Genomic DNA, 115343 nt, shown 5'->3' with positions numbered 1-115343 from the left:
GTGGCAGGCGGCGCCATGACCCAATCTACCCTGGCGGCGCTGCCGCTGCGCCTGCGCCTGTGGCTGGCGCGCATGGCGCCGCTGTCGCTGGCGGCGCTGCTGGCGATCGTGCCGTGCGCCGCGGCGCTGGCATGGGTCACGCTGGCGCAGCTCGGGCTGGAGCGCGACCTGGAGCAGGCGCGCGCGCGCGTGGCTGCGCGCCGGGCGCAGGCCGAGGCGCCGGCACGGCCGGCCGCTGTCGCGGCAAGCGCCGCCACGGCGCCGGTTGCCGCTGCGCCGGCCGACAACCTCGACCTGTTCTACGGCACGCTGGGCCAGCGCCGCCACGCCGAGCAGCAGGTCAAGACCCTGTTCGCCCTGGCCGCGAAGAATGGCCTGGTGCTGAGCCAGGGCGAATACAAGAGTGCGTGGGACAAGAATGCGCGCGTGCATACCTACCAGGTCAACCTGCCGGTGAAGGGCAGCTATGCCGCGATCTGGGAGTTCGCGCTGGCGTCCCTGCGCGCGATCCCCTTCGCTGCGCTCGACGACATCAGCTTCAAGCGCGACAGCATCGCCGACGCGGCGGTCGAGGCCAGGCTGCGCCTGACCCTGTACCTGGGCGAATCCGACGCCGTGGCCCGGGAGGGCGCGCCATGAAGCCGGCGCTGAACCTGGCGCTCAAGCCGCGCCACCTGGCGCTCGGCGCCGCCCTGGCCGCGGCGGCGGCGCTGGTGCTGTTCGGCGACCGCAACCCGGACGGCGACGTGGCCGAGGCGGTGGAGCGGCCGGCGGCGGCGCGCACGGACCTGCGCGCCGCTGCGCGGTCGGATGGCGCCGCGCCCGGCGTGTCGGCGCCGGCCGTGGCCGGGGGCGACGCGGCGCTCGTGCCCGCGGCCAGGCCGCCATCCGCCGCCGCCGGCACGGACGGCGCTGCAACCGTCGGCGCCGCCGATGCGCACGGCGCCGCCGCGGCCGGCCAGCCGATCCTGGCGCTGGTCCCCCGCGAGATCCTGATCGGCGACAGCGAGGGCCGTTTCGGCCAGGCGCAGAATGGGGCGCCGTTCGGCAGCCGGAACTGGACGCCGCCGCCGCCGCCCGCGCCGCCGAGCGCGCCGCCGCCGCCCCCGCCGCCGCCCACCGCGCCGCCGCTGCCGTTCACATTCATCGGCAAGTCGGTGGGCGAGGGCGTGATCGAGGTCTACCTGGCGCGCGGCGACCGTACCTTCACGGCGCGCGCCGACACGGTCATCGACGGCACCTATCGCGTGGATGCGATCGCGCCGCCGGTCCTGACCCTGACTTACCTGCCGCTGAACCAGGTTCAGCAGCTCAATATTGGAGTATTCGAGTGACCGCTCATCCGTTCTTTTCGCGCCTGCGGCCGCTTGCCCGCCTGCCCGTGGCGCCGGCGGCCCTGGCGCTGCTGCTGTCCGGCTGCGCCGCCCAGCAGGCCTACCGCGAAGGCAACGAGCTGGTGGCCCAGGACAAGGTCGAGGCCAGCCTGGTCAAGTACCAGCAAGCGGTGGCGGCCGACCCGGACAACGTCACCTATAAAGCGGCCTGGCTGCGCGCGCGCGACGGCGCCACCAACCGCCTGCTGAGCCAGGCGGACCGCGAACTGGCCGAAGGCAAGGCCGCGCTGGCGCTGCAGGATTACGGGCGCGTGCTGGCCATCGATCCGCTCAACGACCGCGGCCGCGCCGGCGTGCGCCAGGTCGACGCCGAGCGCCGCCACGCGGCGCTGCTGGACGAGGCGCGCGCCGCCCTCGAGCGCAAGGACGTCGAGACCGCGCGCGCCAGGGTGGGCGCGGTGCTGACCGAACGCCCGACCCACGACGGCGCGCGCCTGCTGCTGGCGGAGATCAACGAGAAGGGCGCCAATGCGCCGGCCGAGGCGGCGCTGTCGAACGCCTTCCGCACCCCGATCAGCCTGGAGTTCCGCGACGCGCCCATCAAGCAGATCTTCGAGGTCATCGCGCGCCACTCCGGCTTGAACTTCCTGTTCGACAAGGACGTCAAGACCGACCAGCGCGCCTCGATCTTCCTGAAGAACAGCACGGTCGAGGCGGCCGTCTACTACCTCCTGATGAGCAACCAGCTGGAACGCCAGGTCATGGACGGGAATACCGTGCTGATCTACCCGAACGTGGCGGCCAAGCAGAAGGAATACCAGGAGATGACGGTCAGGACCTTCTACCTGGCCAACGCGGACGCCAAGGCGGTGGCCAATACCCTCAAGACCATCCTCAAGTCGCGCGACGTGGTGGTCGACGAGAAGCTGAACCTGGTGATCCTGCGCGACAGCCCGGAAGCGGTGAAGCTGGCGGCGCAGCTGGTGGCGCTGCAGGACGTGGCCGAGCCGGAAGTCATGCTCGACGTCGAAGTGATGGAAGTGCAGCGCGGGCGCCTGCTCGACCTGGGCGTCGACTGGCCGACCAGCCTGTCGTTCGCGCCGCTGATCGGCAACGCCGGCGTGCTGACGGTCGACCAGCTGCGCGATTTTAATAGCGGCAACATCGGCGTTTCCGGCATCTCGGCGGTGGCCAGGGCCAGGAAGACCGACAGCGATTCGAACACGCTGGCCAACCCGCGCATCCGCGTGCGCAACAAGGAAAAGGCGAAGGTCGTCATCGGCGACAAGCTGCCGACCATCACCACCACGATCTCGTCGGGCGTGGGCGGCTTCGCCTCGGAATCGGTGAACTACGTCGACGTCGGCCTGACCCTGAACGTGGAGCCGACCATCTACCTGAACAACGAGGTCGGCATCCGCATCTCGCTCGAGGTCAGCAACCTGATCGACACCGTCACCACCAAGAGCGGCACCACCGCCTACCGCATCGGCACGCGCTCGGCCACCACCATGCTGCAATTGAAGGATGGCGAGAATCAGGTGCTGGCCGGCCTGATCAAGAACGAGGACCGCAACAGCGGCACCCACCTGCCGGTGCTGGGCGACGTGCCGCTGCTGGGCCGCCTGTTCGGCAGCGCGCAGAATTCGCGCGACAAGACCGAGGTGGTGCTGTCCATCACGCCGCACCTGGTGCGCAACATCCAGCGGCCGGCGGCGACCGTGTCCGAATTCAGCGCCGGTACCGAGGCCAGCTTCCGCCGCCGTCCGGACGGCGCGCTGCGCCTGCCGGCGGTGCTGCCGGGCGCGCGCTTGGTGCCGGGGCAGACGGCGCAGCTGCCGGCGGCTTCGCTGCCGGCACCGGCCAGCGCCGACCGCAGCGCCGACCGCGCCGGCGGCGCGCCGCAGCCGCAGGTGCAGTATCCGCAGCAGGGCGCGGTGCCGGCCCAGGCGCCGGGACAGCCGCAAGTCCAGCCGCAAGTGCAAGTCCAGCCGCAAGTGCAGGGCCAGGCGCCGGTGCAGGGCCAGCCGCAGGTGCAGATCCAGGTGCAGCCGCAGGCCCAGGTCCAGGCGCCGGGCGGCATGGTGCCGGCCACCAGCGTGACGGTCGGCGGCCCGCCGCCGGCGGCCCCGCCATCGGTGCCGGTGACCGCGCTGCCGGCGGCGCCGGCGGTGCAGGTGAATCCGATCCCGTCGCCCACCGTCACGCCGGTGACGCCGAATGCACGCTGATGCGTCCATCGGCGCCGGCATGCCGGGGCGCGTGACGCCGCACGCACGCCGTGCGTGCGGTGCCGCCCTTGCGCGCCGCGTGCGCGGCTTCACCCTGATCGAGCTGCTGGTCACGCTGGCGATCCTGGCGCTGCTGGGCGCGCTGGCCGCGCCGGTGGGCCAGACCGTGATCCAGCGCCGCCACGAGGCGGAGCTGCGCGCGGCGCTGCGCGAGATCCGCGGCGCCATTGACGCCTACAAAAAGGCCGGCGACGAAGGCCGTATCGCCAGGGCGGTCGGCGCCAGCGGTTATCCGGCCAGGCTGGAACTGCTGGTCGACGGCGTGGTCGACCTGCGCAGTCCGAAGAAAGCCAAGATGTATTTTCTGCGGCGCCTGCCGCGCGACCCGTTCAACGGCGACGCCGCGCTGGACGACGCCCAGACCTGGGGCAAGCGCAGCTACGCCAGCGAGGCCAACGAACCCAAGGAAGGCGACGACGTGTACGACGTGGTGTCGACATCCGGCAAGGTCGGCCTGAACGGCATTCCCTACAGCCGGTGGTGAACATGCGGACGACGAAACCGGCGGCTTGCCGACCCGCGCGCACGCGCAGGGGCTTCACGCTGATCGAACTGCTGGTGGTGCTGGGCATCGTGGCGCTGCTGCTGACGCTGGCGGTGCCGCGCTTCTTCCCGAGCGTGGATGCCGCCAAGGAAACGGTGTTGATGGACAACCTGCGCACCACGCGCGCGGTGATCGACCAGTTCTACGCCGACACCGGGCGCTATCCGGAATCGCTGGAGCAGCTGGTCGAGAAAAAATACCTGGCGGCGCTGCCGGTCGACCCGGTCGCCGACAGCGATGCGAGCTGGGTCATCGTGCCGCCGGAAGATGCGACCCAGGGCGCGGTCTACAACATCCGCAGCGGCGCCGAGGGCAAGGGCCGCAACGGCAAGCCGTACGCCGAGTGGTGAATGGGGCATTTGTCCACGCCCCCGCGCCAGGCCGGGTTCACCTACGTCGGCCTGATGGTGCTGGTGGCGATCATCGGCCTGGTCGGCGCCGCCGCGCTCAAGGCCGACACGCTGCTGCGCCGCGCCGCCGCCGAGCGTGAACTGCTGGAGATCGGCGCCGCCTTCGGCGAGGCGCTGCGCAGCTATGCCGAAGCCACGCCGCGCGGCCAGCCGCAGCAGCCGCCGACGCTGCAGGAACTCCTGAAGGACCCGCGCTTTCCCGGCGTGCGGCGCCACCTGCGCAAGATCTTCGTCGACCCGGTCACCGGGCGCGCGGAGTGGGGCATCGTGTATGCCGCCGGCGAGCGCGGCGTGCTGGCCGTGTACAGCCTGTCGCGCGCCAGGCCGCTGAAGGTGGCCAACTTCGACGCGCGCTTTCCCAATTTCGAGAACAAGGAACGCCTGTCGGACTGGAAGTTCGCCGCCACCGGGCAGGGCGTGACGCAGATGCAGGCGCCGCAGCCGAACGCGGCGCAGCCGGACGGCATGCCGTCCGGCGCTCAGCAGCCCGGACAGCAGCCGGCATCGCTGTTCCCGAACCAGGGCGCGCCGGGCCAGGCGGCACCCACGCAGGCGCTGCCGCCGCCATCCCCGGCCGACCCGCCACCGCCCGCGCCCGCCGACGCCGCGCCCGCGCCGCCGGTGGACAATGCCGGCGAGGCCAGGGACGAGCGCACCACGCCGGTCGAGCCGCCCGAGAAGACCGCACAGGACGAGCGCGACGAGAACGATGAGAAACCGGCGCCGCGGCCGGCGTCCGCGACGTCGGAGCGCTGAATCTTATTTGGCGCGCCGCATGAAATCGCGCGGCCGGAACCCCAGGCCGGCCAGCACCGCGAAATACACCGCGCCGCTGCCGGCGATCACCAGCAGCAGGGCGCCGATGCGCAGGACCGGATGCGCGCGCATGCCGGTCCAGTCGAACTGGGCCTGGCCGAACCAGGCTACCCCGCCCATCACCGCCACTGCCGCCACCACCTTCAGGAAAAAGGCCAGCCAGCCGGCATGCGGCGTATAGATGCCGCGCCGGCGCAGGCCGGTGTACAAAAAGGCGGCATTGATGCAGGCGCCCAGGCCGATCGACAGCGCCAGGCCGGCCACGCCCAGCAGCGGCACGAACACCAGGTTCATCAGCTGGGTCGCCACCAGCACGCCGACGGCGATGCGCACCGGCGTACGGATGTCCTGGCGCGCATAAAACGCCGGCGCCAGGATCTTGATCAGGATGATGCCGAGCAGGCCGGCGGCGTAGGCCATCAGCGGCGCGGTGGCGGCGGCCACGGCATCGGCCCTGAAGGCGCCGTAGTTGAACAGGGCGGCGATCAGCGGCGTGGACAGGGCCGCCAGGCCGACCGCGGCCGGCAGCGCCAGCAGGAAGGTCAGGCGCAGGCCCCAGTCGAGCAGGGCGGAGTACTCGGCGCTGTCGCCTTCGGTGTTCGCCTTGGACAGGCTGGGCAGGAGGATGGTGCCGAGCGCCACGCCCAGCATGCCGGTCGGGAATTCCATCAGGCGGTCGGCGTATTGCAGCACCGAGACGCTGCCCGCGCCCAGGCGCGAGGCGATGTTGGTGTTGATGAGCAGGCTGATCTGCGCGGCCGAGACCGCGAACACGGCCGGTCCCATCTTGCGCAGGATGCGCCGCACGCCGGGATCGTGCAGGCCGGCCAGCGGATTGAGCGACAGGCGCGGCAGCATGCCGATGCGCTGCAGCGCCGGAATCTGCCAGGCCACCTGCAGCAGGCCACCGACGCACACCGCCACCGCCATCGCATAGATCGGCACGTCGAAGTACTTGACCATGAACAGCGAAAAGAAGATCGACGACAGGTTCCACAGCACCGGGGTGAAGGCCGGGATCTTGAATTCGCGCCAGGTGTTCAGCACGCCGCCCGCCATCACCACGAAGGACATGCAGACGATGTACGGGAACATCAGGCGCGTCATGACGATGCCCGCATCCAGCGCATCGCCCTGCAGGCCGCCGGCGATCACCGCCAGGATCAGCGGCGCGCCGACGATGCCGGCCACGCTGACCGCCAGCGTCGCCCAGACCAGCACGTTGGTCACGTGGTCGACCAGGGTCTTGGTGGCCTCCGGTCCTTGCTGGCTCTTGTATTCGGCGATGATCGGCACGAAGGCCTGCGAGAACGCGCCTTCGCCGAACAGCCGGCGCAGCAGGTTGGGCAAACGGAAGGCAATGGCGAAGGCGTCGGTGTACGGCGACGCGCCGAAGGCGCGCGCGAACAGGGATTCGCGCAATAGGCCGGTGATGCGCGATACCATCGTCATGCTGGAGATGGCCGCCAGGGTCTTGAGCAGGTTCATAGCCCGCGATTATAGCTGGGCAACAGCGCATGGAAGCCGCATGGAAACCGATTTTCGCGTGGCATGGGCGTCGATGATGGAAATGGGATTTGCCGTACGGTGAAACCTTCGCTATAATCGAAGGCTGTATTGAATTTAGTTAGCAGACACTAATGTTTGGCGGCACTGATTGGGCCGGTTCGAGACGCTAATGTTTGCAGACGCAACTTGACCCCGATTAGGAACTTCCATGGCAAATACCGCACAGGCGCGCAAGCGCGCTCGTCAAGCAGTTAAGCAAAACGCACACAACTCGGCTCAGCGTTCGACCCTGCGCACCGCAATCAAGGCTGTCCGCAAGGCCATCCAGGCTGGCGACAAGGCCGCTGCAACCACCATCTTCCAGCAATCCGTGTCGACCATCGACAGCATCGCTGACAAGAAAATCATCCACAAGAACAAGGCCGCTCGCCACAAGAGCCGCCTGGCTGCCGCCATCAAGGGCCTGTCGGCTTAATTGCCCGGCTGCGCGGCCCAGGCCGCGCCCTTGATTGGATACAACCCGCCCGACCACCGGTCCGGCGGGTTTTTCGTTTTTGGCCCGGTAAATCCAGTAGGTCAATAGCTCTCGGTAATTCGGGGTCAGAGCACAATCACATTGTGCTCTGACCCCGAATTTTTCACTTCGAATTTTTCTTCGTCAGCGCCTGGCGCCGAGCGCGGCGGCCGGCACTTCCATCCATTCGCCCGGCATCAGCGGATGGGCCGCCAGCGAGAACGGGCCGATGCTGGAGCGCACCAGGCGCAGCGTCGGCAGGCCGACCGCGGCCGTCATGCGCCGCACCTGGCGGTTCTTGCCTTCGCCGAGCGTCATGGCGATCCAGCTGGTGGGCTTGTCCTGGCGCGTGCGGATCGGCGGGTTGCGCGGCCACAGCCAGTCCGGCTCGGCGATGCGCACGGCGCGGCAGGGCCGGGTGACGAAGTCGCCGAGGTCGAGCGGCGCCTGCAGGCGTGCCAGCGCGGCGGGATCGGCCACGCCCTCGACCTGCACCAGGTAGGTCTTGGCTTCCTTGTGGTCCGGGTGCGCGATTTGGTGCTGCAGGCGGCCGTCGTCGGTGAGCAGCATCAGCCCCTCGCTGTCGGCATCCAGGCGGCCGGCGGGATAGATGTTCGGAATGTCGAGATAATCGGCCAGCGAAGCGCTGCCGGGCCGGCGCTCGTCGTCGCGCGAAAACTGGCACAGCACCTGGAATGGCTTGTTGAATAGGATCAGTGGCATGAAGAACGGGCGGGGCAGGGTGGGGTATCGCCTGCCGGCTGCATCGTCGCGAAAACGTGGCGCCTGGCGGCAAGCTGGTGCATAATTTGCTGCGCTTATCTTGTATCTTATATAAGACCGTTAGGCCGGGAGCACGGATGCAAGCGCGTTCACGCGGGCTCATGTGCAAGTCCCATAACGAAAATTTATAATACAGGCCATATTGTAATCCAGATCGCATGCCGTCCCGGCCGCCGCCCCGGCCTGCCTGCGTCCCCATTCGGAGAGCCAGATGTACCAACATATCCAAGTCCCCGCTGAAGGGCAAAAGATCACGGTGAATGCCGACTGCACGCTGAACGTGCCGGCGCAGCCGATCATCCCGTACATCCGCGGCGACGGTACCGGCGCCGACATCACGCCGGTCATGCTGAAGGTGGTCGACGCGGCGGTGGCCAAGGCCTACGGCGGCGCGCGCCGCATCCACTGGATGGAAATCTTTGCCGGCGAGAAGTCGACCGCCCTGTATGGCCCGGACGTCTGGCTGCCCGACGAGACGCTGCAAGCCGTCAAGGAATACGTTCTTTCGATCAAGGGGCCGCTGACGACGCCGGTCGGCGGCGGCATCCGCTCGCTCAACGTGGCCCTGCGCCAGAAGCTCGACCTGTACGTGTGCCTGCGCCCGGTGCGCTACTTCGCCGGCGTGCCGTCGCCGCTGCGCGAGCCGGAAAAGACCAACATGGTGATCTTCCGCGAGAACTCGGAAGACATCTATGCCGGCATCGAGTGGGCCGGCGGCTCGCCGGAAGCGAAGAAGCTGATCGATTTCCTGGTGAACGAGATGGGCGCCAACAAGATCCGCTTCCCCGAGACGTCCGCGATCGGCGTCAAGCCGGTCTCTCGCGAAGGCACCGAGCGCCTGGTGCGCAAGGCGATCCAGTACGCGATCGACAATGACAAGCCTTCGGTGACGCTGGTCCACAAGGGCAACATCATGAAGTTCACCGAGGGCGGCTTCCGCGACTGGGGCTACGCGCTGGCGCAGCGCGAGTTCGGCGCCGAACTGGTCGACGGCGGCCCATGGTGCAAGCTCAGGAATCCGAAGACCGGGCGCGACATCATGATCAAGGACGTGATTGCCGATGCCTTTTTGCAGCAGATCCTGCTGCGTCCGGCGGAATACAGCGTGATCGCCACGCTGAACCTGAACGGCGACTACATGTCGGACGCGCTGGCGGCCCAGGTCGGCGGCATCGGTATCGCGCCGGGCGCCAACATGTCGGATTCGGTGGCGATGTTCGAAGCCACCCACGGCACCTCGCCCAAGTACGCCGGCAAGGACTATGTCAACCCGGGTTCGCTGATCCTGTCGGCGGAAATGATGCTGCGCCACATGGGCTGGCTGGAAGCCGCCGACCTGATCATCGGTGCGATGGAAAAGGCGATCCGCGCCAAGCGCGTCACCTACGATTTCGCGCGCCTGATGGAAGACGCGACCCAGGTGTCGTGCTCGGGCTTCGGCGAGGCGATGATCGACCAGATGTGAGCGGTGGGCGGCGGCGTGCCGGGAGGGCACCGTCGCCGCGGATGGCGGCCCACACGGTGACGAGCGACGGGTGACGAGCGACGGGCGTCGAGCGACGGGCGGCGTTTCCGGAACAGCCTGATGTCGGCGCAGGGAGCGAGGACGGGAACGTTGCGCCAAATAAAAAAGCCCCGCTGGAGCGGGGCTTTGCTTCCATGAGGAACGCTTACGCGCCCACGATATTGGAAGCTTGCTTGCCTTTAGGGCCCTGCGTGACTTCGAACTGGACTTTCTGACCTTCTTTGAGCGTCTTAAAACCGTTCATGTTGATTGCGGAGAAGTGTGCAAACAAATCCTCGCCGCCGTCATCTGGCGTGATGAAGCCAAAACCTTTGGAATCATTGAACCACTTAACAGTACCTGTTGCCATAAAAGAACTTTCAGTTAATAACAAATCACACGAGCCATAAAAGCAAGAAGCTTCTTGCCCCCTCCTCAGCCTGCTCACTTCTTATCAACAAGTACATAAGTACAAGTCAATATCTGCATTGTTGGTTGAATAATCTTGTAAGTCAAGGGCTTTTGCGGGCCTGTTGTAAAAACCTTCACTGCCGTCCGAAAACACCCTCTTGATTTTTGCATTCCGGCCGCCATCTGCGCGGAGACTGGAAAACGCGTAAGATAAAAAGCAAGTGGAATTACCCTGATTGTTAACGTACGCACGAACACCGAAAGCATTTTAGAATACCCTTATGGCAACCAAGCACGATACCGAACAGCTGCTGGAGCGGCAGACCGTCAAGCCACCCCCTCTGTACCAGGTGGCACTGCTGAACGATGACTACACGCCGATGGAATTCGTGGTCGCCATTATCCAGGAGTATTTCAATAAGGATCGCGAAACGGCGACGCAGATCATGCTTTCCGTACATCGCCATGGCAAAGGGGTGTGCGGCGTGTTTTCCAAAGATATAGCGTGTACCAAAGTGGAGTTTGTATTAACGCATGCGCGCAAGGCAGGCCATCCCCTGCAGTGCGTGATGGAGGAAGTATGATTGCGCAGGAATTGGAAGTCTCTCTACACATGGCCTTTGTCGAAGCGCGGCAGGCTCGGCACGAGTTCATTACCGTCGAACATCTGCTGCTGGCGCTGCTCGACAACCCGTCGGCCGCCGAAGTCCTGCGTGCGTGCGCGGTCAATATCGAAGATCTGCGCAAGACCTTGACGAATTTTATCGGGGATAACACCCCGACCGTACCGGGTACCGGCGAAGTCGATACCCAACCGACGCTCGGCTTTCAGCGCGTGATCCAGCGTGCGATCATGCACGTGCAGTCGGCATCCAACGGCAAGAAGGAAGTGACCGGTGCCAATGTGCTGGTGGCGATCTTCGGCGAGAAGGATTCGCATGCCGTGTACTACCTGCACCAGCAGGGCGTGACCCGCCTCGACGTGGTCAATTTCATCTCGCACGGCGTGCGCAAGGACCAGCAGATCGACAGCCAGAAGGCGTCGGAAGGCGTGGAAGAGGCGCAGGTCGAAGGCCAGGCCAAGGAAAGCCCGCTGGACCAGTTCACCCAGAACTTGAACAAGGCTGCCGCCGATGGGCGCATCGATCCGCTGATCGGGCGCGAGGAAGAAGTGGAGCGCGTGATCCAGATCCTGTGCCGCCGCCGCAAGAACAACCCGCTGCTGGTGGGCGAGGCCGGTGTCGGCAAGACCGCCATCGCGGAAGGCCTGGCATGGCGCATCGTGCAGGAAGACGTGCCCGAGATCCTGCAGAACGCCGTCGTGTTCTCGCTCGACATGGGCGCGCTGCTGGCCGGCACTAAGTACCGCGGCGATTTCGAGCAGCGCCTGAAGGCCGTGCTCAAGCAATTGAAGGACACGCCGAACGGCATCCTGTTCATCGACGAGATCCACACGATCATCGGCGCCGGTTCGGCGTCGGGCGGCACGCTCGACGCATCGAACCTGCTCAAGCCGGCCCTGGCCAACGGCCAGCTGAAGTGCATCGGCGCGACCACGTTCACGGAATTCCGCGGCGTGTTCGAGAAGGACCATGCACTCAGCCGCCGCTTCCAGAAGGTCGACGTCAACGAGCCGTCGGTCGAGCAGACCGTGCAGATCCTGCGCGGCCTCAAGTCGCGCTTCGAAGAACACCACGGCGTGAAGTACTCGTCGTCGGCGCTGTCGACCGCGGCCGAACTGGCGGCGCGCTTCATCAACGACCGCCATCTGCCGGACAAGGCGATCGACGTCATCGACGAAGCGGGCGCGGCGCAACGCGTGCTGCCGAAGTCGAAGCAGAAGAAAACCATCGGCAAGACCGAGATCGAGGACATCATCGCCAAGATCGCGCGGATTCCCCCGCAATCGGTCAACCAGGACGACCGCAGCAAGCTGCAGACCATCGACCGCGACCTGCGCAACGTGGTGTTCGGCCAGGATCCGGCGATCGATGCGTTGTCGTCCGCGATCAAGATGGCGCGCGCCGGCCTGGGCAAGCAGGACAAACCGATCGGTTCCTTCCTGTTCTCCGGTCCGACCGGCGTCGGCAAGACCGAGGTGGCCAAGCAGCTGGCTTTCATCCTCGGCATCGAGCTGGTGCGCTTCGACATGTCGGAGTATATGGAGCGTCACGCAGTGTCGCGCCTGATCGGCGCGCCGCCGGGCTACGTCGGCTTCGACCAGGGCGGCCTGCTGACCGAGGCCATCACCAAGAAGCCGCATGCGGTGCTGCTGCTGGATGAGATCGAGAAGGCCCATCCGGACATTTTCAACATCCTGCTGCAGGTGATGGACCACGGCACGCTGACCGACAACAACGGCCGCAAGGCGGACTTCCGCAACGTGATCATCATCATGACCACGAATGCCGGTGCGGAAAGCCTGACCAAGCGTTCGGTGGGCTTCGTGGATTCGAAGGCGGCGGGCGACGAGATGGCCGACATCAAGCGCATGTTCACGCCGGAGTTCCGCAACCGCCTGGATGCGATCATCAGCTTCCGCGCGCTGGACGAGGAAATCATCCTGCGCGTGGTGGACAAGTTCCTGATGCAGCTGGAAGAGCAGCTGCACGAGAAGAAGGTCGATGCGATCTTCACCGAGAAGCTGCGCAAGTTCCTCGGCAAGAAGGGCTTCGATCCGCTGATGGGTGCGCGTCCGATGTCGCGCCTGATCCAGGACATGATCCGCAAGGCGCTGGCCGACGAGCTGCTGTTTGGCCGCCTGGTCAACGGTGGGCGCGTGACGGTCGACCTGAACGACAAGGACGACGTGTTCCTCGAGTTCCAGGAAGGCGACGTACCGCCGCCGCCGGAGCCGGTCGAGACGGTCGAGATCGAGTAAGCTGCCGGCCGGCGCGAGCCGGCAGTACGGGAAAGCCCGCTTTCGAGCGGGCTTTTTTTCGCCGTTTGTTTACACGCCAGCTCAGATCGCGGCCAGCGCCCGCGCCAAGTCGTTCCTCTGGTCTTCCACATGCTCGATGCCGACCGACAGGCGGACCAGGCCGTCGCCGATGCCCAGCAAGACGCGCTGTTCCCGAGGAATCGTGGCGTGCGTCATGATCGCCGGGTGCTCGATCAGGCTTTCCACGCCGCCCAGGCTCTCGGCCAGCGTGAACACTTCGCAATGCTCGAGGAAGCGGCGCGCGCCGGCCAGGTCGGTGTCCAGGTCGAGCGAGATGATGCCGCCGTAGCCGTGCATCTGGCTGCGCGCCAGTTCGTGCTGCGGATGGCTGGCCAGGCCGGGATAGTGCACACGCTTGACCTTGTCCTGCCGTTCCAGCCAGCCCGCCAGTTCGAGCGCATTGGCGTTGCTGCGTTCGACCCGCAGCGCCAGGGTCTTGATGCCGCGCAGCACCAGGAAACTGTCGAACGGCCCCTGGATCGCGCCGACAGCGTTCTGGATGAAGCTCAGGCGTTCGCGCAGCGTGTCGTGCTGCGGCGCGGTGCCGGTCACCGCCACCCCGCCGATCACGTCGGAATGGCCGTTCATGTACTTGGTGGTCGAGTGGACCACGATGTCGATGCCCAGTTCCAGCGGGCGCTGGTTGATCGGGCTGGCGAAGGTGTTGTCGCACACGGTCAGGATGCCGCGCTCGCGGCACAGGCGCGCGATCGCGCGCAGGTCGGCCAGCTTGAGCATCGGGTTGGTCGGCGTCTCGACCCACACCAGTTTCGTTTCCGGGCGCAGCGCCGCTTCCAGCGCCGCCGGGTCGGCCAGGTCGACATAGGTGAATTCGTGGCCGGCGCTGTGGCGGCGCACGCGCTCGAACAGGCGGTAGGTGCCGCCGTACATGTCGTCGCCGGCCACGATGTGGGAACCGGCCGGCAGCAGTTCCAGCACGGCGCCGATGGCGGCCAGGCCGGAAGCGAAGGCGAAGGCCGCGCCGCCGCTCTCGATGTCGGCCACGCAGCGTTCCAGCGCCCAGCGCGTCGGGTTGTGCGAGCGGCCGTAGTCCAGGCCCTTGTGCACGCCGGGACTTTCCTGGGCAAAGGTCGAGGTGGCGTAGATCGGCGGCATGACGGCGCCGGTGGCCGGGTCCGGCGCCTGGCCGCCGTGGACCACGCGCGTGGCCAGGCGGCGCCTTTCCCCTGGCGGGTTGCCGTCGTGCGGGGCATCGTATTGCCGCTCGTCGTGGTGCTTGCTCATGTCATTCCCATCGTTCACGAATCCGCGCTCACGTCAGGGTGCGGCGCAGGTGGTTGAGGAGGTCGAAGCGCGTGATCAAGCCGTAGAAAAGGCCATCCTCGGCAATCACCGCCGTCAGCCCGCGGTCGAGGACGGCGCGTAGTTCGCGCATGCCGGCGTTCGGCGCCAGCGTCTGCAGCTTCGCCGTCATGCTAACCGATACCGGCGCGGCGAAGCGCTTGCGTCCGCCGTCGCCGGCCTCATCTTCCTCATTGGAAACATGCCGCAGCAGGTCGGATTCGTCCACCAGTCCTACCAGCTTGCCGTCTTCCACTACCGGCAACTGGGCCAGGTCGGCGCTGCGCATGCGGTTGAAGGCGGTCAGCAGGGTGTCGTCCGGCGCCACCGTCACCACTTCGCCGGCATCGAAGCGGCGCCCGATCAGGTCGCGCAGGTCGCCCGTGCGCGGACGCTGCAACAAACCCTGGTCGACCATCCAGCCGTCGCTGTAGACCTTGGTCAGGTAGCGGGTGCCGGTGTCGCACACGAAGGTGGCCACGCGCTTGGGCGTGGTCTGTTCGCGGCACCAGCGCAGCGCGGCGGCCAGCAGGGTGCCGGTCGAGGAGCCGGCCAGGATGCCTTCGCGGCGCAGCAGCAGGCGCGCCGTGTCGAAGCTTTCCTGGTCGTCGATGGTATAGGCGCTCTTTACGCGCGACAGATCGGCGATGGCGGGAATGAAATCCTCGCCGATGCCTTCGACCGCCCACGAACCGGATACGTCCGCTACGTTTCCGGTATGGATGGTATCGGCCAGGATCGAGCCCTTGGGATCGGCCAGCACGAATGCCAGGTCGGGCTGTACCCGCTCGAAGTAGCGCGACAGGCCGGTAAGCGTGCCGGACGAGCCGACCCCGACCACGATGGCGTCCAGTTCGTGGCGCATCTGTTCCCAGAGTTCCGGGCCGGTCGTGGTCTCGTGGGCGAACGGGTTGTCCGGGTTGTTGAACTGGTCGGCGAACCAGGCGCCGGGGATGGCGCGCGCCAGCCGCGCCGCCATGTCCTGGTAGTACGCGGGGTGGCCCTTGCCGACGTCCGAGCGGGTCAGGTGGATCTCGGCGCCGAGCGCCTTCAGGTGCAGGATCTTTTCGGCGGCCATCTTGTCGGGCACCACCAGCACCACGCGGTAGCCCTTGATGCGCGCCACCAGGGCCAGGCCGAGGCCGGTGTTGCCGGCGGTGGCCTCGACCACCGTGCCGCCCGGCTGCAGGCGGCCGTCGCGCTCCGCCGCCTCGATCATGGCGCGGCCGATGCGGTCCTTGATGGAACCGCCGGGATTCTGGGACTCGAGCTTGAGGAACAGCCGGCAGGGGCCGGTGTCGATGCGGGTGACTTCCACCAGCGGGGTGTTGCCGATCAGGGAAAACAGGGCTGCCGAGGATGCGGGTGACGCGTCTTGCATGATGCCTCCGTCAGTTTGCGGCCGATGCGAATCGGCCGGCGCCTCGTGGGCGCCGCTTCATCGACTGGCGCTGGTCGGACGCCAGGCCGTGGCAAAAAATGCATGATACGGCTTTTCAGGCCCCTTGATTTGGGACAGCGTAAAGTGCGCCCAGCCGGACTGTGCTTTTCAATTTCCGGCTTTCAAGCGCCGCCACAGCGTCGTGCGGCTGATGCCCAGGTGGCGCGCGGCCGCGTCGCGCTGGCCGCCGAAGCGCGCCAGCACCGCGGCCACGTCTTCGCGCGGCGCGGCCGGCGCGATGGCGACGGGCGGGGAGGGCGGCGTGGCTGGGAAGGACGGCGCCGGCGCGGCCTTGCCGAGTTCCGGCGCCAGCGCCAGGATGAACGCCGGCGTCAACGCCTGCAGTGGTTCGGCCGCCAGGAACAGCGCCAGGCGTTCCGTCAGGTTGCGCAACTCGCGCACGTTGCCGGGCCAGTCATAGGCTTGCAGCAGCGGCGCACAGGCGCCGATCTCGGCCGCCAGATTCGGGTGCGGGCGCGCATCCAGTGCCGCCAGCGCATGCTTCAGCGACCATTCCGCCAGCGCAGGGATGTCGGCCGGGCGCGCCCGCAGCGGCGGCAGCGCCAGGCGCAGCACCGCCAGCCGGTAGAACAGGTCGGCGCGGAAGCGTCCCTCGCGCACGCGCGCTGCCAGGTCGCAATGGGTGGCGCTGATCACGCGCACGTCGATCGGCACCGGGCGGGTGCCGCCCACGCGCATGACTTCGCGCTCTTCCAGCACGCGCAGCAGGCGGGTCTGTAGGGCCAGGGGCATCTCGCCGATCTCGTCCAGGAACAGGGTGCCGCCGTTGGCCGCCTCGAACAGGCCGGCATGGCCGCCGCGGCGTGCGCCGGTGAAGGCGCCTTCCTCGTGGCCGAACAGTTCCGATTCCAGCAGCGATTCGGCGATGGCGCCGCAATTGACGGCCACGAACGGGCGATTGGCGGCGCGGCGCGGACTTTCGCGGTGGATCGCCTGCGCCACCAGTTCCTTGCCGCTGCCGGTCTCGCCCTCGATCAGCACCGTCGCCGGCGAGCGCGCATACAGCAGCACGTTCTGGCGCAGGCGCTCCATCGCCGGTGAGTCGCCGCGCAGGTCGTTCAAGCCGCGCCGCGCCCGGCGGTTGTCGGCGGCGGCCGTGCGCGGCGTCCTTGCCCGTTCCAGCTGGGCCAGGCGCGCCAGTTCCAGCGCATCGTCGAAGGCGCGCCGGATCGAGTCGGCCGAGTACACGAATACCGCCTTGATGCCGGCTGCCTCGGCCAGGTCGGTGATCAGGCCGGCGCCGACGATCACCTCGATGCCGGCCGCCTTCAGGTCGTCGATGGCGACGCGCGCGTCCTCCTCGGTGACGTAGGCGCGCTGCTCGATCACCAGGCCGAAGGCGGCGGCGAAATTGGCCAGTTCCGGCAGCGGTTTCTGGTACTGGATCACGCCGATGCGCGCCGACAGCCGGCGCGCACGCGCCAGCGCCTGCATCAGGTCGAAGCCGCTGGCCTTGGCCGCCACCACCGGCGCCGCAATGCGGCTCTTGAGGTAGGCGCCGTTCGAGCCGGCGGCGATCACGACATCGACGTGCTCGGCCGCCATGCGTTCGCGGATGTGGCGCGCGGCCTCGTCGAAGCCCAGGTGCAGCGGCTCGATCCGGGCCAGGTGGTCGTATTCGAGGGTGATGTCGCGGAACAAGTCGGACAGGCGCGACACCGACACGGTCCAGATCACGGGTTTGCCGGCTGCATCGGCGCCGGGAGGGCGGGCAGGGTGGGTCATGTTTCAAGTGTAGTGCATTTCACCCCTTTTGTTTCAGGCTGAAACACCGTTGCCGGAGGAATTCTTTGGTAGCCGTAAGAATCGGGTAAGAAACGGTGCTTAGGATCGTTCCCAGCCTGTCGGCAAAGGCATGCATATAACATTGGAGACAAAAAATGGAACAAGACCTCGTACAGCGGGTCAAGAGCGATCCCAATTATCACAAGCTCGTCAAGACGCGCTCCCGCTACGGCTGGATGCTCACCTGGGCCGTGATGATCGTGTATTACGGCTTCACCGCGCTCAACGCGTTCGACAAGCCGTTCATGGCGTCCAAGATCGGCAGCGGCGTCATGTCCTGGGGCGTGCCCCTGGGCCTCTTCGTGATCCTGTTCACCATCGCCGTCACCGCCATCTACGTGCGCCGCGCCAACCGCGAGTTCGATGCACTGACCGACGCCATCCACCGCAACGCCGCCGCCCAGGCGCAAGCCGTCCCGACCACCCAGCCGACCAAGGTGCGCGCATGAACAAGACCCCGATCCGCACCACCGCCGCGCTGGCGCTGCTGTCCGCCGCCAATGCCGCCATGGCCGCGCCCGACCTCGGCCAAGCCACCAAGCAAGCCACCAACTGGACCGCGATCACCATGTTCGCGCTGTTCGTGCTGCTGACCCTGTTCATCACCAAGTGGGCCGCCAAGCGCACCCGCTCGGCTTCCGACTTCTACACCGCCGGCGGCGGCATCTCCGGCTTCCAGAACGGCCTGGCCATCGCCGGCGACTTCATGTCGGCCGCCTCTTTCCTCGGCATTTCCGCCTCGGTGTTCGCCAACGGCTTCGACGGCCTGATCTACGCGATCGGCTTCCTGGTCGGCTGGCCGGTATTGACTTTCCTGATGGCCGAGCGCCTGCGCAACCTGGGCCGCTTCACCTTCGCCGACGTCGCCGCCTACCGCTTCGCCCAGAAGCCGGTGCGCAGCTTCGCCGCCGCCGGCACCCTGGTCACCGTGCTGTTCTACCTGATCGCGCAGATGGTCGGCGCCGGCCAGCTGATCAAGCTGCTGTTCGGCCTGGACTACTATATCGCCGTGGTGCTGGTCGGCGTGCTGATGATGGTGTACGTGCTGTTCGGCGGCATGACCGCCACCACCTGGGTGCAGATCATCAAGGCCGTGATGCTGCTGGCGGGCGCCACCTTCATGGCGTTCTCGGTGCTGTCGCTGTACAACTTCAGCCCGTCGGCGTTGTTCGCCAAGGCCGTGGAAGTGCATGCCAAGGGCGATGCCATCATGGGCCCGGGCGGCTTCATCAAGGATCCGATTTCCGGCATCTCGTTCGGCATGGCGCTGATGTTCGGCACCGCCGGCCTGCCGCACATCCTGATGCGCTTCTTCACCGTCCCGAGTGCCAAGGAAGCGCGCAAGTCGGTGCTGTGGGCCACCACCTGGATCGGCTATTTCTACATCCTGGTGTTCATCATCGGCTTCGGCGCAATCGTGCTGGTCGGCACCAACGCCGGCTTCAAGGATGCCGCCGGTAAGCTGCTGGGCGGCGACAACATGGCGGCGGTGCACCTGGCGAAAGCCGTCGGCGGCGACGTGTTCCTCGGCTTCATCTCGGCGGTGGCCTTCGCGACCATCCTGGCGGTGGTGGCCGGCCTGACTCTGTCCGGCGCCTCGGCCGTGTCGCACGACCTGTACGCCACCGTGATCAAGCGCGGCCAGCCGGCCCCGGGCAGCGAACTGCGCGTGTCGAAGATCACCACGCTGTGCCTGGGCGTGATCGCCGTGCTGCTGGGCATCGTGTTCGAGAAGCAGAACGTCGCCTTCATGGTGTCGCTGGCCTTCGCCATCGCCGCCTCGGCCAACTTCCCGGTGCTGTTCATGTCGGTCCTGTGGAGCAAGTGCACCACCCGCGGCGCCACTGTCGGCGGCTTCCTCGGCCTGGCCACGGCGGTCGGCCTGACCGTGCTGTCGAAATCGGTATGGGTCGACGTGTTCCACAACAAGGCGGCGATCTTCCCGTACACCTCGCCGGCCCTGTTCTCGATGGCCGTCGGCTTCTTCGGCGTGTGGTTGTTCTCGGTGACCGACAGCAGCCCGCGCGCGGCGATCGACAAGGCCGGTTTCGAGGCGCAGGAAGTGCGCTCGGAAACCGGTATCGGCGCGGCGGCAGCGTCGGCGCATTGATCGAAATCGTGCCTGCGCCACCAGGCGCAGGCAAGCCACCACGTCGTCCCCGCGCAGGCGGGGACCTATAGTGAGTAAAAGAATTCGGCACATTGGAAGCAACTGAATGCTTCAACATTGCCAATTTTGGATACTCAGTATGGGTCCCCGCCTGCGCGGGGACGACGCATTTGGGATCGCGCTGTTTCAATCATCCTCTGCTTGAAACGTCTTGAAACATGTGCCGGTTTTGAAACGTCACGTATGCCAGGAATGCCGGTAACTCCTTGAAACCAGCCTGGTTGTTCCGCATCCGACCGCTGGCATGCCGTTTGCATGGGATGGGATGTCATCCATCCCATGCATCGAAGGAACAGCCATCCATGACCCACCCATCCGCAGGCGCCGCATTCCGCCAGGCCGTCCGTGAAGAACACCCGCTGCAGGTCGTGGGCGCGATCAACGCCAACCATGCCCTGTTGGCCAGGCGCGCCGGCTACCGCGCCATCTACCTGTCCGGCGGCGGCGTCGCGGCCGGCTCGCTCGGCTTGCCGGACCTCGGCATCTCCGGGCTGGAAGACGTGCTCGTCGACGTGCGCCGCATCACCGACGTGTGCGACCTGCCGCTGCTGGTCGACGTCGATACCGGCTTCGGCGCATCCGCCTTCAACGTGGCGCGCACCGTGCGCGCGCTGGCCAAGGCCGGCGCCGCCGCCTGCCACATCGAGGATCAGGTCGGCGCCAAGCGCTGCGGCCACCGTCCGGGCAAGGAAATCGTCAGCCAGGGAGAAATGGTGGACCGCATCAAGGCCGCGGCCGATGCCAGGGTCGACGACGATTTCGTGATCATGGCGCGCACCGATGCGCTGGCGGTCGAAGGGCTGGACAAGGCCGTCGAGCGCGCCGTCGCCTGCGTCGACGCCGGCGCCGACATGATCTTCCCGGAAGCGATCACCAGCCTAGAGATGTATGCGCAGTTCAAGCAGGCGGTCAAGGTGCCGATCCTGGCCAACATCACCGAGTTCGGCGCCACGCCGCTGTTCACGGTGGAAGAGCTGAAGGGCGCCGACGTCGACATCGTGCTGTATCCTCTGTCCGCCTTCCGCGCCATGAACAAGGCGGCCGAGAACGTCTACGCGGCGATCCGCCGCGACGGCACCCAGCAGAACGTACTGGACACGATGCAGACGCGCGCCGAACTCTACGACCGCATCGACTATCACAGCTTCGAGCAGAAGCTCGATGCGCTGTTTGCCCAGAACAAGTCGAAATAAGCGAAACAAGCGAAACCAGCACCACGGAGAGACCACATGACCGACCAGATTCATCCCGCAACCCCCGCCTTCAAGCCGAAGAAATCGGTGGCCCTGTCCGGCGTCGCCGCCGGCAACACCGCGCTGTGCTCGGTGGGCCGTTCCGGCAACGACCTGCATTACCGCGGCTACGACATCCTGGACGTCGCCGACGCCTGCGAATTCGAGGAGATCGCCTACCTGCTGGTGCACGGCAAGCTGCCCAACGACGGCGAACTGCGCGGCTACAAGGCCAAGCTGAAATCGCTGCGCGGCCTGCCGCAGGCGCTCAAGGCGGCGCTGGAAGCGCTGCCGGCCGGCGCCCACCCGATGGACGTGATGCGCACCGGTGTCTCGGTGCTCGGCTGCACCTTGCCGGAAAAGGACGACCATAACCTCTCGGGCGCGCGCGACATCGCCGACCGCCTGATGGCCTCGTTCGGCTCGATGCTGCTGTACTGGTACCACTACAGCCATAACGGCAAGCGCATCGACGTCGAAACCGACGACGAGTCGATCGGCGGCCACTTCCTGCACCTGCTGCACGGCTTCGCACCGCCGGAGAAGTGGGTGCGGGCGATGCACACCTCGCTGATCCTGTACGCCGAGCACGAATTCAACGCCTCGACCTTCACCGGCCGCGTGATCGCCGGCACCGGCTCCGACATGTATTCGTCCATCACCGGCGCCATCGGCGCGCTGCGCGGCCCCAAGCACGGCGGCGCCAACGAGGTGGCCTTCGAGATCCAGAAGCGCTATGAAAACCCGGACGAGGCCGAGGCCGACATCCGCAACCGCGTGGCCAACAAGGAAGTCGTGATCGGCTTCGGCCATCCGGTCTATACCATTTCCGACCCGCGCAACAAGGTGATCAAGGAAGTCGCGCGCGGCCTGTCGGAAGCGGTCGGCTCGACCAAGATGTTCGACATCGCCGAGCGCCTGGAATCGGTGATGTGGGAAGTCAAGAAGATGTTCCCGAACCTGGACTGGTTCTCGGCCGTGTCGTACCACATGATGGGCGTGCCGACCGCGATGTTCACGCCATTGTTCGTGATCGCCCGCACCTCGGGCTGGTCAGCCCACGTGATCGAGCAGCGCATCGACAACAAGATCATCCGCCCGAGTGCGAACTATGTCGGGCCGGAAGACCTGCAGTTCGTGCCGCTGGCGCAGCGTAAATAAGGGCGATCGAGCCGAAACGCAAACCTGCCGTCGTCCCCGCGCAGGCGGGGACCCATATATCGCTTTCGAAGCCGGATGCCTGGACGGTTCGGAGTGCTTCCAAGGTCACGACTTCTGACGCTCGGCATGGGTCCCCGCCTTCGCGGGGACGACGGGGAGTACCAACGACGGAACTCATCATCATGAACAGCAACTACCGCAAACCCCTGCATGGCACCAACCTGCACCACTTCGACGCGCGCGCCGCGGTGGAGGACATCCGGCCCGGTGCCTGGGACAAGCTGCCCTACACCGCGCGCGTGCTGGCCGAAAACCTGGTGCGCCGCTGCGAGCCGATGGCGCTGGCGCCGTCGCTCACGCAGCTGATCGAGCGCCGCCGCGACCTCGACTTTCCCTGGTTCCCGGCGCGCGTGGTGTGCCACGACATCCTCGGCCAGACCGCGCTGGTCGACCTGGCCGGCTTGCGCGACGCCATCGCGCAGGAGGGCGGCAATCCGGCGCTGGTCAATCCGGTGGTGCCGACCCAGCTGGTGGTCGACCACTCGCTGGCGGTCGAGTGCGGCGGCTTCGATCCGGATGCCTTCGCCAAGAACCGCGCCATCGAGGACCGCCGCAACGAGGACCGCTTCGACTTCATCGAGTGGACCAAAAAGGCGTTCAAAAATGTGGATGTGATCCCGCCCGGGAATGGCATCCTGCACCAGATCAACCTGGAGCGCATGAGCCCGGTGGTGCAGGTGAAGGATGGCGTGGCCTTTCCGGACACGCTGGTCGGTACCGACTCGCACACGCCGATGGTCGATGCACTGGGCGTGATCGCGATCGGCGTGGGCGGCCTGGAAGCCGAGAGCGTGATGCTTGGGCGCGCGTCCTGGATGCGCCTGCCGGACATCGTCGGCGTCGAGCTGACCGGCAGCCCACGTGAAGGCATCGGCGCCACCGACATCGTGCTGGCGCTGACGGAATTCCTGCGCAAGTCGAAGGTCGTGTCCGCCTACCTGGAATTCCACGGCGAGGGCAGCAAGCGGCTGACGCTGGGCGACCGCGCCACCATCGCCAACATGGCGCCGGAATACGGCGCCACCGCCGCCATGTTCGCCATCGACGAACAGACCATCAAGTACCTGACGCTGACCGGACGCGACGACGAGCTAGTGCAGCTGGTCGAGCTGTACGCCAGGGAAACCGGGCTGTGGGCCGACACGCTGCACGCGGTCGAGTACGAGCGCACCCTGCGTTTCGACCTCTCCAGCGTGGTGCGCAACATCGCCGGCCCGTCGAACCCGCACAACCGCGTGCCGACGGCGGAACTGGCGCAGCGGGGCATCGCCGGCCCGGTGGAACACCTGCCGGGCCTGATGCCGGACGGCGCCGTGATCATCGCCGCCATCACCAGCTGCACCAACACGAATAATCCGCGCAACATGGTGGCGGCCGGCCTGCTGGCGCGCAACGCCAACGCGCGCGGCCTGCTGCGCAAGCCCTGGGTGAAAAGCTCGCTGGCGCCGGGTTCGAAGGCGGTGGCGCTGTACCTGGAAGAAGCCGGACTGCTGCCGGAACTGGAAGCGCTCGGCTTCGGCATCGTCGCCTTCGCCTGCACCACCTGCAACGGCATGTCGGGCGCGCTCGACCCGGCGATCCAGCGCGAGATCGTCGAGCGCGACCTGTACGCCACCGCGGTCCTGTCCGGCAACCGCAACTTCGACGGCCGCATCCACCCGTACGCCAAGCAGGCCTTCCTGGCTTCGCCGGCGCTGGTGGTGGCCTACGCCATCGCCGGCACCATCCGCTTCGATATCGAAAAGGACGTGCTCGGGCTGGATGCGCAGGGCCGGCCGGTGCGCCTGGCCGATATCTGGCCGGGCGACGCCGAGATCGACGCCGTGGTGGAACGGGCCGTGAAGCCACAGCAGTTCCGCAACGTATACGACGTGATGTTCGCGCGCCGCGCGGACGACGGCGCGGCGGTGGCGCCGCTGTACGACTGGCGCCCGATGAGCACCTACATCCGCCGGCCGCCGTACTGGGAAGGCGCGCTCGCGGGCGCGCGCACGCTCGCCGGCATGCGCCTGCTGGCGCTCCTGGGCGACAACATCACCACCGACCACCTGTCCCCCTCGAACGCGATCATGCCCAACAGCGCCGCCGGCGAGTACCTGGCCAGGATGGGCCTGCCCGAAGAAGACTTCAATTCGTACGCGACCCACCGCGGCGACCACCTGACCGCGCAGCGCGCCACCTTCGCCAACCCGACCCTGAAGAACGAGATGGTGCGCGACCATGGCGGCGCGGTCCAGGCCGGATCGCTGGCGCGCATCGAGCCGGAAGGCCGGGTCACGCGCATGTGGGAAGCGATCGAAACCTACATGCAGCGCAAGCAGCCGCTGATCGTGATCGCCGGCGCCGACTACGGGCAAGGCTCGTCGCGCGACTGGGCCGCCAAGGGCGTGCGCCTGGCCGGCGTCGAGGCGATCGTGGCCGAGGGCTTCGAGCGCATCCACCGGACCAACCTGGTCGGCATGGGCGTGCTGCCGCTGGAATTCCAGCCGGGGACCACGCGCCTGAGCCTGGGCATCGACGGCAGCGAGACCTTCGACGTGACCGGCGAGCGCACGCCGCGCGCGACGCTCGCTTTGGTGATCCGGCGCCGCGACGGCAGCGTCGCCGAGGTGCCGGTGATTTGCCGCCTGGACACCGCCGAGGAAGTGTCGATCTACGAGGCCGGCGGGGTGCTGCAGCGCTTCGCGCAGGATTTCCTGGCGTCGTCGAAGGTGGCGGCGTAGCGGCGGTATTCGACTAGATCGTCAACGTAAATCTTCGTCGTCCCCCCGAAGGCGGGGATGACGATGGGAGTTCACACACATGACTTATACCCCCCAAATCAAGATCCCCGCCGTCTACATGCGCGGCGGCACCAGCAAGGGCGTGTTCTTCCGCCTGCAAGACCTGCCCGCCGCCGCCCAAGTCCCAGGAGCAGCGCGCGACCGGCTGCTGCTGCGCGTGATCGGCAGCCCCGACCCCTACGCCAAGCAGATCGACGGCATGGGCGGCGCCACCTCCAGCACCAGCAAGGCCGTCATCGTCGCCGCCAGCACGCGCCCGGACCACGACGTCGACTACCTGTTCGGCCAGGTCGCGATCGACAAGCCCTTCGTCGACTGGAGCGGCAACTGCGGCAACCTGTCGGCGGCGGTCGGCCCGTACGCCATCGCCAACGGCTTCATCGATCCGGCGCGCATCCCGCGCGACGGCGTGGCCACGGTGCGCATCTGGCAGGCGAATATCGGCAAGACCATCGTCGCCCACGTGCCGATGCGCGGCGGAGAAGTGCAGGAAACCGGCGACTTCGAGCTGGACGGCGTGACCTTCCCGGCAGCCGAGGTGCGGCTCGAATTCATGGACCCGGCGGCGGACGAGGAGGGCGGCGGCGGCGCCATGTTCCCGACCGGGAACCCGGTCGACCAGCTCGACGTGCCCGGCGTCGGCACCTTGTCCGCGACGATGATCAACGCCGGCATCCCGACCATCTTCGTCAACGCCGAAGACATCGGCTACCGCGGCGACGAACTGCAGGACGCCATCAACGGCGACCCCAAGGCGCTGGCGATGTTCGAAGCGATCCGCGCCCACGGCGCCGTGCGCATGGGCCTGATCGCGCACCCCGAGGAAGCGGCGCGGCGCCAGCACACGCCCAAGGTCGCCTTCGTGGCGCCGCCGGCGGCTTACACCGCGTCGAGCGGCAGGCGGGTCGCGCGCGAGGACATCGACGTGCTGGTGCGCGCCCTGTCGATGGGCAAGCTGCACCACGCCATGATGGGCACGGCGGCGGTGGCGATCGGCACCGCCGCGGCGATCCCCGGCACCCTGGTCAGCCTGGCCGCCGGCGACCAGGCGCGTCCCGGCGATGCGGTACGCTTCGGCCATCCGTCCGGCACCCTGCGCGTCGGCGCCGAGGCGCGCCGCGAAGGCGACGACTGGATCGTCACCAAGGCGGTGATGAGCCGCAGCGCACGCGTGCTGATGGAAGGCTGGGTGCGCGTGCCAGGCGACGCGTTCTGACCCACAAGTGCCGGTCCGCGCGGGCGCGGAGTCGGTTATGATCCATACCACTATGCAAACCGGAATGGATCGTGTGACGAGCAAGCCGGCCTTCGTGGCCGAGGCCCTGGCCCTGATTGCCGCGCCCGCGTGCGCGTGCGACGCGCAGGGCAGGATAACGGCGGCGAACGACGCCATGGCGGTGCTGGCCGGCGTGCCCCTGCTGGGACGGCCGCTCGCCACGCTGCTGGAGGCCGGCAGCGCGGACGGGATGGAAAGCGCGCACGCCCGGATCGGGCTGGCGCGGCACGAAGAGGACTGCTGGGAAGGCGTGCTGTCCGGCGCCGGCGGCGCCATGGCGGTCGAGGTGCGTTCGCGGCCGCTGCCGGCGGCGTCCGGCGAACCCGCCGCCGGCGCCACCTTCGTCTTCAGCCGCGCCGCGCGCGGCGCGGGCCTGCCGGCGCTGCGCGGCACGCTGCTGGAGCAGGCTGCCGTGGCCGAGCATGCGCCGGTCGGCATCGTGGTCACGCTGCCGCACCTGATCAAGTCGTGCAATCCGCGCCTGGCCGGCATGTTCGGCTACACGCCGGAACAGATGGTCAACCGCCATCCGGTCGAGATGTTCAGCTCCGCAGCGCAGTACGACGCCTTCATCGAGGAAGCGATCCCGGTGCTGGAACGCGGCGGCCTGTACGAAAAGGCCGAGATCCAGATGCGCCACCGCGACGGCAGGGCGGTCTGGTGCCGCATCCGCGCCAAGGCGGTGGACATGGATTCGCAGGAGGCCGGCATCATCTGGATCCTCGAGGACGTCACCGAGACGCGCCGCGCGCTGGTCGAGGTGCAGGCGATCATGACCAATGCCACCGTCGGCATCTTCTTTTCGCGCGAGCGCGTGTTCACCCGCTGCAACGAGTGCTTCGCCAGGATGTTCGGCTATGGCGAGGCCGAGGTGCTGGGCCGTTCGACGCGCCTGCTGTACGCGAGCGAGCAGGAATACGTCGAGCTGGGCGCGCATGCCTACGGCGTGCTGGCCGAGGGCCGTTCGTTCCAGTGCGAGGCGACCATGCTGCGCAAGGACGGCACGCCGATGTGGATCAAGGTGATCGGCTACGCCGTCAACCTGGCCGAGGGCGATGCCGGCACCCTGATCTGGATGCTGGAAGACCGCACCCGCCAGAAGCGCGACGAAGAGGCGCTGCGCGTGGCGCTGATGGAAAACCAGGCCATCCTCGACAACGCGGTGCTGGGCATCGCGGTGGTCGAGCGCGGGCGCACGCTGCGCTGCAACCGCAAGATGGCGGAACTGTTCGGGCGCGACTTCCAGGGCATCGACGGCGCCCGGGTGCGCTCGCTGTATCCCGACGCCGGCGGCTGGCTGGCGGCGCGCGACGCTACCTTGCAGGACTTCGAGGCGGGACGGGTGCACATGGCCGAGCGCGAGATGGTGCGCGGCGACGGAACGCGCTTCTGGGCGCGCCTGTCGGGCCGGCCGTTCGACCTGGACCAGCGCGACGGCCGCAGCGTGTGGCTGGTCGAGGACGTCACCGCCGAACGCGAGGCCGCCGATGCGCTGCGCCGTGCGCGCGACGAACTCGAGCTGCGGGTGCGGGAGCGCACCGCCGAACTGCAGGCCGAGATCGTCGAGCGGCGCCAGGCCGAGGCGCGCGTGCACCACATGGCCTACCACGATGCGCTCACCGGCCTGCCCAACCGCGCGCTGCTGGCCGAGCGCCTGGACCGGGCGCTGCTGGCGGCGCGCCGCGGCGGCGACCGGCTGGCGCTGATGTTCATCGACCTGGACCGCTTCAAGACCATCAACGATTCGCTCGGCCACCTGACCGGCGACCACCTGCTGCAGGAAGTCGCGCAGCGCCTGTGCCGCGTGGTGCGCGCCAGCGACACCGTGGCGCGCCTGGGCGGCGACGAGTTCGTGGTGCTGGTGCCGGGCGTGCGCGAGCCCGGCGAGTGCGCGCTGGTGGGCGACAAGATCATCGCCGCGCTGGCCGAGCCGGTACGCTTCGAGGGACGCAGCCTGCACATCTCGCCGTCGATCGGCATCTGCCTGTATCCGGACGACGGCGCCGACGGGGCCAGCCTGATGCGCCATGCCGACGCCGCCATGTACCAGGCCAAGGCGGCCGGCCGCAACAATTACCAGTTCTATGCCGAGCGCATGAGCGCCGCCGCGGCGCGCCACTTCGAGCTGGAAACGCAGCTGCACGGCGCCCTGGCGCGGCGCGAGTTCACGCTGCTGTTCCAGCCGATCGTCACCACGCGCGAGCGCCGCACCGCCTGCCTGGAAGTGCTGCTGCGCTGGCGCCATCCGCAGCGCGGCCTGGTCGGCCCCGACGAATTCATCCCGATCATCGAGGAAAACGGCCTGATCGTCCCGATCGGCGAATGGGTGATCCGCCACGCCTGCGAACAGGCCGTGGCCTGGCGCCGCGCCGGCGTGCGTGCGGTGCCGCTGGCGGTCAACCTGTCGGCGCGCCAGTTCATGCAGCGCGGCCTGGTGGAGTCGGTGCGCCGCATCCTCGACGACACCGGCATCGATCCGGCCCAGCTCGAATTCGAGATCACGGAAACCGCGCTGATGCAACACGGCGGCGCCACGCTGGAGACGCTGGCGCAGCTCGATTGCATGGGCATCCGCCTGTCGATCGACGATTTCGGCACCGGCTATTCCAGCCTGGCCTACCTGAAGCGCTTCCCGGTCCACAAGATGAAGATCGACCGCGCCTTCGTACGCGACCTCGAGACCAGCGGCGAAGACCAGGCCATCGTCGCCGCCATCATGGCGCTGGCCGGCAGCCTGCAGCTGGCGGCGGTGGCAGAGGGCGTGGAGAACGCGGCGCAGCTGGAACTGCTGCGCCGCCACGGCTGCGATTACGCGCAGGGCTACCTGTTCGCGCGTCCGCTGGCGGCGGACCAGGTGCCGCTGCTGCTGGCGCGCGAGGACGGCGCGGCGCCGGCGCAGGCCGCCGCGGCGCGCCCGGCCGCGTGAGCGGCGGCGCGGCGGGAGAGGGCGCTCAATCGAGCGTGGCGACGACCGGCGCGTGGTCGGACGGCTGCTCCCACTTGCGCGGTTCGCGGTCGATCGTGCAGGCGCTGCAGCGTGCGGCCAGCGTCCGGGAGAGCAGGATGTGGTCGATGCGCAGGCCGCGGTTGCGGCGGAACGCCAGCTGGCGGTAATCCCACCAGCTGTACTGCTTGTCCGGCTGCTCGAACAGGCGGAAGGCGTCCGCCAGGCCGAGGCCGGACAGGGCACCCAGCGCCGCGCGTTCCGGCGCCGAGCAGTGGATCTGGCCGGCCCATTCCTGCGGATCGTGGACGTCGCGGTCTTGCGGCGCGATGTTGTAGTCGCCCAGGATCGCGAATGCCGGATGGCGCGCCATTTCCTCCTCCACCCAGGTGCGCAGGGCCGCCAGCCAGTCCAGCTTGTAGGCATACTTGTCGGAACCGACCGCTTGGCCGTTCGGCACGTAGGCGCAGATGACGCGGATGCCGCCGCTCGTCGCCGCCAGCAGGCGCTGCTGCTCGTCGGCGTAATGCGGATTATTGCGCACCACGTCGGTGAGCGGCTGGCGCGACAGGATCGCCACGCCGTTGTAGGTTTTCTGGCCGCTGAAGACGACCTGGTAGCCGGCGGCATTGATCTCGGCTGCCGGAAACTTGTCGTCGGTGAGTTTGGTTTCCTGGATGCAGAGGACATCGACAGGGTTGGCGTCAAGCCACTGGAGCAGGTGCGGCAAGCGCACTTTCAGGGAATTGACATTCCATGTAGCTATTTTCATGTTCTAAAAGAAGTGCAAATGATGGATTAGCCAGCGTAATATTTGCGCAGTATCAAGGTTCAAGAAAAATCTTGCAACACTTGTCCAGACAGCTTCGAGCGGGATTCCCCCGGCACGATTGCCGTGATTTGCGCTAATAGCAACAGAAATAACGTAGAATCATTGTCCTGAAAGTAAAATATGAAATTCGGACTAGCAAGCTCGAGAGAAATGTGACAAGATGTAACAATCTCGGCAAGGGACGGGTCGATTACGTATCGTTTCCTTCCTCAGAGAAAAAATTGCGCTAAGACAATTTCAGTTGTGGTATCGTTATATTTCTTTGGAACCAAGAATTCCTGAGCAATTTATTGCTCGCGCATCGGTACCTGTGCCAGCGCTGCCGGATGGCCGCCGGCAGGGTGCCGATCGCGATCGTCAGCAGGATTTGCACACGGATTTATAAAGGACAGCAATGCGCCAAGCATTTGAAGCATGGGCCCAACGCGATGGGCACATCGTCCGGCGTCGTGAAGACAAGCCGGATGAATATCTGGTGTTCGAAACCCAGCGCCGCTGGTTGATCTGGCAGGCCGCCCTGGCCCATGGCCAGAAGGCCGCGGCCGACGCGCCGCAGAAGTTTGCGCCGGCCGAAGGCCAGCCGCAAAAGATGCTGGCCGACGAGGCCGCGGTGCGTAACCGCGTGCTCAACGAAGTGCTGGACGCATTCAGCGAACTCGACGACAACGCCGGCGTCGAAGGCATCGTCAAGGTGATCCAGAACCTCAAGAAGAAGAGCCGCGCCCAGGCCGAAGAAAAGATCTGATGCGTTTCCGCCACTACAAGGGCGGCATCTACGACGTGGTCTGCGAGGCCACGCTCGAGGCGGACCATACTCCCGCCATCGTGTACCGCGGGCAGGACGGCAAGACCTGGGTCCGTCCGCGCGGCAATTTCTTCGAGACGATCGACGTGGACGGACAACGCATGCCGCGTTTCGCCGCCCTCGATCCCGAATGAACGACCGCGCCCGCGCGGTCCCGTTCCGAGTGATCCCGTCCGGGCCTGCCGTTCCGGCGCTCCCGGGCGGCGCTGCCTGAAGTCTTCCGTGCATGCCGGTGTTCCGACATGCCGCCCGGCCCAGATCCCGCCGGTGCTCATGTTCCTGCCGCTGTTGCCGTAAACTGGGGCAATGCATTCCGGGTCGATGACATGTCCAGCCTTTCCTTTTCCAGCCTGTGCGCCCTCGCGCTGGCCGCCGTCAGCGGCGGCTGCGTCGTCATGAGCGAATCGCCGTTGCAGCAGCTCGAAGTCCACGCCGTCCTCGGCCACCGCGAAGTGGCGGGCGTGGGCTGCGTGCTGTCCAACGGCGCCGGACGCTGGTTCGTGGTGGCGCCCGGACGCATCAGCGTCGAACGCAGCCGCGACCCGTTGACGGTCGACTGCGCGCGCGACGGCGCCGGCAATGCACGCGAACAGGTCGCGCCGCGCGCACCCTCGCGATTCGATACCGACAAGCTGATCGGCAACCTGATCGTCAAGGCGGGGCTGGGGAATTATCTCGACCATCACTCCGGCAAGGGATTCGCGTATCCGGAGACGCTGACGGTGATCCTGCATGCGCCGCAGGCGGCGGCCCAGGCGGAGCAGGGGGAGGCGGGTGGCGGGAACGTGATGTTCTGAATGCGGGTGCGACGCAGCCATTTAGGGTAGCCTATCAACGTCGTCCCCGCGCAGGCGGGGACCCATGCTGAGTTTCCAAAGTCATTGGATTCAAAAGCACCGTGGTGTTTTTGAAATAGCGAATTCTGAAGCTCATCATGGGTCCCCGCTTTCGCGGGGACGACGTGCATCCGCTGTCTTCGATCGCTGACGCTGGTCGTTTTGCAAACAGCCCCAGCGGCACGATGAATCAACGCACCCGGTTCAGCAGGAACGTGGTCAGGAGCGGCACCGGACGTCCGGTCGCGCCCTTGGCCGCGCCGCTCTTCCAGGCGGTGCCGGCGATGTCCAGGTGCGCCCAGGGGTAGTTGCGGGTGAAGTTTTCCAGGAAGCAGGCCGCGGTGATCGAGGCGCCGCCCGGGGTGCCGATGTTGGCCAGGTCGGCGAAGTTCGACTTCAGCTGCTCGTTGTAGTTCTCGCCGATCGGGAAGCGCCAGGCCGCGTCGCCGGCCTGCTTGCCGGCCGTCAGCAGCTCGTCGGCCAGGGCGTCGTGGGCGTCGTCGTGGCGGGTGAACAGGCCCGAGGTGTGGTGGCCCAGGGCCACGATGCAGGCGCCGGTCAGGGTCGCGATGTCGACCACCGCGGCCGGCTTGAAGCGCTCGGCGTAGGTGAGGGCGTCGGCCAGCACCAGGCGGCCTTCGGCGTCGGTATTCAGGATCTCGATGGTGGTGCCGTTCATCGCGCTGACGATGTCGCCCGGCTTGGTGGCGCGGCCCGACGGCATGTTCTCGCAGGCGGCCACGATGCCGACCACGTTCAGGTTCAGCTTCATCTCGCCGATGGCGCGGAAGGTGCCCAGTACCGAACCGGCGCCGCACATGTCGTACTTCATCTCGTCCATGTTCGGACCGGGTTTCAGCGAGATGCCGCCGGTATCGAAGGTGATGCCCTTGCCGACCAGGACGGTCGGCGCATCGCCGGCCTGGCCGCCGTTGTGCTTGAGCACGATGAACTTGGGCGGCTCCTCGCTGCCGCGCGTCACCGACAGGAAGCTGCCCATCTTCAGCGCTTCCAGCTGCTTGCGCTCCAGCACCTCGATGTCGAAGCCGTAGTCGGTCGCCAGCTTCTTGGCGGTGTTGGCCAGGTAGGTCGGGGTGCAGACGTTGGGCGACAGGTTGCCCAATTCCTTGGTCAGGTTCATGCCGTTGCCGATCGCGATCGACTGCGCCAGCACGCCGTCCAGCTGCGGGCCGGTCTGCGGCACCGCCAGGGTCAGCCTGCGCACGCCGGCCACGGCCGGGTCCTTCTTGCTCTTTTGCGCGTCGGTGCGGAATTCCGCTTCGTTGGCGCCGACCACGATGCTGCGCACGGCCCAGTTCAGGTCGCGGCCTTTCACATTCTCCAGCGGGAATGCGATAATGGCATCTTGCGCGCCCAGCGTGCCGAAGGCTTTGAGGGCGGCGGCGACGGCGCCGGTGAAGCTCTTCTCGCTGATGGCGTCGTCGGCGCCCATGCCGACCAGCAGCACGCGCGCCGTGGTCAAGCCGGCCACGCCGCGCAGCAGCAGGGTGGTGCCGGGCTTGCCGGAGATATCGCCGGAGTCGACGGCCGCGCTGATGGCGCCGTTCAGATCGAGGGCCTTGGCTGCCTCCGACAGTTTCTTGTTTTCGAACACCGCCACCGCCACGCAGCCGGATTGGGCCGCGGCCAGCGTGTTGTTGGTGTCGAATGCTTTTATGCTAAAGTCCATTTGATTCTCCGTTTCGTGTTTTACGCGCGTACTACCCAAGGAAGCTTCGGCGATCGGCCATGCGCACCTGCGTCATCGTCGGCGTCGGAGCGTTCCCCTAACCTGCAATTATAACGATCGAATGATTTTCCAACGCGCCCTACAACGTGAATTGGCCAGCGTTGCCGGCGCCACCTTCACCGTCCTGTTCACGATCTTCGTCACCTGGACCCTGATCTCCATCCTCGGCAAGGCCGCGGGCGGCAAGGTCGCATCCGCCGACGTGCTGGCGCTGATCGCTTTTTCGGTGCTGAATTATCTGCCCACCATCCTCATCCTCACCAGCTTTATTTCGGTGATCGTCGCCGTCACGCGCAGCTACCGCGATTCGGAGATGGTGGTGTGGTTCGCTTCCGGCCAGTCGCTGGCGCGCTGGGTGGCGCCGGTGCTGCTGTTCGGCCTGCCCCTGGTGTTGCTGGTGGGGGCGCTGGCCCTGTACGCCACGCCCTGGGCCAAGATGAAGAGCGCCGAATTCGTCCAGCGCTTCGAAAAGCGCGAAGACCTCAAGCGGGTGGCGCCCGGCCAGTTCCGCGAATCGACCTCGGCCAACCGCGTGTTCTTCGTCGAGGGCAGCACGGGCGGCTCGACCGTGGTGCAGAACGTGTTCGTCAACAGCGTCGAGGACAAGGGCAATTCGATCGTGGTGGCCAAGGAAGGCGTGATCGAGGCGGACGGCAAGGGCGGCCAGTACCTGGTGCTGAAAAACGGCCGGCGCTACCTCGGCCAGCCGGGGCGCGCCGATTTCCAGTCGATGGAATTCGAGCGCTACCGCATGCGCGTCGGCAACCAGGTGCCGGTGATCGGCGCCGACATGCCGACCGACGCCATGACCACCGCGGCGCTGCTAGCGCTGCCCAACCAGTTCACCCGCGCCGAGCTGCTGTACCGGATCTCGGCGCCGATCATGTGCGTGCTGCTGATGCTGCTGGCGATCCCGCTCGGCTTCGTCAACCCGCGCGCCGGCAGCTCGGCCAACCTGATCCTGGCGCTGCTGATCTTCTTCACCTACAGTAACCTCACCAAGCTGTTCGAGGCCAGCGTCAAGCAGGGCAAGCTCGGCTTCGCGGTGGCCTGGTGGCCGCTGCACCTGTTCGCGCTGCTGACCGTGCTGGTGCTGTTCGCCTGGCGCCTGAACGTGAACCACCGCTGGCATCCGGTGATGCTGATGAATTCGATGAAGCGCCGCCGCCTGCTGCAGAGCGCGGAAAGCCGGGGAGCGGCGCAATGAGCATCCTGCAGCGCTACTTCTTCGTCAACATCGCGCAGGCGGTGCTGTTCGTGCTGGTCGCCATGCTCGGCCTCACCGCCTTCATGGACCTGACCGGCGAACTGCCGTCGGTGGGCAAGGGCGGCTACCTGTTCCAGCACGCGCTGCTGTACGTGCTGCTCCTGATTCCGGGCCACGTGTACGAGGTGATGCCGGTGGCGGCCCTGATCGGCACCATCTACACGATGGCGCAATTCGCCCAGAGCTCGGAATTCACCATCATGCGCGCTTCGTCGATGTCGACCGGAATGGTCGCATGGATGCTGTTCAAGATCGGCATCGTCTTCGTGGTGATCACCTTCGTCTTCGGCGAGCTGGTCACGCCGCGCAGCGCGCCGCTGGCCGAGCGCCTGCGCCTGTCGGCCAAGGGTGCCGCGGTGTCGGCCGAATTCCGCTCCGGGATGTGGACCAAGGACACGGTCCACACCGGCGGCCTGAAAGGGCCGGTGACCGGCTCGCGCTTCTTCAACGCGCGCCAGATCCGCCCGGACGGCCAGCTGCTCGACGTGCGGCTGTACGAGTTCGATGCCAACATGCGCATGCGTTCGCTGGTCACCGCGGCCAGCGCCACCTTCAGCGGCAACGGCGTGTGGCGCCTGCAGGACGTCACCGAGACCCTGTTTTCCAACAGCCGCGTGCTGCGCGCGCCGGGCACGCCGGCGCTCGACGGCGAATCGATCCAGGCCCGCTTCGGCCAGGACACCGCCTCGGTCGCCACGCGCAAGGTGGCGGCGCTCGACCTGGAATCCGAGATCACGCCGAAGATCGTCGCGGTGTCGCGCTCCGACCCCGAGCGCATGTCGGCCAGCGAACTGGCCGTGTACACGCGCCACCTGGCCGAGAACCGCCAGGAGACCGAACGCTTCAAGATCGCCTTCTGGAAGAAGCTGATCGATCCGCTCTCGATCTTCGTGCTGATGGCGCTGGCGCTGCCGTTCGGCTACCTGCACACGCGCAGTGGCGGCGTCAGCCTGAAGATCTTCATCGGCATCATGATCGGCGTGAGCTTCCTGCTGATCAATTCGCTGTTCTCGCACGTCGGCATGCTGTCGATCTGGCCGGCCTTTCTCACCGCGGCGGCGCCGAGCTTGCTGTTCCTGCTGATGGCGATCGCGGCGCTCAGGTGGGTGGAACGACATTGATGGAACGGCAGAAAACACACCAATCGCAATCGCACCAGGAGTCGAACATGGATCAGCACGAGCAAACCGGCACGGTCGCGCAGGACGAGGCGTACCGACAGCCGCACCCGCAGCCGGATGGGCAAGCACGAGCGCAGGGCGGCCGCGCACTGGTCCTGTTCGCCCACGGCGCGCGCGCCCCCGGCTGGGCCGCGCCGTTCCAGCGCTTGCGCGAACTGACCGCCGCACACCGTCCTGATTGCGTGGTCGAACTCGCCTTTCTCGAACTCATGGAACCATCGCTGCCGGATGTCGCCGCGCGGCTGGCGGCGCAAGGCGTGCGCGAGATGACGGTGGTGCCGGTATTCCTGGGGCAGGGCGGCCACCTGCTGCGCGACTTGCCGGCACTGCTGGACGAGTTGCGCGCGGCGTATCCCGCAGTGCGCTTCGCCACGGTGCCGGCGGTGGGCGAAGACCCCGGCGTGCTGGCGGCGATGGCGGCGTATTGCGTGGCGGCGCTGCCGGCGTAACAGCCTATTTCGTTGAAAGTGTCTTGAATCGCTTGTCGAACAGGCATCCTTGTTCGGCAACGCAGTTGTCATGGGATTAACCGGTTTCCGGTTTTCAGTATCTTTCAGGTGAATCAGATAATTTCCTTATTGCATTAAAACTTGCATTAATGAATGATCGTCGTCTGCAAGACCCGCGCATGCTCCAGCGCGCACGGGCTGCCGTCGCCGCCCGCTTGCGCGGCCGTTCACCCAGAAGATCCATCCCATGACTACCCCATCGCCCTTCATCTACGTCCGTCCGGGCGCGGCCAGCTATGCCTGGAACTATGCCGGCGTCAGCCTGCCGTCCACCGCGTCCGCCTTGCCGGCGGCGGTGACCGCCGTCGCCTTCGACGCCTCCAGCGCCCTCGGCCAGGCCGCCACGCGCGGCGACCTGCAGTACAGTGCCGACAACGGCAGGACCTGGACCGGCTACACGCTGCCGGTCGACGGCCAGGGCGACTGGGTTGGCACGGCCGCCACGCTGTGGCGCTTCCACGACCGGCTGGCGGGCGATTCGGTCACGCCCGACAGTTTCACCGTCCACTACCGGCTGGCCGACGGCAGCGTCGCCAGCATGGAGGAGACCGTGATCGCCGATACCCAGCCGGTCGGCCTGGTCGGACAGAACGACCTGGTGTTCTCGACCATGAAGGCGGGCGCGGTGGTCGACCAGCTGGCGCCGATCGATATCGGCGCCACTACCGGCGGGCGCTGGGTGATCGAAGGCCAGTCGACGCCCGGCCTGTTCGCGATCGCCTACGATCCGGCCAGCGACACCAGCGCCAGGCTGGTGATCGGCGACGCCAGCCGCATTCCTGACAGCGGCATGGCGGCGGCGGTCACGGTCCATTACTACGACCGCTACCAGGTCGACGCGGGCGGCAACCCGCTGCCGAACACCGGCGTCAGCCGCACCCTGACCTACACCGTGGAAGACGGCGCCAGCCACGACCTGCCGGGCTTCGCCGACGAGGTTCGGCTGGGCGCCGGCAGCAGCGCCGATGCGACGCACGGCGGCGCCGCGCCGGCGCTGGCCACGCTGGCGGGCGGCGGCCTGGTCGCGGTCTGGCAGGCGCCGGATACGGCGGCGGGCGGCGCCGGATACGGCCTGTGGGCGCAGCTGCGCGACGCCGCCGGCAATGCGCGCGGCAGCGCCTTCGCATTGACCCTTGACGGCAACGCCGCCATCGAGGGCGCGCCGGCCGTGGCCGCGCTGGGCGACGGGCGCTTCGCCGTGGCGTACACGCTGGAGCAGGGCGGGGCCGCCAGGATCGCCTGGCGCGTGGTCGATGCGGGCGGCAGCGTCGGCGTCGAGCACGTCGTCGACAGCGGCGGTGCGCCGGATGCGGCCATGCCCACTATCGCCGCCCTGGCCGACGGCTCGCTGGCGATCGGCTGGCGCGGCAACGGCGCGGTGCACGTGCACCAGAGCGGCGTCGACGGCGTTCAAATCGGTTCGGACCAGACCATCGCCGTGCTCGGCTCCGCCTACGATCCCAGCCTGACGGCGCTCAAGGGCGGCGGCTGGGCGCTGGCCTGGGGCGAGATCGGCGACGGCAACGTGTACGCTTCCGTGAACGGCAACGCGCCCTTCGTCGCCAGCGGCGACGGCTATGCGGCCAGCATCACCACCGCCGCGCCGCTGGCGCACGTGGCGGCGCTGGCCGACGGCGGCTTCGTGGTGGCCTGGGACAGCTACGCCAACGACCCGCACGGCTTTTCGATCAGCGACATCTATTTCCAGCGCTTCGACGGCGCCGGCCATGTGCTCGGCGCGCTCACGCAGGCCAACGTCGAATCCGGCGGCGGGCGCTACGACGCGGCGGTCGCCGCGCTGTCGGACGGCGGCTTCGTCGTCACCTGGGAGGGGCCGGACGGCGACGCCAACGGCATTTTCGGACGCCGCTTCGGCGCCGACGGCGGCGCGCGCGACGTCCACGAATTCTCGGTCAGCCAGGAGCGCGCCGGCGACCAGTCCACGCCCGACGTGACGGCGCTGGCGGGTGGCGGCTTCGCCACCGCCTGGGTCGATACCTCGGCCGCCGGCACCGGCGTCGAAGCGCGCGTGCTGGCGGGCGACGCCGGCGCCACGGCGCCGGTGCAGGCCGCGACGCAAGCCGGCTCATCCGGCAACGCGTCGCCGGCGCCGGTGTGGGTGCCAGCCGCCACGGCGGTGCCTGCCGCACCGGTTTATGCGCCGGCCGGCGCGGCGCCGGTGGGCGCGGCCGGCCCGTCCGCGGCGAGCGCGCTGCTGGCCAGCGTGACCGGCAGCGGCGGCGACGATGCGCTGGCGGCGCCGTCCGGCAACAGCCGGGTGGATGGCGGCGCCGGACTGGACAAGGTCGCCTTCGGCGGGGCCGATGCCGGCTACGTGATCGCCGCCAACGGCGCCGACTTCGTGGTAAACGATGCCTATGGCAACCATGCGACCCTGGTCAACGTCGAACGCGTGCAGTTCGCCGACCAGATGGTGGCGCTCGACCTCGGCGGCGCCGGCGGCCAGGCCTACCGGCTGTACCAGGCGGCCTTCGACCGCACCCCCGACAAGGTCGGCCTCGGTTACTGGATCGCGGCGCTGGACCATGGTCATACGCTGACCGAAGTGGCCGACAGCTTCATCGGCAGCGCCGAGTTCGGCGCCCTGTACGGCGCCGCGCCGGACGATGCGCAGTTCGTGCAGGCGCTGTACCAGAACGTGCTGCACCGCGCTCCCGAAGAGGCGGGCTACGCATTCTGGATGCAGTCGCTGCACTCGGTATCGCGCGCTGTGGTGCTGGCCGACTTCAGCGAAAGTGCGGAAAACCAGGCGCAGGTGATCGGCAGCATCCAGAACGGCATCCACTACGTCGACTGGTCTTGAGCCGACACTGTGCGGGAGCAACATGGCTGTTTCCTGCGCCGGATCATGGCCCCGCCTTGCGCCGGCGCTTTGACGGCGCAGGCGGCAGCACCGACACTGCCGGGTGCCCCTTACTGGATCCGGCCATGTCCACCACTTTCAAGCACCTGTTCGGTCCCCTCCAGCGCGCCCTGGCGCGCCTGCGCCGGCTGCCGCAACGCCTGCCGGCCTTCCGCGCGCTGGTCGAACTGCGCTGTGCGCGCCGGCTCGACCGCATGGGAAAGCGCCTGCTGCGCATGCGCACCCGTATCGACGCCATGTCGCGCCACCTCGGCAGCGGCGCCCTGGACGGGCCGGCGAAGCGCCTGGCGGCGGACGAGGACGGCAACCTGCGGCGCATGCTGGCCGGCCTGCGCGAGGAAGTCGGCACCATGCGGCGCGACCTGGCGTTGTGGCACGTGCGCGAATGCGGCGGCCGCACCGGCGTGCGCCTGGCGGCCGCACTGGCGCGCCTGAACGGCATCGCCGGCGACACCTGGACCGCGGCGCTGCACCTGGAAAATCAATTGGAAGAACACGAACGCCTGCGCCTGGCAGGCGTGCGCTAGCATCTGGAAGACAGCTTGCTAATCAGGCGCCTGGTGCTCGCGGCGCACCAGGGCTTCGCCGATCATCACCAGCATCGGCCCGTGCGCCATCTCCAGGCCGTGCGCCAATGTCGCCAGCGTCATGCGCAGGATGCGCTGGTCGGCGCGGCTGCAGTTTTCCACCACCACCACCGGCAGGTCGCGCCGGCGTCCCTCGGCCAGCAGGCGCTCGGCGGTGGCGGCGGCTTCGCGCCCGCCCATGTACTGCACCAGGGTGTCGGTTTCCGGCAGCGCCGGATGATCCGGCTCGTCGGGCGCGGTGCTGGACGTGAAAAAGGCGACGCTGCGCGCCACGCCGCGCTTGGTCAGCGGTTGCCTTGTCGCGGCGGCGGCGGCCACCGCGGTGGTGATGCCGGGGACGATCTCGACGGCGATGCCTTCGGCTTCGAGCGCGCGCAATTCCTCGTCGGCGCGCCCGAACAGCATCGGATCGCCGCCCTTCAGGCGCACGACCACCGCGGCGCGGCGCGCGCACTCCACCAGCTGCTGGTTGATGACGGCCTGCGCGGTGGAGCGCTGGCCGGAGCGCTTGCCGACCGAGATCAGCTCGGCCCCGGCGCACAGCGCCAGCATCTCCGGCGTGACCAGCGCGTCGTACAGCACGATGTCCGCGCGCGCCAGCAACTGCGCCCCGCGGACGGTAATCAAGTCAGGCGCGCCGGGACCGGCTCCCACCAAATACACTTTTCCCAGCACTCCGGCACCTTCCTTCGCAACATTCAATTTAGGTTTTTTACGGGCATATCAGGGCCTCAAGAAACCGTAGCGAGCGGAAGGAGTTTCGGCCGAGAAGCGCAGCCGTACTCTTGTACGGCGAGCATCCCAGGCCGAAAATCCGACGCGCAGTAGGTTTATTGAGGCCTCAGGCGTATCATACCGGCTGCAACCGTCTGGTGGGTGACTTCATCGATCAGGATGAAGGCGCCGGTGGCGCGGATGTCATCGTAGGCATCGGCCGCCAGCGGCTGCTGCACGGTGATGGCGATGCGCGCGATGTCGTTCAGCTTCAGGCCGGCGGCCGGGTCGCTCACTGCCTGGCGCTGCTGGGTGTTCACGTCCAGGACGCTCTCGACGCGGGTCACCTTGGCCATGGTCTGGCGGGTGCCGTGCTTGACCCAGTACTTGCGGCGCAGGTCGAGCGCCTCGTCGGCCATCCAGCAGACGTCGGCCGTGACCTGTTTCAACAGCGTGGCCGGCTGGTCGGCGCCGGCCAGCACGTCGCCGCGTGAGACGTCGACGTATTCGTTCAGCAGCAGCGTCACCGACTGGCCGGCCACGGCCTGCTGCAGCGGGCCGTCGAAGGTGACGATTTCCTTGACGGTGGCGCTCTGGCCCGAAGGCTGCACCACCAGGCGGTCGCCGACCGCCACCTTGCCGGATTCGATGCGGCCCATGTAGCCGCGGAAGTCGTTGGCTTCGTGGCCGTTGTGGCGCGCCACCAGCTGTACCGGGAAGCGCAGCGGCGCGGCGTGCGCCTCGTCGTACACGCTCAGGCCTTCCAGCAGCTCGATCAGGGTCGGGCCCCGGTACCAGGACATGTTCCCGCTTTGTTCCACCACGTTGTCGCCGCTCAGGGCCGACAACGGGATGGCGGTGACGTCGCGCAGGCCCAGGCTGTCGCCAAACGCCTGGTAGGCGGCGACGATGCGCTCGTACACGGCCTGGTCGTAGTTCACCAGGTCCATCTTGTTGACCGCCACGATCACATGCTCGATCTGCAGCAGCTTGGCGATGGTCGAATGGCGCTTGGTCTGGGTCAGCAGCTCGACCGAGCCATCCTCGTTCAGTTTTACTTTCGACACGTCGACCAGGATGATGACGGCGTCCGCGGTCGAGGCGCCGGTGACCATGTTGCGGGTGTATTGTTCGTGGCCCGGCGTGTCGGCGATGATGAACTTGCGCTTCGGCGTGGCGAAATAACGGTAGGCGACGTCGATCGTGATGCCTTGCTCGCGCTCGGCTTCCAGGCCGTCGGTCAGCAGGGACAGGTCGATGGTGTCGCCCACGGTGCGCTTGTGCTTGGAGCGCGACACGGCGGCCAGCTGGTCGGCGAAGATGCCCTTGCTGTCGAACAGCAGGCGGCCGATCAGGGTGCTCTTGCCGTCGTCGACGGAGCCGGCGGTGATGAAGCGCAGCAGGCCGCTCTGGCTGTCCTGGGCGTGGCTGGCATTCGCTTGGTCGATCATGGCATTCATCAGAAATATCCTTGCTTCTTGCGTTTTTCCATCGAGGCTTCCGAGGTCTGGTCGTCCATGCGCGTCGCGCCGCGCTCGGTCACCTGGGTGATCGCGGTCTCGGCGATGATGGCATCCACCGTCGATGCATCGGAGGCCACCGGGCAGGTGCACGAGATGTCGCCCACGGTGCGGAAGCGCACCGTCCGGGTTTCCACGGTTTCGCCTTCGCGCGCCGGGGTCAGCGGGGTCAGCGGCACCAACAGGCCGTTGCGCGGAATCACCTGGCGCTCGTGCGCGAAGTAGATCGGCGGCAGGGCGAGCTGTTCGCGGGCGATGTATTGCCAGACGTCCAGCTCGGTCCAGTTCGAGATCGGGAACACGCGCATGTTCTCGCCCGGATGCACGCGGGTGTTGTACAGGTCCCAGAGTTCCGGACGCTGGGCCTTCGGGTCCCACTGGCCGAATTCGTCGCGGAAGGAAAAGATGCGTTCCTTGGCGCGCGCCTTTTCCTCGTCGCGGCGGGCGCCGCCGATGCAGGCGTCGAAGCCGTGCTCGGCGATGGTTTCCAGCAACGTCACCGCTTGCGCGGCGTTGCGCGAGTCGGTCTGCGGATTGCGCAGGCGCACCGTGCCGCGCCCGATCGACTCCTCGACCGAGCCGACGATCAGGCGTTCGCCCAGCTCCGCCACGCGCGCGTCGCGGAAGGCGATCACTTCGTCGAAATTGTGGCCGGTGTCGATGTGCACCAGCGGGAACGGGAATTTACCGGGCCGGAATGCCTTTTCGGCCAGGCGCAGCAGCACCACCGAGTCCTTGCCGCCCGAGAACAGCAGGGCGGGGTTGCTGCATTCCGCCGCCACCTCGCGCAGGATGTGGATCGCTTCGGATTCGAGGGCGTCGAGGTGGCGCGCATCGATGCCGCCGAGGGATGCGCCGAGCTGCACGCCGGGGATGTCGCTGATTGTCGTCATGGCTTGCCTGTCGTTTCTATAGTGGAGCGCGTCACGCCGCCACGGATTTGATTCGGATGAGTTTGCCGTCCACCAGGTGCAGGCCGCATTCCTTGGAATCGGCGTCTTCCCACCACCAGCGGCCGGCGCGCACGTCCTCGCCCGGCTGGATCGCGCGGGTGCAGGGTTCGCAGCCGATCGACGGGTAGCCGCGGTCGTGCAGGGCGTTGTAGGGCACGCCGTTGGCGCGGATGTACTCCCACACGTCCTGTTCCGACCAGTCGGCCAGCGGATTGAATTTCTGCATGCCGTGCGCGGTGTCGTCTTCCTGCACCGCCAGTTCGGCGCGCGTGCTCGACTGGGCGCGGCGCTGGCCGGTGACCCAGGCGCGCTTGCCGGCCAGCGCGCGGCCGAGCGGCTCGACCTTGCGCACGTAGCAGCAGCCCTTGCGCAGCTCGACGCTCTCGTAGAATGCGTTCAGGCCGTTCTTGCTCACGTAGTCGTCGACCAGCTGCGGCTGCGGGCGGAACAGTTCGATCTCGTGGCCGTAGTGCGCCTTGACCTGATCCAGCACAGCCAGCGTTTCCTTGGGCAGGCGGCCGGTTTCCAGAGAAAAAATGGCGATCGGCAGCCCGGCTTTCAAGATCAGGTCGGTCAAGACCATGTCTTCGGCGGCCAGGCTGGAGGCGAACACGGCCGGCGAAAAATCGCGCGCAACACGGTCCAGGATGGCGCGGGTCGTGTCGACGCGCGCGTTCAGCTCGCTCATGGTGATTCCTTGTCGGTACTGCTCGGCGTCCGGCTTGCTCAAGCGCCGCTGCCGGTATGTTCGGCTTCCGTTCCGCGCGCCTGGCGCCGGAACAGCGGCTGCGGCTGGTCGACCGAGGCCTGGTAGGTTTCCGAGAACACGCTCAAGCCCTTGACGGCGTCGTGGATGTTGCGGTCCGGGCGCGTGGCGTAGGCATCGAAGCCGCAGCGCTGCATCTGGAACAGCTGGTCGCGCAGCACGTCGCCGATGGCGCGCAGTTCGCCTTTGTAATGCAGGCGCCGCCGCAGGTTGAAGGCGATCGAATAGCCGCGGCCGTCGGTGAATTTCGGGAAGTCGATGGCGATCACGGCGAATTGGCCGAGGTCGTCCTGGACGGCCGTCGCCAGTTCGTCCGGCGCGAACCAGATGCCGATACGGCCATGTTGTCCGGCACGCGCGGCCAGCGCGTCGCGCTGGGCCAGCCATACCGGCACCGGGACGATGACCTTGCCGTCCGGGACCGCGACCGTGTCCGGCGCCTGGCCTTCGTCCAGCTTGAGCACGCTCCAGTCGTCGTCGACCACGCTGCGTCCCTTGATGATCTGTTTGCGGGTATCAAGCATGATGGTCTTCTCCAGCGGTTTCCTGTGCCACGATCGGCGTGGCGTACACATGTTCCTTGAAGGGCGCGATGCCCAGGCGCTGCGCGACGTCGACGAAGCGCTCGCCCTCGACCCGTTCGCGCACGTAGACGTCGAGCAGCCGTTGCACCACCTCCGGCATCTGCGGCGCCGAGAACGACGGGCCGATGATCTTGCCGATGGCGGCCTGGTTGCCCTGGGCGCCGCCGAGCGACACCTGGTACCACTCGCTGCCGTCCTTGTCCACGCCCAGCACGCCGATATGGCCGACGTGGTGGTGGCCGCAGGCATTGATGCAGCCGGAGATGTTGAGTTCGATCTCGCCGATGTCGTGCTGGTAATCGAGGTCGTCGAAGCGCTTGGCGATGGCGGCCGCGATCGGGATCGATTTCGCATTCGCCAGCGCGCAATAATCGCCGCCCGGGCAGGCGATGATGTCGGTCAGCAGGCCGATGTTCGGCGTCGCCAGGCCCTGCGCCTTGGCCTGGGTCCAGAGCTCGTACAGCTTCGACTGCTCGACATCGGCCAACACCAGGTTCTGCTCGTGGGTCACGCGCAGTTCGCCGAAGCTGTACCGGTCGGCCAGGTCTGCCACGAAATCCATCTGCGCCGAAGTGGCGTCGCCCGGCGGCACGCCGGTTTTCTTGAGCGACAGCACGACGGCGGCATAGCCCGGCACCTTGTGCGGCTTGACGTTGCGCATCAGCCAGTTGGCGAAGGCCTTGTCGTCGGCGTGGCCTGCACGCGGATCGATCGCCGCCAGCGTCGCGTACGGCTTCGGATTGAACCAGACCGCCACGCGCTCGACTTCCTCGCGGGTCAGGGTTTCCGGACCGCCCTTCAGGTCGGCGAACTCGGCTTCCACCATGCGCGCGAATTCCTCGGCGCCCACGGCCTTCACCAGGATCTTGATGCGCGCCTTGTACTTGTTGTCGCGGCGGCCGAACTGGTTGTACACGCGCATCACCGCTTCGGTGTAGGTCAGCAGGTCTTGCCAGGGCACGAAGTCGTTGATCACACTGCCCAGGATCGGCGTACGGCCGAGGCCGCCGCCCACCATGAACTTGAAGCCGACTTCGCCATCGGCGCCGCGCACCGCGGTCAGGCCGATGTCGTGCATGGCGATGGCGGCGCGGTCTTCCACGGCGCCGTTGACGGCAATCTTGAACTTGCGGGGCAGGGCGATGAATTCGGGGTGGAAGGTACTCCACTGGCGCAGGATCTCGGCATACGGGCGCGGATCGATGATCTCGTCCGCCGCCACGCCGGCATATTCGTCGGTCGTGATGTTGCGGATGCAATTGCCCGAAGTCTGGATCGCATGCATCTCGACCGCCGCCAGGTCGCTCAGGATGTCCGGCGTGCGTTCCAGCTCGATCCAGTTGAACTGGATGTTCTGGCGCGTGGTGAAGTGGCCATAGTCACGGTCGTAGGTGCGTGCGATGTGGGCGAAGGTGCGCATCTGCGCCGTCGACAGCAGGCCGTACGGCACCGCGATGCGCAGCATGTAGGCATGGCGCTGCATGTACAGGCCGTTCTGCAGGCGCAGCGGCAGGAATTCTTCTTCGGTCAGCTCGTCGTTCAGGCGGCGCTGCACCTGGTCGCGGTATTGGGCGATGCGTTCGCGTACGATGAGATGGTCGTATTGGTCGTAACGGTACATGGTCAAATCCTCACGGGGCGGGCCAGTCCCGACCCAAACTATCCATTATCTTAATAAAATGACGCTTTATTCCAAACGACTGAGAATTTATTTGCTTATATGAGCCTGCGGTATAAGCAAGCTTGTAAAATGGCGGATAGACCGTGATAACTTAACAAAGGGCAATGAACCTTCACCAATTACGTTTCGTGCGCGAAGCGGTGCGCCAGAACTTCAACCTGACCGACGCGGCCAAGGCCCTGTTCACTTCCCAGCCCGGCGTGTCGAAAGCCATCATCGAGCTGGAGGAGGAGCTCGGGGTCGACATCTTCACCCGCCACGGCAAGCGCATCCGCGGCCTGACCGAGCCGGGACGGCTGGTGCTGAACTCGGTCGAGCTGATCATGCAAGAGATCGACAGCCTCAAGCGCATCGGCAAGGAATACGCGGCCCAGGATAGCGGCAGCTTCACCATCGCCACCACGCACACCCAGGCGCGCTACATGCTGCCCAAGGTGGTGCAGGCATTCATGGCCAAGTTCCCCAAAGTGCGGCTGTCGCTGTTGCAGGGCAACCCGCGCCAGATCGCCGAGATGGTCAAGAACGACCAGGCCGACCTCGCCATCGCCACCGAATCGATCGCCGCCGTCGACGGCCTGATCACGCTGCCGTGCTACCAGTGGGAACACGTGGTGGTGGTGCCGCCGGAACATGCGCTGACGCGCTCCAAGGCGATTTCGCTGGAAGAAATCGCTGGCTATCCCTTGATTACCTACGATGCGGCCTTCGCCGGCCGCAGCAAGATCGACCATGCGTTCGAGCTGCGCAACCTCAAGCCGGACGTGCTGCTGGAAGCGATCGACGCCGACGTCATCAAGACCTATGTGGAACTGGGCATGGGCATCGGCATCATCGCCGGCATGGCCTTCGATCCGGAGCGCGACCGCAACCTGCGCGCCCTCCCGATGGGACAATTGTTCGGCATGAACGTGTCGCGCGTGGCGATCAAGCAGGGCGCCTACCTGCGCAGCTATGTCTACACCTTCATCGAACTGCTGGCGCCAGTGCTGAACCGCAAGATGGTGGAAGCGGCGATGCGCGGGACCAGCGAGAACTACGAACTTTAATGTGATCATCACGAGCCCGCCGCTACCGGACGCGGGCTCGCAGCAAGACGGAAACAGTCATGAGCAAGACATACCAAGACAAGGACACCGACGCCGTCGCGCGTTTCTATGCGCAGGCGGCCGCCGCCGACGATGCGCGCGAGGAAGATCCCGAGCGTGAAGCCGACCTGGACGAGGTCGCCGACGGCCTGGCGCAACTGGTGGAAGGACAGACGGTGCTGGAACTGGCCTGCGGCAGCGGCCGCTGGACCGAGGCGCTGGCGGAGTCGGCCGCGCACGTGCTGGCGCTGGACATCAACGAAGCGATGCTGGCGCAGGCGCGCGCACGCGAATTGCCCGCCGACCTGGTCACCTGGCGCCAGGCGGATGCGCTGAACCTGCCGGCCGACCTGCTGTCCGGCTTGCCGCCCGGCGTGGAGCCCGTAAAGACCGTGTTCATCGGCTTCTGGTGGTCGCACCTGACGCGCGCCGCCCAGGAGCACCTGCTGGCCGCCCTGCGCGCGCGGGTCGGCAAGGACGTGCAGCTGGTGCTGCTGGACGACGATCAGGTCGAAGGCACCAGCCCGCCGATCGCGCGCACCGATGCCCAGGGCAACACCTACCAGCTCGTCAACGGGGCGGACGGCGAGCGTTTCGAACTGCCGAAGGGCTACCCGACCGACAGCGCGCTGCGCAAGCGCCTGGGCAACGCCGCGCGCGAGATCCGCATCGCGCGCTGGGAGTCGTGCTGGGTGCTGACGTGCCGGTTGAAGTGACTTCGACGACGTTGCCGGCCGATGCGTAGGGTGGACGGCTCGACCGACATCGGTTGAATCCTTGGTTCGCGTGCGCCGTCCACCCTACGCCCACACAGGTACGTTTGCCGCTCAGAACGCGTGCCGGATACCCAGCGACAGCACCGACGGATCGGCGCCGAGCGCGGTCGCGGCCGGGGCCACGGCGGTCGACGACGAGTTCAGGCCGAACACGCCCAGGCGGTTGTTGTTCAGGTCGGCATAGCTGGCATACAGGTTGGTGCGCTTCGACAGCGAATAGGTGTACGCGAGCGCCCAGGCGTTGCCTTTTGCGCCGCCCTGCTTGTTCTGCTGCAGGTTGGCGTACACGCGGTGCGCGCCGAACGGGACCGAGCCGCCCAGGTTGACCTGCTTGAACTTGGCCGGCGTGCCTTCGCGGTCGGCCTGCATCCAGTTGCCCTTGATTTCCAGGCCGCCCAGCGCATCGAACTTGTAGCCGGCGCCGACAGCCGCTTCGCGGTCGTCGTCGGCGCCCACGCGCTTGATCTGGTGGTAGGCGCCGCCCAGGTACAGGCCGCCCAGCGTGTATTCGACGCCGAGGCCGCGCAGGTCGCCCGACGGCGTGTTGACGGCGTTGACTTCGCCGGCGGCATAGGCGGCCAGCAATTTCAGGCCATGCCAGCCGGTGCTCTTGTAGTTGACCGAGTTCGACAGGCGGCGCGTCAGGCGGTTGGTGGTGAAGGCCGACAGGTTGCTGCCGTAGAAGCCCTGGCCGAAGGCGTCGGTGGCGGCGGCGATGGAAGCGATCGGCGAGTATTCGCGGCCGACGGTGACGGCGCCGAAGTCGCCTTCCAGGCCGACCACGGCGCGGCGGCCGAACAGGGCCGAATCGGCTGCGCCGGTGTCGACGGCGACGCCGGCTTCCAGGTTGAAGATGGCTTTCAGGCCATTGCCCAGGTCTTCGGCGCCACGGAAGCCGAAGCGGCTGCTGGATTGGTTGCCCGAGTTGACCACGGTCTGGCGGCCTTCCGGACCGCCGCTGTCTTGCGAGGAAACGGCGGCGTCGACGATGCCGTACAGGGTCACGTTGGTCTGGGCGGCGGCGGGCAGCGAAACGGCGACCAGCGGAAGGGTGGTCAGTGGAGCAGCGGCGAGCAGGGCGGCCAGGCGTTTGACTTGCATTCAGGTTTCTCCAATAAGATGTCGGCACGACGAGAAGAACGCGTCTCCCCGATCGGCAGGCATCTTATCGAACACGTATGTCGGGTTGATGACAAAAGGGAATGTCGTCAACCGGACCCGAATGCGATAGTGAGATTGCAGGACCGGCTCAAACCAGGTGCCCGGCCACCGGCAGCACGATGTCGATGCGCGTCCCGGACGGCTCTTCGGCGCCGATCACGATGTCGCCGTGCATCGCCCATACCCGCTCGCGCATGCCGATCAGGCCCAGCGATTCGGCCTTTTCCATGTCTTCCGGACGGATGCCGCGGCCGTCGTCGCGGATCGTCACCAGCAGTTCGCTGTTCAGGCGAAACAGGTTCATGGTCACGCTGTCGGCATCGGCGTGGCGCGCGATATTGGTCAGCGCTTCCTGCACGATGCGGAAGATGGCGGTGCTGGCGGCGTCGTCCAGGCGCAGCTCGGCTTCGTCGGCCAGCAGGCTGCACGGGATGCCGTAGCGTTCGACGAAGTCGTCGCGCAAGCCCTGCAGGGCGAAATACAGGCCGCCCTCGTCGAGCGCGCGCGGACGCAGGTTGGTGGCGATACGGCGCAGCGAGGTGATCGCCGTCAGCAGGTTCTGCTCCATGCCGTTCATCAGGCGCAAGCTGTCCGAGGGCGTGCCGGCGGTGTGCTGCAGCAGGTTCAGGTCCATGCGCAGCGAGGCCAGCAGCTGGCCGAGGTCGTCGTGCAGTTCGCGCGCGATATGGGTGCGCTCTTCTTCGCGGATGGTCTGCAGCGCCGCCGACAGCTGGCGCAACTGGTCGTGCGAGCGGCTCAGCTGGTCCTGCACGCGCTGGCGTTCCGACACGTCGCGCATGATCACGGTATAGAAGGGCGCGCCGGTATTCGCGCGCGAAATCGAGCCTTCCAGGCGGAAGCGGCTGCCGTCGGCGTGCAGGCCGGTGACCGCGTAGTCGGTGGCGCGCCGCCCGGCGCGGCCGCTGCCGGCGCGGAAATAGTCGGCCGGGCCGTCGGGGACGCCCTCGGCCATGTTGCCGGCCACGCTCTCGTCCACCCCGTCGGGCGCTTCGATGTAGCGTTCCAGCCCGCTGCCGACCATCTGGTCGACGCTGGTGCCGAACAGGGCGGCGGCGGCCGGGTTGGCCATGACGATGGTGTTGGCCAGGTCGGCCGAGATGATGGCCTCGTTGGCGTGGTGGACGATCTGGCGGCTGGCCGGCACGGTTTCTCGCTCCTGCTGGGCGCGCCGCTGCAGCACGCGGCCGGTTGCCAGCCCGCACACGAAGCACGCCGCGGGCACTGCCAGCGGCAGGACGGCGCAGCGGAATGTGGACAGGGCTGTATGCCAGCCGGCGACGCGGGCGCGGCGCGGTCGATTCATGGGGTAGGCTCGGTGAAGAACCCGCCGTGCGGGTCCGTCATCTACCTTACGCGCGCCGCCGCCGGCCGGTTTGAGGCCAGACAACCGGCCGCCGCCCTTACATCTGCTTGAACAGGTGCAGGAAGCTGCGGCTGACCTCGAGCTTGTCGGGTCGGCCCTTGACCAGTACCAGGTGGCGCCCGCGGATATCGCGCGTCACGCCTTCGATGGCGTTGACGTTGACCAGGGTGGCGCGGTGGATCTGCCAGAACAGCGAGGGATCGAGTTCCTCGGCCAGGTCGCGCACCGGCTTGCGGATCAGCGCCTCGAATTTTTCGGTCTGTACGCAGGTATATTTTTCGTCGGAACGGAAGAACAGGATGTCCTCGACCGGGATCATGCGCAGGTCCTGGCCGATGCTGGCCTGGATCCATTGCAGGTACTTCGGCTTGGGCGCGGCGATCTTCTCGGCCAGCTGCGACAGCATGGCGGTGACGGTGTCGCCCAGGTTGGCATTCGCGGCGCCGTCCGGCTTGGCAACCGCGCCGCCGGCCGCGGACTTGGCGCGTTCCTGCAGGCGTTCCTTGAGGCGCTCCACAGTGATCTTCAGGCGCTCCGGCTCGGGCGGTTTCAGCACGTAGTCGATGGCGCCGCGTTCGAACGCTTCCACCGCGTACTGGTCGTAGGCGGTGACGAACACCACCTGGCTGGCGTCGCCGATGTCGCGCGCCGCTTCCATGCCGGTCTTGCCGGGCATGCGGATGTCGAGGAAGGTCAGATCGGGCTGCAATTCGCCCACCAGTTGCACGGCTTCGTCGCCGTTCTTCGCCTCGCCGACGATTTCCAGTTCCGGCCACACCTGGCCCAGGCGGGTGCGCAGCAGGTCGCGCATCAATCTTTCATCGTCGGCAATGATTGCGGTAGGCATGGCGGGAGCGTGTTTTGATTGTGAAGATGCCGATTATTCAACGAAACGCGGCGCCAGGCAATAGGCCGGCGCCGCCGGCGACTCACTTGGGCGCCATCTGGTAGGGCACCTCGATGGTGGCGACCACGCCGCCTGGATCGTTGGCGGAGATGTGCAGCCGGCCGGCGTCGCCATGCAGCAGCTTCAGGCGCTCGCGGATGTTCGACAGGCCCAGGCCGGTGCCCTTGCTCGGCATGACGCCGAAGCCGACGCCGTCGTCGGCCACGGTGACGCGCAGCTTGCTGTCGACGATTTCCGCGGTCACCGCCAGGTGGCCGCCCTCGGGCTTGCATTCCAGGCCGTGCTTGATCGCGTTCTCGACCATCGACTGCAGCATCATCGGCGGGAAGGCCGCGCTGCGCAGGCCGTCCGGCACGTCCATGGACACCACCAGGCGCTCTTCCATGCGCATCTTGAGCAGGTCGAGATAGGCAGTCACCATGTCCACCTCGCGCCCGAGGCGGGTCACTAGGTTGTTGTCGCGCATCTGCGGCAGCACCGCGCGCAGGTACTGGATGAGCGTGCGCTGCATGGCGGAGGCGCGCGGCGGGTCGGTCTCGATCAGGTGTTCCACCGAGGCCAGCGTGTTGAACAGGAAATGCGGCTCGACCTGGGCCTGCATCGCCTGCATGCGCGCTTCGGACAGCTGGCGCTGCATCGATTCGCGCTCGGCGGCGGCGGTGGCGGTCTGCATCTCGGCCTCGGCGCGCTTCTTGCCCCCGACCAGCGCCTTGGTGCCGAACAGGGCCAGCACCAGCAGCCAGACGAAGCTGGTGAACCAGGTCGAGGCCTGCTTGTGGTAGCTCCTGGCCTTGGCTTCGGCGGCATCGTCCACCGCCGTCTCGATCGCGTCCGACAGTTCTTCGCTGATCTGCGGCGGCAGGTCGATGTGGACTTCCTCGTTGCCGCCGCGGCCCCTGGCGCTGGCGACTGCGCCGCTCAGCAGGTTGCGGCCGGTCGCGTTCGCGGGCGGGGAGGGCGGCGTTGGCGGTGCGGGCGGCGCCGGCGCGGCTGCGGCCGCAGTTGCCGCGGCGGCGGCCTGCTCGGCGGAGGCGGCGGCCTGGTGCGCCGCCTCGTCGGCCGCCTTGTGCGCCGCCTCCGCGGCCGCGCCGCCCTCGTTGGCCTTGGCCGCCGCTTCCCGCGCCGCCGCCTCGGCCCTGGCGGCCAGCGCCTTGGCGTCGATGTCGACCGTGCCGGCGCCGCGCGTGCGGCCGCGTTGGTTGATGTGGATGCCGCTGTCGTCGATGGTGATCGCCGGTTCGTCGCGGCGCCCGCCGCGTTCGGTGCGCACGATGTCTTCCTCGCCGCCCGAGAACAATTCATCCTGCAGGATCTGGCCAGCCACCAGCATCAGCGCGGCGAACAGCAGGAACTTCCACCATGACAATTGGGTTACCCAGGTGGCGACCGCGTCGAAGCTGCGCTGCAGCCCGGCGAGGGTGTTCGAAACGACTTGCTGCGATGGATGCCGTGTTTGCATGAAGACAAGCTTGGTGGCGCGTCAAGCGGCGAGTGCAAGGGGCGGGCCGAGGCCACCATCATCTTGCATGCACCGCTTGGTGTTGGAATGTTGCAACTTTAAACCGGCTTGCCGCGCGTGGCCACCCCTTTGCGACAGTCTGCAGGATCGCAGCCCTGGACGGCGGAACGGACGGCCAGGGCGCGGCGATGGCGCCCGGGTTTGCGTTTGATAGATGTCATTGGGAAATATTGGTCGTAGCATGAACGACGTCCTTCCACTACCGAAAGAGGTTGCCGATGTCTGCCGTTGCCCAACGCTACCGTCTCGTCACCCGCAGCGATTTCGACGGCCTGGTCTGCGCCGTCCTGCTCAAGCACCTGGACCTGATCGACGAGATCCTGTTCGTCCACCCGAAGGACATGCAGGATGGGAAGATCGCCATCGGTGCGCGCGATATCACCACCAACCTGCCGTACGTGGCCGGCGCCCACCTGGTGTTCGACCATCACTCGTCGGAAACGCTGCGCAACGGCGCTCACCGCGGCCGCCGCGCCAACCACGTGATCGATCCGCGCGCGCCGTCGGCGGCGCGGGTGGTGTTCGACCATTACGGCGGTGCGCGCGCCTTCCCGTCGGCCTGGCGCGGCATGATGGACGCCGTCGACAAGGCCGACGCCGCGCGCTTCGACCGCGGCGAGGTGCTGGAGCCGCAGGGCTGGACCCTGCTGAATTTCCTGATGGATGCGCGCACCGGCCTGGGCCGCTTCCACGACTTCCGCATCTCGAACTACCAGCTGATGATGGCGCTCATCGATGCCTGCCGCGACCACGATATCGACCGCATCATGGCGCTGCCCGACGTGGCCGAGCGCACCGCCTTGTACCGCGAGCACAATGCCCTGTGCAAGCGCCAGATCGAACGCTGCGTCGCGGTGCACGGCAACCTGGCGGTGCTCGACCTGCGCGAAGAACCGGTGATCTATGCCGGCAACCGTTTCCTGATCTATGCCTTGTTCCCGCAGGCGAACATCTCGATCCACGTGCTGTGGGGCCTCAAGAAGCAGAACACGGTGTTCGCCACCGGCAAATCGATCCTGAACCGCAGTTCGAACACCGATATCGGCGCGCTGATGCTCGAATACGGCGGCGGCGGGCACGAGAACGCCGGCACCTGCCAGGTCGCCAACGAGATGGCGCAAGAGGTGCTCGGCGCGCTGGTCCGGCGCATCACCGGGGAAGGCTGAGCACGGCGGATGCCGGACGCCGGGCGCCGCCCGGCATCCGGCGCGCACGCGCGCAGGCATGCGGCTTCAGGCATGCAGCGCACGCTGGCTCTCCAGGCTGGCGAAGGCCTCGTCGGCCGACAGCGGCTGGCTAAACCACATTCCCTGCAACTGGTCGCAGCCGAGCGACTTCAGGCACTCCATCTGCGGGCGCGTTTCCACCGCTTCCCCGATCACGTCCATGTCCAGGTTGTGGCCGATGTCGATCAGGCTCTTGGCGATGGCGCCGATGGCGCCGCCGCTGCCTTCGCCGAGCGCATGCACGGTGCCGGCGTCGAGCTTGACCTGCCTGGCTTCCAGCTGCTGCAGGTAGCCGAGATCGCACAGCCCGCTGCCGAAGGCATCCACCGACAAGCCCACGCCGTGTTCGCGCAGTTGCGCCGCCAGTTCGCGCCCGAGGGCGGGGTTGCGTACCAGCGCCTCCATGCGCAGGTCGAGCTGCAGGCTGTGCGGCGGCAGCCGGTGCCGTTCCAGCTGCGCCGCCATGTCGGCCACGAAGTTGGGCTGGCTGTATTCGCGGTACGAGACGTTCACCGTCAGCGGCACGCTGCCCGTGCCCAGCCTGCCCAGGCGCGCGGCGAAAGCACAGCCCTGGTCGAGCACGCGCTGGCCGATCTGGACGATCAAGCCGTTTTCTTCCGCTTCGGCCAGGAAGCGGGGCGGCGCCAGTTCGCCCTGCTCGGGATGGCGCCAGCGCAGCAGCGCCTCGAAGCCGGTGATCTTGCCGGACCCGATCGCCACGCGCGGCTGGTACAGCAAAAATAGCTCGTCGTGGTCGAGGGCATGGCGCAGGTCGCGCTCGATCTTGTGCTTGGCCTCGGTGCTCGAGCGCATGTCGGCCGAGAAGAAATGCACGCCGCCCTCAGGATTGCCCTTGCCATGGTACATGGCGACGTCGGCGGCGCGCACCAGCTCGGTCGCCGTGGCGCCGTCGTGCGGATACAGCGATACGCCGAGGCTGGCGCCGACCGCGATCTCGCGGCCATTGAAATTCACCGGGATCGCGAAGCTGGCGCGCACGCGCTCGATCATGCGCAGCGTGTAGCGCAGCGACGGCTGGTTGGCCAGCACCAGCACGAACTCGTCGCCGGACATGCGCGCCACCGTGTCGCTGTCGCGCACCGAGGCCTGCAGGCGCCGCGCCACCACTTTCAATACGACGTCGCCGGCCTCGTGGCCGTGGGTGTCGTTGATCGCCTTAAAATTGTTCAGGTCCAGCAGCACGGTCGCCACCAGCGATTTCTGGCGCTGCGCCAGGTGCAGCGCCTGTTCCAGCCGGTCCCACATCAGGTTGCGGTTGGCCAGGCCGGTGAGGGCGTCGTGGTTGACCTCGTGCTCCAGGTGGGCGGTGCGCTGCTTGAGCGCGGTGACGTCGTTGATCACGCCGATGTAGTGGGTGACCGCGCCATGCTCGTCGCGCACCGGGGTGACGTTCAGGTCGTTCCAGAACAGTTCGCCGTTCTTGCGCAGGTTGCGCAGCACCACATTGACCGCGCGCCGCGCCACGATCGCCTCGCGCAGCAGGGCGCGTTCGTTGAGGTCCATGCCCGGCACCGCCATGAAACGCGGGTCGCGTCCGGTCACTTCGGCGGCCGGATAGCCGGTGATGCGCTCGAAGGCCGGATTGACGTATTCGATCAGGTTGTCCGCCGGACCGCCGCAGCGGGTAATGACGATGCCGTTGCTGGCCGCATGCAGGGCGCGCTCGCGCAGGCGCAGTGTTTCCTCGCGGGTGCGCCGTTCGCTGATGTCGATGCCCATGCCGAACAGGTATTCGTTGCCGTCGCAGCGAACCTTGCTTCCGCATAACAGGAACGGCGTTTCGCGCCCGCTTTTCGAGACGTAGTCGACCTCGAAATTCACCTCCTCGTCGAGGTCGAACACGCGGTGCATGCCCTCGAGCAGCAGTTGGCGCTGCGGCGGATCGAGCAGGTCGGTGGCGTGCGCCGCCGCCAGTTCGTCCGGCATCATTTCGGTGACCCGCTCCAGGTTGCGGTTCCACAGCACGAAGCGGCCTTCCCGGTTGAGCGTGTAAAAATTACCCGGCAACAGGTCGACGATGGAGGCCAGCGGAATGCGCGCCACGCGCGCCGCTTCCGGCATCTCGGGATCGTACTCGGTCTCGACCGCGACGGCGAAATCGCCCGTTGCTGTGCCCTGTTGCGGCGCCAGCACCATGCTCACATGGAAGATGCGGCCCTCGGCGCAGTGCAGGTCGGCCTCGATGCGCAGGTTGGCCGGCGGCGGCTCCGGCGCGTCCGCCTGACGCGCCAGCGCCTGCAGCACAGCCAGCCATGCCTCCTGCCCGCTGGCGATGAGCGTCGTGACGGGAAGGCCGATCACGTCTCCCGCCGGCATGCCGAACAGGCTGGCACAGCCGGCGTTCCAGGTGCTGATATTGCCTGCCATATTTGCCAGGAACACGGCCTGGCCCGGTGTCTCGAAGTCGAACATGTGGCGCTCCCGTACATCGTGAACCCGCGTTGGACAGCGGGACGGCGATTTCGTTCTATTGGGAATGCTGATATCGATTAATTTAAGAGACGAAATCCTAGCGTAGGACGCACATGCGACGACGGCGCGGAAGTCCGCGCCGTCGTCTGGCTATTCCATCCCCGCAACGCGGCCAGTGAAGCAGCCGCTCAGGCCGCCGCCTCCTGCCGCACCGGCAGGGCGATGCGGTTGTCGACGCTGAACTGGTAGTCCTTGAACACATGTTCCGCAGACAGTACCTGGTAGCTGCCGTCGGCCAGCTTGTGGGTCGTATCCTTCAGGCGGTAGGTGGTCGAGCCGCAGGTCCAGCACTTGAAGTTGCGCATGTGGGTGCACAGGCAAGTCTTGTCGAACACCTGCACGTTCTTCTGGCCCGGATTGGCCATGATTTCCCGGTTGTACGAATTGATGTAGGCGCAATTGCCGGTCGCATCCAGCAGATAGCCGTAGGATTCGCAGCCTGGGCGGATGCCGGAACCGATCGCCGGGGTCTGCTTCAGCATGCGCATCGGGTAGCCGGTCGGCGAGACGCCGTTGACGATGATGTCTTCCTCGCTGGCGCGGAAGTATTCCTGCTTGACGTCGTCCGGCAGGCCGCATTCGTGGGTGACGGTAAAGCGGGTCGCCACCTGCACGCCGCCGGCGCCTTTTTCCAGGAAGCCCACGGCATCGGAACCGGTGAAGATGCCGCCGGCGGCGATCAGCGGAATGTCCAGCTGCTCGGCCTTCATGAACGCGTGGATCTCGTCCATGATCGTGTGCAGGTCGTAGTCCTTCCAGTCGTCGATGCCGAAGCCGAGGTGGCCGCCGGCCAAGGGGCCTTCGACCACGATGTAGTCGGGCAGGCGGTTCAGGCGCGACACTTTGCGCAGGAACAGTTGCAGCGCGCGTACCGAGGACACGATGATGCCCAGCTTGGCGTCGCGGAAGCGCGGGTGGTCCTTGACCAGCTCGAACGAGCCGAGATGCAGGCCGGCCGACATCGTGATGCCGTCGATGCCCGCGTCCAGCGCCGCCGACAGGCGCGTGCGCAGGGTTTCCTTGGGCGCGTTCATGGTCAGCTTTTCCATGCAGTTGACGAACACCAGGCCGTCGCCCTTCTTGGCTTCCATGGTGGCGCCCACGTGCAGGCGGGTGGCTTCGGCCAGGCGGTCGAGGTCGAACTGGACCACCGACTTGTCCATGTTGTTGATGTTGAACTTGTACAGCTTGGTCTTTTCCTTGACGAAGCTGGTATCGAACTTGCGGTCCGATACGTCCGGGACCATGGCGTCCGAGATATGGCCGATGCCGCCCAGGCGCGCCACTTCCAGCGCCAGTTCGGACGTCGAAATGTCCACGCCCATGCCGCCGATCATGATGGGCACATACTCCTTGTTGCCCATACGCAGGCGGAAATCATCAACACGTTTCATTGCTATCCTTAGACTACCAGAGTCCGCAAGCGGCCCTCTATCGAGAACTGTTTTATTGCAAAACAACGCCAATGTTCGACGTATTTGCGCATACTCCATTCTACCCTAAGCGGCGAGTCGTCCAAGATGGGCTTTTTGTCCCAATGGCATGCGCAAGCCGCGCCCGTGGCGGTGCCGCGACGCGCCGCCGTATGCGGCGGAAGGAATTGGAACGGAAGAAGGAGATCGGCGCCGGCCGGTCCGCATGGCGGACGCTGCCGGCGCGGGCATGGCGACCGGGAGAATCAGTCGCGGAAGTTGTTGAATTCGAGCGGCAGGTCCTTGACGTCCTTGCGCAGCAGGGCGATGGCTTCCTGCAGGGTGTCGCGGTCCTTGCCGGTGACGCGCACGGTCTCGCCCTGGATCGACGCCTGCACCTTCATCTTGCTTTCCTTGATGAGCTTGGTGATCTTTTTCGCGTCTTCGGTCTCGATGCCGTTGCGCACCTTCAGCACCTGCTTGACCTTGTCGCCGCCGATCTTCTCGACCTTGCCTTCGTCCAGGAAGCGGACGTCGACCTTGCGCTTGGTCATCTTGTTGAGCAACACGTCGCGCACTTGCGCCAGCTGGAAATCGGCGTCGCCGTACAGCGTGATTTCGCGTTCCTTCTGCTCGACGTTGGCCGAGCTGCCCTTGAAATCGAAGCGGGTGCCGATTTCCTTGTTGGATTGCTCGACCGCGTTCTTGACTTCGACCATGTCCGCTTCGCAGACCACATCAAACGATGGCATCGTATTCTTCCTTTTCTTGCATATGGTGAAACCGTTATTTTAGCGGACAACGCGGCGACCGGCCGCCCGGCGCTGTGGTTTCGCCACCGATTTCCAGCGGATTTGCGCTGGCCGGCAAGCGAAGCGCCGGCGGATTGCGCCGGCCGGGCGTGCCCAGCCACTATAATCGTCCGGCCCGGCCGTGCGCCGGAGATCTCCATTCTCATTCGCTTCGCCATGCACCCAGACCTGCCCATCGCCGCCGACGTTTCCCTTGCCACCTTGAACACTTTCCGCATCGATGCACGCGCGCGCCGCTACCTGCGCGTCACCGACGCGCGCCAGCTGGCCGCGGCGCTGGCCGACCCGGAGCTGGCCGCGCTGCCGCGCCTGGTGCTGGGCGGCGGCAGCAACATCCTCTTTACAGGTGATTTCGACGGCCTGGTGCTGCACATGGCGCTGCCCGGCCGCGCGCTCGTCGGCGAGCGGGACGGTCGCGTGCTGGTGCGTGCCGGCGCCGGCGAACACTGGCACGCCTTCGTCGAGTGGACGCTGGCGCAGGGCCTGGGCGGCCTGGAAAACCTGGCCCTGATCCCCGGCACCGTGGGCGCCGCGCCGATCCAGAACGTCGGTGCCTACGGCGCGGAAACGCGCGATACCTTGCATGCGGTGACGGTGTTCGATACCGGCGACAACAGCACACGCGTGCTCGACGCCGCCGCCTGCCGCTTCGGCTACCGCGACAGCGTGTTCAAGCACGCCGAGGGCGCCGGGCTGATCGTGCTGGACGTGACCTTCGCGCTGCCCGAGCGCTGGCAGCCGAATCTGCGCTACGCCGAACTGGCGCAGGCACTGGACGCCGCCGGCATCCATGCGCCGACGCCGCGCCAGGTGGCCGACGCGGTGATCGCGATCCGGCGCCGCAAGCTGCCCGACCCGGCCGAGATCGGCAATGCCGGCAGCTTCTTCAAGAATCCGGTGGTGCCGGCAGAGCAGTGCGCGCGCCTGCTGGCCGCGTTTCCGGACCTGGTGCACCATGCGCAAGCCGACGGCAGCGAAAAGCTGGCCGCCGGCTGGCTCATCGACCAGTGCGGCTGGAAGGGCAGGAACCTGGGACCGGCCGGCGTCTATCCGAAGCAGGCGCTGGTGCTGGTGAACAATGGCGGCGCCGGCGGCGGCGACGTGGTGGCGCTGGCGCGCGCGATCCAGGCCGACGTGGCGCAGCGCTACGGGGTGGCGCTGGAGCCGGAGCCGGTGTTCGTGTAAACGCCGTCCGGCCAAGCTGCAGGTTTTCCGCACACGCCCGCAGACGCGCCGAGGCAGCGGTTCGGCTGCAGGGACCTGGCCGCTTATTGGGCGGCGACCTTCGGTTCCGGATTTCCCGCGGCCACCACCTTCAGTGCCGGCCGCGCCGGCTGGGCGCCGGCGGCGCCGTGCGCATCGGCAGCCGCGCCGTCGAACTGGTAGCCTTCAGCCTCGTGCACCTCCCAGGCGCCGTCGCCGACCAGGCGCAGCACGTGGGTGTGGTGGCGCAGCACCGCCGCCCGGTGCGCGATGCTGATCAGGGTGGTGCCGGTGGCGCGCAGGCGTGCGTACAGCGAGGCTTCGTTGCCGCTGTCGAGCGCGCTGGTCGCTTCGTCCAGGATGACGATGCGCGGCGCGTGCACCAGCACGCGCGCGAAGGCCAGGCGCTGCTGTTCGCCGACCGACAGCAATTTGTCCCAGTCCTGCACCGCGTTCAGGCCGCCCACGCGCGCGGCCACGCGCGGCAGGTGGACCTGGTCCAGGATGTCCAGCAATTGCTCGTCGCTCAGGCTGGAATGCGTGCTCGGGTAGATCAGCTGGCTGCGCAGCGTGCCCGTCTGCAAATAGGGGCGCTGTGGCAGGAAGAAGAAATCCTCGGCCGGCGGATGGTGGATGGTACCGCTGCCGGTATGCCACAGGCCGGCGATGGCGCGCAGCAGCGAGCTCTTGCCGCAACCGCTTTCGCCGGTGATCAACAGCGCCTCGCCCGGCTTCAGGGCCAGGTTCAGTTCCCTGATCAGCACGCGCTCGGACTGCGGCGGATGCAGGGTCACGGCTTCCAGCGCCAGGTGCGCGCCCGGACGGCGCTGGATGCGCGGGTGCGCCTCGGGCGCGACTGGCGCGGGCATGTCGGACGCCGTCTCGGGCAGCACCAGCTTGGACAAGGCGTGCAGGCGGCCGATGCCGGCCACGAAGCGGCTCAGGCTCTCGAAATTGTCGACGATCACGCCCACGGCGCCGAGCACGGCGGTGAAGGCGCCGGCGGCCTGGATCGCCCGGCCCACTTCCAGTTCGCCCGACAGCACGCCGTTGGCCAGGATCATGCCCGGCAACACCAGGGTCAGTTGGCTGAACGTGCGCTGGTACAGGTTCAGGTTGCGCTGCTTCCGGATCAGCTTGACGAAGTTATTGATCGTCTTGTTGAATTTGATGTCGATGTGGGCGCGCTCCTGCGCTTCGCCGCGGTAGAAGGCGATCGATTCGGCGTTTTCGCGCATGCGGATCAGGCTGAAGCGGAAATCCGCCTCGCGCCGCAGCTGCCAGAAATTCAGGTGGATCAGCGGGTTGCCGAAAGCGTACAGGGCGATGACGGTGCCGGCCAGCGCATACACTGCCAGCACGCCCACCAGCAGGTGCGAGATCGACCACAGCACGGCGCTGAAGGCGACCAGCTGCATCATCGAACCCAGGAAGATCAGCAGGAAATTGATCGACCGTCCCGTAAAGGTGTTGATGTCTTCGCTGATGCGCTGGTCGGGATTGTCCATCTCGCTATCGAAGCCGAGCTGGTAGTAATTGCGGCCTTTCAGGTAGCCGTCCAGGAAACGGCCGGTAAGCCAGCGCCGCCACTGGTTGGCGAAGGTGTCGCGCATGTAGTAGTAGGACGCATACACCGGTACCGCGAACGCCAGCGTGAACAGGCAGGCGCGCACCGCCGTCCAGAACCTGTCGCCGTTCTTGCCGGCCAGCGCCGAGGTCATCTCGCCGGCCTGGTTGTTGAGCATGACGGCCAGCTTGGTGTCGACCAGCATCAGGACGATGAGCGACACCATCATCCCCCAGGCTTTGTTCTTTTCCTCGCCCAGCCAGTACGGCTTCGCCACGTTGACGAACTGTTTCCATGCCGCCATCGAGAGGCGGCCGTTACGGCGCTTTTTCTTCGGTGCCGGAGCCCCATCGTTTGCGGCATCGGTGGGGGCGGAATGTGGGGCAGTCATTTTTCAGCGGGAAAGCGTGAGTCACGAGCCGAGCATAGTACCGTTTGTAAAACAAGTCGGTGCGGCAACGGACATAGAACCGATCGGATTACCGCATGCCGGCGTTGCACGAGGGTGCGCTGGCGCACGGTTGGAAATGCCGAGTGGCAATAAAATGCTGTTTTGCCTTGTCGGTGCGTGTGGTCGTGATGAAAAAACTGAGGGAATTATTCAAGCTGTTCCAGGAAGACCTGAAAGCGTCCGAACGGCTGATCGAAGAGACGCGGGTGCAGCGCCTCAAGTTCGAAAAGCTCTTGAACGAACGTCGCACCATCTCCTGAATTTCCGCCCGCCACTACGCCATTCTCCACCACGCGCCGGGGCCAGCCTAGGCTAGCCGTGCGCATCCTTTCCGCCCGATACAACGATATCCGATAGCTCGTGCCGCATGCGCCGCTGCGCAGGCAGGGGCGCTGCTCGTCCGCGCCGGTCTCGCCCTTGGCGCCTCCTCGAATTTGTCGAAAAAGCATCATGGCGCGGAACGAGAGTGTTGGCAAGACGTTGAATGAAACGAAAATGAGAATGATTCGCGTTTACATGGAGATAAATTCTTGTTAAAGTGCTTGGCGTTGCAATAATTATTCAAAGACAACGTTCAACGACCACATGAAACCGTCCAAGCACATCACCAGCCGTAAACATTCGCCGCTTTCCCTGCGTTCCACCAGCGCCGCCGCGCTCGCCATCCTGCTGCCGCTGGCCGGCCATGCCGCCAGCGCCGCCGATGCACCGGCCGCCGCGCCGGCAGCGGCAGCGCCTGCCGTCGAACCCGCCGACGCCCAATCGGCCCGTCCGCACGAGGTCCACATCAACGGCGAACGCGAGAACGAATACAAGGCCGACCGCGCCGGCTCGGCCAAGTACACCGAAGCGCTGGTCGACACGCCGCAGACCATCATGGTGATCAAGAAGGAATTGTTCCAGCAGCAGGGCGCCACCACGCTGACCGAAGCGCTGCGCAACACGCCGGGCGTCGGCACCTTTTTCCTGGGCGAAAACGGCAGCACCAATACCGGCGACGCCATCTACATGCGCGGCTTCGACAGCTCGGGCAGCCTGTTCGTGGACGGCATCCGCGACATCGGCTCGGTCTCGCGCGACGTCTTCAACATCGAGCAGATCGACGTATTGAAGGGCCCGGCCGGCACCGACAACGGCCGCGGCGCCCCCACCGGCTCGATCAACCTGAATACCAAGCAGCCGTTCCTGAAGAACAGCAACGGCGCCAGCGTGACCGCCGGCAGCGCCCACAACCGCCGCGGCAGCGCAGACCTGAACGTCGTGCTGGATGCCGCCAGCGGCACCGCGCTGCGCCTCAACCTGCTCGACCAGGACAGCGGCAACCCGGCGCGCGACGTCGTCAAGAACAAGCGCTGGGGCATCGCGCCGTCGCTGGCCTTCGGCCTGAACGGCGGCACCCGCCTGTACATCGATTACCTGCACGTCAAGCAGGACAACCTGCCGGACGGCGGCGTGCCGACCATCGGCCTGCCGGGCTACACCCCGCCGGCGGCGACCCGCACCGAACTGGCGACGGCGGCCAAGGTGGACCCGCAGAATTTCTATGGCTCGGCCGCCGACTTCGACCACGTCAAGGCCGACATGGGCACGGTCATCATCGACCACGAGTTCAGCCCGAAGCTGCGCCTGCGTAACACCAGCCGCTACGGCAAGACCCAGCAGTTCTACCTGCTGAGCGCCTTCATGGGCACCACCGCCAACATCATCACCGCGCCGAGCGCCACCTATCCGGCCGTGCGCACCGCCGATCCGTCGACTTGGCTGCTGGCCCGCACCACGCGCACCAACAAGGACCAGCGCAACACGATCCTGGCCAACCAGACCACGCTGACCGCCGATTTCGACACCAATGGCCTGAAGCACACCCTGGTGGCCGGCCTCGACCTGACCGACGAAAAGCAGAACAACTGGACCAATACCGGCCTCGGCGCCCTGGTGCCGGCCAACCTGTACCGCCCGGTGCCGGGCATCCAGCCGACCGCCTTGAGCCCGGTACGCAACGGCGCCCGCACGCAGGGCGAATCGGTCACCGAGTCGGGTTACCTGCTGGACACCATCAAGATCGGCGAACAGTGGCTGCTGGGCGCCTCGGTACGCCTGGACCACTTCGACACCACCTACGACGCGGTGACGCTCTCGACCGCCGCCGCCAACCCGACGCTGCCGGTGAACACCCAGATCCCGGCCCACTTCGAAGTGTCGGACCAGCTGGTCAGCGGAAAGCTGTCGGCCACCTACAAGCCGACCGCCAACAGCAGCGTGTACGCCCTGTGGGCCAACTCGAAGCAGCCGCCCGGCTCGAACCTGGCGTTGAGCGGCAGCGCCAACAGCGCCTCGAATCCGATCTTCCAGCCGCAGGTGAGCGTCACCACCGAAGTCGGCACCAAGTGGGACCTGCTGGACAAGAAGATGGGCGTGAGCGCGGCGCTGTACCGTACCGAGGTCAAGAACGAGGTCGAGCAGGACCCGGTCGACCTGCGCTACTACCAGACCGGCCGCAAGCGCGTGCAGGGCGTGGAATTGGGCGCGACCGGGGAACTGGCGCGCAACTGGCTGCTGAGCGCCGGCTATACCTGGATGGACACCAAGGTCGAAGCGGGCAGGGTGATCAGCGCTTCCGGCGAGAATTCGCTGACCTACACGCCCAAGCACGCCTTCACCAGCTGGACCACGTACACGCTGCCGATGGGCGTCAAGATCGGCGGCGGCGCGCGCTACAACGGCCGCCTGCTGCGCGGCACCGACGGCGCGGTCGGTACCCCGGCCTACACCAACGCCTACTGGGTGGCCGACGCCATGGCCGAGTACAGCGTGAACCGCTACGTCGACCTGCGCCTGAACGTGTACAACCTGTTCGACAAGGAATACGTGGCGGCGATCAACAAGAGCGGCTACCGCTATACGCCGGGCGCGCCGCGCTGGGCGACCCTGACCGCCAACTTCCACTTCTGAGTTTCGGGGAGCATCCCGCCATCCACGGCGCCGCCCGTGGTCCGCATGCCGTGGGGGCGGTGCGGACCAGGGACGGCGCCGGGCGGGACGGATCCCGGCCGTCCTCTCCCGGGTGCGGGGGAGGGCGGTTTTTTTTGCGAGAGTGCGCCAGGCCGGACCCGCTTGCTCGTCGTCCCCGCGCAGGCGCACTGCTGTCCAAGATAAGCGTTATCTCTGCTTTAACCCATAGCTCGTCGTCCCCGCGCAGGGTGAAGAATGCCACTGGCATTCTTTACCCCATACTGAGCAACAGAATTCATTACCATCGAAGCAACTGGCATATTTCAGAAATACCAACTGTGGATGCTCAGCATGGGTCCCCGCCTCCGCGGGGACGACGGTTTCGAAGCAAACAAATACAAAAAAGCCGCCGATCCTTCCAGATCGGCGGCTTTCCGCATGGCGCTGTACCGGCCTGCCGCAAGCGCGGCAAGCCGAGCATGCCTTTACTGCCCGCGCTTGGCGCGCGCCTTGGCCGCGATGCGCATGCGCAGCGCGTTCAGCTTGATGAAGCCGCCGGCGTCGGCCTGGTTGTAGGCGCCGCCGTCCTCGTCGAAGGTGGCGATGTTCATGTCGAACAGCGAATCCGTCTTCGAATCGCGCGACACCACGATCACGTTGCCCTTGTACAGCTTGATGCGCACCCAGCCGTTGACCGTCTGCTGGGTGTGGTCGATCAGCGTCTGCAGCGCGACGCGTTCCGGCGCCCACCAGTAGCCGTTGTAGATCAGCGAGGCGTAGCGCGGCATCAGGTCGTCCTTCAGGTGCGCCACTTCGCGGTCCAGCGTGATCGATTCGATCGCGCGGTGGGCGCGCAGCATGATGGTGCCGCCCGGGGTTTCGTAGCAGCCGCGCGACTTCATGCCGACGTAGCGGTTTTCCACCAGGTCGAGGCGGCCGATGCCGTGCTTGCCGCCCAGGCGGTTCAACTCGGTCAGCACCTGGGCCGGGCTCATCTTGACGCCATTCAGGCCGACGATGTCGCCGCGCGCGTATTCGATGTCCAGGTACTCGGCTTCGTCCGGCGCCTGTTCCGGCGACACGGTCCAGCGCCACATCGATTCCTCGGCTTCCGCGCTCGGGTTTTCCAGGTGGCGGCCCTCGAAGCTGATGTGCAGCAGGTTGGCGTCCATCGAGTACGGCGCGCCGCCGTTCTTGTGCTTCATGTCGATGTCGATGCCGGCGTCTTCCGCGTATTTCAGCAGCTTTTCGCGCGACAGCAGGTCCCATTCGCGCCACGGGGCGATGATCTTGACGTCCGGCTTCAGCGCATACGCGCCCAGCTCGAAGCGCACCTGGTCGTTGCCCTTGCCGGTGGCGCCGTGCGACACGGCGTCTGCGCCGGTTTCATTGGCGATTTCGATCAGGCGCTTGGCGATCAGCGGACGCGCGATCGACGTGCCCAGCAGGTACTCGCCTTCGTACACGGTATTCGCGCGGAACATCGGGAACACGAAGTCGCGCACGAATTCCTCGCGCACGTCGTCGATGTAGATGTTTTCCGGCTTGATGCCGAACTTGATCGCCTTGGCGCGCGCCGGTTCCAGCTCTTCGCCCTGGCCGAGGTCGGCGGTGAAGGTGACGATTTCGCAGTGGTAGTGATCCTGCAGCCATTTCAGGATGACGGAGGTGTCGAGGCCGCCGGAGTAGGCGAGGACTACTTTTTTAATGTCGCTCATGGAAATTCCGATGATGTGAGACGTGGAGGAGGGTTCAATGGTCAGCCGGCGCGCGCTGTTCCCGGGTTCGGGGAAACGGCGCGCCGACGATCAAGCTTGGGTGATGCAATGGTAATGAAAGCCGGGATGCTGCGCTTACTTGTTTTCGATACGGCCCAGCAGCAAGTACTCGATCAGCGCCTTCTGCACGTGCAGGCGGTTCTCGGCCTCGTCCCAGACGACCGACTGCGGGCCGTCGATGACCTCGGCCGCGACTTCTTCGCCGCGGTGCGCCGGCAGGCAGTGCATGAACAGCGCGTCGGGCGTCGCGCGCGCCATCTTGGCGCCGTCGACGATGAAGCCGTCGAAGGCCTTCAGGCGCTCGGCGTTTTCCTTTTCGTAGCCCATGCTGGTCCAGACGTCGGTGGTGACCAGGTGCGCGCCTTCGCAGGCGTCGGACGGATTGGCGAACACGGTGTAGCGGTCGGTCTTGACCAGCGCCGGGTCGATGTCGTAGCCGGCCGGGGTCGACACGTTCAGGTGGAAGCCGAACACCTCGGCCGCCTGCAACCAGGAGTACAGCATGTTGTTGGCGTCGCCGATCCAGGCCACCGTCTTGCCGGCGATCGAGCCGCGGTGCTCATGGAAGGTGAAGATGTCCGCCAGCACCTGGCATGGGTGGTGCTCGTTGGTCAGGCCGTTGATCACGGGAACGCGCGAATGCGAGGCGAAGCGCTCGATGATGTCCTGGCCGAAGGTGCGCACCATGATGATGTCGCACATGCGGCTCATGACCTGGCCGGCGTCTTCCACCGGTTCGCCGCGGCCGAGCTGGCTGTCGCGTGTGTTCAGGTAGATGGCGGCGCCGCCGAGCTGGTGCATGCCGGCCTCGAAGCTCAATCGCGTGCGCGTCGAGCTCTTTTCGAACACCATCACCAGCGTGCGGTCGACCAGCGGGTGGTAGACCTCGTAGTTCTTGAACTTGCGCTTGATGAGCTTGGTACGCTCGATCACGTACTCGAACTCGTCGCGGGTGAAATCGGAGAACTGCAGGAAGTGCTTGATGGGATTCTGGCCAGCCATGTCGTATTCGGGATGCGATGATCCTCTAAATTATAAGCGGTTTCGCTTGCCTTTCGAAAAATTATCATTAGGCAAGCTAAGCCGTCAGCAAAAACCTTGTCAATACAAGGTTTGCGCCGACTCGTGCAGCAGCTGGGCATACAGTTCGTGGCGCAGGGGCGAGATCTGGCCGTCCGCGACCGCCTGCAGGATCGCGCATTGCGGCTCGGCCAGGTGGCGGCAGTTGTAGTACTTGCAGCCGCCGAGATACGGCTTGAAGTCGACGAAGGCGCGTTCCAGCATGCCTTCGCTGAGGTGGTACAGGCCGAATTCCTGGAAGCCGGGCGAATCGATCACGCTGCCGCCGCCCTGGCTGTCGGGTAGCTTGTACAGTCGCGTGAAGGTGGTGGTGTGCTTGCCGGTGTCGAGCGCTTCCGAGATCTCGCGCACGGCGATGTCGGCGTCCGGAATCAGCAAGTTCACCAGCGAGGACTTGCCCATGCCGGACTGGCCGATCAGGATCGACGATTGCCCGGCCAGCAGCGGCGACAGTGTCGCCACCGCGCCCTGCGGGTCGGCGGTGGCCGAGACTTCGTGCAGCGGATAGCCCATGCCGGTGTACAGCGCCGCGCGCCGGCGGGCGCGTTCGAGTCCCTCGGTGACGTCGATCTTGTTGAGGATCAGGTGCGCCTCGATGCCGGCCGCCTCGCACGCCACCAGCGCGCGCGATACCAGGTCGTCGGTGAAGCTCGGCTCGGTGGCGATGACGATGAACAGGCGCGTGATGTTGGCCGCCAGCAGCTTCGACTTGTACTGGTCCGAGCGGTACAGCAAGGTGGAGCGTTCGGCGATCCTTTCGATCACCGCCTGGTCCGCCGAGGTGCGCTTCAGGTGCACGATGTCGCCCACCGCGACGTTGGTCTTCTTGCCGCGCGTGACGCACTGCATGAACGCGCCGTCGACGTCGGCCAGGTAGTGGCGGCCGTGGGCGGCGACGATGGTGCCGCGCAGTTCTTCGTGCTTGCTCATGCCGCGGCTCCGGTTTGCAGGTGGCGCACGCGGATCGAAGCCGGCGGGTGCGAATCGTAGAACAGGGAGTGGACCGGGTCCGGCGTCAGGGTAGAAGCATTGTCTTCATACATTTTGACCAGCGCCGAGACCAGGTCGCGCGCGTCGCTGTGGCGGGCGGCGAAGGCATCGGCTTCGAACTCGTGCTTGCGCGAGCCGAACGAGGACAGCGGGGCGAACGGGAATAGGAATACCGGCAGCGCCAGGCTGAACAGCAGCAGCGCCATCGCGTCGTTGGGCGCGCCCAGCAGCGGCGTCACGCCCAGGCCGGTGTAGAACCAGGCCTGGCCCTTGAGCCAGCCGAGCATGGCCAGGAATACCAGCGACAGCGCGAACATCGCGGCGATGCGCTTGACGATGTGCTTGAGCTTGAAGTGGCCGAGTTCGTGCGCCAGCACGGCCTCGACCTCGGGCGGCGCCAGGCGCTCGATCAGGGTGTCGAAGAACACGATGCGCTTGTTGGCGCCGAAGCCGGAAAAATAGGCGTTGCCGTGGCTGGATCGCTTGCTGCCGTCCATCACGAACAGGCCCTTGGCGGCGAAGCCGGTGCGTGCCATCAGGCCTTCGATGCGTGCTTTCAGCGAGTCGTCGGCGAGCGGGGTGAACTTGTTGAACAGCGGCGCGATGAAGAGCGGATAGACCACCATCATCAGCAGCTGGAAGCCGCTCCACACCAGCCACGTATATAGCCACCACAGGCTGCCGGCGCGCTCCATCAGGAACAGCACCGCCCACAGCAGCGGCAGCACGAGCGCGGCGCCGAGCGCGGTGCTCTTGGCCAGGTCGCGCCACCACAGGCCCGGCTGCATCTTGTTGAAGCCGAAGCGCTCTTCCAGCACGAACTGGAACCAGTACGAGAACGGCAGGTCGAGCGCGCCCGAGACGGCCGCGAACGCCGCCACCAGCGCGACCTGGTAGGCCATGCCCGGGCCGAACGCCTGCAACAGGGCGCCGGACAAGGCCTGCAGCCCGCCCAGCAGCGTGAAGCCGATCAGCACCAGTCCGCTGAACAAGGCGTGGAACAGGCCGTAGCGGGTCTTGGCGACGGTGTAGTCGGCCGCCTTGCGGTGCGCTTCCAGCGGAATGCTTGCGGCGAACTCGGCCGGCACGCGGTCGCGATGGCGCAGCACATGGCGCACGTGGCGCGTGGCCAGCCAGCTGCGCAGCGCCAGCGTCAGCACGAAGAAAAAGACGAACAACAGCGAAAACGAGAATGAAAGCATCCTGTGCCTGTGAGAAAATGCAGGTTTTTCCAAATTCGGTTTATTGGAAACGTATCGGGGGAAGACCCCTCATCAAGAGAGAATTATGTCACAAGCGATTGAAACGCAAGCCGGCAACGCCCCTCAGCGTCCGAATGAATTGAACCTGGTCTGGATCGACATGGAAATGACCGGCCTCGACCCGGACGGCGACCGCATCATCGAAGTCGCCGCCGTGGTCACCGACCCTGACCTGAACGTCATCGCCGAAGGCCCGGTGTTCGCCATCCACCAGAGCGACGCCACGCTGGACAAGATGGACAACTGGAACAAGGGCACGCACGGCCGTTCCGGCCTGATCGACCGCGTCAAGGCCTCCACCGTCGACGAGGCACGCGCCGAGCAGGAACTGATCGCCTTTTTGAAGCAGTACGTCCCGGCCGGCAAGTCGCCGATGTGCGGCAACTCGATCTGCCAGGACCGCCGCTTCATGGCGCGCGGCATGCCCAAGCTGGAAGCCTTTTTCCACTACCGTAACCTGGACGTCTCGACCCTGAAGGAACTGTGCCGCCGCTGGAAGCCGGAACTGGCGTCCGGTTTCAAGAAGGCGCAGAAGCATACCGCGCTGGCCGACATCATCGAGTCGATCGAGGAACTGCGTTACTACCGCGAGCATTTCATTAAGCTGTAACGCGTAATCCGTAGTGCGCAGCCGCACCAGGCGCACACGGCAGCAAATTGTGTCATTCGTCGTTGCAAATGTGAATGACCCGGCCAGCAAGGTATGCGAGAATTTACCCATGGCTGATATCTTGCGTACCACTGCCGGCCTCGGCGGCCAGAGCGACGTGCGGCGCCTCCTGAGCGAATGCGACTGGAGCGCGTCGCCGCTCGGTCCGCCATCGGACTGGCCTCCCGAACTGACGACGGCGGTGTCGATGGCGGTCAGCTCCGCCTTTCCGATGTTCGTCTGCTGGGGGCCGGAATTGCGCTTCCTGTACAACGACGCCTATATCCCCATCCTCGGCGCCAAGCATCCGTGGGCCTTCGGCCAGCCGTTCCACGTCATCTGGGCCGAGATCTGGCCCGACCTGGTGCCGATCGTCGACCGCGCGCTGTCCAACAAATCCGCGTATTTCGAAGACCTGCCGCTGGTCATGGAGCGCCACGGCTACCGCGAGCGCACCTGGTTCACCTTTTCCTATTCGCCGCTGCACGACGGCGCGGGCCGGGTGATGGGCATGTACTGCACCAACATCGAAACCACCCAGCGTGTGCAGGCCGAGCGCCGCGCCGCCTTCGAGCTGGCGCTGGCCGATGCGCTGCGTCCGCTTACCTCGGCCGACGAAGCGATCTACACCGCCAGCGCGCTGCTCGGCGAAGCGCTGCAGGTAGAGCGCGTGATGTACGGCGAGGTGGATGCGCGCGGCCACACGTTCTCCGTCGCGCGCGACTGGCAGCGCCAGGGACTGTCCGGCATGGCGGGGCAGGTATTCGCGATCGACGCCTTCGGCCCCGAGGTGGCGCGCGCCGGCCGCGCCGGTGAGGTGATCGCGATCGAGGATGCGCGCAGTGACACGCGTACCGCGGCCCACCGCGATGCCTACGCCGCCATCGGCGTGGTCGCCAGCCTGCTGGTGCCGCTGGTGAAAGGGGGCGAACTGCTGTCCTTCCTGGCGCTCGGCTGCAGCGCGCCGCACCGCTGGAGCGAAGCCGAGATCGCGCTGGCGCGCGGCATGTCGGAACGCTTGTGGAGCGCGGTCGACCTGGCGCGCGCCCACGCCGCGCTGCGCGCGGAGCGCGACCGCAGCCAGATCATTCTGGACAGCATCGCCGAGGGCTTCATCCTGATCGGCCGCGACTGGACCGTTCTGCAGGTGAATGCCGAGGGTCTGCGCCTCGCGCACCGCAGCGCCGCGCAGGTGATCGGCAGGAAGCATTGGGATGTCTGGCCCGAGGTCGAGCACGGCCCGGCCGGGCAGCTATACCACGAGGTGATGCAGGCGCGCGTGGCCGGCAGCGTCGAGTTCAGCTACGATGCGCCGGACGGCACGGAAAACTGGTTCGAGGTGCGCGCCTATCCGACGCGCGACGGCGGCGTGGTCTGCTTCTTCCTCGACATCAGCGCCAGCAAGCAGGCCACGGCCAAGCTGCGCGCCGCCGACCAGAGAAAAGACGAATTCCTGGCGATGCTGGCGCACGAGCTGCGCAACCCGCTGGCGCCGATCAGCGCCGCCGCCGACCTGCTGCGCATCGGCCGCCTGGACGAGGCGCGCGTGCGCCAGAGCAGCGCCATCATCGGCCGCCAGGTGCGCCACATGACCAGCCTGGTGGACGACCTGCTGGACGTGTCGCGCGTCACCCGTGGGCTGGTGACGCTGGCGCGCGCGCCGGTGACGGCGCGCACCATCGTCGACGAGGCGATCGAGCAGGTGCGGCCGATGTTCGAGGCGCGCCGCCAGCACCTGCAGGTCGCCGTCGCGCGCCCGGACGCCAGCGTGCTGGGCGACCGCGCGCGCCTGGTGCAGGTGCTGGCCAACCTGCTCGGCAATGCCGCCAAGTACACGCCCGAAGGATGCCGCATCGAGCTGATGGCCGATGCCGACGCGGCATACCTGCGCCTGGCCGTGCGCGACGAGGGCATCGGCATGGAGCCGGCACTGACCGAACACGTGTTCGACCTGTTCACCCAGGCCAAGCGTTCGTCCGACCGCTCGCAGGGCGGCCTGGGGCTGGGCCTGGCGCTGGTCAAGAACCTGGTCGAGTTGCATGGCGGCACGGTCGCCTGTTACAGCCCGGGACTGGGGCAGGGCAGCAGCTTCGAGGTGGCGCTGCCGCTGATGCAGCCGCTGGCGCAGGCCGCATCGTCGTCCCTGCCGGAGGCGGGCCAGGCCGCGGCCGGGGAAGCCGCGCCGCTGCGCCTGCTGGTGGTGGACGACAACGTCGACGCCGCCGCCACGCTGGGCATGCTGCTGGAAGCCTGCGGCTACGCCGTTGCGGTGGAAAACGAATCGCCGCGCGGCCTGGCGCGCGCGCTCGACGAGCGCCCGGACGCGGCGCTGCTGGACATCGGCCTGCCCGACATGGACGGCAACGAGATGGCGCGCCGCCTGCGCGCCGACCCGCGCACCGCGGGCATGGTGCTGGTGGCCGTCACCGGCTACGGCCAGGAACAGGATCGCCGCACGGCGCTGGAAGCCGGCTTCGATCACCACTTGGTGAAGCCGGTCGACATGGACAAGCTGGCGCGGGTGCTGGCCGATGTAGTACCGCTGGGAAAGGCACTCGAAGCGTAGCGTGGCTCGTTTCAGCTACGTCGCCATTGCCCATGACCTCGTACCAGTAAACGTCGTCCCCGCGAAGGCGGGGACCCATGCTGAGTATCCACAGTCGTTATTTCTGAAATATTCCAGTTGCTTCAATGGTAAGGAATTCTCTTGCTCAGTATGGGTTCCCGCCAAGGGGGCCGCCGAGGCCGGGAACGACATCATCAACGCATCTGCGTGTAATTCACCGGAATCCAGCGATACCCCTTGCCCTGGCCGGCGATATGTCCCAGTCCCGGAAACTGCAGGTGCGCCCCGCCGACCAGGTAGCCGTTCTTGGCCGCATCGTCGAACACCTGCTTGCGCGATGCGTATGCCGCCTTTTCGTCGCTGTCGAAGCCGATCGTCACCTGCGGATTGTCGAACTGGACCGACGCCACGTGGATCAGGTCGCCCATCAGCACCAGTTTCTGGCCGCGGCTTTCCACCACGTAACTGGTGTGGCCCGGCGTGTGGCCGTGTTCCGGCATGGCGGACACGCCCGGCACCAGCTGGCCGGCACCGTCGATGGGCTTGAACTTGCCGGCCTGGACGTAGGGATTGATGGCCGTCATCGCGCCCTGGAAGAAGCTCTTCTTGTCGGCCGGCGCCTTGTCCATGTTCGCCTGGCTCAGCCAGAAGTCGGCATCGGCCTTGCCGGCGCGCACGACCGCGTTCGGAAACACGCGCTGGCCACTGTTTACCAGGCCGCCCACGTGGTCGCCGTGCATGTGGGTGATGTAGATCTCGTCGATCTGCTCGGGCTGGTAGCCGGCCGCCTTCAGGTTGTTGACGAATTTACCGAGGGTCGGGCCGAACAGGGCGCCGGCGCCGGTGTCGACCAGCACCAGCTTGCTGCCGGTATTGATCAAAAAGGCATTGTCCGAGGTTTCCAGCGGCGCCTTGAGGAAGTTCTTTTCCAGGGTGGCACGGGTCTGTTCCGGTTTCTGGCGCAGCAACTGGTCGACCGGCAGGTCGACGGTGCCGTCGTTGACCGGCGTGACCTCGAAGTCGCCCACCATGATGCGGAAGAAGCCGGGCGCCGGGGTCTTGACCATCGGCGCGGCCGCGTGGGCCGGCGCGAAGGCGGCGGGCAGGGCGGCCACCAGGGCGGCCAGCAGGGTGGTCTTGCATGCGTTGATCATATTCTTGTCCTTCTCGTGTGCGGTAGTCGGGGCGCGCAGACGCGCGTCGTCCATCGTACAGCAATGTTGAACAGCCTGCTCCCGCCCGGACATCTTGATAGAATTGCCCGCCTGATACCCTGACCGCAATTCGGGGTCAGAGCACAATCGAGCAGCATTCTGCTCTGACCCCGAATCTCGGATTTTTCGACAAAGTGACAAATGCTCGATAAACGGTTGGAATGGCTGCGCGCCTTCGTGCCGCAGCCGACGACGGCCTCGCGCGCCGAGCGGGTGCGCGCCGTGGCCGGCGCCATGGTCGGCCTGCTGGTGACCTACCTCCTCAGCGACATGGTGACCGGATCGATGGGCGTGCCGCTGTCGCTGGTGGCGCCGATGGGCGCCTCGGCGGTGCTGCTGTTCTGCGTGCCGGCCAGTCCGCTGGCCCAGCCGTGGTCCGTCATCGGCGGGAATACGATCTCGGCCCTGATCGGGGTCGCCTGCATGAAGGCGATCGGCGTGCCGATGCTGGCGGCGCCGCTGGCCGGCGCGCTGGCGATCCTGGCGATGTTCCTGCTGCGCTGCCTGCACCCGCCCAGCGGCGCGGTGGCGCTGACGGCGGTGCTGGGCGGGCCGGCGGTGGCGGCGGCCGGCTTCAAGTTCGCGCTGCTGCCGGTGTGCCTGAATTCGTCGCTGATCGTGCTGGTGGCGCTGGTGTTCAACAACCTGACCGGACGCCGCTATCCGCATACCCAGCAATCGGCGCTGCGCAACGCGCACGCCACGCAAGACCCGGCGCCGAGCGCGCGCCTCGGTTTCACCAGTGACGACCTGGACGCGGTACTGGCGCGCTACGGCCAGGTGCTGGACGTCAGCCGCGACGATCTGGAAGCCATCCTGCTGGAGACCGAGATGCGCGCCTGGCAGCGCCGCTTCGGCGTCGTCACCTGCGCCGCGATCATGTCCACGGATGCCGTGACGGTGCGTGCGGAAACGCCGCTGCCCGAAGCCTGGCGCCTGCTGCGCCGCCACGACCTGCACGCGCTGCCGGTGCTGGACGACGAGCGCCGCGTGGCCGGGATGATCGGCCAGAACGATCTGCTGCGCCACGTCGGCCTGGACGATTACCAGACCCTGCGTTCGCGCCTGCGCGCGCTGCTGGGCCATTTGCTGGGCGTGCGCGTCGACCGGCCAGCGCTGGTGGCCGAGCTCATGCGCACGGCGGTGACCACCGCGCGCGTGGACGAACCGATCGCGGCGCTGGTGCCGGCCATGAGCAATGGCGGACTGCACCACGTGCCGGTGGTGGATCAGGATGGGGTGTTCGTGGGGATCGTCAGCCAGTCGGACCTGCTGGCTGCCTTGTATGAATCGGGATTGAGCGAGGGGTCAGAGCCCGGTGTTGATTGCATGGGCTCTGACCCCGGTGTGCAGAGGAGGCATGATCAGTACCCGGCAGGGGATGGGAGCCGGTGGCGGAACATCGGGGTCAGAGCCCAACCGATTGAACCGGACTCTGACCCCTAGCCGCAGCACTTCTTGGATTTCTTGCCGCTGCCGCAGGGGCATTCGTCGTTGCGGCCGACCTTCGGCTCCTCGCGGCGCACGGTCTCGACCGCACCCTTGCGCAGCGGCAGCCAGTAGCGGTGGATCGCCGGCAAATTGGCCTCGATGTCCAGCGCCAGCTTGTGCGCCTTGCGCGGATCCTCGACTTCGGCCAGTTCGCTTTCCTCGATCTCGTCGGCGCCGAGCAGGTAGATCGGGCGCATCAGCGGCGCCGCTTCCGAGGTCCAGATCGGGTCCCACGAGCCCGGGCGCAGCTCCATGCCTTCCCAGAAGCCCCAGCACCAGGCTTCGGCGTCGATCAGCGTCTCGTTGCCGTGCTCGTGCTCGACGTACAGCGGCTCGAATTCCTTGGGCGCCACCTCGAAGGTGACCAGCACCTCGTTCATGAAGCGCATGATCAGGTTGACCACGCGTTCTTCTTCCTTGGCGTTCTTCCACGTCGGCGCCTCGCCTTCGCCGCCCCAGACCTTCGGCAGCCATTCGGCGGGCATGATGGTTTCAGGGCCGATCGCGATCGCGGTCAGGTAGCCGTGCAGGGTGTCCATGGTCATCGCGTCTTCCGGGCTGCGTTCGGACAGCAGGAAGTTGTCGAGATCGTCGAATTCTTTTTCGGAGAGGGGCTGGTCGAGATGCATTGTTGCGGTGGATGCGTTGCGTGAAACCGCCAGTGTAACGCCTGCGGCGGCGGATGCCCATGAAAAGCGTCGGCGTGCCGAAAAGCGACGCCCCGCGCGACGGTGATGAACCGTGGCGCGGGGCGTCGGACGCCGTATGGACGCCGCTCAGGCGTCCAGCGAGCGGGAATCGATCAACGCTTGGCGTCGAATGCCTTCTTGAGGCCGTCGGCCGCGAACTGCTCGGCATCCTTGGCCTTCGGTACCACGGCGCCCATGCCGAAGAACTCGTGGGTCACGCCGCTGTATTCCTTGTAGTCGACCTTGACGCCATCCTTCTTGAGGCGGTCGGCGTACGACTTGCCTTCGCTCAGCAGCGGATCGATCTCGGCGGCGACGATGGTGGCCGACGGCAGGCCCTTCAGCGAAGTCGCCTTCATCGGCAGCGCGTACGGGCTCGACGGGTCGGCGCCGTAGTGCTTGAAGAACCAGGCCATCATCGGCTTGTTCAGCGGCTTGGCGTTGGCGTTGCGCTGGTACGACGGGGTGTTCATGTCGTTGTCGACCACCGGATAGACCAGCAACTGGTGCACCGGCATCTGCGCCTTCTTGTCGCGCGCCATCAGCGACACCACGGTGGCCAGGTTGCCGCCGGCCGATTCGCCGCCGACCGCCACGCGCATCGGGTCGCCGTTGAATTCCTTGGCGTGCTGCAGGGTCCAGGTGTAGGCGGCATAGGCGTCGTCCGCGGCGGCCGGGAACTTGTGTTCCGGGGCCTGGCGGTAGTCGACCGCGACCATGATCGCCTTGGCCATCTTGGCCAGCGCGCGCGGCGAGGCGTCGTACACCTTGGTGTCGGCGATCACGAAGCCGCCGCCGTGGTAGTACAGCATGACCGGGAACGGACCCTTGCCTTCAGGCGTGTAGATGTGGACCGGGAAGCTGCCGCCCGGACCCTGGACGGTCATGTCCTTGACGGTGACGCCGGCTTCCGGCGCCGTGCTCTTGCCCATGTCGGTCAGGACCTTCTTGACCGCGTCGGTCGGGGTCGGCTGCTTGCGCGCCTCTTCCGGGCTCAGGGTCTCGATCGGCTTGCCGTTCAGCGATTTCAATGCGTCCAGTACTTTCTGCATGTGCGCTTCGGCCTTGGGCGGCTGGGCCGCGTCCTGGGCGGCGGCGACGTTCCAGACGAGGGCCGCGGCGATGGCGGTCAGGGGCAGGGCTTTTTTCATGTTCTTGATCTCCATGGTGGGGCAGCATGTAGCGCGACAGGCGTTGCAAGTGCTGATGTGTCATCAAACCGCATTTATGCAGGGTGCTTCGGTGCGTTCACGCACATTGTGAATAGGATTATTGGTATTTTGTTCATCAAATTCGACAAAGATGTAATTGCCTCGTGGCCGGTGCTTCGTTCGGGCAGTATGGAAAGGCCTGCCAGATGTGACAGCTGCCGTATGGAGAAAGACGCAAATTCGTCAGATCGACTCACGCCGAGCGCCCCTGCGCCGCCCGCCTTACAATGGCGGCATGGATCATCGAACAGACAACCAGGGGCAGGGCGACGATATGCCGGACGCCCCGAATGCGCACCCTTTTTCCCGGCTCGACCCGTTGACGGTGCTCGACGCCCTCGACAGCGTCGGCCTGCGCGGCGACGGCCGCCTGCTGGCCCTGAACAGCTACGAAAACCGGGTCTATCGGGTCGGCCGCGAAGAGGGGCAGCCGGTGGTGCTCAAGTTCTACCGGCCGCAGCGCTGGAGCGACGCCGCCATCCTCGAGGAACACGCCTTCGTCGAGGAGCTGGCGGCGCAGGAAGTGCCGGTGGTGCCGGCGCTCGTGCTCGGCGGCCGCACGCTGCACGAGTATGCGGGCTTCCGCTTCGCCGTGTTCCCCAGCCGCGGCGGACGCGCGCCGGAACTGTCGGATCCTGCCACGCTGGAATGGATCGGCCGCTTCATCGGCCGCATCCACGCGGCCGGCGGCGTGCGCCCTTACCGGGAGCGGCCCACGCTCGACCTGGACACGTTCGGGCGTGCGCCGCGCGCCTGGCTGCTGGAGCACGGCTTCGTTCCGCCGGAGCTGGCGACCGCCTATGCCAGCGTGCTGGACCAGGCGCTGGACGGCGTCGCGCGCTGCTACGAGCGCGCCGGGGACGTCCCCTTGCTGCGCCTGCACGGCGACTGCCATGTCGGCAACGTGTTGTGGACCGGCGATGGACCCCATTTCGTCGATTTCGACGACAGCCGCATGGGGCCGGCGGTGCAGGACCTGTGGATGCTGCTGTCGGGCGAGCGCGACGAGATGGTGCGCCAGCTGGGCGACGTGCTGGCCGGCTACGAGGATTTTTGTGAGTTCGACGCGCGCCAGCTGCACCTGGTCGAGGCCTTGCGCACGCTGCGCCTGGTCCACTATTCGGCCTGGCTGGCGATGCGCTGGAACGATCCCGCTTTTCCTGCCGCCTTCCCCTGGTTCAATACCCAGCGCTACTGGCAGGACCGCATCCTCGAACTGCGCGAGCAGATCGCGCTGATGGACGAGCAGCCGCTGTGGCCGGCATGACGGACGCCGTGCGCCGCGCATGGCGCATCGGCGAGTGTTGCCCATATGCCGAACTGGCACGGATTCGTGCGCCAACTCGGCGTGGCGGGTTGCGCGCCGATCCTGCATAATCGTCATCGGGGCTCGTCCGTGCCGCGCACCAGGCCGGCACGAATGCGCCCGAATGCAGACCGGACGCAGTCCAGACGCCGCCCAACGCAGCCACCGCGAGAACATCCATGACCGACCACGCACCGCATGACGACGCCGATTTCACGATCGACCTGACGCCGGCCGCACCGGTGCCGACGGCCGCCGCGGGGCCGGCGGCTGTGCCCGTCACGCCGTCCGCCCCGTCCGCGCCGCCGGTCGCCGCGGCATCGGCCGCCGCGCCGCCGGTTGCCGCGCCGCCGGCCGGTCAACCGGACGCGCCGCAACAGCGCGCGCACCTGGAAAAGCGTGCGATCCAGGAAGGCATCGCGCGCGTCGAGGCGGAAGCCAAGGCGGCGGTGGCGGCCGAGAACCGCGCCCACGCCGAGGCGCGCGCGCGCGGCCTGGCCGAGGAGCGCGCCGCCATCGATGCCCAGGCCGCCGCCGCCGCGCTGGCCAACGCCCAGGCGTCCGAGGAGGCGATCGAGGCCAACCGCGACCGCATCGACACCCTGCGCGCCGCCGCGCGCGCCGCCAGCGAACGCCTGGAAGCGATGCGCCAGGAAACCGCCGAGCTGCGCCAGCGGGTCGAGGCCGATACCCAGATCCGCCTGGCCGCCGAGGGCCGCGCGCGCGCCGCCGAGGAAGCGCGGCGCCGCGCCGAGGAACAGGCCCGGGCCGACGCCGAGTTCGCTGCGCGCGCCGAACGCGAGGCCGACGAACTGGCCCTGCATTCCGAGCAGGCGCGCATGCAGGCGGCCGAGCGCCTGGCGGCGGTACACGCGGCGCGCGAGGAAGTCTCGTACAGCGCCAGCGCCGACGCGCGCGTGGCGATCCTGGCGCGCGAGCGCGAGCGCGCCGAACGGGCCGCGCGCCTGACCGCCGAGAAGCTGGCCGAAGCCGAGGCCGAGGCGCTCGACCTGGCGCAGCAGCGCGAGCGCGCCGACCAGGTGGCGCTGGCATCGAGTTTCGCGCGCGCCGCCGCCGAGGCGCGCGCGCTGGAAGAAGCGCGCGCCCTGGCCCACGTCGAGCAGGAACGCGAGGCGATCGCGGTGGCGCAGGCCGAGTCGGAGCGCACCGCCGCCCAGTCGCTGCGCATGCGCTTGCAGACCGAGAAGGAATTGCGCGACGCTGCCGTGCACCGCGAGCGCCTGGAACACACCGCCGCCGCCAGCGCCCAGGCGCGGCGCGAGGCGGAAGGGCGCATCCTGGCCGCCACCGAGGCGCGCATCGAGGCCGACCGCAAGCTGCGCGACGTGGCGCTGGAGCGCGCCGCCGCCGAGGAGCGCGAAGCCGAGCAGGCCCAGTCGCGCCTGGACGCCGAGCGCGCTGCCCTCGAGCTCGCACGCCAGCGCGGCATGGCCGACCAGGTCGAACAGGAAGCCGCACTGCGCGACGCCGAGCAGCAGCGGCGCGAACGCGAACTGGCCGAACAGCGCGCCGTGCTGGCCCAGGCCGCGGCCGAGGCCCGTACTGCCGAGAATGCGGCGGCCGAAGCGGCGCTGGCGGCGGCGACCGAGCAGGCCGCGCTGCAGCGCGAAGCGGTGGCGCTGGCGGAGCGGCGTGCTGCCGACGGCCAGGCGCTGGCGCAGGCGGAGGCGGCGCGCGTGCAGGCCGAGCAGGAAGCGCTGGCGCTGCAGCAGGCGCGCATCGATGCCGAACGGGCGCTGGAGCGCGCCGCGGCCGAGCGCGCGGCGGCGGAACGCGAGCAGGCCGGCCTGATGCAGTCGCGCGCCGCCGACGAGCAGCGCCTGCTGGCGGCGCGCCAGGCCGAACTGGAAGCCCAGCGCGCCGCCGCCGCCGATGCCGCCGCCGCCGCCGCACACCAGGAAGCGCTGGCCGCGCTGGAGCAGGCCGAAGCCGCCCAGGCCGCCGAGCAGGCACGCACCCTGGCCGCGCTGCACGCCGGGCGCGAGGCGGCCATGCAGGCGCTGGCCGCGCTGGCCGCCGAACAGGATGCGGCGCTGGGCGCGCTCGCCGGTCAGCAGGAAACGGAACTGGCGCAGCGCGCCGAACGCCACCGCGCCGCGCTGGCCGAACAGGCCGGATTGCACGAGGCCGCGCTGGCCGCACAAGACGGGGAGCAGCAGGCGGCGCTGGCGGCGCAGTCGGAACGGCATCGCACCGAGTTGGCGAACCAGTCCGGACCGCACGGCGCGACGCTGGCCGAGCAATCCGAACGACACGCCGCGGCGCTGGCCGCACAAGCCGAACAACATCGCGCAGCGCTGGCCGCGCAAACCGAACGACATGGCGCAGCGCTGGCCGCGCAAACCGAACGACATGGCGCAGCGCTGGCCGCGCTGCGGGCCGAACACGAAGCCGCGCTGGCCAGGGCCGAGCAGGCGCGCGCCGCCGAGCTGGCGCGCGCCCAAACCGGCCACGCCGAGCTGGCGCTGCGCCTGCAGCGCATGGACGAGGAAGCCATCGCCGCCGAGCGCGCCGGCGCCGACGCCGCGCGCACCGCGCTGGCGCTGCTGGAACAGAAGCTGGCCGCGCAGCGCCAGCAGGCCGCTGCCGACACCCGCGCCAGCGAGGCCGCCGGTGCGCGCATGGCGTCCGAGCGCGCCGCGGTCGCCGCCGCCGAAGCGCGCGCCGCCGCCGAGGAAGAGCGCGCGCAGCTGGCCAGGACGCGCGAGCTGGCCGAGCAGGCCGCCGCCCAGGCCGCGATCGACAAGCGCGATGCCCAGCGCACCTTGCTGGAACAGGCGCAGCAGGCCGCCGAGATGCAGCGCAAGACCGCCCACGCCACCCAGGAGATGGCCGAGGCCAAGCGCCGCCTGGTCGAACTGGAAGCCGGCCGCCAGGACGAGCAGCTGGCCGAACTGGGCGCCCTGCGCGTGCAGATCGAGACGCGCCAGGCAGAGGCCAAGCAACGCGCCGAATCCGAAGACCTGGCGCGCGAGGTGCTGGAGCGGTTTTCGCAGCAGCCGTCGGCCGCCCAGGCCGCGGCGCGCCTGGCGGACGTGGTGGCGCGTCAGCGCGGGAATGGATGATCTACCTGTTGCCTGTACTGGAATAGATCGACGCGTATAGGGAATTACTCGTCGTCCCCGCGAAGGCGGGGACCCATGCCAACTAATCGAAGTCGATCATTTATTACTGACTAGATATTTCCGATCGATGAATTGAGCACGCTCGGTATGGATTCCCGCCTTCGCGGGAACGACGGTCTTTAAGCCAGCAATACTATCTTGGACAGTAATGCGCCTGCGCGGGGAGTCGTTTCCGGCAATGCCTGGGAGTCGTTTCCGGCAATGCTGGGAACGGCGGTTTTTAGATCAGCAATATAAGCGGCACAGCAGTGTCGGTAGGCGGCCATCCGCGTCTACTCGCTCACCTTGCCCCGCAACGCCTTGGTCCGTCCCGCCCGCGTCTTGCTGTCAAGCCGCCGCCGCTGCGAGCCGCGCGTCGGCCGGGTCGCGCGGCGTTCGGCCGCCACGTGCGCCGCGGCGTCGACCAGTTCCTGCAAGCGCCGCAGCGCGTCCAGCTTGTTCTGCTCCAGGCTGCGCGACCCCTGCGCCTTGAGCACCACCACGCCCTGGCGCGTGATGCGCGCGTCGGGCAGCGCCAGCAGGCGCGCTTTGACCTCCGGCGGCAATGACGATGCCGCGATGTCGAAGCGCGCATGCACCGCGCACGACACCTTGTTAACGTTTTGCCCGCCCGGCCCCTGCGCGCGGATGGCGATGAACTCGACTTCCTCCGGATCGACGCTCAATCCCATGCCGTCCCGTTCCTATTGCTTGACGATGGCACGCTTGTCCCTAAAAAAGATCCACGCTTCCTCGGCAGTGTCGACGTCGCGGTTCATGTTGCCCACCAGCTTGTTCAGCCACCACGGAAACGCGTCGCCCTTGGAGGCCGGCACGTGGCCGCCGCCGTCGATGCGCAGCAGCTCGACCTGCACCTGGGCCGGGTCGCCGCCCCAGACGTAGCGTATCGCGGAAGTCGGGTCCGACGATTGCAGGTGCGGGATGCGCGAACGGTAGGGGCCGCCGCCCAGGCCGGCCAGGCGGCGCCACACCGCCAGCGACTCTTCGGCGCCGAGGCCGTTGCCGCGCTCGCGCAGCAGCCAGTTGCCGACCTTGCCGCCGCCGTAGGGCATCACCGGATCGGCGGTGCCGTGGGTGACGAATACCGACAGCGGGTGGGATGGCGCGCGGCAGCGGCTCTGGGCCGGCATCAGCGCACCCTGCACGCCGATGGCGGCCAGGCGCGGCCCCAGCTCGATGCCGAGGCGGTAGGCCATGGCGCCGCCGTTGGCGCTGCCGAACACGTAGATGCGCTCGGGGTCGGCGCCCAGCCGGGCGACCGCATTGTCGATCAGTTCGGCGATGAAGCCGACGTCGTCGCTGCGGATGCTGGCATCGCCGCGGCAGTCGTTCCAGTCGATCTTGCCATCGCTGGCGGTGCTGCCTTCGGGGGCGATCAGCATGATGCGCTCGCGTTCGGCGAGGCGGATCCAGTCCTGCGGTCGGTAGCCGGCCAGCGAATCGACGCCGACCATCATCGCCGCGCTGGCGCCGTGGCCATGCAGCAGGATGACCAGCGGACGATTGCGCGCGGCCAGCCTGTCCGGCTCGACCACGAGGTAGCGGCGCGTGCCTTCGGGACGGTTCAGCGTCCAGTCGACGATGGTCGATGCCTGCGCCGGGACGATCGTGCCTGCCAGGGCGCCTGCCAGCGCACCTGCCGGCAAGACCATGCTGGGCAGCCTCGTGGCCAACCTGGTTTTCATATGCCACCTTCTTTCATGCAAGAAAAGCATGGTGGCACACCGTTTTCAGTTTGTCATGTATTGTTCGGCGCCACCGGGTTGACGCCGCCGACCATGGCCTTGTCCACGAAATACGAGGTTTCGCCGAAGCAGGTGGTCGGCAGGCCGACGTGCTGCGAATAGCTGAGCTGGACGCGCTGGCCCATCGAGGCTTGCAGTTGCCTGACCACGTTTTCGTCGCGCACCGTGAAGGCGAAGCGCTCGGGGATCGCGCCCGGCATGCTGGACAGCAGGATCTCGCCTTCCCAGGTCTTGCACAGCCAGCCCTTCTTCGACAGCTTCTGCAGGTAGCCGGCGCGTTCGCCTTCCGAGTACGACCAGTTCAGCACGGTCCAGAGATAAAGCGCGAACAAAGCGGCCGCGGCGACGAGGATGGCAAGGACGATGGGGCCGGCACGGCGGGGGCGGGTAATGGGCATGATGGGCAGTCGGGTCGGCAATCCGGGGTTGGTCGGCATAAAGTTGCGCCCATTCTGCCCATCGGCGTCCGGATTGTCAAAATGTCCAATGCCGTGCGCTACGCCTGTCTCGTCCTGGCGCTTATGCGTTCACGCCGAAAGAGCGCGCCAGCGGCCCCAGGCCGCCGTTGTAGCCCTGGCCGACCGCGCGGAATTTCCACTCGCTGCCGTAGCGGTACAGTTCGCCGAAGATCATGGCGGTCTCGGTCGAGCTGTCCTCGGACAGGTCGTAGCGGGCGATCTCGCGCTCGCCGTCGGCGTTCAGGCAGCGGATGAAGGCGCGCCCGATCATGCCGAAGTTCTGGCGGCGCTGGTCGGCTTCGTGGATGGTGACCGAGAACGCCAGCTTCTCGATGTCGGCCGGCACGCGGGTCAGGTCGACTTCCAGGCGCTCGTCGTCGCCTTCGCCCTGGCCGGTGCGGTTGTCGCCGGTGTGCACCACCGAGCCGTCGGTGGACTTCAGGTTGTTGTAGAAGATGAAGTCGGCATCGCCGCGCACCTTGCCGTCGGCGCGCAGCATGAAGGCGCTGCCGTCGAGGTCGAAGGTGGCGCCGTCGGTGGCGCGCGGATCCCAACCGAGGCCGATGATGACCTTCCTGAGGTTCGGGTCTTCCTTGGACAGATTGACGTTGCCGCCTTTTTGCAAACTGATCGCCATCGTTGTTCCTTTCTCTGGTTTGTGCGAGCCGCGCCGGATCACGCCGCGGGATGGAGTTCCTGGCGCCGCTTGTAGCGTACGGACGACCACAGCGACACCAGGATGAAGGCCACGCCGGACAATCCGGTGAACCACTCGGGAATATGATACTCGACGCTGGCGAACATGATCAGGGCGAGGATGCCGATTGCATAATGGGCGCCGTGCTCGAGATAGACGAATTGTTCCAGCGTGCCCTTGTGGACCAGGAATACCGTCAGCGAGCGCACGAACATGGCGCCGATCGCCAGGCCCAGCATGATGATGACCACGTCCTTGGTGATGGCGAATGCGCCGATCACGCCGTCGAAACTGAACGAGGCGTCCAGCACTTCCAGGTACAGGAAGCCGCCGATGCTGCCCTGCGAGATCATCTTGCCGACCGATGGATCGGATTCTTCTTCCTCGAGCAAGCCGCTGAACCAGTCGACGCCGACGTACACCAGCACCCCGACCACGCCGGCCACCAGCACGTCGAGCTTGCGCTCGGGCGGCATCAGGCTCATGCAGCCGAATACCGCGAGCAGGGTCAGCAGGATCGCCAGGCCCGAGGTGCCGTAGGTGCCGACCTTTTCTTCGATCCAGCCCAGCCAGTGAAGTTCCTTTTCCTCGTCGAACAGGAAGTTGAGGAAGACCAGCAGCAGGAAGGCCCCGCCGAAGGCCGCCACCTCGGCGTGCTTGGAGGTCAGGTGGCGCGCATACTCGTCGGGATTGGCGATCGCCATGTGCCACACGTCGACCAGGCCCAGGCCGGTCGCCACCGAGACGATCAACAGCGGGAACAGCAGGCGCATGCCGAACACGGCGACCAGGATGCCGACCGTCAGGAACAGCTTGCGCCAGAATGCGTTCCAGTTGCGCAGCACGGAAGCGTTGACCACCGCGTTGTCGAACGACAGCGAGACTTCCAGCACGCCCAGCACCGCCGCGATCCACAGTGCCTGCAGCAGGCCGGCGCTGCCTCCATGGTCGAAGCCCCACCACGCCGCCAGTCCGAGCAGGACGATGGTGACCACGAATGACAGCCTGAAATGTTGCATCGATTTCTCCATTGTCTGAAATACCACACCAAGCAACATATTACCCGCAACTTCCCTGAATGGGCGCAGCCGATTTCGCGACGGGCAAATGCATCTGCGATAATTTCGCCCGGCTTTCGCGCACAACCTTTTATATGGATACTTCATGGACCTGACTTACCTGCTGACCCCCGTGCTCACCTGGCTGGCGGTCGGCCCGATCAAATTCCTGATCAACAGCGCACGCCAGCGGCGCTGGGCCTTCGACCTGGTCGGCAACGGCGGCTTTCCCAGCAACCACAGCGCCACCGTCGTCAGCATGGCCACCCTGATCGCGCTGCGCGAGGGCATGGGGCACCCGGCCTTCGGCGTGGCGGTGACCCTGTGCTTCGTCGTGATGATCGATGCCAACAACCTGCGCCAGCACGTCGGGCGCCAGGCGGCTGCCATCAACCGCCTGGCCGGCACCGATCCTGTACATCGCAAGCTGCGCGAGCGGATGGGGCATACGCTGGTGGAAATCGGCGGCGGGATCGTGACCGGGATCTTGATGGGGAATCTGGTGTACAGGTTGTTCGTTAAATAAAGCGTGATCTACTCGACACGCGACTTAGCAACAACGTCGTCCCCGGCCTTGGCGGCCCCCTCGGCGGGGATCCATACGTAGCATCGCTCAGCTGCTGAAAGAGCCTGAAAAGAAACACCGGTTCTAAAACCGTCTCCGCTGAACACCGGGGTCAGAGCCCTTTTTAAAGCAACACCGGGCTCTGACCCCTGCATTTCATCCTGCCTATCTGCATTTCATCCCACAAAAACCGCGCTTTGCCGATCCGTCAATTGACGGAGAAGGGCGCCTGTTTGATACTGCGCGCTGGCTTTTTCTATTCTAATTACAGCAACGAGTCCACTCGGGAGAACCACCACATGCTGCGCAAAACCCTCATCTTTCTTGCCATTGCGTCGGCGCTGACCGCGTGCAATAAACCCGGCAAGGAACCCGCCAAGCCCGAGACAGCGGGCAAACAGGCGGATGCCAAGGCCAGCGACAAGCCGGTCCAGTTGCTGGTGTCGTCCGAGGACGTGCTGACGGTGCAGAGCAATTCCCTGGCGTCCGGTCCGGTGATCACCGGTTCGATCCAGCCGGAACGCAAGGCCGACCTGCGCGCCGAAGTTTCGGCCGTGGTGATGCAGGTGCTCAAGGAAAACGGCGAGCCGGTCAAGCGCGGCGACGTGCTGGTCAAGCTGGACGAAAGCTCCGTGCGCGACAGCCTGCTGTCGACGGAGGAAGCGCTGCGTGCCGCCACCCAGGCCTTCGACCAGTCGCAGCGCGCGCTCGACCGCATGAAGACGCTGCGTGCGTCCGGCATGACCTCGATCCAGGCGCTGGACGATGCCGAAGTGCGCCGCAACAATGCCCAGAGTGAAATCTCGGCAGCGCGCGCGCGCATGGCGACGGCGCGCCAGCAGGTCGGCCGCACCGTGGTGCGGGCGCCCTTCGACGGCATCGTCTCGGACCGCAAGGTGTCCAACGGCGACACCGCCGCCATCGGCAAGGAATTGCTGAAGGTGATCGATCCCAACAGCATGCGCTTCGAGGGCCGCGTGTCGGCCGACAAGATCGCCGCGGTCAAGGTCGGGCAGCCGGTCATGTTCCGCGTCAACGGCTACGGCGAACAGCAGTTCAACGGCGTGGTGCGGCGCATCGATCCGTCGGCCAACGACGTTACCCGCCAGGTCGAGGTGCTGGTCGGCTTGGCCGGCGGCGCCCAGCCGCGCGTGGCCGGCCTGTATGCCGAGGGCCGCATCGATGCCGAGACGGCGGACGTGCTGATGTTGCCGGAGTCGGCGCTCGTGAAATCCGGCGACAAGACCTACGCCTGGAAGGTGAAGGGCAATACGCTGGCCAAGGCCGACCTGGGCATGGGCGCGCGCGATCCGCGCACCGGCAATTTCGAGGTCAGGAACGGCCTGGCGGCCGGCGACACCGTGCTGCGCCACCCGAATTCCAGTTTGAAGGATGGCCAGAAGGTCGAGATGGCGGCGCCCAAGGTGCCGGCCCTGGCGAGCGCCGGCACCGCCCCGGCGGCGGCCAAGCAATAAGGAACCGAAGGAAATATAACCAGGATAACAAGCCATGTTCCTTTCCAATTTCAGTGTGAAGAAGCCGATCGCCACGGTCGTGCTGATCATCGCCATGATGTGCATGGGCCTGCTCGCCCTGAGCAAGCTGCGCGTCAACCAGAACCCGGACGTCGAGATCCCGATCATCGTGGTCAACGTGCCGTATCCGGGCGCGTCGCCGGAAACCTCGGAGCGCGAGCTGATCGACCGTCTCGAAAAGCAGATGCAGAGCATCACCGGCGTGACCGAGGTGCACGCCTATGCCAACGAAGGCAGCGCCACCATCGTGCTGCGCTTCGATTTCAAGCGCAACCTGATCGAAGCCTCGGACGACGTGCGCAATGCGATCGCCTCGGTGCGCTACAAGCTGCCGATCGAGATGCGCGAGCCGGTGCTGCGCCGGGTCGACCCGTCGGCCCAGCCGATCATGAACCTGGGACTGTCGTCCAGCAGCCAGAGCCACGCGGAAATCTCGCGCCTGGCCGAAGACCAGCTGGCCGACCGCTTCCGCGCCATCGACGGCGTCGCCAACGTCAACATCGACGGCTCGCTGCGGCGCGAGCTGTCGGTGCTGCTGCATGCGCAAAAGCTGCGTGAATTCAACGTGTCGGTGACCGACGTCACCAATGCACTGAGCCGCCAGAACACCAATGCGCCGGTGGGCAAGGTGCGCAGCGATCTGGACGAGAAGGGCATCCGCTTGGTCGGCCGCATCGAGCGTCCGGAAGACTTTTCCCAGGTCGTGGTCAAGCGCAACGGCGAGCAGATCGTGCGCCTGAACCAGGTGGCCGACATCCAGGACGGTTTCGCCGAGGTCAACAGCCTGTCCAGCCACAACGGCAAGCCCAACGTCGGCATCCAGATCGTGCGTTCGCGCGACGCCTCGACTGTGGCGATCGCCAACAAGGTGCGCGCCATGGTCGGGGAGATCAACAAGGAACTGCCGGCCGGCACCAAGCTGGAAGTGTCCTACGACGGCGGCAAGGATGCCCAGGATAGCCTGAACAACGTGATCGAATCGCTGGTGTTCGGCGCCGTATTGACCATCTTCGTGGTGTACGCCTTTTTGAATTCGTGGCGCTCGACGCTGATCACCGCGCTGTCGCTGCCGACCTCGGTGCTGGCTGCCTTCATCGCGGTCTGGCTGTGCGGCTTCACGCTGAACTTCATGACCCTGCTCGGGCTGTCGCTGGCGATCGGCGTGCTGATCGACGACGCCATCGTGGTGCGCGAAAACATCGTGCGCCACATGGAAAACGGTTCCGACCGCCGCACTGCCGCCCTCGAAGGTACCGCCGAGATCGGCATGGCGGTGGCCTCGACCACCTTCTCGATCATGGCCGTGTTCATCCCGGTGGCCTTCATGCCCGGCATCTCGGGCGAATGGTTCCGTCCGTTCGCGCTGACCGTGACCTGCTCGGTAATCGTCTCGCTCTTGATCTCGTTCACGCTGGACCCGATGCTGTCGGCCTATTGGGGCGACCCGCCGGGCCACCACCATGCGCCGAAGAAGGGCCTGGAAAAGCAGCTGGCGCGCTTCAACGCCTGGTTCGACCGCCAGGCCGACCGCTACGGCAACGTGATCGCCTGGGCGCTGCACCACCGGCGCTGGATGGCGGTGATCGCGGTCGGCAGCCTGGTTGCCGCGCTGACGCTGAACGCGTTCTTCGGCGGTACGTCGTTCCTGCCGGCCATGGATTCGGGCCAGATCTCGATCGAGGTGCGCACCCCCGCCTCGTCCTCGGTCGCCTATGCGCAGAAGAAGATCGAGGAAGCCGCGGCGCTGGCGCACACGCTGCCGGAAACCAAGGACACCAACAGCTCGATCAACTCGGGGGGCGGGCGCATCTACGTCGACATCGGCAAGCGCCGCGAACGCAAGCGCAGCGCCGCCGAGGTCGCCGTGGAACTGCGCGCCAAGATCGCGCGCCTGGTCGGCGCCGAGTACACCGTCATGGACGACATGAGCGGCAACGGCAAGCCGGTGCAGATCGAATTCACCGGCGCCGACACGCGCAAGCTGATGGAGCTGACCGAAGCTTACATGGCGAAGCTGCGCCAGGTGCCGGGTGCGGTCGACGTCACGCTGTCGCAGCAGGATCCGAAGAACGAGCTGCAGATCGAACTCGACCGCGGTCTGGCCAGCATGCTCGGCATTTCGGTGGGCGACGCCGCCAGCGCGCTGCGCGTGGCCTTCGCCGGCATCGAGGTCGGCGACTGGGTCGACCCCACTGGCGAGACGCGCGACGTGGCGGTGCGCCTGGTGCCCGAGGACCGGGTCGGCACCGAGAACATCGAGCGCCTGCCGATCGCCGTCGGCGGCAGCAACATGATGGTGCCGCTCGACCAGATCGCCAAGATCACCATGGCCAAGGGACCGTCGGCGATCGAGCACAAGGACGGCAAGCGCGTGGTGCGCGTGTCCGCCAACGTGCAGGGCCGCTCCAACGGCGAAGTGATGGGCGACGCCATGAAGCTGGCCAAGGCGATGGATTTCCCGCCGGGCTACGGCCTGTCGCTGGGCGGCCAGAGCAAGGACCAGCAGGAACTGTTCACCCAGATGGGCATCGCGCTGGTATCGGGCATCGGCCTGATGTACCTGGTGCTGGTGATGCAGTTCGGCTCCTTCACCGCGCCGCTCGGCGTCATGATGTCGCTGCCGCTGTCGCTGATCGGCGTGGTGCTGGCGCTGCTGCTGACCCACGGCACCCTCAACCTGATGAGCTTCATCGGCATCATCATGCTGATGGGCCTGGTGGCCAAGAATGCCATCCTACTGCTCGACGCGGCGCGTTCGCGCGAAGCCGAGGGCATGCAGGGCAGGGTGCTGACGGTGGAAGAGCGCAACGTCCTGCGCGAGGAATCGCTGATGGAAGCCGGCCGCGCGCGCCTGCGTCCGATCCTGATGACCACCTTCGCGCTGATCGCCGGCATGCTGCCGGTGGCGCTGGCCCTGGGCGACTCGGGCGAGTTCTACCAGCCGCTGGCGATCGCCATCATCGGCGGCACCATCACCTCGACGCTGCTGACGCTGCTGGTGGTGCCGACTTTCTACGACAGCATCGAGATCGCGCGCGACCGCATGGCGGTCAAGTTCCACCGCCGCGCCGCGATCATCACGCCGCTGCCGGCCTTCGTGCAGACCTTGCTGGAGGCGATCCTGACGCTGACGATGGTGCGTTTCGTGTTCCGCATGATCGTCAAGGCAGGCCGTTTCGCGCTGGGCCGCCGCCCGCGTACCGTGGAAGCGTGACCGGCAGGGCGGCTGCGGCCGGCCCGCGCTGACTTGGGGGCCTGCCTGTGCAGGCCCTTTTTCATTGGCGCTGCCCGCCGGGTCGAGGCAAGCCGGCGTATCCGGTCGGGTACGAAAAGGATTTTGGAGCGCAGAGGAATCCCGGGAGGGACTCGGGGAAGCGGAATGAAAAACGGCGGCGGCCGAAGCCGCCGCCGAGTCTTGCGCCAGCCAGCGTCACACAGCCACGAGGCTGGTTACGCGGCATTGCATGCTGTCGGAACGGCATGCACTGGCGCCGCATCTGCCGCGTCCAGTGCACGCGGTAACGATGAAGCCCCTGCCTTGGCGACGGAGCGCCAGCTTCCGTGTGGAGTGCCTGCCTTAGCGATGGAGCGAAGCGGCCACCGGCGCGGCCGACTGCCCTGGCAGACCGGCGCAACGGGTCGGTGAAACCCTTTGCCGATCCCCTGCCTGGTACGAACGCCGACGCCGGCGAGCCGATGCCCACCTGCATGGGCAACCCGTACAGGCAGCCCAGCCAGGCAACCCGATCAGCGGGTGGTGCCGCCGGTCGAGCCGCTGTTGGTGGTGTCGCTGCCGGTGCCGCTGCCTGCCGTGCCCGAGGTACCCGAGGTGCCCGAAGAGGTGGTGCCGGTGGTGCCGGTACCGGTGGTGCCGGTGCCGGTTGCGCCGCCGGTGGTGCCGGTTGCGCTGGTGCCGCCGCCCGTGGTGCCGGTGCCGGTAGCGCCCGTGCCGGTATCGCCGGTGGTGCCCATGGTGCCGGTACCGGTGGTGCCAGTCGCGCCGGTGCCGGTGGTGGTGCCGGTGTCACCCGCTGCGCCGGTGGTGCCGGTGGTGCCGCTGGTGCCCGACGTGCTGCTCGGCGCGGTCGCCGACGTGTCGCCGGTGCCGGTCGTGCTGGTGGTGTCATTGCGCTTGCAAGCGGCGAGGCTCGCCATCAGGGCAGCGGCAAACAGGATTTTCGATGCATTGTTCAGCGTTTTCATTTGTTGTACTCCTCGTTCACATCTATCTTGTACCGCCATTTCCAGGTGAGGCGCTGGAAACCGGCGGCGCCAGTGGGGTGACCCCTCGAAACCAACGACGTCTTGCCTTACTGCCCTCAACGGTTTCTCGAGGTCCTTGCAGACTCCTGCCGGGCCGAAGCCCGGACTGGGAATCATCAGAGGAACGGTACACTGCCACATGCAATGCAATGTATAGCCCCGGTCGGCGCACGAATTCGGCTGTCCTGATTAGACTGGCGCGCCACTTGCCAGTTCGCCGGATTGCACACCTCTTGCTTTGTCCGCATTGCCGCCCGCGGGATTACTACATAAAGCCCGAACTTCTGCCTTCAAGCCTCGGAAGCGTACAAACTGTCGATTTTCATCACAGTCGGCCGTTTCCTTCAATCCGCAATTCAAGCCGGGCGCCGTGACGGTGATTCGGCGGCTTCGCTTGCGGTTTGTTGCAGCAGCGCGGGAATTTCGTCAGGTAATTCCCGCGCCAGGTAACCGAGTGTTCCCATGCGTTCGGCCAGGCGTTCGCCGGCGCGCGCATGCATGGCCACGCCCCAGCCGACTGCCTGCGCCAGGTCGGCGCCGCGCGCCGCCAGCCCGGCGATGATGCCGGCGAGCACGTCGCCCGAACCCGACGCCGCCAGCCCGACATTGCCGCCCTCGTGCTGCCAGCGCTCACCGCTGGACGCCGCGATCACGGTGCGCGCGCCCTTGAGCGCCACCACCGCATTCCAGCGTTGCGCCGCTTCCAGCGCATGACGATCGGGGGTAGCGCAAATGTCTTCCTTGTCGATACCGGTCAGGTGCGCCATCTCGCCCGCGTGCGGCGTCACCAGGACAGGAACGTCGAAGCGGAAGGGTGCGTTGACACCGGCCGGCGGATGCAGGATCGCGCCCATCGCATTCGCGTCGAGCAGGATGCGGGTGTCGCTGCCCTGCAGGCGCGGCAGCAGCGCATGCACCAGGCGCGCGGTCGCTTCCTCGTCCTGCATGCCGGGGCCGATCAGGATCGCAGTGATCTTGTCGGCCAGCGGATCGAGCGCCTCCACCGCTTCGACGGTGAAGCCGCCGACGGCGTTCTCGGCCAGGCCGAGCACGCGCGATTCAGGAATCGCCAGCGCCACCAGTTGCGCCACGCTGCGGCCGGTGGCGATGGTCAGCTTGCCGGCGCCGGCGCGCATGGCGGCGGTGGCGGCCAGGATCACGGCGCCCGGCATTTCCGACGAGCCGCCCAGCACCAGCACGTGACCGCGGCCTTCCTTGTCGGTATCGTCCGACGGCATCGGCAGGGGCCAGTTGCGCAGCAGGCTGGTGTCGATGTCGCGCGGACGCGCATCGGCCGGCGCCGGCGCGGCGGCTTGCACGGTTTGTGCCTCTTGTGCGTTTTGTGTATGGAGGGTCATCACCGGCGTGTTCAAGCCTTGGGTGCGGCAGGAATATCCTTGCCGGCGGTAACGGGAGTGCCGGTCTGCTCCAGCGGCGCCACGAAATTAATCAGGCGGACCGCCAGCTTGCCGCGCTTGCCGAGGGTCGGATCGAAGGCATACGAGGTCACCGAGCAGTTCGGCACGTCGCCGGCGCGGTCCTGTTCCAGGATGGCCGCTTCGTCCATGCGTTCCAGCAGATAGCGGAAGCAGTTAACGATGACCTGGTGCGCCACGATCAGTACCCGGTCGCCCGCGTATTCGCGCGTGACCGTGTCGAGCACGCTGCGCAGGCGCAGGATCACGTCGCACCAGCTTTCGCCGCCGGGTGGACGGAAGTAGAACTTGCCGACGTGGTGGCGCTGCTCGTACAAGTCGGGGAACTGCTGGGCGATGCCGTGCGTGGTGAGCCGGTCAAGAACGCCGAATTCCTTTTCGCGCAGGCGTTCGTCGGCATGCACGGCGAGCAGTTCGTCGCGATCCATGCGGTCGAGCAGGAACCTGGCGGTCTGGGCAGCGCGGATATAGGGCGAATGCAGCACGACGTTCGGCCGCTGTTCCGGCGGCATTTGCAGGAACCATTCGGCCAGTGCGCGCGACTGGCGCTCGCCGAGCTCCGACAAGGGCACGTCGACGTCGCGCTCGGCGATATCGATGCGCAATCCGGCGGCGGCCTCGGCGGCGTCACGTGCGACGTTACCGGCGCTTTGTCCGTGCCTGACCAACCAAATTTCCTTCGGCCACTTCTGTTCCATCACCCGCCCATTTGTGAAATTGACATGACTTCATCATAGACGGATTCGACGGGAGAGCCGCGCACGATTCCTCCAGAAAACGTAAACAAAACAATGGTGTAGGAAGACGCTTACGCGGAGCATTCATGCCGTCAATATTCATTTCCTGACGCTATCGAGCGTGTTCCAAGGCGAGCATGGCACGGGCTCCCGCGACATGATTCAGTGCGGGTTCGTGAGCATGCTCAGCACCAGAGGGTCGAGCCAGCCTATGCTGCTTACATAGCTTTTTTTCACCCACCGGAGGTTTCCATGAATCGCTTTTCCCTACTGCATTACATGCAATTGCTTGCCGCGGTTTCGCTTGCCGCGCCTTTGCTTGCCAACGCCGATGTACGATATACCGTTACCGAAGTAGCCGGTGCCGGCAGCAATGTGAGCGACTTGAACAATCTTGGCCAAGTGGTGGGATCGCTGCGGTCTGGCGACAGCTATCACGCGTTCGTATATACCAATGGCGACCTGACGGACCTCGGTACTTTTGGCGGCACCGACAGCCATGCCTATGCGATCAACGATCATGGACAAGTGGCAGGTTCGGCTTTCGACACGCCCACCAACGGACCGTGGAGGGGTTTCACCGGCTTCGTCTATAGCGGCGGCAGCATGAGCGCGATCCGGGAAACGGGGAATTCCTTTGCTTACGGGATAAACAACAACGGAACGGTCGTGGGTGCGATGACAGTCGGAAAGCCTGGAGATGTGACGCATGACCATGCCTATACCTATACCAATGGCGTCTTCACCGACCTCGGTACGCTGCCGATCGGCGACTTCAGTTATGCGTATGCCATCAACAATACAGGCGACGTCGTGGGAGCGGCCGGCAATGTGTTCAACGGCGCCCCCAATTTTCCTCACGACCCGTTTTTGTACCGTGACGGCACGATGACCAGCCTGGGCAATCTGGGTGGCCCCTGGAGCACTGCCAGGTCGATCAATGACCACGGCCAGATCGTCGGCTATCTCGGCACCGATTCCAACGTCAACCCGGACGACATCTACCCGTCCACCGCTTTTCTATACGAGAACGGTGTCATGCGCAACCTTGGTGGACCGTCCCCCCTGTGGAGCAGCGCCGCGTACGATATCAACAACCTGGGACAAATCGTAGGCAGTGCAGGTCTGGGCGATTTCTTGTCCCATGGGTTCCTGTACGAGAACGGTGCGATGGTCGACCTGAACGTCCTGATCGATCCGGAATCGGGCTGGGTGATCCAGGATGCCGCCGCCATCAACGACCTGCAGCAGATCGCTGCGACCGCGTGCCGGGGCGACGTGTGCCAGGCAGTGCGGCTCGACCTGGTGCCGGCAGTGCCGGAACCGGCCGCGTATGCCTTGTTGCTGGGTGGGCTGCTGCTGGGCTGGCGCCGCGGCGGTGCGCGGCGTTATTGGAAGACACGCTGAACGGCACCTTCCTTTTGGCGGCACGCGATGCGGCGCGCCGTCGGCCGGCGATCAGGCGACCAGCTGGTCGCCGTCCAGGTTGATCTCGGCGTCGTTGTTGAACACCTGCATGTCGGTCTGGCCGAGCACGCGGCTGGCGATGGTGCCGGCGGTGATCGAGCCGTTCACGTTGAGCGCGGTGCGGCCCATGTCGATCAGCGGCTCGATCGAGATCAGCAGGCCGGCCAGCGCCACCGGCAGGTTCATCGCCGACAGCACGATCAGCGCGGCGAAGGTGGCGCCGCCCCCCACGCCGGCCACGCCGACCGAGCCGATGGTGACGATGCCGATCAGGGGCAGGATGAAGCCGGCGGTGTAGGGATCGATGCCGACGGTGGGCGCGATCATCACCGCCAGCATCGCCGGATAGATACCGGCGCAGCCGTTCTGGCCCATCATCGAGCCGAACGACGCGGCGAAGTTGGCGATGCCTTCCGGCGTGCCCAGGCGCCCGGTCTGGGTCTGCACGTTCATCGGGATCGCACCGGCCGAGGTGCGCGAGGTAAAGGCGAAGGCCAGCACCGGGAATACCTTCTTCACGTAGCGGCCCGGATTCAGGCCGACCGCGGCGATCAGCAGCAGGTGCACGCAGAACATCGTGACCAGGGCGCTGTAGGAAGCCAGCACGAAGCCGAGCAGGTGCAGGATGTCCTGCAGGCTGGAACTGGCCACCACCTTGGTGATCAGGGCGAACACGCCGAACGGGGTCAATCGCAGCACCAGGGTCACCATGCGCATCACGATCACGTGGGCGACATGGACGAAGCGGCTGAACGACTCGAACACGTCCGGCTTCTTGGCGGCGATGCCGGTGGCGGACACGCCCAGGAAGATCGAGAACAGCACCACCGCGATGGTCGAGGTCTTGCGTGCGCCGGTCATGTCGAGGAACGGGTTTTCGGGGAGGAACGAAAGGATCGTGTTCGGCAGCGACAATTGCTGGGCGGCCGACAGCTTGCCTTCCAGGTACTGGCCGCGCGCGACTTCGGCCGCCGTGGACGTGAGGCCGACTGCCGTCAGGCCGTACAGCTTGGCCATCAGGATGCCGATCGCGGCGGCGACCGCGGTGGTCGCCATCAGCGTGCCGATGGTCAGGGCGCTGATCTTGCCGAGCGCGGTAGCATCGCGCAGCTTGAGGATGGCCTGGATGATGGACACCATGATCAGCGGCACGATGATCATCTGCAGCAGTTTGACGTAGCCTTCGCCGATCACGTTCAGGTATTCGCCGGTGGCGGCGATCACCGGCGAGCCGTTGCCGTACACCGCCTGGAAGGCCGCGCCGAGCACCACGCCCAGGCCGAGGCCGGAAAACACGCGCTTGGTGAAGGAAACGTGGCGCTGCTGGAACACGTACAGCAGCGCGCATACGGCAAGCGCAATGGCCAGGTTCAGGATCAGTTGAATGCTCATGGAGTCCTCGTTGTGCGGTAGCCGGACGGCGTATATGCGTACAGGAAATATAAGAGACGCATTTTATAACCAAACCGGGGCGTTTGCATGGGGCTGGCTGTTTTTGCAACCCGGACCTCGGCGATGCCCGCCACGGCACGAGCCAGCATAGCGAACGTCGCCGGATCCAGCCGGAAGCGAGGAGTGATCGATGGCTGGCGCGACCCGGGGCAGCCGCACGGCGGGCGCCGGCGGCGTGAGCAAAAGCGTCCGTGCGGGCGGCAGGGATGATCTCGTACGGGAGTGCCGCAGCGCAAGAAGGTCAGTACGGTAGGGACGCCGGGCCGTGCCTGCCGCAGACAAACCGTGTGCGCGGAAGGACGCAGTCAGGTCGCGTCCAGCTTGTCGACCAGCAGCGGCGGTTCGGCGGCCAGGTCGAGCGCGGCCGTAACCGGCGTGTACAGCGGCGAATCGGAACGGTAGGGGACGCGCCCGGCCGGTACGTGCTTGGCCGCCGGATCCAGGTGCAAATCCTGGTCGTCGAAGAAGATATGCGGCCGGAACGCCTTGACCACCTTCGATTTCTGCACCCCCCCCAGGAAGAAGATTTCGTTCACGTACACGCCCCAGTGGCGCAGGGTGTTAATGACGCGCATCTCGGCCGGGGCGCTGCGCGCGGTGACGATGGCGATGCGCACCGGCGAGAGGTCGGCGCCGAACGGCAGGCGTTCCTGCAGGCGCGCCAGCTTGCGTAGCAGGATGGCGTATGGGCCATCGTTCATCGGCTCCTTCTGGCGCTCGTTTTCGATCGTATGGAAACGGTCCAGTCCTTCGGTCTTGTAGACCAGTTCGCTGGAATCGTCGAACAGCACCGCGTCGCCGTCGAAGGCGATGCGTACCTGGTCTTCCGGCGCGTCGCAACTGCCGGGCGGCGGCTTCAATACCGCGGCGGCGGCGGCCTGGGCATCGATGACGCGTTGGGCATCCTCGACGTTGGTAGTAAGGAACAGGTCGACCGCGAACGCATCCAGGTAATCGACCACCGAGCGCCCGCCTGTGAAGGCGTGGCGCGCGATCGGCAAGCCGCGCGAACGGATATTGTTGAAGACGCGCATCCCGGTCTCCGGACTGTTGCGCGACATCACGACGACCTCGACCAGCGGCCGCGATTCCGACGGCGCATACCGGTTCAGGCCGAGCAGGGCGCGTACCAGCGCCATGCCGGTGCCGTCGCGCAGCGGCTCGTTTTCGCGTTCGAGCATGTAGGCACGGTAGTCGTCGAGCGCACCGTGCGGGTTCTTCGCATGCCTGGCTTTATAGACGGCATCGGCGTCGGCGAGATCGAACAGGGCGGTGGCGGATATGCCGACCACGAGGGTGTCGGAGAGGTCCAGGGGCATGGCAACAGTGGCTGAGAGGGGATTCGGATAGTCCGGCGTCGGATGTTACCCGACACATTGCTCGGACCTGGCTTTGTTTGTTAAGAATATTCCTCAAGGAAAATTTTCGCTCCTGAATGCATCCATATTGTTGATTATTGGCAACTATAGCCGGTGCTTGTGCGGTCGATTTTTCAGAAGGGTCGAACGCAAAGCGGGAATATCCTAAAGAAATGAGAATGATTCGCATTTACATGAAAAGAAAACTGCGATACATTAAAAGCATCTCGACACCGGAGCCCGGTCATGACCGCTTCCCATTCCACCTGCAATTGCGTCGTCCTTGCCTCCGGCAGTGCGGGACGCGTGCTGGGCTGCCCCGACTGCGGCGCCATCCACCTGGCCCTGCCGAACCTGTCCCTGCGCCTCAAGCTGGAAGAGCTGCGCGAACTGAGCGCCCTGGTCGGCAAGGCGCAACGCCTGCTCGACGATGCCCAGGCGCGCCTGAGCAAGGACCGCGCGGCCGGCCTGCCGCTGCACTGAACGGAAACGCCCATGTGTGACCACGACAAGAAACCCCATTTCGCCCATCCCGACGCCCTCGACGAATCCGCCGGCTCGCGCCGCCGGCGCTTGTGGGAATTGCCCACCAATTGCCACTGCCCACTGATCGGCGTGTGCCTGCCGCTGGCGCTGCTACGCCGCCTGGTGAACAAGGTGGTGGTGCGCCCCGTGGAGGGCGACGACTACGACGTCCATGTCTGGGCCGTGCACGAATGCGCCACCAGGAACAAGCTGTCCGAACTGCTGCAGCGCACGCTGGACGAACGTTTTGCCGCCGTGCTGCGCCAGTTCCGCACGCTGCGCGACGCGCAGGCGGTCCAGGCCGCATGGCGCCAGGCGGTCGAGCGCGGCGACGTTGCCGGCGCCTTCTGGGCCACGCTGACCCATCCGCGCTGCGACATGCCGATGATCGAAGCGGCGGTGCGCGACATGCACATGATCCAGCACCAGGCCGGCGCCAGCGCCCGCGTCGACCTGACCCGTTTCGCCGAATTGCAGAAGCAGTGCGCCGGCTTGAGCCGCGAACTCGAACAGACGCGCGACAAGACGGCGCGCGCCGCCGACGCCAAGGGCAAGGAAGCGCTGCGCCTGGCCGAGCAGCTGGCCGGCCTGCGCGCCGAACTGGCCGCACGCGACGTCGCCATCGAAGCCCTGCAGGAGCGCCTGGAAGCCTTGACCGCAACCCTACCGGACATGCGTGACCGCGAAAGGCTGAAGCGCCGTGCCGACGAAGCGCAGGAGCGCGAGCAGAAGCTGGCGCTGGAATTGATGCAGCTGCGCCAGCAGGCGGCGGCGCGCGCACGCCAGGATGCGGCGGCGGTCGCCGCGGCGGCAATGGCGGCGCCCCCTGCGACCGCGGTGCCGGCAGCGGCGGTGGAGGCGCCAGCCCTGGTCGACAAGACCGTGTTGTGCGTGGGCGGGCGCAGCGGCAACGTCCCCAACTACCGCGAACTGCTGGAGCGGGAAGGGGCGCGCTTCATGCACCACGACGGCGGCCTGGAACAGGCCAGCGAACTGCTCGACACCAGCCTGGCCGCGGCCGATCTGGTGATCTGCCAGACCGGCTGCATCAGCCACCAGGCGTATTGGCGCGTCAAGGATTTCTGCAAGCGCAACGGCAAGCGCTGCCTGTTCGTCGATAACCCGAGCACGTCGAGTCTGTCGGTGTGCCTGCGCAAGGCGGCGGAGCCGGCGACAAGCGGTGCATGTCGAGAGTAACGCGCGATCGGCATGCAGGGTACCGGTCGAGCGATGGCCCGTCGACGCAAGGACCGTCTACACTGCTTTCCACAGCAACGCGCCAAGGCCCGAGGCCAGGACGAGGAGCGCACCGATCACGATAATGGCCCATAGAAGGTTCGCGAATCTGGCCAGTGTGTAGGCGAGGACACCGCTTCCCGCTATCACGAGGGTGAAACGCAACCATCTGGGCCAGTCCACACCGAACTTGTGCAGTACGAGGTACGTCAGCACGCCGCCTGCGAGCAAGCCGAACAAGCCGAACCATCCTGCGAGTGCGCGGCTGCTTTCGCGCTCTGCGGCGGCATTCAGCGCTTCCAGGCTATCGTGATATTCATAGTTGCCGCTTGCCGCGCGGCGGCCATAACGCGTCCCCATACACCATCCTTTATCCTTGACGAAGATTGGCTTGCACCAGAGCCCTGGCAGTGATGCCGTGCTCGCTCGATGGTAGACGTATGGGTGAGTCGAAAGTTCCCGCCTTGTAGGGGAAATGCAGCACTGTCGAGAAAACAAAAAAGGCGTCACGATCACTCGTAACGCCTTGATTTGATACTGCAAATTCGTGGTAGGCCGTGCGGGATTCGAACCTGCGACCAACGGATTAAAAGTCCGCTGCTCTACCAGCTGAGCTAACGACCCGAAAGAAGCGAGATTATAGGGCCGATCCAGAACGCTGTCAAACCCCGGCGCCCGCCAGGTCCAGGATCAAGCGGCGATCACTTCAAGGCCGCCAGCCGGTCCTTGGCCGCCTGCGCCGCGGTCGAGTCCGGGAACTTGGTCACCAGCTGCTGCAGCGCCTTCTTGGCGTTCTTCTTGTCCTTCAGTTCGGTATAGCTGGAAGCGATGTTCAGCATGGCGTCCGGCGCCTTGGCGCTGGTGCCGTAGTTGGCCACCACGCTTTCCTGGGCGGCGATCGCGTTCTTGTAGTCGCGCTGCGCATAAAAGGCGTTGCCGAGCCAGTACTGGGCGTTGGAGGCGTAGGCCGAATCCGGGAAGCGGCGCACGAAGTCCTGCAGCGAGGCGGCGGCGCCCTTGTAGTCGCCGGACTTGAACAGTTCCATGGCGCCCTCGTAGGATTTCTTTTCGCTCGGCAGCACTTCGGCTGTCTGGCCGTCGATGGTCTCCTGGCGCGGCTCGAGCTTCTTGATGCGCGCGTCGAGGTCGGCGTACAGGTCCTTCTGGCCCTTCTGGGCGCTGGCGACCTGGTTCGACAGCACTTCGAGCTGGCCGCGCAGGCGCGCGATTTCCTGCATCGTCTGTTCGTGCTGGTTCAGGATGTCGACGCTGATCGACTTGTCGGCCTTGTTGTCGATGCGGCCGTTGACGTCGCGCGACAGGGCGTCGACCTTGGTGCGCAGGTCGAGGATGGCGCGGCGCGCTTCGTCGTCGTCGAGAATGCCGGCGCCGGCGTGCAGGGGAAGCCAGGCGGCGAGGGCGAGGGCGACGGCCGCGAGGCGGGGCTTGGGCAGGTTGATCATCTTCGACTCTTTCTAACCTTGAAACGGGTGAACTGTGTATCTGGAAACCAAACGACAGCGGGGCAGGAAGCAGTCTGCACTGCATCCCGCCCCGCTGTCAATCGGTCGCAAATCGCTGGTCGGCGTGACCGCGTCGGCGCTTATTGGTAGACGATGTCGGCGCGACGGTTTTCCGCCCACACCGATTCGCCGCTGCCGGTCGCCTTCGGCTTTTCCTCGCCCAGCGACACGGCTTCCATCTGGCCGTCGGCCACGCCCAGGGCGGCCATCGACTTGCGCACAGCTTCGGCGCGCTTCTGGCCCAGGGCCAGGTTGTACTCGGTGCCGCCGCGATCGTCGGTGTTACCCTGGATCAGGATGTGGCGCTGCTTGTTCTTGGCCAGGTAGGCCGAGTGGTTCTCGACGACCGGCTTGCCGTCGTCGCGCACGACGTAGCTGTCGAAGTCGAAGTACACGCTGCGGTTGGCCAGCACGCCTTTCGGATCGTTCAGGGCGTCGACGTTGCCGGTTTCGACCCGACGGATGTCACGGGTGGTATCGGCCGGCGGCGGCGCGGCCTGGGTCACCGGCGACTGCTCGACGACCGGGGTCTCGGTCAGTTTCGGCGAGGACGAGCAAGCCGACAGCACGGCGGCGAAGGATGCGATGAGGGCTACACTTTTGATGTTGCGCATGGTTTTTCTCCTGGTCAAAAAATCTTATTTACTTCATCAACTTACTTCATGAACGGGCCCCAGCTGGGTTCCCGGATGTTTCCCGCCTGGGTGCTCAAGCGTTGCTTGACGCGCCCGTCGACCGACACCACGGCCAGCGCGACGCGCCCGCCGCCCTTGGTGGCGTACATGATGTATTTGCCGTTGGGCGAAAAACTCGGTTCGCTGGCCGAATCGGCCAGGCGCTGTTCCTGGCCGCTGGCCAGGTCCATCGCATACAGGGAATAGCCGCCGTCGCGCTGCGAGATCCAGGCCAGCGTCTTGCCGTCCGAGGAAACGCGCGGGCTGATATTGTAGCTGCCGTTGAAGGTGACGCGGGTGGCCTGGCCGCCGCCGGCGCTCATCTTGTAGACCTGCGGGCCGCCGCTGCGGTCGCTGGTGAAATAGATGCTCTGGCCGTCGGCCGAGAATTGCGGTTCGGTGTCGATGCCGTTGCTGTTGGAGACGCGGCGCAGGCCGCTGCCGTCGGCGTTGACGACGTAGATCTGGGTGTTGCCGGTCTTCGACAGGGCCAGCGCCAGGCGCGTGCCGTCGGGCGACCACGACGGCGCCGAGTTGCTGCCTTTTTCGTTGGCCACCACGGTGCGCTGGCCGGTCACCAGGTTCTGCACGTAGATCACGGGCTTGCGCATCTCGAACGAGACGTAGGCGACCTTGGTGCCGTCCGGCGACCAGGCCGGCGAGATGATCGGCTCCTTGCCGTGGGCGGCGACCTGCTCGCCTTCGCCGTCGGCGTCGGCCACTACCAATTGATAATCGCGGCCGGCGCGGTTTTCCTTCACGTAGGCGATGCGGGTGGCGAAGATGCCGCGCACGCCGGTCAGCTTTTCATAGATGTCGTCGGCGATGCGGTGGCCTTCCAGGCGCGTGTTGCGCGCGCTGACGGCGTCCGACAGTTGCGACAGCTGGGTCTTCTTGACGGTGTCGTGCAGCTTGTAGCGGATCTGCAGGCGGCCGTCCGGCATGCGCTGCACCGAACCCACCACCAGCGCGTCGGCGCCGGCGGACTTGAAGGCGCCCAGGTCGGGGCTGGCGCTGTCGGAAATGGTCTGGCGCGCATCGATCACCTTGAACACGCCGCTGCGCTCGAGGTCGGCGCGGATGATGGCGGACACCTGTTCCGGCGCTACCGATTCGTCCGCGAAGCCCGCGACCGCGACCGGGATCTGGTTGCTGCCCACGCCGGCGATTTCGACGCGCAACTGGGCATGGGCGGCGGCGCCCATCATCAGGGAGGCGGAAAACAGCAGGGTATGTAGTTTTTTCATAAGTTTCTCAGCGATGGTTAAGGCAACGTCAGCACTCTACCGTGGCTTGCAATACGGATGGCGCGCCCGAGGGAAGCGCCGCTAGCCGGGTCAACGCAATTCCTTCATGTGGAAGTTGATCTCGATGGTGCGCTCGACCGTGCCGTCGTCCTTCTTGGGCAACGGCGACGAGGCGGTGATGCCGCGTTCGACCGCCTCGTCGAAGGCCGGGATGCCGCTGCTCTTGAGCTTGCGGACCGAAATGATTTCGCCGGTGGGCAACTGCTCGACACGGAAGGTGGCGACCGGATTGCCGCCCTCGTCGGTGCTGCCCGAGTAAGCCGTATTCCCTTTGACCTTGGCCTGGATCTTGCTGCTGTAGCCCTTGTCGATGCGCGGGGCGGTCGACTTGGCGGCCGTGCCGCTGCTGCCGCTGGTGCCGGCGCCGGCGCCGGCCATCAGGCGTTTCATCTCGGCGTCGCGCGCGGCGGCCAGCTTGGCGTTCTCGGCCTTTTCCTTGGCCGCCTTTTCGGCTTTCTCGGCTTTTTCCTTGGCGGCCTTCTCCGCCTTCTCCGCCTTCTCGGCCTTTTCCCTGGCCGCTTTTTCCGCCTTTTCCTTGTCGGCTTTTTCCGCTTTCTCGCGCTCGGCTTTCTCGGCCTTCTCCGCTTTTTCGCGGTCCGCTTTTTCCTTCTCGGCTTTGGCGGCCTGCTTGTCCTTCTCGGCCTTGTCGGCCTGCTTTTTCTTCTCGGCTTCTTCCTTGCGCGCCTGTTCTTTCTTCTCGACGCGCTCTTGTTCCAGCTGGCGTTCTTTCTTTTCCTGCAGGTCGCGTTCCTTCTGCTCGGCCAGTGCCTTGGCCTTGCGCTCCTGTTCGACGCGCTTGCGTTCTTCCACGCGCTTTTCTTCGGCGCGTTTTTCCTCGGCTTCGCGCTCGCGCTCCAGGCGCGCCTCTTCCTGCTTGCGCTCCAGTTCCTTCTTGCGTTTCTTGTCGCGCTCGAGGGCGATGTCCGGCTGCTTCGGCAGCGGCTTGGCGACCGGCTCCGGCGCGGTCGCGCGCGGCAGCGGGGCCGGACGCGGGATGGGCGCCGGTTCCGGCTCGAGTTCCGGTTCGGGCGCCGGTTTCGGTGCCGGCAGCGGCTCCGGCTGGCTTTCCTGCGGCGGTGGCGGGGTCGGCGCCGGCGGGGCGGACGCACTCTGGGTGCTCATGTCCCAGACTTCGGCCTCGACCGACACCGGGGTATTGTTCTGCCAGCTGACGCCGACCCAGAGGAAGGCCAGCAACAGGGCGTGCACGCCCACCGCCAGGCCGATCGAGGGCCAGCGGTTCGGTTCGGGCGGCAGCCGGTAGGGAGAGGCGGCGCCGGCGCCGGTGTCGTCGTGCTTGCGTGCTGACATCAGTTCGTCTTCACTTCGTGGCCAGGCCCACGCGGTTGATGCCCATCTTCTTGGCTTCCGAGATCAACTGGATCACGTCGTCGTACTTGCTGTCGCGGTCGCCCGAGATCAGCACCGCGTAGTCGGGATGCGCGTCGTGGATGGCGTGCAGGCGCTCCACCAGCGCGGCGCGCGTGTCGACTTCTTCCAGCGGCTGCGGCGCCGTGCCGTTGACGCCGATGGCCAGCCTGGCGTTTTCCTTCACCGCGATCTGGATGTAGTCGCTGGGGGGCTGGGTCGAGCGCTCGGCGCTGGGCAGCTTGATCTCGGTCGGGTTCTGCGACGGCGGCACCGCCATGAAGATGATGAGCAGCACCAGCATCACGTCGATGTAGGGCACGACGTTGATGTCGGACTTGAGCTTGCGCCGTCCGCTGCGCAGGTTGCTGTTGAAGGCCATGGCCGATTTTCCGATTGCTTGCGGTTGCTTGCGACGCGCCGGCGCCGCTCAGCGCGACTGGCGCTGCAGGATGTTCGAGAATTCCTCGACGAAGCTCTCGAAGCGGATCGCGAGGCGGTCGATGTCGTGGGTGAAGCGGTTGTACGCCACCACCGCCGGAATCGCCGCGAACAGGCCGATGGCGGTGGCGATCAGCGCCTCGGCAATGCCCGGCGCGACGGTCGCCAGGGTGGCCTGCTGCACGCTGGCCAGGCCGCGGAACGCATTCATGATGCCCCAGACCGTGCCCAGCAGGCCGATGTAGGGCGACACCGAGCCGACCGAGGCCAGGAAGTTCAGGTGCGTGTCCATCATGTCGAGCTCGCGGTGGAAGGCGGCGCGCATGGCGCGGCGGGCGCCGTCCAGCACCGCGCCGACGTCGAGCGCGTCGCGCGAGGCCTGCTTGCCCTTGATGAATTCGCCCATGCCGGCTTCGAAAATGCGCGCCAGCGGACCGCTCTGGTCGCGCTGGCTGCTGGCGCTCTGGTGCAGGGTGTGCAAATTGCCACCGGCCCAGAAGCTGCGCTCGAACTGCTCGGTCTGGCGGCGCGCGGCGCGCAGCGCGAACACCTTGCGGAAGATGTAGGTCCAGCTGATGAGGGAGACCGCGAACAGCAGGGCCATGATCAGCTTGACCAGGATGTGGGCGTGGCTGATCAGCTCAATGAAGGAAAGGTCTTGGACTGCGTTCATCGGTTCAATGTCGGTTCGGTATCGATTCGGTGGAGGGTGGCATCAGGCGGCCCGCATTTTAGCAGCGGCAGGGTCTGGCAGGGAACGCGGCCGCATCGTGGCTGCATCCACGCAGGCGACCTTCACGCTGGCGCTGGAGAGCAGGGTGTCGCCGCGCCAGGCTTGCTGGGCCAACTGGACCGACGCGCGGCCCAGCTTTTCGATGCGCAGCGTCAGGGTCACTTCATCGTCCAGGCGCGCGGCCGCCAGGTACTCGACGGCGGCGCTGCGCACCACGAACGCGACGCCTTCGCTGCCCAGCAGTTCCTGTTGCCCGATGCCGAGCGAACGCAGCCACTCGGTGCGGGCGCGTTCGTAAAACTTCAGGTAATTGGCGTAATAAACGATCCCGCCGGCATCGGTGTCTTCGTAGTAGACACGCACTGGCCAGGTGAAGACTGAAGCCATTTCAGCTGCCATGGATGAAAAATGGTAAATATTTTACGCCAATTTGGCCAGCAGTAATAACTTTGGCATGCATATCGATCCGGCGCGGACGGCAATGCAAGGGCTGGGATGGGTGAAAACGTGGGTAGTAGAGCGGACATCTGCATGTCAGGCCAACAACTGTAACACTTTTTCACAAGATCGGACGCTGGTGAAACATCGTAGGGTGGACGCGGCCGGCGAGGCGGGTTTCCCGTCCACGCGTTCAACTTGAGTGTGCGACGCCGCGATGCAAGTGTTTGTCGAACGCGAGGACGGCAAGCCGTCCACCCTACGTTGGCAAAACGACGGTGTGTCAGGCGCGCTTGATGTTGAACGGCGAAAAGCCCTGGCAAGTCGGCATCAGCTCGATCAGGTTGACGTTGACGTGCGGCGGCAGGGTGGCGATCCAGTAGGCGGTGGCGGCGATGTCTTCCGCGGTCAGCGGCTGGGTGCCTTCGTAGACCTTGGCGGCGGCCGCGTCGTCGCCCTTCAGGCGCACGTTGGAAAATTCGGTGCCGCCGCACAGGCCGGGCGCCAGGTTGGTGGCGCGCACGCCGGTGCCGACCAGGTCGGCGCGCAGGTTCAGCGTGAACTGCTCGACGAAGGCCTTGGTGGCGCCGTACACGTTGCCGCCCGGGTAGGGGTAGTGGCCGGCCACCGAGCCCAGGTTGATCACCAGGCCGCTGCCGCGCTCGACCATCGAGGGCAGCAGCGCATGGGTCATCGTCACCAGGCCCTTGACGTTGGTGTCGATCATCGTGTTCCAGTCGGCCAAAGGCACTTCGTGCGCCGGCTTGGTGTTCAGGGCCAGGCCGGCATTGTTGATCAGCACGTCGATCTGGCGCCAGGATTGCGGCAGCATCGACAGCGCTTCCTCGATCGAGGCCTTGTCGGTGACGTCCATCGCGATCGGCAGCGCCGATTCGCCGAGTTCGGCGGCCAGCGCCTCCAGCCGGTCCTTGCGGCGCGCCGCCAGCACCACCTGGTGGCCGTTCTTGACGAAAGTGCGCGCCATGGCGGCGCCGAAGCCGGCCGATGCGCCGGTAATGAAGACGATCATGATCGAGGTTCCCCGGGGATGTTGAAGAGCAGCTATGAGCTGCGGGATTGTAGCCGATATGGCCATCGTCCGGATCGTTCGCCGCCGGCGCCGGCGCGCACATGGGTTTCCTTGCTTACCGGACGCGACTTCCCGTACAATCGGGCGATCCGCAGCCGGCGCGCCGCATGCCGCGCGCGCCGCTGTATCGAGTATCTTGCGTCTCACGTAACTGGCGAAAACCGCGCGCTGCCGCGCCCGGCGAAGGTGGGCATCCACCGGGGAACGTGGGATTTTCCATTTGCCGTTCGCCTGGGCAGCCACCGATTGGACCGCGTTCGCCGGCCCGGTCGCCGTTCGGCTGTCCGCGCGCGCGGCGTCCGGCGGCTTCCGCCCGGTCCGGCGCTGTCCGTCGCCTGGTTCTCTTACCGATTGGAGTTTTTCATGTTTGCAAAAGATCACACGCTCGCCAAGGTCGACCCGGAACTGTGGGGCGCCATCCAGAAGGAAAACCAGCGCCAGCAAGACCACATCGAACTGATCGCCTCGGAGAACTACACCTCGCCGGCGGTGATGGAAGCGCAGGGCTCCCAGCTGACCAACAAGTATGCCGAAGGCTACCCGGGCAAGCGCTACTACGGCGGCTGCGAATACGTCGACGTCGCCGAGCAGCTGGCGATCGACCGCGTCAAGGAACTGTTCGGCGCCGAAGCCGCCAACGTCCAGCCGAACTCGGGCTCGCAGGCCAACCAGGGCGTGTTCTTCGCCATGCTGAAACCGGGCGACACCATCATGGGCATGTCGCTGGCCGAAGGCGGCCACCTGACCCACGGCATGGCGCTGAACATGTCGGGCAAGTGGTTCAACGTGGTGTCCTACGGCCTGACCGAGCAGGAAGACATCGACTACGACGAAATGGAACGCCTGGCGCGCGAGCACAAGCCGAAGATGATCATCGCCGGCGCCTCGGCGTTCGCGCTGCGCATCGACTTCGAGCGCTTCGCCCGCGTGGCCAAGGAAGTCGGCGCGTACTTCATGGTCGACATGGCCCACTATGCCGGCCTGATCGCCGCCGGCGAATACCCGAACCCGGTGCCGCACGCCGACTTCGTGACCTCGACCACCCATAAATCGCTGCGCGGCCCGCGCGGCGGCATCATCCTGATGAAGGCCGAACACGAAAAGGCGATCAATTCGGCGATCTTCCCGGGTATCCAGGGCGGTCCGCTGATGCACGTGATCGCCGGCAAGGCGGTGGCCTTCAAGGAAGCGCTGACGCCGGAATTCAAGGCCTACCAGCAGCAGGTGGTCAAGAACGCCAAGGCATTGGCCGACGCACTGATCGAGCGCGGCCTGCGCATCGTGTCGGGCCGCACCGAATCGCACGTGATACTGGTCGACCTGCGCGCGAAAGGCCTGACCGGCAAGGAAGCGGAAGCGATCCTGGGCCAGGCGCACATGACCACCAACAAGAACGGCATTCCGAACGACCCGCAGAAGCCGTTCGTGACCTCGGGCATCCGCCTGGGCAGCCCGGCCTTCACCACGCGCGGCTTCAAGGAAGAGGACGCCACCAAGGTCGGCCACCTGATCGCCGACGTGCTGGACAACCCGCACGACGCCGCCACCATCGAGCGCGTGAAGGCGCAAGTCAAGCAACTGACCGACAAGTATCCGGTCTACGCAGCATAAGAAGCGCTGTGCTTCGGCCACGGACGCCCGCACGGGTCTGTGGTCCGCGGCGCGTTCCCCAGCCCTCTGCAGCATCCGGCGCCCATGAAATGTCCGTTCTGTCACCACGATGACACCCAGGTCCTCGATACCCGCATATCCGAGGTCGGCGATGCCATCCGGCGCCGGCGCCGCTGCGCCCAGTGCGACAAGCGCTTCACCACCTACGAGCGGGTCGAATTGTCGATGCCGATCATCGTCAAGAAGAACGGCAGCCGCACCGAATTCGAATCCGGCAAGCTGCGCGCCAGCCTGCGCCTGGCGCTGCGCAAGCGCCCGGTGCCGGCCGAAGCCATCGACGCCGCCGTCGCCTCGATCGAGGAAAAGCTCCTGACCAGCGGCCGGCGCGAGGTCGACACCGGCCACATCGGCGAACTGGTGATGCAGGAACTGCAGCGCCTCGACAAGATCGCCTACATCCGCTTCGCCTCGGTCTACAAGAACTTCGAAGACCTGGCCGAGTTCCAGGAAGCGATCGACGCGGTCGAGCAGCCGCGCAAATGAGTCCGATTTTTTGCCGGCAGTAAGGTAAAAATCATTCTTGGCTGACTTTGGTCGTGCTGGCGCCAAGTGGTCCGCTCGCCAGCATTATTGCTGCTACCACATCGACCTCCAGCTCGTCGTCCCCGCGAAGGCGGGGACCCATACAGACTAGCCAAGGTCGGTATCGTTGACGCTTTCCGGCCAGTTCTGATCGGCCAAGGCAACTTGCCACCGATTTCCTGAACCATATTACGCAGACGAAAAGCCCAGTTGTGCATGGCCTGGCGACCGTCCCTCCCTGCGTTTGGTTGCACCCGCACGCTTGAGACATCGCACCGCCCGGCCGGGCCTGCTTGTTTATCGTCGCATCTCCATATCGATCACCGGAGATGACGCATGCGTTCCGGGCTTTCCTGTTGCCGATTTTCTGTAAGCACCTGTGACGGCTTTACCCTGGTCGAAGTGCTGGTGGCGCTGTTCGTGGCCGCGCTCGGCATCGCCGGCGCCGCCGGCATCCAGGCCGTGGCGCTGCGCTCGGCGCGCGAGGCCGCGCGCCTGGCCGACGGCGTGCGCCTGGCCGCCGCGCTGGCCGAGCGCATGCAGACCAATCCGGCCGCCATGGCGCTGGCCGACCATCTGAATCCCTACCTTCAGCTCGACCAGGAAGCCGGCGCCGCCTTGCCCGCGGCGGCTTCGTGCTATGGCGCGGACGCCGCCTGCAGCCCCGACCAGCTGGCCCGCTTCGACCTGATGGAAAGCGCGCAGGCGCTGGCCGCGCGCTTTCCGGGCGGACGCCTGCTGGCCTGCCGCGACGCCGCCGAACCGGACCCGGCATCCGGCCTGCTGCCCTGGTCCTGCGCGGCCCAGCCGGGCGCACCGGTGGCGATCAAGCTGGGGTGGTCCGAGCGGCCCGGCGAGGCGGCCGTGCCCAGGGTGCTGCTGGTGGTGGCGGGAGGCGCGTCATGATGCGGCCGGTGATCCATCCGGCGATGCTTCCGGTGACGTCGCCGGCGACCCGGGCCCGTGCGCGGCCCCCACGCGGCCGGCGCGAGCGCGGCCTGACCCTGGTCGAGATGATGGTCGCGCTGACGGTCGGGCTGGGCGTCGCCTTGACCGCCGCGCGCCTGCTGCTGCTCGCCAACGGCGCCTGGGCCGAGCAGATGGAAGACGCCGCGCTCGACGACGGCGGCCGCTTCGCGCTGGCGCTGGTCGCGCAGGCGGTGCGCCAGGCCGGCCACGTCGACTTGGCGCAGCTGGATGCGCCCGCCACGCCGGATGCGCCGCCGGCGCGCCTGGCGGGGCTGGATGCGCGCTCGCTCGGCAAGGCGGCGCCGGGCATCGGGGCGCCGCTGCCGGACGCCGCCAACGGCAGCGACGTGCTGGCGGTGCGCTTTCCCGGCGCCGGCCCTGCGCCCGACGGCGACGGCAGCGTGGCCAGCTGCGCCGGCTTCGCCATGCCGCAGGGCGAGGAGGGCTGGAGCATCTTCTACGTGGCGCGCAATGCCGATGGCGAGGCGGAATTGCGCTGCAAGTACCGCGGCGCCGCCAACTGGAGCGCCGACGCCATCGTCACCGGCGTCGACGGTTTCCAGGTGCTGTACGGCCTCGACACCGACACGCCGCGCGACGGCGTGCCCAACCGCTACGTCAATGCCGCCGCGATCGACGCGCTCGACGCCGGCCTCGGCCTGGGCGCCGATCAGCAGGCGCTGCGCCGCCAGACCCACTGGAAGCGCGTGGCCAGCGTGCGCGTCAGCCTGCTGCTGCACGGCGCCAGGCCGACGCGCGCGGACGCGAGTGCGGCCGGCGCCGCCTTCGACCTGTTCGGCGCCGGCTATGCGGACACCGTCGGCGACGCCGATCGGGGCACCTCGCTGCAGGTGGCCGCGTTTCCGGCGGCGTTGCGGCGGCGCGAGCGCCGCCTGTTCACCACGACGGTGGCGCTGCCGGCGCCGGCCCTGTGAGCGCGATCGTGCCGTATCGACATTCGCATCCGTATCCGCGCCCGCGCCCATGCCCGCGCTTTTTCGCGTACCGGTGCCAGCGCGGCGTGGCGCTGGTGTGCACGCTGCTGCTGGTGCTGGCGGCCATGCTGCTGGGCGTGTCGGTGGCGCGCACCGCGTTCGGCTCGGTGGCGTCGGCGCGTCAGGAACGCGACCGGGCGCTGGCGCATGCCATGGCGCAGGCGGCGCTGCGCGATGCCGAAGCGGATGTCGCCGCCGTCGGGGCGCCGTCATCCGCGCGCGCGGCCCATTTCGCGGCCGCGCCAGGCAGCGGTTTCGTAGCCGGTTGCGGCCGCGGCGCCGACGATCTCGGCCTGTGCCTTCCCGCTGCGGCAGACGCGCCGCCGGTCTGGCAGGCGATCGACCTGGCCGCGGCCGACGCGCCCGAGCCGGTGCCGTACGGACGCTTCAGCGGCGCGGCGCTCGCGGCCGGCAGCGGCATCCTGCCGGCGCGGCTGCCGGCTTATCTCATCGAAAGACTGGCGCCGCCGGCAGGCGCCGGGACTGCCGCCGGAGTGGCTGCCGCCGGAGCGCCGGCCGCCGGTCCGGACTCCTGGTACCGCATCACGGCGATCGGCTTCGGGACGCGGGCCACGACCCAGGTGGTGCTGCAGGCGCTGTACCGCAAACCGGCGCCGGCCGCAGCTTCCACGGACGCAGCCGGGCATGGCGCAGCCAGCGCGGCGGGCCCGGGCGGTGCCGGACCACCCGCTGCGGCCGATGGCGACGGCAGCGGCGGCAATGCCGGCGGCAGTGGCGGGGACAGTGGCAACGCCGGTGCGCCGCAGCAGCAGCCGATCGAACCCTTGCCGGCCGGCCGCATCGGCTGGCGCGAGATCGCCAACTGGCCGGCGCTGCACGCACGCGCGCAGCAATGACGGCGCCACCAACACACGACGGATACCACTGGGAGGATGGGATGAAGAATATAAACGGTTTTACCCTGATCGAAATGCTGATCGTGCTGGCGGTGCTGGCCATCGTCGCCGGGCTGGGCTATCCCAGCTACGCCGGCCACGTCGTGCGCGCCAAGCGCATCGAAGGGCAATTGGCGCTGGTCGAGGCGATGCAGCGGCAGGAGCGCTATTTTGCCCTGCACAACACCTATGTCGCGTTCGCCGCGGACGAGGCCGACCCTGCAGCGCAGGACGCCGTCTGGTGGTCCGGCGCGCGGCCCGCCGCCAGCGCCTACGAACTCGACGGCCATGCCTGCCCCGGCAGCACGCTGGCCGAGTGCGTCGAGATCCGCGCCCGCCCCGGCACCGACAGGGTCGACGGGCATTTCCGCGATCCTGCCTGCGGCGCGCTGACGCTGGACAGCGCGGGGCGCCAGGGCGCCCGGGCCGGGCAGGCCGGGCAGGACGGGCAGGCCGGCGCCCCCGTGGCGGCGCGCTGCTGGCCATGAAGATCGCGGCAGGGAAGCAGAGCGGACTGTCGCTGGTCGAGCTGACGCTGGTGCTGGCGCTGGCCGCCGTGCTGCTGGCCGCCGCCGCGCCCAACCTGGAAGCGCTGCTGCGCACCCAGCAACTCAAGGGCGCCGCCGGCGACCTGCTGGCTGCCATCGGCATGGCGCGCAGCCAGGCGCTGACGCGCGGGCTGGTCGTCAGACTGGCGCCGCGCGACGCCGCGCAGGCCGACTGGACCCAAGGCTGGCGCCTGTTCGTCGACCGGGACGGCGACGGCCTGGCCGGGCCGGCGGACGACCTGATCGTCGAGCACGGCGCGCTGCCGGGCGGGATGGCCGCCGCCTTCGCCTTCACCAACCCGGCGCCGCCCTACTATATCGCCTACAATGGCGCCGGGCGCAGCTGCAGCGACGGCGGCGGCAACGGCAATGGCGCCGCGCGCTACGGCACGCTGTCGCTGTTCCACGGCGGCGCGATCCGGCGTATTAAAATCAACATGCTGGGCCGGGCGCGCCTGTGCGATCCGGCGCGCGACGCATCCTGCGACGGCGCATCCGCGCCGCCGTGACGGCGTCCGGCACCGCAACACGGAAAGAGATTGTGCAGATACTGAGCGATACCGACGGCATGGCGCTGGCCCTGGAATGGGCGGCCAAGGGCATGTACATCACGGCGCCGAACCCGCGCATCGGCTGCGTGATCGTGCGCGACGGCGTGGTGATCGGCGCCGGCCATACCCAGCCGGCCGGGCAGGCGCATGCCGAGGTGCAGGCGCTGCGCGACGCCGCGGCGCGCGGCAACGACGTGCGCGGCGCCACCGCCTACGTGACGCTGGAGCCGTGCAGCCACCACGGGCGTACGCCGCCGTGTTCGGACGCGCTGGTGCGCGCCGGGCTCGGACGGGTGGTGGCGGCGATGGTCGACCCGAACCCGCTGGTGGCGGGACGCGGCCTGGCCCAGCTGGCGGCGGCCGGCATCGCGGTCGAGTCGGGCATCCTGGCCGAGCAGGCCCACGAATTGAATATCGGCTTCTTCACGCGCATGCGCCATGGCCGTCCCTGGGTGCGCCTCAAGACGGCGGCCAGCCTGGACGGCGCCACCGCGCTCGACGGCGGCGAGAGCCAGTGGATCACCGGCGCCGAGGCGCGCGCCGACGGCCACGCCTGGCGCGCGCGCGCCGGCGCCATCCTGACCGGCATCGGCACGGTCAAGGTCGACGACCCGCAACTGACCGTGCGCGGCATCGAGGCGCCCGGCGCTGCTG

At 66.8% G+C, this 115343-nt stretch carries 99 protein-coding genes, 1 tRNA gene and 1 riboswitch (2 of these 101 cut by a window edge); of the genes, 51 read left to right on the top strand and 49 right to left on the bottom strand.

Annotation, left to right across the window (positions count from 1 at the left end):
- The 7 genes in view from HH212_RS00815 to HH212_RS00785 are tightly spaced (at most 2 nt apart) and all read left to right on the top strand, a layout consistent with a single transcriptional unit that may run on beyond the window.
- A protein-coding gene (locus HH212_RS00815; RefSeq protein WP_169433660.1) for a PilN domain-containing protein crosses the window boundary here: on the top strand, window positions 1-19 show its end. Its footprint begins 533 nt before the window's first position; 19 of the gene's 552 nt are visible here — the last part of the coding sequence; its start codon lies beyond the left edge, outside the window; its stop codon occupies window positions 17-19.
- Window positions 16-639, top strand: a complete 624-nt coding sequence (locus HH212_RS00810; RefSeq protein WP_169433659.1) for a hypothetical protein — start codon at window positions 16-18, stop codon at window positions 637-639. Before HH212_RS00815 ends, HH212_RS00810 begins: the two co-directional genes overlap by 4 nt.
- Window positions 636-1334, top strand: a complete 699-nt coding sequence (locus tag HH212_RS00805; RefSeq protein ID WP_169433658.1) for a hypothetical protein — start codon at window positions 636-638, stop codon at window positions 1332-1334. The genes HH212_RS00810 and HH212_RS00805 overlap by 4 nt, the downstream gene beginning before the upstream one ends.
- Window positions 1331-3565, top strand: coding sequence for a secretin GspD/PilQ domain-containing protein (locus tag HH212_RS00800; RefSeq protein ID WP_229217494.1), 2235 nt, complete (start codon window positions 1331-1333; stop codon window positions 3563-3565). Before HH212_RS00805 ends, HH212_RS00800 begins: the two co-directional genes overlap by 4 nt.
- Entirely contained in the window at window positions 3555-4109 is a 555-nt protein-coding gene (locus HH212_RS00795) for a type II secretion system protein (protein WP_229217493.1), read from the top strand. Before HH212_RS00800 ends, HH212_RS00795 begins: the two co-directional genes overlap by 11 nt.
- Window positions 4110-4111: 2 nt before the next feature.
- Window positions 4112-4519 (top strand): type II secretion system protein, encoded by a 408-nt coding sequence (locus HH212_RS00790; protein ID WP_169433657.1) that lies wholly within the window; start codon window positions 4112-4114, stop codon window positions 4517-4519.
- Window positions 4520-5335: a type II secretion system protein gene (locus tag HH212_RS00785; protein WP_211172434.1), complete on the top strand. Its 816-nt coding sequence runs from the start codon at window positions 4520-4522 to the stop codon at window positions 5333-5335.
- A 3-nt stretch (window positions 5336-5338) separates the two neighbouring features.
- Here the strand turns inward: HH212_RS00785 and murJ are convergent, their stop codons facing one another.
- The gene (gene murJ, locus HH212_RS00780; protein ID WP_169433656.1) at window positions 5339-6883 is read right to left on the bottom strand and encodes a murein biosynthesis integral membrane protein MurJ; all 1545 of its coding nucleotides are present in this window, start codon (window positions 6881-6883) and stop codon (window positions 5339-5341) included.
- A gap of 229 nt (window positions 6884-7112) precedes the next feature.
- Between murJ and rpsT the strand changes: the two genes are divergently transcribed.
- Window positions 7113-7379, top strand: a complete 267-nt coding sequence (gene rpsT, locus HH212_RS00775; protein WP_169433655.1) for a 30S ribosomal protein S20 — start codon at window positions 7113-7115, stop codon at window positions 7377-7379.
- A gap of 183 nt (window positions 7380-7562) precedes the next feature.
- Here the strand turns inward: rpsT and HH212_RS00770 are convergent, their stop codons facing one another.
- The gene (locus HH212_RS00770) at window positions 7563-8141 is read right to left on the bottom strand and encodes a pseudouridine synthase (RefSeq protein WP_169433654.1); all 579 of its coding nucleotides are present in this window, start codon (window positions 8139-8141) and stop codon (window positions 7563-7565) included.
- 271 nt (window positions 8142-8412) lie between these two features.
- On the opposite strand from HH212_RS00770, the gene icd reads away from it, so the two are divergent.
- Window positions 8413-9666 (top strand): NADP-dependent isocitrate dehydrogenase, encoded by a 1254-nt coding sequence (gene icd / locus HH212_RS00765; RefSeq protein ID WP_169433653.1) that lies wholly within the window; start codon window positions 8413-8415, stop codon window positions 9664-9666.
- A 205-nt stretch (window positions 9667-9871) separates the two neighbouring features.
- Here the strand turns inward: icd and cspE are convergent, their stop codons facing one another.
- A complete protein-coding gene (gene cspE / locus HH212_RS00760) occupies window positions 9872-10075 on the bottom strand; it encodes a transcription antiterminator/RNA stability regulator CspE (protein ID WP_036165387.1) in 204 nt (67 codons plus the stop codon).
- Between the two features lie 322 nt (window positions 10076-10397).
- On the opposite strand from cspE, the gene clpS reads away from it, so the two are divergent.
- Window positions 10398-10700 carry an ATP-dependent Clp protease adapter ClpS gene (gene clpS / locus HH212_RS00755; RefSeq protein ID WP_027864722.1) on the top strand — a complete coding sequence of 101 codons (303 nt, stop codon included), beginning with the start codon at window positions 10398-10400 and terminating at the stop codon, window positions 10698-10700.
- Window positions 10697-12997 carry an ATP-dependent Clp protease ATP-binding subunit ClpA gene (gene clpA, locus HH212_RS00750; protein ID WP_169433652.1) on the top strand — a complete coding sequence of 767 codons (2301 nt, stop codon included), beginning with the start codon at window positions 10697-10699 and terminating at the stop codon, window positions 12995-12997. Before clpS ends, clpA begins: the two co-directional genes overlap by 4 nt.
- Window positions 12998-13078: 81 nt before the next feature.
- Here the strand turns inward: clpA and HH212_RS00745 are convergent, their stop codons facing one another.
- The 3 genes from HH212_RS00745 to prpR form a co-directional block, all read right to left on the bottom strand.
- On the bottom strand, window positions 13079-14302 hold the full coding sequence (locus tag HH212_RS00745) for a trans-sulfuration enzyme family protein (RefSeq protein ID WP_169433651.1): 1224 nt from the start codon (window positions 14300-14302) through the stop codon (window positions 13079-13081).
- A gap of 28 nt (window positions 14303-14330) precedes the next feature.
- Window positions 14331-15740 (bottom strand): pyridoxal-phosphate dependent enzyme, encoded by a 1410-nt coding sequence (locus tag HH212_RS00740; RefSeq protein WP_169433650.1) that lies wholly within the window; start codon window positions 15738-15740, stop codon window positions 14331-14333.
- 168 nt (window positions 15741-15908) lie between these two features.
- Window positions 15909-17546 carry a propionate catabolism operon regulatory protein PrpR gene (gene prpR / locus HH212_RS00735; RefSeq protein ID WP_169433649.1) on the bottom strand — a complete coding sequence of 546 codons (1638 nt, stop codon included), beginning with the start codon at window positions 17544-17546 and terminating at the stop codon, window positions 15909-15911.
- 155 nt (window positions 17547-17701) lie between these two features.
- Between prpR and HH212_RS00730 the strand changes: the two genes are divergently transcribed.
- The 7 genes from HH212_RS00730 (at window position 17702) to HH212_RS00700 (ending at window position 29214) form a co-directional block, all read left to right on the top strand.
- A complete protein-coding gene (locus HH212_RS00730; protein ID WP_169433648.1) occupies window positions 17702-18055 on the top strand; it encodes a DUF485 domain-containing protein in 354 nt (117 codons plus the stop codon).
- Window positions 18052-19716 carry a cation acetate symporter gene (locus HH212_RS00725; protein WP_169433647.1) on the top strand — a complete coding sequence of 555 codons (1665 nt, stop codon included), beginning with the start codon at window positions 18052-18054 and terminating at the stop codon, window positions 19714-19716. Before HH212_RS00730 ends, HH212_RS00725 begins: the two co-directional genes overlap by 4 nt.
- Before the next feature lie 362 nt (window positions 19717-20078).
- Window positions 20079-20969 (top strand): methylisocitrate lyase, encoded by an 891-nt coding sequence (gene prpB / locus HH212_RS00720; protein ID WP_169433646.1) that lies wholly within the window; start codon window positions 20079-20081, stop codon window positions 20967-20969.
- Window positions 20970-21005: 36 nt separating this feature from the next.
- Window positions 21006-22169: a bifunctional 2-methylcitrate synthase/citrate synthase gene (gene prpC, locus HH212_RS00715; protein ID WP_169433645.1), complete on the top strand. Its 1164-nt coding sequence runs from the start codon at window positions 21006-21008 to the stop codon at window positions 22167-22169.
- 182 nt (window positions 22170-22351) lie between these two features.
- A complete protein-coding gene (acnD, locus tag HH212_RS00710) occupies window positions 22352-24952 on the top strand; it encodes a Fe/S-dependent 2-methylisocitrate dehydratase AcnD (RefSeq protein WP_169433644.1) in 2601 nt (866 codons plus the stop codon).
- 79 nt (window positions 24953-25031) lie between these two features.
- Window positions 25032-26228, top strand: a complete 1197-nt coding sequence (prpF, locus tag HH212_RS00705; RefSeq protein WP_169433643.1) for a 2-methylaconitate cis-trans isomerase PrpF — start codon at window positions 25032-25034, stop codon at window positions 26226-26228.
- A 64-nt stretch (window positions 26229-26292) separates the two neighbouring features.
- A complete protein-coding gene (locus HH212_RS00700) occupies window positions 26293-29214 on the top strand; it encodes an EAL domain-containing protein (RefSeq protein WP_169433642.1) in 2922 nt (973 codons plus the stop codon).
- A 25-nt stretch (window positions 29215-29239) separates the two neighbouring features.
- On the opposite strand, the gene HH212_RS00695 is transcribed toward HH212_RS00700, so the two are convergent.
- Window positions 29240-30004 (bottom strand): exodeoxyribonuclease III, encoded by a 765-nt coding sequence (locus HH212_RS00695; protein ID WP_169433641.1) that lies wholly within the window; start codon window positions 30002-30004, stop codon window positions 29240-29242.
- Between the two features lie 454 nt (window positions 30005-30458).
- On the opposite strand from HH212_RS00695, the gene HH212_RS00690 reads away from it, so the two are divergent.
- The 3 genes from HH212_RS00690 (at window position 30459) to HH212_RS00680 (ending at window position 31666) form a co-directional block, all read left to right on the top strand.
- Complete coding sequence (locus tag HH212_RS00690; RefSeq protein WP_169433640.1) at window positions 30459-30809, top strand: phiTE_015 family protein; 351 nt, start codon at window positions 30459-30461, stop codon at window positions 30807-30809.
- Window positions 30809-31003, top strand: coding sequence for a DUF1653 domain-containing protein (locus tag HH212_RS00685; RefSeq protein WP_169433639.1), 195 nt, complete (start codon window positions 30809-30811; stop codon window positions 31001-31003). The genes HH212_RS00690 and HH212_RS00685 overlap by 1 nt, the downstream gene beginning before the upstream one ends.
- A 192-nt stretch (window positions 31004-31195) precedes the next feature.
- Window positions 31196-31666 (top strand): hypothetical protein, encoded by a 471-nt coding sequence (locus HH212_RS00680; RefSeq protein WP_169433638.1) that lies wholly within the window; start codon window positions 31196-31198, stop codon window positions 31664-31666.
- Window positions 31667-31895: 229 nt separating this feature from the next.
- Here HH212_RS00680 and HH212_RS00675 read toward each other — a convergent pair whose 3' ends face one another.
- Window positions 31896-33395: a leucyl aminopeptidase gene (locus tag HH212_RS00675; protein ID WP_169433637.1), complete on the bottom strand. Its 1500-nt coding sequence runs from the start codon at window positions 33393-33395 to the stop codon at window positions 31896-31898.
- 121 nt (window positions 33396-33516) lie between these two features.
- On the opposite strand from HH212_RS00675, the gene lptF reads away from it, so the two are divergent.
- The 5 genes from lptF to HH212_RS00650 all read left to right on the top strand — a co-directional run bounded on the left by lptF (window position 33517) and on the right by HH212_RS00650 (window position 39823).
- The gene (lptF, locus tag HH212_RS00670) at window positions 33517-34662 is read left to right on the top strand and encodes an LPS export ABC transporter permease LptF (RefSeq protein ID WP_169433636.1); all 1146 of its coding nucleotides are present in this window, start codon (window positions 33517-33519) and stop codon (window positions 34660-34662) included.
- Complete coding sequence (gene lptG / locus HH212_RS00665) at window positions 34659-35843, top strand: LPS export ABC transporter permease LptG (RefSeq protein ID WP_169433635.1); 1185 nt, start codon at window positions 34659-34661, stop codon at window positions 35841-35843. Before lptF ends, lptG begins: the two co-directional genes overlap by 4 nt.
- Window positions 35844-35890: 47 nt before the next feature.
- On the top strand, window positions 35891-36352 hold the full coding sequence (locus tag HH212_RS00660; protein WP_169433634.1) for a sirohydrochlorin chelatase: 462 nt from the start codon (window positions 35891-35893) through the stop codon (window positions 36350-36352).
- 247 nt (window positions 36353-36599) lie between these two features.
- A complete protein-coding gene (locus tag HH212_RS00655; RefSeq protein ID WP_169433633.1) occupies window positions 36600-39236 on the top strand; it encodes a DUF4214 domain-containing protein in 2637 nt (878 codons plus the stop codon).
- A 125-nt stretch (window positions 39237-39361) separates the two neighbouring features.
- Window positions 39362-39823 (top strand): hypothetical protein, encoded by a 462-nt coding sequence (locus HH212_RS00650; protein WP_169433632.1) that lies wholly within the window; start codon window positions 39362-39364, stop codon window positions 39821-39823.
- Between the two features lie 18 nt (window positions 39824-39841).
- Here HH212_RS00650 and cobA read toward each other — a convergent pair whose 3' ends face one another.
- From cobA to HH212_RS00620, 6 genes are all read right to left on the bottom strand, one after another.
- Window positions 39842-40585, bottom strand: coding sequence for a uroporphyrinogen-III C-methyltransferase (cobA, locus tag HH212_RS00645; protein WP_370663902.1), 744 nt, complete (start codon window positions 40583-40585; stop codon window positions 39842-39844).
- A 128-nt stretch (window positions 40586-40713) separates the two neighbouring features.
- Window positions 40714-42057, bottom strand: coding sequence for a sulfate adenylyltransferase subunit 1 (locus HH212_RS00640; RefSeq protein ID WP_169433631.1), 1344 nt, complete (start codon window positions 42055-42057; stop codon window positions 40714-40716).
- Window positions 42057-43010 carry a sulfate adenylyltransferase subunit CysD gene (gene cysD / locus HH212_RS00635; protein WP_229217490.1) on the bottom strand — a complete coding sequence of 318 codons (954 nt, stop codon included), beginning with the start codon at window positions 43008-43010 and terminating at the stop codon, window positions 42057-42059. Before cysD ends, HH212_RS00640 begins: the two co-directional genes overlap by 1 nt.
- A gap of 31 nt (window positions 43011-43041) precedes the next feature.
- Window positions 43042-43758, bottom strand: coding sequence for a phosphoadenylyl-sulfate reductase (locus HH212_RS00630; protein WP_169433630.1), 717 nt, complete (start codon window positions 43756-43758; stop codon window positions 43042-43044).
- Between the two features lie 38 nt (window positions 43759-43796).
- Window positions 43797-44360, bottom strand: a complete 564-nt coding sequence (locus tag HH212_RS00625) for a DUF934 domain-containing protein (RefSeq protein WP_169433629.1) — start codon at window positions 44358-44360, stop codon at window positions 43797-43799.
- Window positions 44353-46041, bottom strand: coding sequence for a nitrite/sulfite reductase (locus HH212_RS00620; protein ID WP_169433628.1), 1689 nt, complete (start codon window positions 46039-46041; stop codon window positions 44353-44355). Before HH212_RS00620 ends, HH212_RS00625 begins: the two co-directional genes overlap by 8 nt.
- A 164-nt stretch (window positions 46042-46205) precedes the next feature.
- Here HH212_RS00620 and HH212_RS00615 point away from each other — a divergent pair, with 164 nt between their 5' ends.
- Together HH212_RS00615 and HH212_RS00610 are read left to right on the top strand one after the other, a co-directional pair.
- Window positions 46206-47147: a CysB family HTH-type transcriptional regulator gene (locus tag HH212_RS00615; RefSeq protein ID WP_169433627.1), complete on the top strand. Its 942-nt coding sequence runs from the start codon at window positions 46206-46208 to the stop codon at window positions 47145-47147.
- 59 nt (window positions 47148-47206) lie between these two features.
- Window positions 47207-47902, top strand: a complete 696-nt coding sequence (locus HH212_RS00610) for a class I SAM-dependent methyltransferase (protein ID WP_169433626.1) — start codon at window positions 47207-47209, stop codon at window positions 47900-47902.
- Window positions 47903-48013: 111 nt separating this feature from the next.
- Here the strand turns inward: HH212_RS00610 and HH212_RS00605 are convergent, their stop codons facing one another.
- The 4 genes from HH212_RS00605 to HH212_RS00590 form a co-directional block, all read right to left on the bottom strand.
- Window positions 48014-49063 (bottom strand): porin, encoded by a 1050-nt coding sequence (locus HH212_RS00605; protein WP_169433625.1) that lies wholly within the window; start codon window positions 49061-49063, stop codon window positions 48014-48016.
- A gap of 148 nt (window positions 49064-49211) precedes the next feature.
- Window positions 49212-50447 (bottom strand): PAS domain-containing sensor histidine kinase, encoded by a 1236-nt coding sequence (locus HH212_RS00600; protein WP_169433624.1) that lies wholly within the window; start codon window positions 50445-50447, stop codon window positions 49212-49214.
- 97 nt (window positions 50448-50544) lie between these two features.
- Complete coding sequence (locus HH212_RS00595; RefSeq protein ID WP_169433623.1) at window positions 50545-51354, bottom strand: LytR/AlgR family response regulator transcription factor; 810 nt, start codon at window positions 51352-51354, stop codon at window positions 50545-50547.
- Window positions 51355-51436: 82 nt separating this feature from the next.
- Complete coding sequence (locus HH212_RS00590) at window positions 51437-52873, bottom strand: sensor histidine kinase (protein ID WP_169433622.1); 1437 nt, start codon at window positions 52871-52873, stop codon at window positions 51437-51439.
- Between the two features lie 278 nt (window positions 52874-53151).
- Between HH212_RS00590 and HH212_RS00585 the strand changes: the two genes are divergently transcribed.
- On the top strand, window positions 53152-54099 hold the full coding sequence (locus HH212_RS00585) for an exopolyphosphatase (RefSeq protein ID WP_169433621.1): 948 nt from the start codon (window positions 53152-53154) through the stop codon (window positions 54097-54099).
- A gap of 66 nt (window positions 54100-54165) precedes the next feature.
- On the opposite strand, the gene HH212_RS00580 is transcribed toward HH212_RS00585, so the two are convergent.
- From HH212_RS00580 to HH212_RS00570, 3 genes are all read right to left on the bottom strand, one after another.
- Window positions 54166-56592: a sensor domain-containing protein gene (locus tag HH212_RS00580; RefSeq protein ID WP_169433620.1), complete on the bottom strand. Its 2427-nt coding sequence runs from the start codon at window positions 56590-56592 to the stop codon at window positions 54166-54168.
- A 188-nt stretch (window positions 56593-56780) separates the two neighbouring features.
- Window positions 56781-58046, bottom strand: coding sequence for a nitronate monooxygenase (locus tag HH212_RS00575; RefSeq protein WP_169433619.1), 1266 nt, complete (start codon window positions 58044-58046; stop codon window positions 56781-56783).
- Between the two features lie 284 nt (window positions 58047-58330).
- Window positions 58331-58816, bottom strand: coding sequence for a YajQ family cyclic di-GMP-binding protein (locus tag HH212_RS00570; RefSeq protein ID WP_169433618.1), 486 nt, complete (start codon window positions 58814-58816; stop codon window positions 58331-58333).
- A gap of 216 nt (window positions 58817-59032) precedes the next feature.
- Here HH212_RS00570 and murB point away from each other — a divergent pair, with 216 nt between their 5' ends.
- Entirely contained in the window at window positions 59033-60061 is a 1029-nt protein-coding gene (gene murB / locus HH212_RS00565) for a UDP-N-acetylmuramate dehydrogenase (RefSeq protein WP_169433617.1), read from the top strand.
- A gap of 83 nt (window positions 60062-60144) precedes the next feature.
- On the opposite strand, the gene HH212_RS00560 is transcribed toward murB, so the two are convergent.
- A complete protein-coding gene (locus HH212_RS00560) occupies window positions 60145-61950 on the bottom strand; it encodes an ABC transporter ATP-binding protein/permease (protein WP_169433616.1) in 1806 nt (601 codons plus the stop codon).
- Between the two features lie 182 nt (window positions 61951-62132).
- Between HH212_RS00560 and HH212_RS00555 the strand changes: the two genes are divergently transcribed.
- Entirely contained in the window at window positions 62133-62357 is a 225-nt protein-coding gene (locus tag HH212_RS00555; protein WP_169433615.1) for a hypothetical protein, read from the top strand.
- Window positions 62358-62682: 325 nt separating this feature from the next.
- On the top strand, window positions 62683-65049 hold the full coding sequence (locus tag HH212_RS00550; RefSeq protein ID WP_169433614.1) for a catecholate siderophore receptor Fiu: 2367 nt from the start codon (window positions 62683-62685) through the stop codon (window positions 65047-65049).
- A gap of 485 nt (window positions 65050-65534) precedes the next feature.
- On the opposite strand, the gene HH212_RS00545 is transcribed toward HH212_RS00550, so the two are convergent.
- The 4 genes from HH212_RS00545 to HH212_RS00530 all read right to left on the bottom strand — a co-directional run bounded on the left by HH212_RS00545 (window position 65535) and on the right by HH212_RS00530 (window position 70099).
- Entirely contained in the window at window positions 65535-66767 is a 1233-nt protein-coding gene (locus HH212_RS00545; protein WP_169433613.1) for an argininosuccinate synthase, read from the bottom strand.
- 135 nt (window positions 66768-66902) lie between these two features.
- The gene (gene argF / locus HH212_RS00540; protein ID WP_169433612.1) at window positions 66903-67829 is read right to left on the bottom strand and encodes an ornithine carbamoyltransferase; all 927 of its coding nucleotides are present in this window, start codon (window positions 67827-67829) and stop codon (window positions 66903-66905) included.
- 99 nt (window positions 67830-67928) lie between these two features.
- Window positions 67929-68837: a ribosome small subunit-dependent GTPase A gene (gene rsgA, locus HH212_RS00535; RefSeq protein WP_169433611.1), complete on the bottom strand. Its 909-nt coding sequence runs from the start codon at window positions 68835-68837 to the stop codon at window positions 67929-67931.
- Window positions 68834-70099 (bottom strand): M48 family metallopeptidase, encoded by a 1266-nt coding sequence (locus HH212_RS00530; RefSeq protein WP_169433610.1) that lies wholly within the window; start codon window positions 70097-70099, stop codon window positions 68834-68836. The genes rsgA and HH212_RS00530 overlap by 4 nt, the downstream gene beginning before the upstream one ends.
- An 85-nt stretch (window positions 70100-70184) precedes the next feature.
- On the opposite strand from HH212_RS00530, the gene orn reads away from it, so the two are divergent.
- Together orn and HH212_RS00520 are read left to right on the top strand one after the other, a co-directional pair.
- A complete protein-coding gene (orn, locus tag HH212_RS00525) occupies window positions 70185-70769 on the top strand; it encodes an oligoribonuclease (protein ID WP_169433609.1) in 585 nt (194 codons plus the stop codon).
- Window positions 70770-70878: 109 nt separating this feature from the next.
- On the top strand, window positions 70879-73374 hold the full coding sequence (locus HH212_RS00520) for a hybrid sensor histidine kinase/response regulator (protein ID WP_169433608.1): 2496 nt from the start codon (window positions 70879-70881) through the stop codon (window positions 73372-73374).
- A gap of 194 nt (window positions 73375-73568) precedes the next feature.
- Here HH212_RS00520 and HH212_RS00515 read toward each other — a convergent pair whose 3' ends face one another.
- Window positions 73569-74528 (bottom strand): MBL fold metallo-hydrolase, encoded by a 960-nt coding sequence (locus tag HH212_RS00515; RefSeq protein WP_169433607.1) that lies wholly within the window; start codon window positions 74526-74528, stop codon window positions 73569-73571.
- A gap of 201 nt (window positions 74529-74729) precedes the next feature.
- Here HH212_RS00515 and HH212_RS00510 point away from each other — a divergent pair, with 201 nt between their 5' ends.
- Window positions 74730-76034, top strand: coding sequence for an HPP family protein (locus tag HH212_RS00510; RefSeq protein ID WP_169433606.1), 1305 nt, complete (start codon window positions 74730-74732; stop codon window positions 76032-76034).
- On the opposite strand, the gene HH212_RS00505 is transcribed toward HH212_RS00510, so the two are convergent.
- A complete protein-coding gene (locus HH212_RS00505; RefSeq protein WP_169433605.1) occupies window positions 76031-76708 on the bottom strand; it encodes a UPF0149 family protein in 678 nt (225 codons plus the stop codon). The two genes, HH212_RS00510 and HH212_RS00505, sit on opposite strands and share 4 nt — an antisense overlap.
- A 173-nt stretch (window positions 76709-76881) precedes the next feature.
- Entirely contained in the window at window positions 76882-77919 is a 1038-nt protein-coding gene (locus HH212_RS00500; RefSeq protein ID WP_211172433.1) for an alpha/beta hydrolase, read from the bottom strand.
- Window positions 77920-78214: 295 nt separating this feature from the next.
- On the opposite strand from HH212_RS00500, the gene HH212_RS00495 reads away from it, so the two are divergent.
- Window positions 78215-79246, top strand: coding sequence for a serine/threonine protein kinase (locus HH212_RS00495; RefSeq protein WP_169433604.1), 1032 nt, complete (start codon window positions 78215-78217; stop codon window positions 79244-79246).
- A 218-nt stretch (window positions 79247-79464) separates the two neighbouring features.
- On the top strand, window positions 79465-82371 hold the full coding sequence (locus tag HH212_RS00490) for a coiled-coil domain-containing protein (RefSeq protein ID WP_211172432.1): 2907 nt from the start codon (window positions 79465-79467) through the stop codon (window positions 82369-82371).
- Window positions 82372-82703: 332 nt separating this feature from the next.
- Here the strand turns inward: HH212_RS00490 and arfB are convergent, their stop codons facing one another.
- From arfB to HH212_RS00465, 5 genes are all read right to left on the bottom strand, one after another.
- Entirely contained in the window at window positions 82704-83102 is a 399-nt protein-coding gene (gene arfB / locus HH212_RS00485) for an alternative ribosome rescue aminoacyl-tRNA hydrolase ArfB (RefSeq protein ID WP_169433603.1), read from the bottom strand.
- A 12-nt stretch (window positions 83103-83114) separates the two neighbouring features.
- Complete coding sequence (locus tag HH212_RS00480; protein ID WP_229217489.1) at window positions 83115-84116, bottom strand: CE1 family esterase; 1002 nt, start codon at window positions 84114-84116, stop codon at window positions 83115-83117.
- 53 nt (window positions 84117-84169) lie between these two features.
- Window positions 84170-84574: a DUF8785 domain-containing protein gene (locus HH212_RS00475; protein ID WP_169433602.1), complete on the bottom strand. Its 405-nt coding sequence runs from the start codon at window positions 84572-84574 to the stop codon at window positions 84170-84172.
- Between the two features lie 121 nt (window positions 84575-84695).
- Window positions 84696-85271 (bottom strand): TerD family protein, encoded by a 576-nt coding sequence (locus HH212_RS00470; protein WP_169433601.1) that lies wholly within the window; start codon window positions 85269-85271, stop codon window positions 84696-84698.
- 38 nt (window positions 85272-85309) lie between these two features.
- The gene (locus HH212_RS00465; protein WP_169433600.1) at window positions 85310-86350 is read right to left on the bottom strand and encodes a DUF475 domain-containing protein; all 1041 of its coding nucleotides are present in this window, start codon (window positions 86348-86350) and stop codon (window positions 85310-85312) included.
- Between the two features lie 145 nt (window positions 86351-86495).
- Here HH212_RS00465 and HH212_RS00460 point away from each other — a divergent pair, with 145 nt between their 5' ends.
- The 3 genes from HH212_RS00460 to HH212_RS00450 all read left to right on the top strand — a co-directional run bounded on the left by HH212_RS00460 (window position 86496) and on the right by HH212_RS00450 (window position 91703).
- Window positions 86496-86915: a divergent PAP2 family protein gene (locus HH212_RS00460; protein ID WP_169433599.1), complete on the top strand. Its 420-nt coding sequence runs from the start codon at window positions 86496-86498 to the stop codon at window positions 86913-86915.
- Window positions 86916-87253: 338 nt separating this feature from the next.
- Window positions 87254-88429 carry an efflux RND transporter periplasmic adaptor subunit gene (locus HH212_RS00455; protein ID WP_169433598.1) on the top strand — a complete coding sequence of 392 codons (1176 nt, stop codon included), beginning with the start codon at window positions 87254-87256 and terminating at the stop codon, window positions 88427-88429.
- Window positions 88430-88463: 34 nt separating this feature from the next.
- On the top strand, window positions 88464-91703 hold the full coding sequence (locus tag HH212_RS00450) for an efflux RND transporter permease subunit (protein ID WP_169433597.1): 3240 nt from the start codon (window positions 88464-88466) through the stop codon (window positions 91701-91703).
- 533 nt (window positions 91704-92236) lie between these two features.
- Here HH212_RS00450 and HH212_RS00445 read toward each other — a convergent pair.
- The 3 genes from HH212_RS00445 to HH212_RS00435 all read right to left on the bottom strand — a co-directional run bounded on the left by HH212_RS00445 (window position 92237) and on the right by HH212_RS00435 (window position 94856).
- Complete coding sequence (locus tag HH212_RS00445) at window positions 92237-92692, bottom strand: hypothetical protein (RefSeq protein ID WP_169433596.1); 456 nt, start codon at window positions 92690-92692, stop codon at window positions 92237-92239.
- Window positions 92693-93108: 416 nt separating this feature from the next.
- Entirely contained in the window at window positions 93109-94071 is a 963-nt protein-coding gene (locus HH212_RS00440; RefSeq protein WP_229217488.1) for an NAD(P)H-hydrate dehydratase, read from the bottom strand.
- Window positions 94072-94121: 50 nt separating this feature from the next.
- A complete protein-coding gene (locus HH212_RS00435) occupies window positions 94122-94856 on the bottom strand; it encodes a histidine phosphatase family protein (RefSeq protein ID WP_370663901.1) in 735 nt (244 codons plus the stop codon).
- 321 nt (window positions 94857-95177) lie between these two features.
- Between HH212_RS00435 and HH212_RS00430 the strand changes: the two genes are divergently transcribed.
- On the top strand, window positions 95178-96332 hold the full coding sequence (locus HH212_RS00430; RefSeq protein ID WP_169433593.1) for a DUF3466 family protein: 1155 nt from the start codon (window positions 95178-95180) through the stop codon (window positions 96330-96332).
- A 51-nt stretch (window positions 96333-96383) separates the two neighbouring features.
- Here the strand turns inward: HH212_RS00430 and HH212_RS00425 are convergent, their stop codons facing one another.
- The gene (locus HH212_RS00425) at window positions 96384-97784 is read right to left on the bottom strand and encodes an L-cystine transporter (protein WP_169433592.1); all 1401 of its coding nucleotides are present in this window, start codon (window positions 97782-97784) and stop codon (window positions 96384-96386) included.
- 365 nt (window positions 97785-98149) lie between these two features.
- Window positions 98150-99163 carry a 5'-nucleotidase gene (locus tag HH212_RS00420; RefSeq protein ID WP_169433591.1) on the bottom strand — a complete coding sequence of 338 codons (1014 nt, stop codon included), beginning with the start codon at window positions 99161-99163 and terminating at the stop codon, window positions 98150-98152.
- A 285-nt stretch (window positions 99164-99448) separates the two neighbouring features.
- Here HH212_RS00420 and HH212_RS00415 point away from each other — a divergent pair, with 285 nt between their 5' ends.
- Both HH212_RS00415 and HH212_RS00410 read left to right on the top strand, forming a co-directional pair.
- Window positions 99449-99685, top strand: coding sequence for a hypothetical protein (locus HH212_RS00415; protein WP_169433590.1), 237 nt, complete (start codon window positions 99449-99451; stop codon window positions 99683-99685).
- Window positions 99686-99697: 12 nt separating this feature from the next.
- Window positions 99698-100924, top strand: coding sequence for a DUF2325 domain-containing protein (locus HH212_RS00410; protein WP_169433589.1), 1227 nt, complete (start codon window positions 99698-99700; stop codon window positions 100922-100924).
- A 57-nt stretch (window positions 100925-100981) separates the two neighbouring features.
- Here HH212_RS00410 and HH212_RS00405 read toward each other — a convergent pair whose 3' ends face one another.
- The 10 genes from HH212_RS00405 to HH212_RS00360 all read right to left on the bottom strand — a co-directional run bounded on the left by HH212_RS00405 (window position 100982) and on the right by HH212_RS00360 (window position 108477).
- Entirely contained in the window at window positions 100982-101323 is a 342-nt protein-coding gene (locus tag HH212_RS00405; RefSeq protein ID WP_169433588.1) for a hypothetical protein, read from the bottom strand.
- 188 nt (window positions 101324-101511) lie between these two features.
- A tRNA-Lys gene (locus HH212_RS00400) sits at window positions 101512-101587 on the bottom strand.
- A 77-nt stretch (window positions 101588-101664) separates the two neighbouring features.
- Window positions 101665-102426, bottom strand: coding sequence for a tol-pal system protein YbgF (ybgF, locus tag HH212_RS00395; RefSeq protein ID WP_169433587.1), 762 nt, complete (start codon window positions 102424-102426; stop codon window positions 101665-101667).
- 140 nt (window positions 102427-102566) lie between these two features.
- Window positions 102567-103100: a peptidoglycan-associated lipoprotein Pal gene (gene pal, locus HH212_RS00390; protein WP_169433586.1), complete on the bottom strand. Its 534-nt coding sequence runs from the start codon at window positions 103098-103100 to the stop codon at window positions 102567-102569.
- 41 nt (window positions 103101-103141) lie between these two features.
- On the bottom strand, window positions 103142-104407 hold the full coding sequence (gene tolB / locus HH212_RS00385) for a Tol-Pal system beta propeller repeat protein TolB (protein WP_169433585.1): 1266 nt from the start codon (window positions 104405-104407) through the stop codon (window positions 103142-103144).
- A gap of 90 nt (window positions 104408-104497) precedes the next feature.
- Window positions 104498-105778, bottom strand: coding sequence for a cell envelope integrity protein TolA (tolA, locus tag HH212_RS00380; protein WP_169433584.1), 1281 nt, complete (start codon window positions 105776-105778; stop codon window positions 104498-104500).
- A gap of 10 nt (window positions 105779-105788) precedes the next feature.
- Complete coding sequence (locus tag HH212_RS00375; protein ID WP_169433583.1) at window positions 105789-106217, bottom strand: biopolymer transporter ExbD; 429 nt, start codon at window positions 106215-106217, stop codon at window positions 105789-105791.
- A gap of 48 nt (window positions 106218-106265) precedes the next feature.
- Window positions 106266-106949 (bottom strand): protein TolQ, encoded by a 684-nt coding sequence (tolQ, locus tag HH212_RS00370; protein WP_169433582.1) that lies wholly within the window; start codon window positions 106947-106949, stop codon window positions 106266-106268.
- A 42-nt stretch (window positions 106950-106991) separates the two neighbouring features.
- On the bottom strand, window positions 106992-107396 hold the full coding sequence (gene ybgC / locus HH212_RS00365; protein ID WP_169433581.1) for a tol-pal system-associated acyl-CoA thioesterase: 405 nt from the start codon (window positions 107394-107396) through the stop codon (window positions 106992-106994).
- Window positions 107397-107730: 334 nt separating this feature from the next.
- Window positions 107731-108477 (bottom strand): SDR family oxidoreductase, encoded by a 747-nt coding sequence (locus HH212_RS00360; protein ID WP_169433580.1) that lies wholly within the window; start codon window positions 108475-108477, stop codon window positions 107731-107733.
- A 197-nt stretch (window positions 108478-108674) separates the two neighbouring features.
- A riboswitch (ZMP/ZTP riboswitch) is annotated at window positions 108675-108781 on the top strand.
- 119 nt (window positions 108782-108900) lie between these two features.
- Here HH212_RS00360 and glyA point away from each other — a divergent pair.
- From glyA to ribD, 8 genes are all read left to right on the top strand, one after another.
- Window positions 108901-110148: a serine hydroxymethyltransferase gene (gene glyA, locus HH212_RS00355; RefSeq protein WP_169433579.1), complete on the top strand. Its 1248-nt coding sequence runs from the start codon at window positions 108901-108903 to the stop codon at window positions 110146-110148.
- 84 nt (window positions 110149-110232) lie between these two features.
- The gene (gene nrdR, locus HH212_RS00350) at window positions 110233-110691 is read left to right on the top strand and encodes a transcriptional regulator NrdR (protein WP_169433578.1); all 459 of its coding nucleotides are present in this window, start codon (window positions 110233-110235) and stop codon (window positions 110689-110691) included.
- A gap of 375 nt (window positions 110692-111066) precedes the next feature.
- Entirely contained in the window at window positions 111067-111636 is a 570-nt protein-coding gene (gene pilV / locus HH212_RS00345) for a type IV pilus modification protein PilV (protein WP_169433577.1), read from the top strand.
- Window positions 111633-112634: a PilW family protein gene (locus HH212_RS00340; RefSeq protein ID WP_229217486.1), complete on the top strand. Its 1002-nt coding sequence runs from the start codon at window positions 111633-111635 to the stop codon at window positions 112632-112634. The genes pilV and HH212_RS00340 overlap by 4 nt, the downstream gene beginning before the upstream one ends.
- Entirely contained in the window at window positions 112631-113551 is a 921-nt protein-coding gene (locus HH212_RS00335; protein WP_169433576.1) for a pilus assembly protein, read from the top strand. The genes HH212_RS00340 and HH212_RS00335 overlap by 4 nt, the downstream gene beginning before the upstream one ends.
- 41 nt (window positions 113552-113592) lie before the next feature.
- On the top strand, window positions 113593-114078 hold the full coding sequence (locus tag HH212_RS00330; protein WP_169433575.1) for a type IV pilin protein: 486 nt from the start codon (window positions 113593-113595) through the stop codon (window positions 114076-114078).
- On the top strand, window positions 114075-114647 hold the full coding sequence (locus HH212_RS00325) for a GspH/FimT family protein (protein WP_169433574.1): 573 nt from the start codon (window positions 114075-114077) through the stop codon (window positions 114645-114647). Before HH212_RS00330 ends, HH212_RS00325 begins: the two co-directional genes overlap by 4 nt.
- 59 nt (window positions 114648-114706) lie before the next feature.
- On the top strand, window positions 114707-115343 hold the 5' portion of the coding sequence (gene ribD, locus HH212_RS00320; RefSeq protein ID WP_211172493.1) for a bifunctional diaminohydroxyphosphoribosylaminopyrimidine deaminase/5-amino-6-(5-phosphoribosylamino)uracil reductase RibD. The gene runs 467 nt beyond the window's last position; 637 of the gene's 1104 nt are visible here — the first part of the coding sequence; the start codon lies at window positions 114707-114709; its stop codon lies off the right edge, out of view.

Origin of the sequence: Massilia forsythiae (assembly GCF_012849555.1) — a bacterium.
Classification (GTDB): Bacteria; Pseudomonadota; Gammaproteobacteria; order Burkholderiales; family Burkholderiaceae_D; genus Telluria; species Telluria forsythiae.
Note: the sequence above shows the minus strand (reverse complement) of the source record. Positions and strands in the feature narration are given on the sequence as shown.

Bases quoted from the DNA above. Each gene is read 5' to 3' on its own strand.
- icd (WP_169433653.1), top strand. From the start codon at position 8,413: ATGTACCAACATATCCAAGTCCCCGCTGAAGGGCAAAAGATCACGGTG.
- HH212_RS00415 (WP_169433590.1), top strand. From the start codon at position 99,449: ATGACCGCTTCCCATTCCACCTGCAATTGCGTCGTCCTTGCCTCCGGC.
- HH212_RS00600 (WP_169433624.1), bottom strand. From the start codon at position 50,447: ATGAATCGACCGCGCCGCGCCCGCGTCGCCGGCTGGCATACAGCCCTG.
- murB (WP_169433617.1), top strand. From the start codon at position 59,033: ATGCACCCAGACCTGCCCATCGCCGCCGACGTTTCCCTTGCCACCTTG.
- acnD (WP_169433644.1), top strand. From the start codon at position 22,352: ATGAACAGCAACTACCGCAAACCCCTGCATGGCACCAACCTGCACCAC.
- ybgC (WP_169433581.1), bottom strand. From the start codon at position 107,396: ATGGCTTCAGTCTTCACCTGGCCAGTGCGTGTCTACTACGAAGACACC.
- HH212_RS00790 (WP_169433657.1), top strand. From the start codon at position 4,112: ATGCGGACGACGAAACCGGCGGCTTGCCGACCCGCGCGCACGCGCAGG.
- HH212_RS00515 (WP_169433607.1), bottom strand. From the start codon at position 74,528: ATGATCAACGCATGCAAGACCACCCTGCTGGCCGCCCTGGTGGCCGCC.
- nrdR (WP_169433578.1), top strand. From the start codon at position 110,233: ATGAAATGTCCGTTCTGTCACCACGATGACACCCAGGTCCTCGATACC.
- cysD (WP_229217490.1), bottom strand. From the start codon at position 43,010: ATGACGACAATCAGCGACATCCCCGGCGTGCAGCTCGGCGCATCCCTC.
- HH212_RS00555 (WP_169433615.1), top strand. From the start codon at position 62,133: ATGCCGGCGTTGCACGAGGGTGCGCTGGCGCACGGTTGGAAATGCCGA.
- HH212_RS00730 (WP_169433648.1), top strand. From the start codon at position 17,702: ATGGAACAAGACCTCGTACAGCGGGTCAAGAGCGATCCCAATTATCAC.
- HH212_RS00490 (WP_211172432.1), top strand. From the start codon at position 79,465: ATGACCGACCACGCACCGCATGACGACGCCGATTTCACGATCGACCTG.
- prpR (WP_169433649.1), bottom strand. From the start codon at position 17,546: ATGACCCACCCTGCCCGCCCTCCCGGCGCCGATGCAGCCGGCAAACCC.
- HH212_RS00530 (WP_169433610.1), bottom strand. From the start codon at position 70,099: ATGCTTTCATTCTCGTTTTCGCTGTTGTTCGTCTTTTTCTTCGTGCTG.
- HH212_RS00425 (WP_169433592.1), bottom strand. From the start codon at position 97,784: ATGAGCATTCAACTGATCCTGAACCTGGCCATTGCGCTTGCCGTATGC.
- HH212_RS00690 (WP_169433640.1), top strand. From the start codon at position 30,459: ATGCGCCAAGCATTTGAAGCATGGGCCCAACGCGATGGGCACATCGTC.
- rsgA (WP_169433611.1), bottom strand. From the start codon at position 68,837: ATGAGCAAGCACGAAGAACTGCGCGGCACCATCGTCGCCGCCCACGGC.
- HH212_RS00325 (WP_169433574.1), top strand. From the start codon at position 114,075: ATGAAGATCGCGGCAGGGAAGCAGAGCGGACTGTCGCTGGTCGAGCTG.
- rpsT (WP_169433655.1), top strand. From the start codon at position 7,113: ATGGCAAATACCGCACAGGCGCGCAAGCGCGCTCGTCAAGCAGTTAAG.
- HH212_RS00445 (WP_169433596.1), bottom strand. From the start codon at position 92,692: ATGAAAACGCTGAACAATGCATCGAAAATCCTGTTTGCCGCTGCCCTG.
- HH212_RS00495 (WP_169433604.1), top strand. From the start codon at position 78,215: ATGGATCATCGAACAGACAACCAGGGGCAGGGCGACGATATGCCGGAC.
- clpS (WP_027864722.1), top strand. From the start codon at position 10,398: ATGGCAACCAAGCACGATACCGAACAGCTGCTGGAGCGGCAGACCGTC.
- HH212_RS00680 (WP_169433638.1), top strand. From the start codon at position 31,196: ATGTCCAGCCTTTCCTTTTCCAGCCTGTGCGCCCTCGCGCTGGCCGCC.
- HH212_RS00510 (WP_169433606.1), top strand. From the start codon at position 74,730: ATGCTCGATAAACGGTTGGAATGGCTGCGCGCCTTCGTGCCGCAGCCG.
- prpC (WP_169433645.1), top strand. From the start codon at position 21,006: ATGACCGACCAGATTCATCCCGCAACCCCCGCCTTCAAGCCGAAGAAA.
- HH212_RS00470 (WP_169433601.1), bottom strand. From the start codon at position 85,271: ATGGCGATCAGTTTGCAAAAAGGCGGCAACGTCAATCTGTCCAAGGAA.
- ybgF (WP_169433587.1), bottom strand. From the start codon at position 102,426: ATGATCAACCTGCCCAAGCCCCGCCTCGCGGCCGTCGCCCTCGCCCTC.
- HH212_RS00520 (WP_169433608.1), top strand. From the start codon at position 70,879: ATGGCTGATATCTTGCGTACCACTGCCGGCCTCGGCGGCCAGAGCGAC.
- HH212_RS00500 (WP_211172433.1), bottom strand. From the start codon at position 77,919: ATGAAAAAAGCCCTGCCCCTGACCGCCATCGCCGCGGCCCTCGTCTGG.
- HH212_RS00605 (WP_169433625.1), bottom strand. From the start codon at position 49,063: ATGCAAGTCAAACGCCTGGCCGCCCTGCTCGCCGCTGCTCCACTGACC.
- arfB (WP_169433603.1), bottom strand. From the start codon at position 83,102: ATGGGATTGAGCGTCGATCCGGAGGAAGTCGAGTTCATCGCCATCCGC.
- prpB (WP_169433646.1), top strand. From the start codon at position 20,079: ATGACCCACCCATCCGCAGGCGCCGCATTCCGCCAGGCCGTCCGTGAA.
- HH212_RS00615 (WP_169433627.1), top strand. From the start codon at position 46,206: ATGAACCTTCACCAATTACGTTTCGTGCGCGAAGCGGTGCGCCAGAAC.
- HH212_RS00480 (WP_229217489.1), bottom strand. From the start codon at position 84,116: ATGAAAACCAGGTTGGCCACGAGGCTGCCCAGCATGGTCTTGCCGGCA.
- HH212_RS00570 (WP_169433618.1), bottom strand. From the start codon at position 58,816: ATGCCATCGTTTGATGTGGTCTGCGAAGCGGACATGGTCGAAGTCAAG.
- tolB (WP_169433585.1), bottom strand. From the start codon at position 104,407: ATGAAAAAACTACATACCCTGCTGTTTTCCGCCTCCCTGATGATGGGC.
- HH212_RS00700 (WP_169433642.1), top strand. From the start codon at position 26,293: ATGGATCGTGTGACGAGCAAGCCGGCCTTCGTGGCCGAGGCCCTGGCC.
- HH212_RS00405 (WP_169433588.1), bottom strand. From the start codon at position 101,323: ATGGGGACGCGTTATGGCCGCCGCGCGGCAAGCGGCAACTATGAATAT.
- HH212_RS00465 (WP_169433600.1), bottom strand. From the start codon at position 86,350: ATGCAACATTTCAGGCTGTCATTCGTGGTCACCATCGTCCTGCTCGGA.
- HH212_RS00625 (WP_169433629.1), bottom strand. From the start codon at position 44,360: ATGCTTGATACCCGCAAACAGATCATCAAGGGACGCAGCGTGGTCGAC.
- HH212_RS00675 (WP_169433637.1), bottom strand. From the start codon at position 33,395: ATGGACTTTAGCATAAAAGCATTCGACACCAACAACACGCTGGCCGCG.
- HH212_RS00420 (WP_169433591.1), bottom strand. From the start codon at position 99,163: ATGCCCCTGGACCTCTCCGACACCCTCGTGGTCGGCATATCCGCCACC.
- HH212_RS00655 (WP_169433633.1), top strand. From the start codon at position 36,600: ATGACTACCCCATCGCCCTTCATCTACGTCCGTCCGGGCGCGGCCAGC.
- HH212_RS00360 (WP_169433580.1), bottom strand. From the start codon at position 108,477: ATGATCGTCTTCATTACCGGCGCATCGGCCGGCTTCGGCGCCGCCATG.
- HH212_RS00450 (WP_169433597.1), top strand. From the start codon at position 88,464: ATGTTCCTTTCCAATTTCAGTGTGAAGAAGCCGATCGCCACGGTCGTG.
- glyA (WP_169433579.1), top strand. From the start codon at position 108,901: ATGTTTGCAAAAGATCACACGCTCGCCAAGGTCGACCCGGAACTGTGG.
- HH212_RS00340 (WP_229217486.1), top strand. From the start codon at position 111,633: ATGATGCGGCCGGTGATCCATCCGGCGATGCTTCCGGTGACGTCGCCG.
- HH212_RS00475 (WP_169433602.1), bottom strand. From the start codon at position 84,574: ATGCCCATTACCCGCCCCCGCCGTGCCGGCCCCATCGTCCTTGCCATC.
- pilV (WP_169433577.1), top strand. From the start codon at position 111,067: ATGCGTTCCGGGCTTTCCTGTTGCCGATTTTCTGTAAGCACCTGTGAC.
- HH212_RS00810 (WP_169433659.1), top strand. From the start codon at position 16: ATGACCCAATCTACCCTGGCGGCGCTGCCGCTGCGCCTGCGCCTGTGG.
- argF (WP_169433612.1), bottom strand. From the start codon at position 67,829: ATGGCTGGCCAGAATCCCATCAAGCACTTCCTGCAGTTCTCCGATTTC.
- HH212_RS00585 (WP_169433621.1), top strand. From the start codon at position 53,152: ATGTCTGCCGTTGCCCAACGCTACCGTCTCGTCACCCGCAGCGATTTC.
- HH212_RS00620 (WP_169433628.1), bottom strand. From the start codon at position 46,041: ATGTACCGTTACGACCAATACGACCATCTCATCGTACGCGAACGCATC.
- murJ (WP_169433656.1), bottom strand. From the start codon at position 6,883: ATGAACCTGCTCAAGACCCTGGCGGCCATCTCCAGCATGACGATGGTA.
- HH212_RS00785 (WP_211172434.1), top strand. From the start codon at position 4,520: ATGGGGCATTTGTCCACGCCCCCGCGCCAGGCCGGGTTCACCTACGTC.
- HH212_RS00410 (WP_169433589.1), top strand. From the start codon at position 99,698: ATGTGTGACCACGACAAGAAACCCCATTTCGCCCATCCCGACGCCCTC.
- tolA (WP_169433584.1), bottom strand. From the start codon at position 105,778: ATGTCAGCACGCAAGCACGACGACACCGGCGCCGGCGCCGCCTCTCCC.
- HH212_RS00650 (WP_169433632.1), top strand. From the start codon at position 39,362: ATGTCCACCACTTTCAAGCACCTGTTCGGTCCCCTCCAGCGCGCCCTG.
- HH212_RS00330 (WP_169433575.1), top strand. From the start codon at position 113,593: ATGAAGAATATAAACGGTTTTACCCTGATCGAAATGCTGATCGTGCTG.
- HH212_RS00560 (WP_169433616.1), bottom strand. From the start codon at position 61,950: ATGGCGGCATGGAAACAGTTCGTCAACGTGGCGAAGCCGTACTGGCTG.
- HH212_RS00695 (WP_169433641.1), bottom strand. From the start codon at position 30,004: ATGAAAATAGCTACATGGAATGTCAATTCCCTGAAAGTGCGCTTGCCG.
- HH212_RS00770 (WP_169433654.1), bottom strand. From the start codon at position 8,141: ATGCCACTGATCCTATTCAACAAGCCATTCCAGGTGCTGTGCCAGTTT.
- HH212_RS00745 (WP_169433651.1), bottom strand. From the start codon at position 14,302: ATGAGCAAGCACCACGACGAGCGGCAATACGATGCCCCGCACGACGGC.
- HH212_RS00430 (WP_169433593.1), top strand. From the start codon at position 95,178: ATGAATCGCTTTTCCCTACTGCATTACATGCAATTGCTTGCCGCGGTT.
- HH212_RS00580 (WP_169433620.1), bottom strand. From the start codon at position 56,592: ATGTTCGACTTCGAGACACCGGGCCAGGCCGTGTTCCTGGCAAATATG.
- HH212_RS00795 (WP_229217493.1), top strand. From the start codon at position 3,555: ATGCACGCTGATGCGTCCATCGGCGCCGGCATGCCGGGGCGCGTGACG.
- HH212_RS00640 (WP_169433631.1), bottom strand. From the start codon at position 42,057: ATGAATGCCATGATCGACCAAGCGAATGCCAGCCACGCCCAGGACAGC.
- HH212_RS00660 (WP_169433634.1), top strand. From the start codon at position 35,891: ATGGATCAGCACGAGCAAACCGGCACGGTCGCGCAGGACGAGGCGTAC.
- HH212_RS00805 (WP_169433658.1), top strand. From the start codon at position 636: ATGAAGCCGGCGCTGAACCTGGCGCTCAAGCCGCGCCACCTGGCGCTC.
- HH212_RS00725 (WP_169433647.1), top strand. From the start codon at position 18,052: ATGAACAAGACCCCGATCCGCACCACCGCCGCGCTGGCGCTGCTGTCC.
- HH212_RS00595 (WP_169433623.1), bottom strand. From the start codon at position 51,354: ATGCCTACCGCAATCATTGCCGACGATGAAAGATTGATGCGCGACCTG.
- orn (WP_169433609.1), top strand. From the start codon at position 70,185: ATGTCACAAGCGATTGAAACGCAAGCCGGCAACGCCCCTCAGCGTCCG.
- pal (WP_169433586.1), bottom strand. From the start codon at position 103,100: ATGCGCAACATCAAAAGTGTAGCCCTCATCGCATCCTTCGCCGCCGTG.
- HH212_RS00375 (WP_169433583.1), bottom strand. From the start codon at position 106,217: ATGGCCTTCAACAGCAACCTGCGCAGCGGACGGCGCAAGCTCAAGTCC.
- tolQ (WP_169433582.1), bottom strand. From the start codon at position 106,949: ATGAACGCAGTCCAAGACCTTTCCTTCATTGAGCTGATCAGCCACGCC.
- HH212_RS00550 (WP_169433614.1), top strand. From the start codon at position 62,683: ATGAAACCGTCCAAGCACATCACCAGCCGTAAACATTCGCCGCTTTCC.
- HH212_RS00575 (WP_169433619.1), bottom strand. From the start codon at position 58,046: ATGAAACGTGTTGATGATTTCCGCCTGCGTATGGGCAACAAGGAGTAT.
- lptG (WP_169433635.1), top strand. From the start codon at position 34,659: ATGAGCATCCTGCAGCGCTACTTCTTCGTCAACATCGCGCAGGCGGTG.
- lptF (WP_169433636.1), top strand. From the start codon at position 33,517: ATGATTTTCCAACGCGCCCTACAACGTGAATTGGCCAGCGTTGCCGGC.
- HH212_RS00545 (WP_169433613.1), bottom strand. From the start codon at position 66,767: ATGAGCGACATTAAAAAAGTAGTCCTCGCCTACTCCGGCGGCCTCGAC.
- HH212_RS00590 (WP_169433622.1), bottom strand. From the start codon at position 52,873: ATGCAAACACGGCATCCATCGCAGCAAGTCGTTTCGAACACCCTCGCC.
- HH212_RS00455 (WP_169433598.1), top strand. From the start codon at position 87,254: ATGCTGCGCAAAACCCTCATCTTTCTTGCCATTGCGTCGGCGCTGACC.
- prpF (WP_169433643.1), top strand. From the start codon at position 25,032: ATGACTTATACCCCCCAAATCAAGATCCCCGCCGTCTACATGCGCGGC.
- clpA (WP_169433652.1), top strand. From the start codon at position 10,697: ATGATTGCGCAGGAATTGGAAGTCTCTCTACACATGGCCTTTGTCGAA.
- HH212_RS00740 (WP_169433650.1), bottom strand. From the start codon at position 15,740: ATGCAAGACGCGTCACCCGCATCCTCGGCAGCCCTGTTTTCCCTGATC.
- HH212_RS00610 (WP_169433626.1), top strand. From the start codon at position 47,207: ATGAGCAAGACATACCAAGACAAGGACACCGACGCCGTCGCGCGTTTC.
- HH212_RS00505 (WP_169433605.1), bottom strand. From the start codon at position 76,708: ATGCATCTCGACCAGCCCCTCTCCGAAAAAGAATTCGACGATCTCGAC.
- HH212_RS00460 (WP_169433599.1), top strand. From the start codon at position 86,496: ATGGACCTGACTTACCTGCTGACCCCCGTGCTCACCTGGCTGGCGGTC.
- HH212_RS00685 (WP_169433639.1), top strand. From the start codon at position 30,809: ATGCGTTTCCGCCACTACAAGGGCGGCATCTACGACGTGGTCTGCGAG.
- cspE (WP_036165387.1), bottom strand. From the start codon at position 10,075: ATGGCAACAGGTACTGTTAAGTGGTTCAATGATTCCAAAGGTTTTGGC.
- HH212_RS00630 (WP_169433630.1), bottom strand. From the start codon at position 43,758: ATGAGCGAGCTGAACGCGCGCGTCGACACGACCCGCGCCATCCTGGAC.